The sequence below is a fragment of the Kutzneria viridogrisea DSM 43870 genome, from assembly GCF_000525635.1.
In the GTDB taxonomy this organism is placed as follows: domain Bacteria; phylum Actinomycetota; class Actinomycetes; order Mycobacteriales; family Pseudonocardiaceae; genus Kutzneria; species Kutzneria viridogrisea.
This window is the reverse complement of record NZ_CP007155.1, coordinates 569,136-683,421: the sequence shown is the minus strand read 5'-3', so window position 1 is coordinate 683,421 and position 114,286 is coordinate 569,136. Positions and strand designations below refer to the sequence as shown.

112 protein-coding genes (2 of these 112 only partly in view) are annotated in these 114,286 nt (G+C 71.6%); 59 read left to right on the top strand and 53 right to left on the bottom strand.

Annotation, left to right across the window (positions count from 1 at the left end; genetic code table 11):
* On the top strand, positions 1 to 303 hold the 3' end of the coding sequence (locus KALB_RS03300) for a LuxR C-terminal-related transcriptional regulator (protein WP_025354302.1). It extends 318 nt beyond the left edge of the window; the window shows 303 of its 621 coding nt (coding positions 319-621); its start codon lies off the left edge, out of view; it ends in the stop codon at positions 301 to 303.
* A 155-nt stretch (positions 304 to 458) separates the two neighbouring features.
* Here KALB_RS03300 and KALB_RS03295 read toward each other — a convergent pair whose 3' ends face one another.
* Complete coding sequence (locus tag KALB_RS03295; RefSeq protein WP_236650162.1) at positions 459 to 911, bottom strand: SRPBCC family protein; 453 nt, start codon at positions 909 to 911, stop codon at positions 459 to 461.
* Positions 912 to 1,044: 133 nt separating this feature from the next.
* Here KALB_RS03295 and KALB_RS03290 point away from each other — a divergent pair, with 133 nt between their 5' ends.
* The 7 genes from KALB_RS03290 (at position 1,045) to KALB_RS03260 (ending at position 7,159) form a co-directional block, all read left to right on the top strand.
* On the top strand, positions 1,045 to 2,136 hold the full coding sequence (locus tag KALB_RS03290) for an S-(hydroxymethyl)mycothiol dehydrogenase (protein ID WP_025354300.1): 1,092 nt from the start codon (positions 1,045 to 1,047) through the stop codon (positions 2,134 to 2,136).
* 10 nt (positions 2,137 to 2,146) lie between these two features.
* Positions 2,147 to 3,193 (top strand): gamma-glutamylcyclotransferase family protein, encoded by a 1,047-nt coding sequence (locus KALB_RS03285; RefSeq protein WP_025354299.1) that lies wholly within the window; start codon positions 2,147 to 2,149, stop codon positions 3,191 to 3,193.
* Positions 3,194 to 3,286: 93 nt separating this feature from the next.
* Positions 3,287 to 3,976, top strand: coding sequence for a DUF4232 domain-containing protein (locus tag KALB_RS44775; RefSeq protein ID WP_035967838.1), 690 nt, complete (start codon positions 3,287 to 3,289; stop codon positions 3,974 to 3,976).
* A 46-nt stretch (positions 3,977 to 4,022) separates the two neighbouring features.
* A complete protein-coding gene (locus tag KALB_RS03275) occupies positions 4,023 to 4,826 on the top strand; it encodes an alpha/beta hydrolase (RefSeq protein ID WP_030108238.1) in 804 nt (267 codons plus the stop codon).
* Between the two features lie 21 nt (positions 4,827 to 4,847).
* Positions 4,848 to 5,546 carry a dienelactone hydrolase family protein gene (locus KALB_RS03270; protein WP_025354296.1) on the top strand — a complete coding sequence of 233 codons (699 nt, stop codon included), beginning with the start codon at positions 4,848 to 4,850 and terminating at the stop codon, positions 5,544 to 5,546.
* Between the two features lie 93 nt (positions 5,547 to 5,639).
* Entirely contained in the window at positions 5,640 to 5,879 is a 240-nt protein-coding gene (locus tag KALB_RS03265) for a Uma2 family endonuclease (protein WP_025354295.1), read from the top strand.
* A 77-nt stretch (positions 5,880 to 5,956) separates the two neighbouring features.
* The gene (locus KALB_RS03260) at positions 5,957 to 7,159 is read left to right on the top strand and encodes a styrene monooxygenase/indole monooxygenase family protein (RefSeq protein WP_025354294.1); all 1,203 of its coding nucleotides are present in this window, start codon (positions 5,957 to 5,959) and stop codon (positions 7,157 to 7,159) included.
* Between the two features lie 62 nt (positions 7,160 to 7,221).
* Here the strand turns inward: KALB_RS03260 and KALB_RS03255 are convergent, their stop codons facing one another.
* Both KALB_RS03255 and KALB_RS03250 read right to left on the bottom strand, forming a co-directional pair.
* Complete coding sequence (locus KALB_RS03255; protein WP_025354293.1) at positions 7,222 to 7,971, bottom strand: SDR family NAD(P)-dependent oxidoreductase; 750 nt, start codon at positions 7,969 to 7,971, stop codon at positions 7,222 to 7,224.
* 34 nt (positions 7,972 to 8,005) lie between these two features.
* Positions 8,006 to 8,947, bottom strand: a complete 942-nt coding sequence (locus KALB_RS03250) for a hydrogen peroxide-inducible genes activator (RefSeq protein WP_025354292.1) — start codon at positions 8,945 to 8,947, stop codon at positions 8,006 to 8,008.
* A 92-nt stretch (positions 8,948 to 9,039) separates the two neighbouring features.
* Between KALB_RS03250 and KALB_RS03245 the strand changes: the two genes are divergently transcribed.
* The 11 genes from KALB_RS03245 to KALB_RS03195 all read left to right on the top strand — a co-directional run bounded on the left by KALB_RS03245 (position 9,040) and on the right by KALB_RS03195 (position 18,496).
* A complete protein-coding gene (locus tag KALB_RS03245; protein WP_025354291.1) occupies positions 9,040 to 9,597 on the top strand; it encodes a peroxiredoxin in 558 nt (185 codons plus the stop codon).
* A gap of 1 nt (position 9,598) precedes the next feature.
* Positions 9,599 to 10,141, top strand: coding sequence for an alkylhydroperoxidase, AhpD family (gene ahpD, locus KALB_RS03240; RefSeq protein ID WP_025354290.1), 543 nt, complete (start codon positions 9,599 to 9,601; stop codon positions 10,139 to 10,141).
* A 102-nt stretch (positions 10,142 to 10,243) separates the two neighbouring features.
* Positions 10,244 to 11,098 carry a hypothetical protein gene (locus KALB_RS03235; RefSeq protein WP_042221591.1) on the top strand — a complete coding sequence of 285 codons (855 nt, stop codon included), beginning with the start codon at positions 10,244 to 10,246 and terminating at the stop codon, positions 11,096 to 11,098.
* Positions 11,099 to 11,274: 176 nt separating this feature from the next.
* Entirely contained in the window at positions 11,275 to 11,517 is a 243-nt protein-coding gene (locus KALB_RS03230) for a hypothetical protein (RefSeq protein ID WP_148309331.1), read from the top strand.
* 4 nt (positions 11,518 to 11,521) lie between these two features.
* A complete protein-coding gene (locus tag KALB_RS03225) occupies positions 11,522 to 11,773 on the top strand; it encodes a hypothetical protein (protein WP_025354287.1) in 252 nt (83 codons plus the stop codon).
* A gap of 55 nt (positions 11,774 to 11,828) precedes the next feature.
* Positions 11,829 to 14,612 (top strand): FtsK/SpoIIIE domain-containing protein, encoded by a 2,784-nt coding sequence (locus KALB_RS03220; RefSeq protein ID WP_025354286.1) that lies wholly within the window; start codon positions 11,829 to 11,831, stop codon positions 14,610 to 14,612.
* Positions 14,609 to 14,986, top strand: coding sequence for a hypothetical protein (locus tag KALB_RS03215; protein ID WP_025354285.1), 378 nt, complete (start codon positions 14,609 to 14,611; stop codon positions 14,984 to 14,986). Before KALB_RS03220 ends, KALB_RS03215 begins: the two co-directional genes overlap by 4 nt.
* A gap of 106 nt (positions 14,987 to 15,092) precedes the next feature.
* On the top strand, positions 15,093 to 16,106 hold the full coding sequence (locus tag KALB_RS03210; RefSeq protein WP_030108333.1) for an NADP-dependent oxidoreductase: 1,014 nt from the start codon (positions 15,093 to 15,095) through the stop codon (positions 16,104 to 16,106).
* Between the two features lie 223 nt (positions 16,107 to 16,329).
* The gene (locus KALB_RS03205; RefSeq protein ID WP_025354283.1) at positions 16,330 to 16,767 is read left to right on the top strand and encodes a helix-turn-helix domain-containing protein; all 438 of its coding nucleotides are present in this window, start codon (positions 16,330 to 16,332) and stop codon (positions 16,765 to 16,767) included.
* Between the two features lie 32 nt (positions 16,768 to 16,799).
* Positions 16,800 to 17,333 (top strand): hypothetical protein, encoded by a 534-nt coding sequence (locus tag KALB_RS03200; RefSeq protein WP_158510703.1) that lies wholly within the window; start codon positions 16,800 to 16,802, stop codon positions 17,331 to 17,333.
* The gene (locus tag KALB_RS03195) at positions 17,330 to 18,496 is read left to right on the top strand and encodes an MAB_1171c family putative transporter (protein ID WP_025354281.1); all 1,167 of its coding nucleotides are present in this window, start codon (positions 17,330 to 17,332) and stop codon (positions 18,494 to 18,496) included. The genes KALB_RS03200 and KALB_RS03195 overlap by 4 nt, the downstream gene beginning before the upstream one ends.
* A gap of 369 nt (positions 18,497 to 18,865) precedes the next feature.
* Here the strand turns inward: KALB_RS03195 and KALB_RS03190 are convergent, their stop codons facing one another.
* Together KALB_RS03190 and KALB_RS03185 are read right to left on the bottom strand one after the other, a co-directional pair.
* Positions 18,866 to 19,876, bottom strand: coding sequence for an amidohydrolase family protein (locus KALB_RS03190; RefSeq protein ID WP_030108332.1), 1,011 nt, complete (start codon positions 19,874 to 19,876; stop codon positions 18,866 to 18,868).
* Positions 19,877 to 19,886: 10 nt separating this feature from the next.
* Positions 19,887 to 21,515, bottom strand: a complete 1,629-nt coding sequence (locus KALB_RS03185) for an FAD-binding oxidoreductase (RefSeq protein ID WP_025354279.1) — start codon at positions 21,513 to 21,515, stop codon at positions 19,887 to 19,889.
* 16 nt (positions 21,516 to 21,531) lie between these two features.
* On the opposite strand from KALB_RS03185, the gene KALB_RS03180 reads away from it, so the two are divergent.
* The 7 genes from KALB_RS03180 to KALB_RS03150 all read left to right on the top strand — a co-directional run bounded on the left by KALB_RS03180 (position 21,532) and on the right by KALB_RS03150 (position 27,333).
* Positions 21,532 to 22,125, top strand: a complete 594-nt coding sequence (locus tag KALB_RS03180) for a TetR/AcrR family transcriptional regulator (protein WP_236650161.1) — start codon at positions 21,532 to 21,534, stop codon at positions 22,123 to 22,125.
* Positions 22,119 to 23,627 (top strand): glycerol-3-phosphate dehydrogenase/oxidase, encoded by a 1,509-nt coding sequence (locus KALB_RS03175; protein ID WP_042221589.1) that lies wholly within the window; start codon positions 22,119 to 22,121, stop codon positions 23,625 to 23,627. The genes KALB_RS03180 and KALB_RS03175 overlap by 7 nt, the downstream gene beginning before the upstream one ends.
* 95 nt (positions 23,628 to 23,722) lie before the next feature.
* Entirely contained in the window at positions 23,723 to 24,343 is a 621-nt protein-coding gene (locus KALB_RS03170; RefSeq protein WP_042220173.1) for a VanZ family protein, read from the top strand.
* Between the two features lie 105 nt (positions 24,344 to 24,448).
* Positions 24,449 to 24,724, top strand: coding sequence for a helix-turn-helix transcriptional regulator (locus tag KALB_RS03165; protein ID WP_025354277.1), 276 nt, complete (start codon positions 24,449 to 24,451; stop codon positions 24,722 to 24,724).
* Complete coding sequence (locus tag KALB_RS43610; RefSeq protein ID WP_025354276.1) at positions 24,721 to 25,251, top strand: hypothetical protein; 531 nt, start codon at positions 24,721 to 24,723, stop codon at positions 25,249 to 25,251. The genes KALB_RS03165 and KALB_RS43610 overlap by 4 nt, the downstream gene beginning before the upstream one ends.
* On the top strand, positions 25,208 to 26,155 hold the full coding sequence (locus KALB_RS03155; protein ID WP_148309330.1) for an ABC transporter ATP-binding protein: 948 nt from the start codon (positions 25,208 to 25,210) through the stop codon (positions 26,153 to 26,155). Before KALB_RS43610 ends, KALB_RS03155 begins: the two co-directional genes overlap by 44 nt.
* The gene (locus KALB_RS03150) at positions 26,152 to 27,333 is read left to right on the top strand and encodes an ABC transporter permease (protein WP_025354274.1); all 1,182 of its coding nucleotides are present in this window, start codon (positions 26,152 to 26,154) and stop codon (positions 27,331 to 27,333) included. The genes KALB_RS03155 and KALB_RS03150 overlap by 4 nt, the downstream gene beginning before the upstream one ends.
* A gap of 37 nt (positions 27,334 to 27,370) precedes the next feature.
* On the opposite strand, the gene KALB_RS03145 is transcribed toward KALB_RS03150, so the two are convergent.
* Positions 27,371 to 28,726 carry a cryptochrome/photolyase family protein gene (locus KALB_RS03145; RefSeq protein WP_025354273.1) on the bottom strand — a complete coding sequence of 452 codons (1,356 nt, stop codon included), beginning with the start codon at positions 28,724 to 28,726 and terminating at the stop codon, positions 27,371 to 27,373.
* 59 nt (positions 28,727 to 28,785) lie between these two features.
* On the opposite strand from KALB_RS03145, the gene KALB_RS03140 reads away from it, so the two are divergent.
* A complete protein-coding gene (locus KALB_RS03140; protein WP_025354272.1) occupies positions 28,786 to 29,232 on the top strand; it encodes a hypothetical protein in 447 nt (148 codons plus the stop codon).
* Between the two features lie 645 nt (positions 29,233 to 29,877).
* Here KALB_RS03140 and KALB_RS03135 read toward each other — a convergent pair.
* The 3 genes from KALB_RS03135 to KALB_RS03125 all read right to left on the bottom strand — a co-directional run bounded on the left by KALB_RS03135 (position 29,878) and on the right by KALB_RS03125 (position 33,369).
* Positions 29,878 to 31,194, bottom strand: coding sequence for a citrate synthase (locus tag KALB_RS03135; RefSeq protein WP_042220170.1), 1,317 nt, complete (start codon positions 31,192 to 31,194; stop codon positions 29,878 to 29,880).
* Between the two features lie 571 nt (positions 31,195 to 31,765).
* Positions 31,766 to 32,707, bottom strand: a complete 942-nt coding sequence (locus KALB_RS03130; protein WP_025354270.1) for a carbohydrate kinase family protein — start codon at positions 32,705 to 32,707, stop codon at positions 31,766 to 31,768.
* A 68-nt stretch (positions 32,708 to 32,775) separates the two neighbouring features.
* Positions 32,776 to 33,369 (bottom strand): TetR/AcrR family transcriptional regulator, encoded by a 594-nt coding sequence (locus KALB_RS03125; RefSeq protein WP_025354269.1) that lies wholly within the window; start codon positions 33,367 to 33,369, stop codon positions 32,776 to 32,778.
* A gap of 127 nt (positions 33,370 to 33,496) precedes the next feature.
* Here KALB_RS03125 and KALB_RS03120 point away from each other — a divergent pair, with 127 nt between their 5' ends.
* Positions 33,497 to 34,630, top strand: coding sequence for an acyl-CoA dehydrogenase family protein (locus KALB_RS03120; RefSeq protein WP_025354268.1), 1,134 nt, complete (start codon positions 33,497 to 33,499; stop codon positions 34,628 to 34,630).
* A 142-nt stretch (positions 34,631 to 34,772) separates the two neighbouring features.
* Here the strand turns inward: KALB_RS03120 and KALB_RS03115 are convergent, their stop codons facing one another.
* Positions 34,773 to 35,987, bottom strand: coding sequence for an amidohydrolase (locus KALB_RS03115; protein ID WP_025354267.1), 1,215 nt, complete (start codon positions 35,985 to 35,987; stop codon positions 34,773 to 34,775).
* Between the two features lie 39 nt (positions 35,988 to 36,026).
* Positions 36,027 to 37,100, bottom strand: a complete 1,074-nt coding sequence (locus tag KALB_RS03110; protein WP_025354266.1) for an alkene reductase — start codon at positions 37,098 to 37,100, stop codon at positions 36,027 to 36,029.
* A 74-nt stretch (positions 37,101 to 37,174) separates the two neighbouring features.
* Between KALB_RS03110 and KALB_RS03105 the strand changes: the two genes are divergently transcribed.
* Positions 37,175 to 37,549 carry a MerR family transcriptional regulator gene (locus KALB_RS03105; RefSeq protein WP_025354265.1) on the top strand — a complete coding sequence of 125 codons (375 nt, stop codon included), beginning with the start codon at positions 37,175 to 37,177 and terminating at the stop codon, positions 37,547 to 37,549.
* On the opposite strand, the gene KALB_RS03100 is transcribed toward KALB_RS03105, so the two are convergent.
* A complete protein-coding gene (locus KALB_RS03100; protein ID WP_025354264.1) occupies positions 37,546 to 38,451 on the bottom strand; it encodes an aldose 1-epimerase family protein in 906 nt (301 codons plus the stop codon). The two genes, KALB_RS03105 and KALB_RS03100, sit on opposite strands and share 4 nt — an antisense overlap.
* 96 nt (positions 38,452 to 38,547) lie before the next feature.
* Between KALB_RS03100 and KALB_RS03095 the strand changes: the two genes are divergently transcribed.
* Positions 38,548 to 39,186, top strand: a complete 639-nt coding sequence (locus KALB_RS03095) for a DUF3558 family protein (RefSeq protein WP_025354263.1) — start codon at positions 38,548 to 38,550, stop codon at positions 39,184 to 39,186.
* A 3-nt stretch (positions 39,187 to 39,189) separates the two neighbouring features.
* Here KALB_RS03095 and KALB_RS03090 read toward each other — a convergent pair whose 3' ends face one another.
* Complete coding sequence (locus tag KALB_RS03090; RefSeq protein WP_025354262.1) at positions 39,190 to 40,296, bottom strand: ABC transporter permease; 1,107 nt, start codon at positions 40,294 to 40,296, stop codon at positions 39,190 to 39,192.
* A complete protein-coding gene (locus KALB_RS03085; RefSeq protein ID WP_025354261.1) occupies positions 40,293 to 41,174 on the bottom strand; it encodes an ATP-binding cassette domain-containing protein in 882 nt (293 codons plus the stop codon). The genes KALB_RS03090 and KALB_RS03085 overlap by 4 nt, the downstream gene beginning before the upstream one ends.
* A gap of 141 nt (positions 41,175 to 41,315) precedes the next feature.
* On the opposite strand from KALB_RS03085, the gene KALB_RS03080 reads away from it, so the two are divergent.
* Positions 41,316 to 42,206: an arginase family protein gene (locus KALB_RS03080; protein ID WP_035970132.1), complete on the top strand. Its 891-nt coding sequence runs from the start codon at positions 41,316 to 41,318 to the stop codon at positions 42,204 to 42,206.
* A gap of 561 nt (positions 42,207 to 42,767) precedes the next feature.
* Here KALB_RS03080 and KALB_RS03075 read toward each other — a convergent pair.
* From KALB_RS03075 to KALB_RS03040, 8 genes are all read right to left on the bottom strand, one after another.
* A complete protein-coding gene (locus tag KALB_RS03075) occupies positions 42,768 to 44,006 on the bottom strand; it encodes an MFS transporter (RefSeq protein ID WP_030109574.1) in 1,239 nt (412 codons plus the stop codon).
* A gap of 123 nt (positions 44,007 to 44,129) precedes the next feature.
* Positions 44,130 to 44,789, bottom strand: a complete 660-nt coding sequence (gene pdxH / locus KALB_RS03070) for a pyridoxamine 5'-phosphate oxidase (RefSeq protein ID WP_025354259.1) — start codon at positions 44,787 to 44,789, stop codon at positions 44,130 to 44,132.
* A gap of 208 nt (positions 44,790 to 44,997) precedes the next feature.
* Positions 44,998 to 45,759 (bottom strand): urease accessory protein UreD, encoded by a 762-nt coding sequence (locus tag KALB_RS03065; protein WP_025354258.1) that lies wholly within the window; start codon positions 45,757 to 45,759, stop codon positions 44,998 to 45,000.
* Entirely contained in the window at positions 45,756 to 46,448 is a 693-nt protein-coding gene (gene ureG / locus KALB_RS03060) for an urease accessory protein UreG (RefSeq protein ID WP_025354257.1), read from the bottom strand. Before ureG ends, KALB_RS03065 begins: the two co-directional genes overlap by 4 nt.
* Positions 46,438 to 47,106 carry an urease accessory protein UreF gene (locus KALB_RS03055; protein WP_025354256.1) on the bottom strand — a complete coding sequence of 223 codons (669 nt, stop codon included), beginning with the start codon at positions 47,104 to 47,106 and terminating at the stop codon, positions 46,438 to 46,440. Before KALB_RS03055 ends, ureG begins: the two co-directional genes overlap by 11 nt.
* A 5-nt stretch (positions 47,107 to 47,111) precedes the next feature.
* On the bottom strand, positions 47,112 to 48,833 hold the full coding sequence (locus tag KALB_RS03050) for an urease subunit alpha (RefSeq protein WP_025354255.1): 1,722 nt from the start codon (positions 48,831 to 48,833) through the stop codon (positions 47,112 to 47,114).
* Positions 48,830 to 49,135, bottom strand: a complete 306-nt coding sequence (locus KALB_RS03045; RefSeq protein WP_025354254.1) for an urease subunit beta — start codon at positions 49,133 to 49,135, stop codon at positions 48,830 to 48,832. Before KALB_RS03045 ends, KALB_RS03050 begins: the two co-directional genes overlap by 4 nt.
* A gap of 11 nt (positions 49,136 to 49,146) precedes the next feature.
* Positions 49,147 to 49,449 (bottom strand): urease subunit gamma, encoded by a 303-nt coding sequence (locus tag KALB_RS03040; protein WP_025354253.1) that lies wholly within the window; start codon positions 49,447 to 49,449, stop codon positions 49,147 to 49,149.
* A gap of 227 nt (positions 49,450 to 49,676) precedes the next feature.
* Here KALB_RS03040 and KALB_RS03035 point away from each other — a divergent pair, with 227 nt between their 5' ends.
* From KALB_RS03035 to serC, 3 genes are all read left to right on the top strand, one after another.
* A complete protein-coding gene (locus tag KALB_RS03035; RefSeq protein WP_025354252.1) occupies positions 49,677 to 50,801 on the top strand; it encodes a citrate synthase 2 in 1,125 nt (374 codons plus the stop codon).
* A gap of 163 nt (positions 50,802 to 50,964) precedes the next feature.
* The gene (locus KALB_RS43605) at positions 50,965 to 51,501 is read left to right on the top strand and encodes a tetratricopeptide repeat protein (protein ID WP_025354251.1); all 537 of its coding nucleotides are present in this window, start codon (positions 50,965 to 50,967) and stop codon (positions 51,499 to 51,501) included.
* A gap of 112 nt (positions 51,502 to 51,613) precedes the next feature.
* On the top strand, positions 51,614 to 52,750 hold the full coding sequence (gene serC, locus KALB_RS03025) for a phosphoserine transaminase (protein WP_025354250.1): 1,137 nt from the start codon (positions 51,614 to 51,616) through the stop codon (positions 52,748 to 52,750).
* On the opposite strand, the gene KALB_RS03020 is transcribed toward serC, so the two are convergent.
* Positions 52,710 to 53,795, bottom strand: coding sequence for a glycosyltransferase 87 family protein (locus KALB_RS03020; RefSeq protein ID WP_025354249.1), 1,086 nt, complete (start codon positions 53,793 to 53,795; stop codon positions 52,710 to 52,712). The genes serC and KALB_RS03020 overlap by 41 nt on opposite strands.
* An 88-nt stretch (positions 53,796 to 53,883) precedes the next feature.
* On the opposite strand from KALB_RS03020, the gene KALB_RS03015 reads away from it, so the two are divergent.
* The 3 genes from KALB_RS03015 (at position 53,884) to sepH (ending at position 56,680) form a co-directional block, all read left to right on the top strand.
* Entirely contained in the window at positions 53,884 to 54,543 is a 660-nt protein-coding gene (locus tag KALB_RS03015) for a response regulator transcription factor (protein WP_025354248.1), read from the top strand.
* A gap of 14 nt (positions 54,544 to 54,557) precedes the next feature.
* Positions 54,558 to 55,589 carry a sensor histidine kinase gene (locus tag KALB_RS03010; protein ID WP_025354247.1) on the top strand — a complete coding sequence of 344 codons (1,032 nt, stop codon included), beginning with the start codon at positions 54,558 to 54,560 and terminating at the stop codon, positions 55,587 to 55,589.
* 167 nt (positions 55,590 to 55,756) lie between these two features.
* Entirely contained in the window at positions 55,757 to 56,680 is a 924-nt protein-coding gene (gene sepH, locus KALB_RS03005; protein WP_025354246.1) for a septation protein SepH, read from the top strand.
* 138 nt (positions 56,681 to 56,818) lie between these two features.
* On the opposite strand, the gene KALB_RS03000 is transcribed toward sepH, so the two are convergent.
* Complete coding sequence (locus tag KALB_RS03000; RefSeq protein WP_025354245.1) at positions 56,819 to 57,046, bottom strand: hypothetical protein; 228 nt, start codon at positions 57,044 to 57,046, stop codon at positions 56,819 to 56,821.
* An 86-nt stretch (positions 57,047 to 57,132) separates the two neighbouring features.
* Here KALB_RS03000 and KALB_RS02995 point away from each other — a divergent pair, with 86 nt between their 5' ends.
* Positions 57,133 to 58,911, top strand: coding sequence for an ABC transporter ATP-binding protein (locus KALB_RS02995; protein WP_236650160.1), 1,779 nt, complete (start codon positions 57,133 to 57,135; stop codon positions 58,909 to 58,911).
* Entirely contained in the window at positions 58,908 to 60,737 is a 1,830-nt protein-coding gene (locus tag KALB_RS02990) for an ABC transporter ATP-binding protein (protein WP_025354243.1), read from the top strand. Before KALB_RS02995 ends, KALB_RS02990 begins: the two co-directional genes overlap by 4 nt.
* On the opposite strand, the gene KALB_RS02985 is transcribed toward KALB_RS02990, so the two are convergent.
* Both KALB_RS02985 and KALB_RS02980 read right to left on the bottom strand, forming a co-directional pair.
* Entirely contained in the window at positions 60,738 to 61,361 is a 624-nt protein-coding gene (locus KALB_RS02985) for a DUF2537 domain-containing protein (RefSeq protein ID WP_025354242.1), read from the bottom strand.
* 17 nt (positions 61,362 to 61,378) lie between these two features.
* On the bottom strand, positions 61,379 to 62,182 hold the full coding sequence (locus KALB_RS02980) for a TrmH family RNA methyltransferase (protein ID WP_025354241.1): 804 nt from the start codon (positions 62,180 to 62,182) through the stop codon (positions 61,379 to 61,381).
* 211 nt (positions 62,183 to 62,393) lie between these two features.
* Between KALB_RS02980 and KALB_RS02975 the strand changes: the two genes are divergently transcribed.
* Entirely contained in the window at positions 62,394 to 63,890 is a 1,497-nt protein-coding gene (locus tag KALB_RS02975; protein WP_025354240.1) for a glutamate-cysteine ligase family protein, read from the top strand.
* A gap of 232 nt (positions 63,891 to 64,122) precedes the next feature.
* Positions 64,123 to 64,749 (top strand): superoxide dismutase, encoded by a 627-nt coding sequence (locus KALB_RS02970; RefSeq protein WP_025354239.1) that lies wholly within the window; start codon positions 64,123 to 64,125, stop codon positions 64,747 to 64,749.
* Positions 64,750 to 64,839: 90 nt separating this feature from the next.
* Here KALB_RS02970 and KALB_RS02965 read toward each other — a convergent pair whose 3' ends face one another.
* Entirely contained in the window at positions 64,840 to 65,286 is a 447-nt protein-coding gene (locus KALB_RS02965; RefSeq protein WP_025354238.1) for a MarR family winged helix-turn-helix transcriptional regulator, read from the bottom strand.
* Between the two features lie 84 nt (positions 65,287 to 65,370).
* Here KALB_RS02965 and KALB_RS02960 point away from each other — a divergent pair, with 84 nt between their 5' ends.
* Positions 65,371 to 66,300 carry an alpha/beta hydrolase gene (locus tag KALB_RS02960; RefSeq protein ID WP_025354237.1) on the top strand — a complete coding sequence of 310 codons (930 nt, stop codon included), beginning with the start codon at positions 65,371 to 65,373 and terminating at the stop codon, positions 66,298 to 66,300.
* Positions 66,301 to 66,588: 288 nt separating this feature from the next.
* Here KALB_RS02960 and KALB_RS02955 read toward each other — a convergent pair whose 3' ends face one another.
* The 3 genes from KALB_RS02955 to KALB_RS02945 form a co-directional block, all read right to left on the bottom strand.
* On the bottom strand, positions 66,589 to 67,827 hold the full coding sequence (locus KALB_RS02955; protein ID WP_025354236.1) for an MFS transporter: 1,239 nt from the start codon (positions 67,825 to 67,827) through the stop codon (positions 66,589 to 66,591).
* Between the two features lie 120 nt (positions 67,828 to 67,947).
* Entirely contained in the window at positions 67,948 to 68,382 is a 435-nt protein-coding gene (locus KALB_RS02950; protein WP_025354235.1) for a MarR family winged helix-turn-helix transcriptional regulator, read from the bottom strand.
* Between the two features lie 35 nt (positions 68,383 to 68,417).
* A complete protein-coding gene (locus KALB_RS02945; protein WP_025354234.1) occupies positions 68,418 to 69,866 on the bottom strand; it encodes an NCS2 family permease in 1,449 nt (482 codons plus the stop codon).
* 20 nt (positions 69,867 to 69,886) lie between these two features.
* On the opposite strand from KALB_RS02945, the gene KALB_RS02940 reads away from it, so the two are divergent.
* Complete coding sequence (locus tag KALB_RS02940) at positions 69,887 to 70,174, top strand: DUF2530 domain-containing protein (protein WP_025354233.1); 288 nt, start codon at positions 69,887 to 69,889, stop codon at positions 70,172 to 70,174.
* Between the two features lie 672 nt (positions 70,175 to 70,846).
* Here KALB_RS02940 and KALB_RS02935 read toward each other — a convergent pair.
* Positions 70,847 to 73,801 carry an ATP-binding protein gene (locus KALB_RS02935; RefSeq protein WP_025354232.1) on the bottom strand — a complete coding sequence of 985 codons (2,955 nt, stop codon included), beginning with the start codon at positions 73,799 to 73,801 and terminating at the stop codon, positions 70,847 to 70,849.
* A gap of 40 nt (positions 73,802 to 73,841) precedes the next feature.
* Positions 73,842 to 74,606: a DUF3027 domain-containing protein gene (locus KALB_RS02930; protein ID WP_042220156.1), complete on the bottom strand. Its 765-nt coding sequence runs from the start codon at positions 74,604 to 74,606 to the stop codon at positions 73,842 to 73,844.
* Positions 74,607 to 74,662: 56 nt separating this feature from the next.
* Here KALB_RS02930 and KALB_RS02925 point away from each other — a divergent pair, with 56 nt between their 5' ends.
* Genes KALB_RS02925 through KALB_RS02915 form a run of 3 tightly spaced genes read left to right on the top strand, consistent with a single transcriptional unit; the run spans position 74,663 to position 77,636 of the window.
* Positions 74,663 to 75,409 carry a glutaminyl-peptide cyclotransferase gene (locus KALB_RS02925; RefSeq protein WP_030111393.1) on the top strand — a complete coding sequence of 249 codons (747 nt, stop codon included), beginning with the start codon at positions 74,663 to 74,665 and terminating at the stop codon, positions 75,407 to 75,409.
* Positions 75,409 to 77,145, top strand: coding sequence for an MFS transporter (locus KALB_RS02920; protein ID WP_411931135.1), 1,737 nt, complete (start codon positions 75,409 to 75,411; stop codon positions 77,143 to 77,145). Before KALB_RS02925 ends, KALB_RS02920 begins: the two co-directional genes overlap by 1 nt.
* An 11-nt stretch (positions 77,146 to 77,156) precedes the next feature.
* Positions 77,157 to 77,636 (top strand): DUF2771 family protein, encoded by a 480-nt coding sequence (locus tag KALB_RS02915; RefSeq protein WP_030111391.1) that lies wholly within the window; start codon positions 77,157 to 77,159, stop codon positions 77,634 to 77,636.
* Here KALB_RS02915 and KALB_RS02910 read toward each other — a convergent pair whose 3' ends face one another.
* On the bottom strand, positions 77,637 to 78,023 hold the full coding sequence (locus tag KALB_RS02910) for a cold-shock protein (protein WP_025354227.1): 387 nt from the start codon (positions 78,021 to 78,023) through the stop codon (positions 77,637 to 77,639).
* Positions 78,024 to 78,140: 117 nt separating this feature from the next.
* Here KALB_RS02910 and KALB_RS02905 point away from each other — a divergent pair, with 117 nt between their 5' ends.
* Complete coding sequence (locus KALB_RS02905) at positions 78,141 to 78,353, top strand: hypothetical protein (RefSeq protein ID WP_030111390.1); 213 nt, start codon at positions 78,141 to 78,143, stop codon at positions 78,351 to 78,353.
* Positions 78,354 to 78,362: 9 nt separating this feature from the next.
* On the opposite strand, the gene KALB_RS02900 is transcribed toward KALB_RS02905, so the two are convergent.
* Positions 78,363 to 78,995 (bottom strand): HAD family hydrolase, encoded by a 633-nt coding sequence (locus KALB_RS02900; protein ID WP_025354225.1) that lies wholly within the window; start codon positions 78,993 to 78,995, stop codon positions 78,363 to 78,365.
* An 81-nt stretch (positions 78,996 to 79,076) separates the two neighbouring features.
* Between KALB_RS02900 and KALB_RS02895 the strand changes: the two genes are divergently transcribed.
* From KALB_RS02895 to KALB_RS02875, 5 genes are read left to right on the top strand one after another with little or no spacing between them, the layout of a single operon-like run.
* On the top strand, positions 79,077 to 79,673 hold the full coding sequence (locus tag KALB_RS02895) for a TetR/AcrR family transcriptional regulator (RefSeq protein ID WP_025354224.1): 597 nt from the start codon (positions 79,077 to 79,079) through the stop codon (positions 79,671 to 79,673).
* Entirely contained in the window at positions 79,670 to 80,620 is a 951-nt protein-coding gene (locus KALB_RS02890) for a R2-like ligand-binding oxidase (protein ID WP_025354223.1), read from the top strand. The genes KALB_RS02895 and KALB_RS02890 overlap by 4 nt, the downstream gene beginning before the upstream one ends.
* Positions 80,621 to 80,668: 48 nt before the next feature.
* Entirely contained in the window at positions 80,669 to 81,892 is a 1,224-nt protein-coding gene (locus KALB_RS02885) for an Nramp family divalent metal transporter (protein ID WP_025354222.1), read from the top strand.
* Between the two features lie 58 nt (positions 81,893 to 81,950).
* Positions 81,951 to 82,730, top strand: a complete 780-nt coding sequence (locus tag KALB_RS02880) for a polysaccharide deacetylase family protein (protein ID WP_162483059.1) — start codon at positions 81,951 to 81,953, stop codon at positions 82,728 to 82,730.
* Between the two features lie 3 nt (positions 82,731 to 82,733).
* Entirely contained in the window at positions 82,734 to 83,930 is a 1,197-nt protein-coding gene (locus KALB_RS02875; RefSeq protein WP_035976731.1) for a YncE family protein, read from the top strand.
* Here KALB_RS02875 and KALB_RS02870 read toward each other — a convergent pair whose 3' ends face one another.
* Positions 83,931 to 84,440, bottom strand: a complete 510-nt coding sequence (locus KALB_RS02870; protein WP_025354219.1) for a hypothetical protein — start codon at positions 84,438 to 84,440, stop codon at positions 83,931 to 83,933.
* 323 nt (positions 84,441 to 84,763) lie between these two features.
* Here KALB_RS02870 and KALB_RS02865 point away from each other — a divergent pair, with 323 nt between their 5' ends.
* Together KALB_RS02865 and KALB_RS02860 are read left to right on the top strand one after the other, a co-directional pair.
* Positions 84,764 to 85,765, top strand: a complete 1,002-nt coding sequence (locus tag KALB_RS02865) for an aldo/keto reductase (RefSeq protein ID WP_025354218.1) — start codon at positions 84,764 to 84,766, stop codon at positions 85,763 to 85,765.
* Positions 85,758 to 86,375 (top strand): TetR/AcrR family transcriptional regulator, encoded by a 618-nt coding sequence (locus KALB_RS02860; RefSeq protein ID WP_025354217.1) that lies wholly within the window; start codon positions 85,758 to 85,760, stop codon positions 86,373 to 86,375. Before KALB_RS02865 ends, KALB_RS02860 begins: the two co-directional genes overlap by 8 nt.
* Here the strand turns inward: KALB_RS02860 and KALB_RS02855 are convergent.
* The 3 genes from KALB_RS02855 to KALB_RS02845 all read right to left on the bottom strand — a co-directional run bounded on the left by KALB_RS02855 (position 86,332) and on the right by KALB_RS02845 (position 90,280).
* Positions 86,332 to 87,666, bottom strand: a complete 1,335-nt coding sequence (locus tag KALB_RS02855; RefSeq protein ID WP_025354216.1) for a M14 family zinc carboxypeptidase — start codon at positions 87,664 to 87,666, stop codon at positions 86,332 to 86,334. The genes KALB_RS02860 and KALB_RS02855 overlap by 44 nt on opposite strands.
* A 137-nt stretch (positions 87,667 to 87,803) precedes the next feature.
* Positions 87,804 to 89,429 (bottom strand): AMP-binding protein, encoded by a 1,626-nt coding sequence (locus tag KALB_RS02850; protein ID WP_030111387.1) that lies wholly within the window; start codon positions 89,427 to 89,429, stop codon positions 87,804 to 87,806.
* 53 nt (positions 89,430 to 89,482) lie between these two features.
* A complete protein-coding gene (locus KALB_RS02845) occupies positions 89,483 to 90,280 on the bottom strand; it encodes a metallophosphoesterase (protein WP_030111386.1) in 798 nt (265 codons plus the stop codon).
* Between the two features lie 126 nt (positions 90,281 to 90,406).
* Here KALB_RS02845 and KALB_RS02840 point away from each other — a divergent pair, with 126 nt between their 5' ends.
* On the top strand, positions 90,407 to 90,715 hold the full coding sequence (locus tag KALB_RS02840) for a hypothetical protein (protein ID WP_051913375.1): 309 nt from the start codon (positions 90,407 to 90,409) through the stop codon (positions 90,713 to 90,715).
* Between the two features lie 119 nt (positions 90,716 to 90,834).
* Here the strand turns inward: KALB_RS02840 and KALB_RS02835 are convergent, their stop codons facing one another.
* The 6 genes from KALB_RS02835 to KALB_RS02810 form a co-directional block, all read right to left on the bottom strand.
* Positions 90,835 to 91,617, bottom strand: coding sequence for an HAD-IIA family hydrolase (locus tag KALB_RS02835; RefSeq protein ID WP_030111384.1), 783 nt, complete (start codon positions 91,615 to 91,617; stop codon positions 90,835 to 90,837).
* A 4-nt stretch (positions 91,618 to 91,621) separates the two neighbouring features.
* A complete protein-coding gene (locus KALB_RS02830; RefSeq protein ID WP_025354212.1) occupies positions 91,622 to 92,722 on the bottom strand; it encodes a sulfate/molybdate ABC transporter ATP-binding protein in 1,101 nt (366 codons plus the stop codon).
* 43 nt (positions 92,723 to 92,765) lie between these two features.
* A complete protein-coding gene (locus KALB_RS02825; protein WP_025354211.1) occupies positions 92,766 to 93,551 on the bottom strand; it encodes an ABC transporter permease in 786 nt (261 codons plus the stop codon).
* Complete coding sequence (gene modA / locus KALB_RS02820) at positions 93,548 to 94,327, bottom strand: molybdate ABC transporter substrate-binding protein (protein ID WP_025354210.1); 780 nt, start codon at positions 94,325 to 94,327, stop codon at positions 93,548 to 93,550. The genes KALB_RS02825 and modA overlap by 4 nt, the downstream gene beginning before the upstream one ends.
* The gene (locus KALB_RS02815; protein ID WP_025354209.1) at positions 94,324 to 94,743 is read right to left on the bottom strand and encodes a TOBE domain-containing protein; all 420 of its coding nucleotides are present in this window, start codon (positions 94,741 to 94,743) and stop codon (positions 94,324 to 94,326) included. The genes modA and KALB_RS02815 overlap by 4 nt, the downstream gene beginning before the upstream one ends.
* Positions 94,744 to 94,811: 68 nt before the next feature.
* Positions 94,812 to 95,306 carry a MarR family winged helix-turn-helix transcriptional regulator gene (locus tag KALB_RS02810; protein ID WP_025354208.1) on the bottom strand — a complete coding sequence of 165 codons (495 nt, stop codon included), beginning with the start codon at positions 95,304 to 95,306 and terminating at the stop codon, positions 94,812 to 94,814.
* 148 nt (positions 95,307 to 95,454) lie between these two features.
* On the opposite strand from KALB_RS02810, the gene moaA reads away from it, so the two are divergent.
* Together moaA and KALB_RS02800 are read left to right on the top strand one after the other, a co-directional pair.
* A complete protein-coding gene (moaA, locus tag KALB_RS02805) occupies positions 95,455 to 96,513 on the top strand; it encodes a GTP 3',8-cyclase MoaA (RefSeq protein WP_042220151.1) in 1,059 nt (352 codons plus the stop codon).
* Between the two features lie 4 nt (positions 96,514 to 96,517).
* A complete protein-coding gene (locus KALB_RS02800; RefSeq protein ID WP_025354206.1) occupies positions 96,518 to 96,769 on the top strand; it encodes a MoaD/ThiS family protein in 252 nt (83 codons plus the stop codon).
* Positions 96,770 to 96,772: 3 nt separating this feature from the next.
* Here the strand turns inward: KALB_RS02800 and KALB_RS02795 are convergent, their stop codons facing one another.
* The 3 genes from KALB_RS02795 to KALB_RS02785 form a co-directional block, all read right to left on the bottom strand.
* Entirely contained in the window at positions 96,773 to 100,021 is a 3,249-nt protein-coding gene (locus KALB_RS02795; RefSeq protein WP_025354205.1) for an AfsR/SARP family transcriptional regulator, read from the bottom strand.
* Positions 100,022 to 100,151: 130 nt separating this feature from the next.
* Entirely contained in the window at positions 100,152 to 103,295 is a 3,144-nt protein-coding gene (locus tag KALB_RS02790; protein WP_025354204.1) for an AfsR/SARP family transcriptional regulator, read from the bottom strand.
* Positions 103,292 to 106,504 carry an AfsR/SARP family transcriptional regulator gene (locus KALB_RS02785; RefSeq protein WP_025354203.1) on the bottom strand — a complete coding sequence of 1,071 codons (3,213 nt, stop codon included), beginning with the start codon at positions 106,502 to 106,504 and terminating at the stop codon, positions 103,292 to 103,294. Before KALB_RS02785 ends, KALB_RS02790 begins: the two co-directional genes overlap by 4 nt.
* A gap of 559 nt (positions 106,505 to 107,063) precedes the next feature.
* Here KALB_RS02785 and KALB_RS02780 point away from each other — a divergent pair.
* A complete protein-coding gene (locus KALB_RS02780; RefSeq protein ID WP_025354202.1) occupies positions 107,064 to 107,708 on the top strand; it encodes a LysM peptidoglycan-binding domain-containing protein in 645 nt (214 codons plus the stop codon).
* Between the two features lie 63 nt (positions 107,709 to 107,771).
* Here KALB_RS02780 and KALB_RS02775 read toward each other — a convergent pair whose 3' ends face one another.
* The 4 genes from KALB_RS02775 to KALB_RS02760 form a co-directional block, all read right to left on the bottom strand.
* A complete protein-coding gene (locus tag KALB_RS02775; protein ID WP_025354201.1) occupies positions 107,772 to 108,695 on the bottom strand; it encodes a molybdenum cofactor biosynthesis protein MoaE in 924 nt (307 codons plus the stop codon).
* Entirely contained in the window at positions 108,692 to 109,171 is a 480-nt protein-coding gene (gene moaC, locus KALB_RS02770; RefSeq protein ID WP_025354200.1) for a cyclic pyranopterin monophosphate synthase MoaC, read from the bottom strand. Before moaC ends, KALB_RS02775 begins: the two co-directional genes overlap by 4 nt.
* 52 nt (positions 109,172 to 109,223) lie before the next feature.
* Positions 109,224 to 110,612 (bottom strand): NAD-dependent malic enzyme, encoded by a 1,389-nt coding sequence (locus KALB_RS02765; protein ID WP_025354199.1) that lies wholly within the window; start codon positions 110,610 to 110,612, stop codon positions 109,224 to 109,226.
* A gap of 105 nt (positions 110,613 to 110,717) precedes the next feature.
* The gene (locus KALB_RS02760) at positions 110,718 to 110,900 is read right to left on the bottom strand and encodes a hypothetical protein (RefSeq protein ID WP_025354198.1); all 183 of its coding nucleotides are present in this window, start codon (positions 110,898 to 110,900) and stop codon (positions 110,718 to 110,720) included.
* Between the two features lie 79 nt (positions 110,901 to 110,979).
* On the opposite strand from KALB_RS02760, the gene KALB_RS02755 reads away from it, so the two are divergent.
* On the top strand, positions 110,980 to 113,220 hold the full coding sequence (locus KALB_RS02755; RefSeq protein ID WP_025354197.1) for a helicase-associated domain-containing protein: 2,241 nt from the start codon (positions 110,980 to 110,982) through the stop codon (positions 113,218 to 113,220).
* A gap of 160 nt (positions 113,221 to 113,380) precedes the next feature.
* On the opposite strand, the gene KALB_RS02750 is transcribed toward KALB_RS02755, so the two are convergent.
* Together KALB_RS02750 and KALB_RS49015 are read right to left on the bottom strand one after the other, a co-directional pair.
* A complete protein-coding gene (locus KALB_RS02750; protein WP_025354196.1) occupies positions 113,381 to 113,977 on the bottom strand; it encodes a GTP-binding protein in 597 nt (198 codons plus the stop codon).
* Positions 113,958 to 114,286 carry the end of a DUF742 domain-containing protein gene (locus tag KALB_RS49015; RefSeq protein WP_025354195.1) on the bottom strand. 592 nt of this gene lie beyond the right edge of the window, so only the last 329 of its 921 coding nucleotides appear in the window; its start codon lies off the right edge, out of view — the gene reads right to left on this strand; it ends in the stop codon at positions 113,958 to 113,960. The genes KALB_RS02750 and KALB_RS49015 overlap by 20 nt, the downstream gene beginning before the upstream one ends.

The following is a 114,286-nucleotide window of genomic DNA, read 5'->3' as shown; positions in this document are numbered from 1 at the left end:
CAGGTCACCGTGCAGGCCGTCGACGACGACGAGGGCACCGGACTGCTCGTCACGCTCCAGCCGGATCCGTTGCGGCACAACGTGATTCCCGAGCTGACCGAGCGCGAGCGGGCGGTGCTGCGGCTGGTGGCCCGCGGGGCGAGCTCGGCCGAGGCCGCCGCCGAGCTGGGCATCACCGCGGACGGGGTCAACTACCACCTGACCCGGCTCACCGCCCGGCTGTCCGTACCCAATCGGGCAGCACTGATCGCACGTTCGTACACGCTGGGCCTGTTGGACGCGACCGCTTGGCCGCCGCGCTGATGCGACACCCGGCCGGTGTGACCCAGGACACCACTGGTCCCCCGAACGCAGCTGTTGGCGGATTGCCCAATCCGCTACGCTTTCTGGACTAAGTCGGTCAGGACCGTGCCGACGCGCATCGTGCGCGGCCCTGACCGGCTTTCCCTTTGCCCGCGTCAGGATTGCTCGGCGAGTTCCTTCAGCTTCCGCAGGGTCTCGACGATGTTGCGTCGGTTGTGCGCCGCCCGGTCGCGGACCCCGGTGGCCAGCGGCCCGATCACGGCGCGGAACAGCGCGTTGCGGCGATCGACCGTTCGTTCCTCCACCCGACAGCCCGAACCGGTCGGCTCGATCAGGTACTCCCACTCCGCCAGCGCCATGCCCAGGCTGCTGACCAGGTAGCCGAACCGCCTGCCGGGCTCGGCGTGCAGCACGCGCGCGGTGGTCGACCAGCGCCGCCCGCCGTGCCGGTTGCTGCCCCGGAAGCGCGCCCCCACCGAGGGCCCGGTCGCCCCGCCCAGCCACTGCGAGCCGGAGCACTCGGCGGTGAACCGGTGCTGCCCGGTGACCTCGCTGACCAACTCGTACACCCGTTCGGCCGGGGCGGCGATCTCCACGGCGGCACTCACTGGTTCTGCTCGCACAGCCTGTTCAACGAACGATCGTTCATGGGGTTTCGACCCGTGCGGGGGTCGCGATAGCCGCATGGGCGTGCCAGGCTGCTCACGGAGTTGGCGAGGATGCCGGAGGGACGGTGGGCTGATGCCGCACGAGGTTCGCGGAGTCGTGTCGATGGGCAAGGGCGAGCCGGTCGGTGTGCAGACCGTGCTGGTGCCCGACCCGGGACCCGGCGAGGTCGTGGTGAAGGTGCAGGCGTGCGGGGTCTGCCACACCGACCTGCACTACCGCGAGGGCGGCATCAACGACGAGTTCCCGTTCCTGCTCGGCCACGAGGCCGCGGGCGTCGTGGAACAGGTCGGCGAGGGCGTGCACAACGTCTCCCCCGGCGAGTTCGTGATCCTGAACTGGCGCGCGGTGTGCGGCCAGTGCCGCGCCTGCCGCCGGGGACGGCCCTGGTACTGCTTCGACACGTTCAACGCCGCCCAGCCGATGACCCTGGCCAGCGGGCAGCCGCTGAGCCCCGCGCTGGGCATCGGGGCGTTCGCCGAGAAGACGCTGGTCCACAGTGGACAGTGCACCCCGGTGGACCCCCGGGTGCGGCCCGAGGTGGCCGGGCTGCTCGGCTGCGGGGTGATGGCCGGGCTGGGCGCGGCGATCAACACCGGCGGGGTGGGCCGGGGCGACACGGTGGCGGTGATCGGCTGCGGCGGGGTCGGCGGCGCGGCGGTGGCCGGTGCCGTGCTGGCCGGGGCGAGCAAGGTCATCGCGGTGGACGTGGACCAGCGCAAGCTGGACTGGGCCACCGGGTTCGGCGCCACGCACACGCTCAACGCCCGCGAGGGCGGGGACGTGGTGGCGCGCGTCCAGGAGCTGACCGGGGGCTTCGGCGCCGACGTGGTGATCGACGCGGTCGGCCGCCCGGAGACCTGGAAGCAGGCGTTCTACGCCCGGGACCTGGCGGGCACGGTCGTGCTGGTGGGCGTGCCGACCCCGGACATGCGACTCGAGCTGCCGCTGATCGACTTCTTCTCCCGTGGCGGATCTCTCAAGTCCTCCTGGTACGGCGACTGCCTGCCCTCCCGCGACTTCCCGCTGCTGGTCGACCTGCACCTGCAGGGCAGGCTGCCGCTGGAGAAGTTCGTCACGGAGCAGATCGCGCTGGACCAGGTGGAGCAGTCCTTCGAGCGGATGCAACGCGGTGACGTGCTGCGCAGCGTGGTCGTCTTCGACTAGAAACGACTGGGTGCGCAGACCGTTCCGTGACGAGGAGTACCCGGCAGCGCCCTACCCCGGCGCCCGTCCAGACGTGTCCTTCGTGCATCTCGACGGGGTCGGCCTGCCGCTGAGCCCCGCGCGCGGTCTGGCCGGGTGGCGGGTGGACTCCTCCGGCGAGGACCTGGACGACTGGCTGGCCGCCCGCGGGGCGGTGCCGCTCGCGGACCGGGTCCCGGTGCTGGCCTACGGCTCGAACGCCTGCCCGTCCAAGATCACGTGGCTGCGGGAGTCGCTCGGACTCACCGGGCCGGTGGTGGCGCTGCGGGCGCGCTGCGAGGGGCTGAGCGCGGTGTGGGCCGCGGGCCTGCGGGTGGTCGACGACCAGCGGCCCGCCACGCTGATGGCCGCGCCCGGCGTGGTCGAGGAGCACGCGGTGTGGCTGGCCAGCCCCGACCAGGTGCGGGTCCTCGACACCTGCGAGGGCCGGGGCAGGCGGTACCGGCTGGCGGGGGTGCGCAGCGGGCGGGTGCTGCTCGAGGACGGGGCGGTGGTGGACCGGGTGCTGGCCTACGTGGCCGCCTCCCGGATCCGCCGCCCGCTGCTGGCAGGCGGCAAACCGGTGCGCTGCGCCGAGGTGAGCCAGGCCGACGCGCGCGAACTGGACGGCAGGCGCAGCGGGCCGGACGGCCTGCGGGCGGCCACCGTGCGGGGTATGCCGCACCCGAACTCCTGGCCCGCCAGGGTCTTCGTCTACGGCACGCTGCAACCGGGCGGTCGTGCGTGGCGGCTGATCAGGCCGATGGTCGTCGGCAGGCCCCGTCCGGTGCGGGTGCCCGGCACGCTGTACGACACCGGGCTGGGCTACCCGGCGCTGCGGCTGGGCGGGACCGGCGAGGTGCCCGGTTCGGTGCTGACCCTGCGCGATCCGGCGGCCTGCCTGCCCGTGCTGGACGAGTACGAGGGCGAGCAGTACCGCAGGGTGCGCGTCACGCTGCCGGACGGCGAGGTGTGCTGGACCTACGTGTGGATCGAGGCGGTGCGGGGCATGCGCGTGCTCGCCGAGGGCTGGGCATGACCCGATCGGACCAGTGACCGGGAGCAACCAGTCGACTACTCCGCACGTCTTGGGGGCGGACCCGCAGCCCTGGCGGGTCAGGAGGTGATCAGCATGGTCCGCACCCGAACCACGATCACAGCCGCCCTGCTCGGCACCGCGACCTGTCTGGTGGTCGCGGGCTGTGGCGGCGCGCAACCCACAGCGGCGAGCAACAAGGCCCCGCTCACCCCGAGTACACCGGCTGCCCAGGCCCCGGCCACCAGCGTCTTAGCCCCGAGCAGCACCGCGGTGGCCGCACCGCCCAGCTCCACGGCCACCGCGCCCCCCGAGCCCAGCGGCTCCCCGGAAACGGCCACCGCCACCCTGTTCCAGACCCCGCGCACGATCCGGTGCAGCGCGGGCGTGCTCTCCGGCAAGATCACCGACATCGCCGCGGGAGTGGGCCAGCGCACGGCCCACTTCACCGTGACCAACACCGGCGCGAGCACCTGCACCCTGTACGGCTACGGCGGTTTCGCCCTGGTCGGCGCGGACGGCAAGGCGGTACCGACCAGCCTGAAGTGGGTCGCCAGGCCGGGGCCCAGCCTGGTGAGCCTCGCGCCGGGGCACGCGGCCGCGATGACCCTGCACTGGTCGGTGGTCGCCGACGGCTCGGAGTCGGACACCGGCCCGTGCGAGCCCACCGCAACCAAGATCGAGTCGATCCCGCCTGACGAGACCGAGCCGATGACCGCCGCCTGGACCTTCGGCCAGGTGTGCGGCCGAGGCGCGATCGAGAGCAGCGCGTTCTACCCGGTCTGATCCCCCACCGCACCGCCAGGTGTGCTGGAGTGGTGGGGTGGCCGACATGATCGAGTGGAAACTGAACGGGCACGGTGGCCAGCTGGCCGCCCGCACCTGGGCGAACCCGGGGGCGAGCTGGCTGGCCGTGCTCGTGCACGGGTACGGCGAGCACCTGGGGCGCTACGAGCACGTGGCGCGGACCCTGGTCACGGCCGGGGCCGTGGTGATCGGCGCCGACCACATCGGGCACGGCGACTCCGCGGGCGAGCGCGTGCTGGTGACCGACTTCGAGCAGGTCGTCGCCGATGTGGACCGGGTGATCGAGGCCGCGGGCACCGAGCACTCCGGGCTGCCCGTGGTGCTGATCGGGCACTCGCTGGGCGGCGCGATCGCGGTGCGCTACGCCCAGCAGCACCCCGAGCGGCTGACCGCCATGGTGCTGTCCGCCCCGGTGCTCGGCAGCTGGCACGCCCTGGACCTGCTGGAGTACGAGCAGATCCCGGACACGCCGATCGACCCGGACACGCTGTCCCGGGACCCCGCCGTCGGTGCCGCCTACGCCGCCGACCCGCTGGTGTGGCACGGGCCGTTCAAGCGGGAGACCCTGCGGGCGCTGGACGAGCTGTTGCAGACGATCAACTTCGACCAGCCGCTTGGCGACGAGCTGCCCGTGCTGTGGCTGCACGGGGACGAGGACACGCTCGTCGAGCAGGCCGACACGCGCGCGGGCACCGACCGGGTGCGCGGGCTCGGCTTCCAGGAGCACACCTACATCGGCGCCCGGCACGAGCTGTTCAACGAGGTGAACAAGGACGAGGTCCTGTTCGACGTGGTCGCCTTCGTGCGCGAGGTGCTGGCAGCGCGGTAGGCCGTGGGCTAGCGTCGGTCCGTGGACATCAGGATCCCGACCTCGTCCGGGCCGATCAACGCCCACCTCGCCGTGCCGCTGGGCGAAGGCCCCTGGCCGGGGGTCGTCGTGATCCCCGACGTCACCGGCCTGCACGACGACGTCCGGGCCATCGCCGGGCGGTTCGCCACCGCCGGGTACCTGGCCGTGGTCCCCGACCTGTACAGCCGCGGCGGCTTCCTGCGCTGCGTGCGCACCGTGTTCAGCCAGCTCAACGCGGGCCGGGGCCAGGCCTTCGACGACATCGAGGCCGCCCGCCAGTTCCTGGTCGGCCGCGCCGACTGCACCGGCAAGGTCGGCGTGGCCGGGTTCTGCCTCGGCGGCGGTTTCGCCCTGCTCACCGCCCCGCGCGGGTTCGACGCCTCCGCCCCGTACTACGGCATGCTGCCCGAGGACCGGGCGCTGCTCGACGGGGCCTGCCCGGTCGTGGCCAGCTTCGGCCGCAAGGACTTCACCCTCAAGGGGGCCGCCGCCACCCTGGAGCGCGAGCTGACCGCCCGCGGGGTGCCGCACGACGTCAAGGAGTACGCCGAGGCCGGGCACAGCTTCGCCAACCGGCTGCCCGCCGCCCCGCTGTTCCGCGTACTGGGCTTCGGCTACCACCACGACTCCTCCGAGGACGCGTGGCGCCGCGTGCTGACCTTCTTCGGCGAGCACCTGTCGGTGGCCGAAACGTCATGAAGGTGCCGTTCGGGACGTCCAGCGTCCCGAACGGCACCTTCATGACGTGCCGAGGGTGGGCCCTTGCCGACGTGCAGACCCTGCCAGAGAAGTGTGGGGTTCCGCGGTTCACGGCGCGAGGACCGCGGTTCCAGGCCGCTCGCCTACGCGGAGGCCGGTATCCCGTACTACTGGCGGGTGGAGAGCCCGGCCAGTGGCGCTCTGGCCCTGGCGGTGCACACCTACGAGCTCGACAGCTCGACCGGTGAGTACGTCGCGACCGGAGTGCACGACACCAGCCTGGTCACCGGTCTGCCCGAGCGGGTGGAGATCGACCTGAGCACGTTGAGCTGACTCACCTCGACGCGCGCCGCGAATCGCTGTTTGATCAATTTGTCCGGGCGGCTCGCGGCGGTGGGAGAGGAAGCTTCGTGGCACACAGGATCCTGGTCGTCGGGGCGGGGCAGGCGGGGCTCACGTTCGCGCTGCTCGCGTTGCGGGCCGGGCACGAGGTCACCGTGGCCACCGACCGGAGCCCCGAGCAGGTGGCCGCCGGACCGCCGATGTCCACGCAGTTGCAGTGGTCGCCGTCCCTGGCCGTTGAGCGCGCGCACGGGCTCGACCACTGGCAGGACAAGGCGCCCCAGGTCACCCACCTGGCCGCCGCGGTGCGCGGCCGCACCCCGATGGCGTGGCGCGGCGCCCTGGCCGCCCCCGCTCAGTCAGTGGACCAGCGGGTCAAGTTCCCCCGGTTGATGGGCGAGGTCGACGAGCACCCGCGCGGTCGGCTGCACGTCGGCCCGCTCGGCGTGGCGGCGGTCGACGCCTTGGCCTTGCGACTGCGGTCCGATCTCGTCGTGGTGACCGCCGGACGCGGCGAACTGGGCGCGCTGTTCCCGGTCCGCGCGGAACACACCCCGCACAGCGCGCCGCAACGGCAGTTGGCCCTGGTCTACCTGGCCGACGAGGTGGTCGACACCGCGGCCTGCGCCGCGATCCCGCCGTACGGCGAGGTGTTCACCGTGCCGCTGTGGTCGGCGGACGGACCGGCCCGCGGGCTGATGATCGAGGCGTACGTGGGCGGTCCGTGGGACGTGTTCCGCGGCATCACCGACCCGGTCGAGCTGCGGGCACGGATGCTCGGCCTGCTGCGCGAATCCGCTCCCTCCGAACACGACCGTGTCCGGTCACTGCCGTTGACCGACCCCACCGCCGGGTTGTCCGGTGCCGTCGTGCCACGGGTCGCCCACCCGGTCACCACCCTGCCGTCCGGCCGCCTGGTCTGGGGCCTGGGTGACGTCGTCGCCCGCTCCGACCCGTTGAGCGGCCAGGGCGCGAACTCGGCCGTGCACATGGCCGCCCACTACGTCGAGGCTCTGGGCGATGACTTGTCCGCCCCACGGCTGACCAGCGTGTTCGACGCCTACTGGGACCGGTACGGGCACGCCGCGGCCCAGTTCGGACACGCCATCACGGCACCGTCGCAGCCGCACGTGCGCCGTGTCATGGCCGCCGCGGTGCGGCACCCCGAGGCCGCCGCCATGCTCGCCCGCTCCTACGAACGGCCCGACGTGGCCATGACCTGGATGGGCTCCCCGAGCCGAACGGACGAGCTGCTGGCCGGTCTGACGTGACGTCATGAAAGTGCCGTTGCGGACATCTGATGTCTGAAACGGCACTTTCATGACATGGGGTCTCAGCGGGCCTGGTCGGTCGGCCGGATGAGGATCTCGTTCACCGCGACGTGCTCGGGCTGGGTGGCGGCGTAGACCACGGCGTTGGCGATGTCGGCGGACCGCAGTTGCCGGATCTGCGTGACGAACTGGTCGATGGCCTGCTTGGCGGCCTCGTTGGTGATGTGCTCGCGCAGTTCGGTGTCCACTGCCCCCGGCTCGACGAGCACGACGCGCACGCCCCGCTCGGTGACCTCCTGGCGCAGCGACTCGCAGAACGCGTTGATGCCCCACTTGGTGGCGTTGTAGCCGCCGGAACCCGACCGCGCCACACGGCCCGCCACCGAGGAAACCTGCACGATCGTGCCACGAGTGTCCAGCAGGTGCGGCAGGGCGGCGTGCGCCATGAACATGGAGCCGAGCAGGTTGGTGTTCACCATGCGCGTCCAGTCGCTGGTGTCGGCCTGGTGGATCGGACCGAGCAGCATCACCCCGGCGTTGTTCACCAACACGTCCAGCCGCCCGAACCGGTCCACGGTCGCGGCCACGGCCTCGGTGCACGAACGTTCGTCCGCCACGTCCAGGGTGACCGCCAGCACCTGGGCGCCCTTCTCCTCAAGCCGCTGGCGCAGCGACTCCAGCCGGTCGGTGCGGCGGGCCGCCAGCACCACCGAGGCGCCCTCCGCCGCCAGCGACTCCGCGGTCGCCTCGCCGATACCGGAGGACGCGCCGGTCACCAGGGCGACCTTGTCCCGCAGTCGTGAGTTCGTCATGGCACCGATCGAACACGCTGGAGCGCACTCCAGGTCAAGTCCCGGCGATGCGCACCGGCAGCCGACGCACGCGGGCGGCCCGGCGCAGTTCGGCGGCGATCGCGGCGTACTCCTCGCCCCGCCCAGCGCTCTCCCGGTACACCAGTCCGATCCGCCGCGAGGGCGCCTGCGGGCTGAACCGGGTGACCGCCAGCCCGCCGCGACGAGTCTCCACGGCCACGGCCGTCTCCGGCAACAGGGTCACCCCCATGTCAGCGGCGACGAGCTGCACGAGCGTGCTGAGACTGGCCGCCCTGGTCGCCGACTCCACCCCGGCGGCGCCGACCTCACGGCACACGTCCAGCGCCTGGTCGCGCAGGCAGTGCCCCTCGTCCAGCAGCAGCACCTCCAGTTCCCGCAAGGACTTCGGCGACACGCTGGCCCGCCCCGCCGCGGGGTGCCCGCGCGGAACCACGAGCACGAACTCCTCGTCGTAGAGCGGTTGTTCGACCAGCCCGCGGTGTCCGGTGGGCAGCGCGAGCACGGCGGTGTCCAACCGCCCGGTGGCCAGCCCGTCCACCAGCCGGGCGGTGCGCTCCTCGTGCACTTCCACGGCCAGCGAACCGAAACTGCGGCGCAGTCCGCGCAGCGCGGCGGGCAGCAGGTAGGGCGCCACCGTGGGGATGATGCCCAGCCGGAGCGTGCCGGAGAACGGCCGCCGCGCGAGGTCGGCCTCGGCCACCATGGCGTCCACGGCGACGGCCACTGTTCGCGCCAGGGGCACCATGCGTTCACCTGCCGGGGTGAGCATCACCCGACGTGTGGTGCGTTCCACAAGCCTGGCCCCCAAGGCTTCCTCACATCCAGCCAGGGCCGCGGACAGGGTGGGCTGGCTCACACCCAGTGCGGCCGCCGCCTCCCTGAAGTGCAGGAACTCCGCGACAGCAAGGAAAGCGCGGATCTGGGCCAGGGTCGGTCCGCCGGTACTGATCACCACAACCAATCAGTTTATGCGGCTCACACGATTTCCCCGATCAATGAGCGCGGGCGAGGATGGGCGCACAAGCACCAACGAACCAGGAGCAAGCGTTGCTGACTGTCGGCCAGCAGTTCCCCGAGTACTCCCTGACCGCCTGTGTCTCGCTGGACGCCGACAAGGCGTTCGAGACCATCGACCACAAGTCCCACCAGGGCAAGTGGCGCGTCGTCTTCTTCTGGCCCAAGGACTTCACCTTCGTCTGCCCCACCGAGATCGCCGAGTTCGGCCGTCTCAACGGCGAGTTCGCCGACCGCGACGCCCAGGTGCTGGGTGTGTCGGTGGACTCGGAGTTCGTGCACCACGCGTGGCGCCGCAACCACGCCGACCTGCGCGACCTGCCCTTCCCCATGCTGTCGGACATCAAGCGCGAGCTGACCGCCGACTGCGGCGTGCTCGGCAACGACGGTGTCGCCCAGCGCGCCACCTTCATCGTGGACCCGGACAACGAGATCCAGTTCGTGATGGTCACCGCGGGCTCGGTCGGCCGCAACGTCTCCGAGGTGCTGCGGGTGCTCGACGCGCTGCAGACCGACGAGCTGTGCCCCTGCAACTGGAACAAGGGCGAGGGCACGCTGGACGCCAACGCGCTGCTCTCGGCTGGCGCCTGAGATGTCGCTCGACGCGTTGAAGGACGCGCTGCCGGAGTACGCCAAGGACACCAAGCTGAACCTGGGCTCGGTGATCGGCAACTCCCCGCTGCCCGCACAGCAGGCGTGGGGCACCGCGCTGGCCGTGGCGGTGGCATGCCGCAACGGGCAGGTGCTGCGCGAGATCGCGGCCGAGGCGGCGGAGAAGCTGTCCCCGGAGGCGGTCACCGCGGCCAAGGCAGCCGCCTCGGTGATGGCCATGAACAACGTGTACTACCGGGCCAAGCACCTGATCGGTGACGAGGAGTACAACTCCCTGCCCGCACGGCTGCGCATGCAGGTCATCGCCAAGCCGGGTGTGGACAAGGTGGACTTCGAGCTGTGGTGCCTCGCGGTCAGCGCGATCACCGGCTGCGGGGTCTGCCTGGAGTCGCACGAGAAGACGTTGCGCGGCGGCGGTCTGTCACGGGACACCGTGCACGAGGCCCTGCGCATCGCCGCCGTGGTGCACGCCACGGCGGTCACCCTCGACGCCGAGCGGGAACTCGCCGTCGCCGAGGGCTGAGAGAACCACGCACCCCGTGGTCGGTGGGGGCGTCCGGGCACACGAGCCTGGGCGCCCCCTCCTCGTCAGCGGACCCGGCCCTGGGGAACAATGGCGGACGCGATGGTGGAGCAGGATCTCAGGCTGCTGGTCTCCGTGGTGGTCAGCGCAGAAGACGAACGACAGGCCCACGCGGCCTGCCGTGATCTCGTGGACCGGATCGACGGCCGGGTGGTGGAGGCCGGGGACTGCTCCGACGAGGAGCCCGGCTGCTGGTCGGTGACGATCAGCAAGGAGCTGCGCTCCGTCGAGGTGCACAGCGACACCCGCGGGGACGCCGCCGTGCTGGCCCGAGTTGTACGAACGTTCGTGCGGGAACTGGCCCCGAACTCGCCGCTGCCCAGGGTGTGCTGCGAGCCGCCGACCGCCTGGACGGTGCTGGACGACCCCGAGGTGGTCGGCAAGCTGGTCGCCGGGGCCGAGCGGATGCTGGTGGAGGCCTGGTCCGAGCTGGCGCCCTATCCGGAGCGGCAGCCGGTGGCCGAGCAGCCGGAGCAGCCCGTGCCGGCCGCGGCCGAGGAGCCGCTGACCAGACTGGCGCTGCGGGTGGAGGTGGCCGCACAGCACCCGGCGGGCGCGCAGTGGCAGGCCAGGGCGGTGGCCAGCCGGATCGTGGACTCGGCGGTGATCACCGGCGTGGTGCAGCGGGCCGACCGGGTCAGCGTGCATCTGGACCTTGGGCAGCGCCCGGAGAGCCCGGACCAGGCGGTGCGCACCGCCTCGGCGGCGCTGGGCCACCCCGACTGGTCCCCGCTGGACTGGGCCGGCGGCACGGCCGTACTGCGCTGGACGGACCTGTTGATGCCGACCACCGGCATCACCGCGTTGGAGCTGACGGCGCATCGGCCGGACCCCGAACCCGAAGTAGTCTGGCCAACCGAGGACGAGCCTGGTCCGTGGTCGGAGCCCAGGAGTTGATCGTCTAAAGTAGACTGTTACGCGCCGCCCGAGCACGAGCACCCTTCTGCGCGGAAATACCCCTCGATCAGCCGATCCTCCTTGCCCGAAGGCAATGCGAAGGTACTAAGTTCGATGTTGAACCGTGCACCGGAGTTGTCGAGAGGGACCAGGGGCAGATGGCGAGCGTCGAGCAGGTGAGGGGCCAGATCAGTCTGGCCAAGGAGCAGGCCGAGCGGGGCGCGCGTGCGCTGGCTGACGCGGAAACCGAGATCGGGCACGCCCAGCAGGCCTTCCAGGAGGCGGCACAGGGCAGCAGCCAGTCCGAGGCGGGCGACGTCAACAACATGTTCACCGCCGCCCTGCAGAAGATCGGTGAGGCCAGGGACGCCGTGCTGGCCGCGATGAGCAACGCGGATTCCTACGCCGGGCGGCTGTAGGTCGATGGCCTCTGTCGAGGAGGTGCGGGCCGCCCTCGAGCGGGTGCTCGAGCACCTGAGGGCGGCCTACCTGCAGGTGAGCGAGGCGCACCGCGAACTGAGCGAGGCGGTGGCGATCCTGACCGCCGCGAGCAGGACCCACCCCAGATCACTCGTGCCCCCGGAGCTGACCAAGGCGTGCGACCATGCCAAGGAGCAGCTGTCGCTGATCGCGGGCGGCATGGAGGCGGTGGAGCAGTTCTCCTGCCGGCTGTGAGCGGTGCAGAAGACAACTTGATCGAAGGGCCCGCGCGGGGCCCGTGAGGTGGGCGTTGAACAAGCGAATCGACCGCCGGCAGCGGATCTCCGAGGCGTTCGAGGTGTTCCGGAGCGCGGTGGCCGCCGCGCTCGGGGCCGCCTCAAGAGCCCATCGCAACGCCTCGGTCCAGCACGCGCGGGAGATCTTCGAGGTCGTGCTGCGCCAGGACGGGATCGACCGGGCGCTGCGGGATCCGCACTACGCGAACGTGCTGCGCAACCCGAAGTTCGCCGATGTCGTGCACCGCGCGATGGAGGACCGGGAACGGGTCTTCGCGAAGTGGACCGCCGAGGGTGCCCAGCGGCTGATCGACCTGGTCGCCGCGGTGGCGCCCGGCGCGGCCTCCGAGCCGTACGAGAACTGGCTCGGCCAGGCGGGTTCGGTCGGCCCGCGCGGGCCGATGCCGGAGCTGTGGCGGATCGGCACCGCGGTGGCCACCGGCGCCCCGCTGCCCCAACAGTTCCCGGTCGCCGTGCCGCTGCTGGACCGCGCGCACCTGGCCATCGCCGCCACCCCGCCCAGCCGCGCGCTGGCGGAGAACCTGGTGGAATCGCTGCTGCTGCGGGTGCTCAGCTACTTCCAGCCGGGGCTCGTGCACGTGCACGTGTGGGACGTCGGCCAGCTCACCGGCTCGCTGCCGGGGCTGTACCCGCTGACCCGCGCCGGGCTGCTGACCGTGCACGACCCGGCGCGGCCCGCCGAACTGCTCGACGAGCTGGCCGAGCACATCCGCAAGGTGCACACCAGCGTGCTGGTGGACGGGCACGTGTCCCTGCGCTCGCTGGAGGAGGACTCCGGCGGGCGCACCGAGCCGTGGCGGATCGCGGTGCTGTTCGGCAACGGCGAGCCGCTGCCCGAGGAGCAGCTGCACAAGTTGCAGCGCATCGCCCGCAACGGCCTGGCCTGCGGGGTGCAGCTGGTGCTGGTGGACTGCCCGATCTCGGTGAACAGCCCGGTGGAGACGGTGCTGCTGGAGGACGACCTCACCGGCACCACCACGATGACCGGCCCGCACGCGACCTTCCGGGTGGACCCGCCGTTGCCGCGCGAGCTGGTGCCCAGGGCCTGCGCGGTGATCGCCGGTGCACTGGAGGAGCGGCGCAGCCGGGTGTGCACCTTCGAGGAACTGCTGCCGAGCAGGCTGTGGGCGGCGCGGTCCTCCTCCGGGGTGCAGAGCCCGATCGGGCACCGGGACGGGGTCCCGGTCGCGGTGACCATCGGGGACAGCTCCCCGCACGTGCTGATCGGCGGACCGAGCGGCTCCGGCAAGACGAACTTCCTGTACGCCATGCTCGGCGGGCTGGCCGCGCGCTACTCCCCCGACGAGCTGGAGCTGTACCTGCTGGACTTCAAGGAGGGCGTGTCCTTCGCGCAGTTCGCGCCGGGCCGCAAGGACCCGACCTGGCTGCCCAACGCCCGGCTGGTCGGCGTGAACGTCAACCAGGACAGGGAGTTCGGCGTGGCGCTGCTGCGCTTCCTCGCCGAGGAGATGCGGCGCAGGGCGGACGCGGCCAAGCGGCACGAGGTCACCAAGCTGGAGGAGCTGCGCGCCGAGGACCCGGAGGGGCGCTGGCCGCGCATCGTCGCGGTGGTGGACGAGTTCCAGTACCTGTTCGCGGACAAGGACGCGGTGACCCGGGAAGCGGTTGCCCTGCTGGAGGACGTGGCCCGGCGTGGCCGCTCACAGGGCATCCACCTGGTGCTGTCCAGCCAGGACGTGTCCAGCATCGAGGCGTTCTGGGGCAAGCCGGCGATCTTCGAGCAGTTCACCGTGCGCATCGCGCTGCCCAAGGCGCGGCGGGTGCTGGCCGACGGCAACACCGAGGCGATCGAGCTGCCGCGCTGGCACGCGATCGTCAACCACGAGTCGGGTGTCAAGCAGGGCAACGAGATCGCGCGGGTTCCCGACGCCACCGCGCGCGGCACGATGGACGCGGTGCAGGCCAGGCTGTTCGAGCTCAAGCCGGAGTGGCTGCCCGAGCCGAGGCTGTTCGACGGCAGCCGGGTGCCGGTGCTCGAGGAGCTGCCGGGCTTCCTTCAGCTGCGCCCCGGGGAGAACCGGGCGCCGAAGGTGTTGCTGGGCAAGGTGATCGACGTCGAGGACCACGCGGCGAGCGTGTCGCTGGCCAGGGCTCCCGGCCGCAACCTCGCGGTGTTCGGCTCGGCGCTGGTGGAGAACGCCAGCGTGCTGCGCGCCGCCGCGCTCTCGCTGGCTCGCCAGCACGAACCGGGTCAGGCCCTGTTCACGGTGGCCCCGCTGATCGACGACGCGCGGCCCTTCGCCGCGGACCTGGTGGCCCGGCTGACCGCCGAGGGCCACGAGGTGTCGGTGGTGGACCTGGACGGCATCCGGGAGCGGCTGGGCGAGGTGGCCGCCGGGCTGACCGCCCGGCTGACCGGGGCGGTGAGCGATCAGCCGAGGCCGCACTACGTGGTGGTGTACGCGATGGACGCGGCCAACGCCCTGTTGGAGGCCAAGGACCCCAAGACGCTCCAGTCCGGTGTGGACGGTCTGCGGCAGGTGATCAAGCACGGCCCGGAGAACCGCACGCACCTGATCGGCTGGTGGCGCAGCCCGGCCCGGCTCAAGAGCGTGCTGATGATGGGCGCCTCGGCCGACGACATCGGTTCCTGGGTGGCCTTCGACGTGCAGGGCCAGGACCTGACCAGCTTCGCGCCCGGTCAGCTGATCACCTGGTCCCCCCGGCCAAGGCGTGGGCTGTTCTTCGACCGGTTCGAGCACTCCCGCCCGCAGGTGGTCATCCCGTTCCAGGTACCAGGAGAGGACCAGCCGTGAGCGATCCGATCAGCGCCACCGAGCGGTACAAGGAGATCGCGGGCTGGCTGGACGAGGCGGTCGGCCGCCTGCGCGAGCAGGACCGGGAGAAGGTCGCCGAGCTGACCGCCCGCCTGCCGGAGACCCAGCGGCTGGTGGACGAGGCGGCGGCCAGGGAGCGGGCCACCAGGGCCGGGGTGCGCACGCACTGGGAGGCCGTGGTGGAGGACCTGTTCCACGAGCGGTGGATGGCGATGACCCCGCTGCCAAGGCCGAACGAGTCGGTGCCCCAGCACGAGCTGAACTACTACGACGCCGAGGTCGGGCGCACCTACGAGGAGCTGGTCGAGGCCATGCGCAAGCGCTCGATCATCCCGCGCCGCCGGGGTGAGTGACCGGGCGCACACACTGCGCGGGAACACCTACTGGCGGTAAGTGTGTTCTGACAGGTGGAACACATTTGCGGAACTAATCAGTCTCGAAAGTACTGGAGGCAGGGCCATGGCAGTGCAGTCCTCGGAGATCCGGCTCGCGGCGCGACCGCACGGCTGGCCCACGGCGGAGACCTTCACGCTGGCCGAGGTCAGCCTGCCCGACCCGGAGCCGGGCCAACTGGTGGTCCGCAACCTGTTCATGAGCGTGGACCCGTACATGCGCGGCCGGATGAACGACGTCAAGTCCTACGTGCCCCCGTTCCAGGTGGGCAAGGCCCTGGAGGGCGGCGCGGTGGGCGAGGTCGTCACCTCCACCGTCGAGGAGTTCAAGCCCGGTGACGTGGTGCTGCACGGGCTCGGCTGGCGCGACACCGCCGTGGTGGCCGCCAAGCACGTGGTCAAGGTGGACCCGGACCTGGCCCCGCTGGGCGCGTACCTGGGCGTGCTGGGCATGCCCGGCCTGACCGCCTACGCCGGGCTGCTGGAGGTGGCCGAGTTCAAGCCCGGTGACGTCGTGTTCGTCTCCGGGGCGGCGGGCGCGGTCGGCCAGATCGTGGGGCAGCTGGCCAAGCTCAAGGGCGCGGCCAAGGTGATCGGCAGCGCGGGCAGCGCCGAGAAGGTCGCCTACCTGACCGAGGAGCTGGGCTTCGACGCGGCGTTCAACTACAAGGACGGCCCGGTGCTGGAGCAGCTCCAGGCCGCCGCCCCCGAGGGCATCGACGTGTACTTCGACAACGTGGGCGGCGAGCACCTGGAGGCCGCCATCGCCACGCTGAACGTGCACGGCCGCGTCGCGGTCTGCGGCATGATCTCGGTCTACAACGCCACCGAGGCCACCCCGGCCCCGCGCAACCTGCCGCTGATCATCGCCAAGCGGCTGACCATCCGCGGTCTGCTGGTGAGCGACCACTCGCACCTGAAGGACGAGTTCGTGGCCGATGTGGCCCCGCTGATCGCCAGCGGGCAGCTGCGCTACAGCGAGACCGTGGTGGACGGGCTGGCCAACGCGCCCGAGGCGTTCCTGGGCATGTTGCGCGGCGAGAACACCGGCAAGATGCTGGTGAAGATCAACGAGCGCTGAGACGCCGTGTGGGGGTGCCGCCCGGACCGGGCGGCACCCACCACACATACGGCGCCGGGCGTGAGCGTACGTACCCCTCGAACGCATCTCCGGACCTCGGTCGGGATCCGAGGTCAACCGCCCGGCGACCCCCCTACCGTGCTGTCAACCACTGGTTGAGTAGCGTACCTGAGTCTAGACTCTGCATGACCAATGTTGTCAACCTGCGGTTGAGGTGCGCGAGATGTCCGAGAGCGAAGGGCAGTCTGTGCTGGCTGGGCGGCTGAACCGGCTGTTCGAGGACATCCGGCCGGAGGGCCGGTCCGGCCGGCGGTGGACCAACGACGAGGTCGCGGCGGCGATCAAGAAGTCCGAGCCGGACATCAGGGTGAGCGGGGCCTACCTGTCCGCCCTGCGCACCGGGGCCAAGCGGCGGCCGTCCACCGAACTGCTGGTGGCGCTGGCCCGCTTCTTCGGCGTGCCGCTGGACTACTTCGTCAACGAGGCGGTGGCCGCGCAGGCCGACGCCGAGCTGGAGCTGGCCAAGGTCGCGGGCAACCTGGGCGTGCGGCAGCTGGCGCTGCGCGCGCTGGAGCTGTCCCCGGAGGGCCTGGCCGCGGTCACGAAGATCATCGACCAGGTCCTCGCGCTGGACGGCAAGCCGCCGACGCCGAAGAAATGACCCATGTGGTCGTGTCGACCTGGCAGGAAAAGGTGGTAGGCAGTGGCGCCATGGGCATGAAGCGGCTGCGCCAGCACTGCGCCGCGCTGGTCAACGAGGTCGACGTCCCCGACCCGTTCGACGTGCGCGAGCTGTGCGCGCGCCTGGGCGCGGCGCGTGGCAAGCCGATCCACCTGCTGCCGCAGGCCATGCCCGCGGGCGGCCCGTGCGGGCTGTGGGTGTCCACGGACAACGCCGAGTACATCGTCTACGAGGAGCGCACCAGCGCCCCGCACCGCGAGCACATCATCCTGCACGAGATCGGGCACCTGCTGTCCGACCACGGGGCCGTGCCGGTGCCCGGTGAGGACTCCACCCGGATGGTGTTCCCCTCGCTGGACCCGCAGACGGTGCAGCGGGTGCTGAGCAGGACGCACTACACGGCGGTGGAGGAGCGGCAGGCCGAGCTGATCGCCTCCCTGCTGCTGGAGCGGGTGAGCAGGCGGGCGCCGGAGTCGCGCTGGACGGTCTCCCGCGAGGACGCGGGGGCGGTCGAGCGGATCAGGCGCTCCCTCGGCAACACGTGAACTCTGTGCTCTACCCGCTGTGCGCGGCGGTCGCCTGGCTGGCCCTGATCTACAAGTTCCCCGCGCTGCGCGTGCGGCCCAGGGACCACGCGGTGCACGCACTGGCCGCCGCGTTCGCCTTCCTCGGGCTGAGCTTCACCATCTCCACGCCCGTGGTGTGGGCCTGGATCGACGCGCTGACCGGGGTCACCAACCTGTCCACCCTGCTGTCCCAGGGCTTCGTGATCGCCTTCGTGGCCGCCGAACAGGTGCTGCTGGTGCTGTGGGCCTTCCCGCCGCACCGGGCCTGGCCCAAGGCACGCAGGCGGTTGACCTGGGTCGGGGTGGTGCTGGCGGCCATGGTCGCGCTGTTCCTGGCCGCCGACACCACCGAGGAGCGCACCACCGACTTCGTCGTGCACTACGCGGGCCAGCCCTACTACGCCACCTACCTGCTGGTGTACGTCACCGCGTTCACGGCAGGCCAGCTGGAGGTGTCCGTGCTGTGCCTGCGCTACGCCAGGGCGGTCGGCACCCCGTGGCTGCGCCGCGGGCTGCTCATCGCCGGTTCAGGGGCCGTACTGGGCCTGTTCTACTGCGCCGCGCGCTACGCCGACGTGGCGCTCACCCCGCTGGGCCTGGACCCGGCCCGCTGGGAGTTCGTGGCCCGCCTCGGCGCCGGGCTGGGCGCCCTGCTCAACCTGGTCGGCTGGACCCTCCCCGGCTGGGGGCCCGCGCTGGGCTGGATCGGTCGGCTGCGCAGCTACCGGCGGCTGCACCCGCTCTGGTCGGCGCTCTACGCCGCCAGCCCGCAGATCGCCCTGGACCCGCCCGGGAGCCGGTTCACCCTGGCCGACAGCGGGTTCCGGCTGTACCGGCGGGTGATCGAGATCCGCGACGGCAGGCTCGCACTGCACCAGCACATGAACCCGGCCGTCGCCGAGGTGGCCGCCCGGCACGGGGCCGCGGCCGGACTGTCCGGCGACCAGCTGCGGGCCGCCGTGGAGGCCGCCCAACTCGCCGTGGCCCTGCGCGCGAAGACCAGTGGCGCGGCCCCGGTGGTCACCGGCGAGGTGGACTACCCCGGCGGCGAGGACCTCGCCGGGGAGATCGCCTGGCTGATCCGGGTCAGCACCGCCTTCGCCGCGTCCCCCGTCGTCCAAGCAACCCTAGCCGAGCTCTGACCCCGGGCTGGGAGGCGCGAGTCCCGGGCTGGGGAGGGTGAGTCCCGGGCTGGGGAGGGCGAATCCCGGCTTGACGCAAGCAAGTCCCGGGCTGGGGAGGGCGAGTCCCTGCCAGGCGCACGCGAGTCCCGTTCGCCAGCCCGCGAGTCCCGCTCTGGGGAGGGCGAATCCCTGCCAGGCGCACGCGAGTCCCGGGCTGGGGAGCGCGAATCCCGCTCACCAGCCCGCGAGTCCCGGCTTGACGCAAGCAAGTCCCGCTCTGCGGAGGGCGAATCCCGGCCACCGCCGCCCGAATCCCGGCCACCGCGCTCGCCTTGGCTGGCTGCTCGTCCCCGCAGGCCGCCGCCTGGCACCACGACGCCTGACGGCTCAGGCCACCACGCGGCCCCGGTGCACCACCAGCGTGCGCACGGGCCGCTCGGTGGCCGCGGCCACCACGGTGCTGCTGGGCAGCACAACGAGATCGGCGCGGTCGCCCTCCACCAGGCCGCGGCCGGGGTCCCGCTCGCCGAGCACGGCCGCACCACCCCGGCTGGCCGCGTCCACGCACATCTCCACCAGGTTGTCGGTGGTGTAGCCGACCCGGTCGGCCAGCCGCCACGCCCGCTCCAGCAGGTCCGCACCGCCGCCGAGACCAACCCGGACCCCGGCCTGGCGCAGTTCGCGCAGCGGCAGCGACTCGTCCACCCCGATGACGCCAACCTCGTTCTCCGCCAACTGGTCGAGCAGTCGCCCACGAGGCACTTCGTCCACTGTGGACAGAGCAGTGCAGCGGCTCACCGCGACCCGCCCGCCCAGGCCGAGCGCCGCGGTCCGCTCGCAGACCAGCTCCAGCTCGAAAAGGCCCAGCTCACCGGGATCGGTCAGCACCAGGTCAACCCCGCGCTGGTACTTCTCCGCGAGGCCGAACACGATGTCCAAGTGCCGCACGGGATCCCGGTCGACACCGGCCGGATTGACCCCGCCGACCACGTCGGCGCCAGCGGCCAGCGCGGCGTCCAACCGGTCCAGGCCGTCCTCCTCGCGCAGCACTCCGTTGACCGGCGAGGCGACGACCTGCACCTCGGCCAGCCCGGAAACCTCGTCACGGGCCGACAAAGCAGCCCGCACCCGGTCCAGCGGCACGTGCCAGCGGATCAGCGTGGCGCCCGCGGACACGGCGGCCCGCAGGTCCTCGACGGAGTCCAGGCGGGCGTGCGCGTCGGTGAACGCTGGCAGCAGCACGCCACCCCGGCCGTCCACCTGCTCGGCCCCGGGCGGACAGGTCAGGTTCGGTGCCATGGCAAGGATCTCGCCGTCCCGGCAGTGCACGTCGAGCGGCGGGGTGTCCGCGGTGCTCGGCCACGGTCGGACGGATCGGATCAGCAGTTCGCTGTTCACCACAAGGAGGTTAACCCTTCGGTGGCACCGGCAACAGCTTTCCGGGGTTCAGCACACCCGTCGGATCCAGTTCGCGTTTCACCGATTCGATCACTCGCACCCCCAGTTCGCCCACCTCACCGGGCAGGTAAGGGGCGTGGTCGGTGCCCACGGCGTGGTGGTGGCTGATCGTGCCCAATGGGGCAATCGCGCGACACGCGGCCGACTTCGCGGTCTGCCACTGGCCGATCGGGTCCTCGGTGGCGCGTGGCACCAACACCGTGAAATACAAAGACGCGCCAGTCTCGTAGGCATGCGAGACGTGGCACATCACCACGGCTCCGGGCAGGCTGCGCAGCAGTGCCCCGCGCACGGCCGACCGCAGGGTGCTCAGCTGCGACCAGTGCGTGGCCGTCTCCAGCGTCTCCACGCACACACCCGCGTCCAGCAGGGCGTCCCGCTGGCGCGGCCCGTTGTAGCGGCCGTGCCGCCACGCCTCACCCAGCACCTTGCCCAGCCGCACCGGTTTGTGCGCCCGCAGCACGCGCAGGGTCGCCGCCCTGCGGGCAGCCAACTCGGCCGCGGAGTTGGCCTCCCAGCCCAGGATCAGCAGGCACGGGTCGGTGACGCGCCGTGCCCGCAGGTAGCCCGTCAGCGCCTGGGACTTCAGCCCACCGGTCAGCGCCAGCGAGATCTCCGTCTCCTCGGCGTCGGACAGGCGGGTGACGTCGGCCAGAACCCGTTGCTGCGCCAGGTCGCGCACCGCCTCGTGCCCGCGGTCCCAGCCGTCCAGGAACACGCCCTCGTAGCGGCGATGGGTGGGCGCGCGCCGCACCCGCAGCGTCACCTCGCTGATCACGCCGAAGGCGCCTTCGCTGCCGACGACCAGGTCCTTCAGCCCGGGGCCCGCCGCAGTGGCCGGTGCCACGCCCAGCTTGAGCTCGCCGACCGGGGTGGCCAGGCGCAGGCCCTCCACCATGTCCTCGAACCGGCCGTAGCCGGAGGAGGCCTGCCCGGCCGAGCGGGTCGCGGCGAAACCGCCGATGGTGGCCCGCTCGAAGGACTGCGGGAAGTGGCCGAGGGTGAACCCGTGCGCGGCGAGCAGGCGCTCGGCCTCCGGTGCGCGCACCCCCGCCTGCAACACCGCCAACCGGGACACCGGGTCCACGCTGACCAACCTGTTGAGCCGCACCAGGTCCAGCGCGATCACCGCGGGCTTGTCCCCGCGCAGCGCGGACACACCGCCGACCACGGACGTGCCGCCACCGAAGGGCACCACGCCGACGTTGTGCTCGGCGCAGGCCTTGAGCACGGCGAGGACCTCGTCCGGATCGGCGGGCAGCACCACGGCGTCCGGCACCGCGAGCTGGCCGCACCCCCTGTGCCGCAACAGGTCCACATAGGACAGACCGCCCGCGCGACCCAGCCTGGCGGTGCGGTCCAGCAGCACGTGCTCCTCGCCGACCACCGCGACGAGGTCCGCGCGCGCGGCCTCTCCCAGTTCGGGCTCGGGCACCACGAGCACCGAGTCCGGCGCCACCGGCGTGGGGTGCTCGGACAGCCCGGTGCGGGTCCTGAGCCAGCGCAGCGCGTGCGCGGGCAGCTTGCCGCCCTCCAGGGTCCAGCCGCCGCGCAGGGTGTGATCGATGCCGGGGTTCATTGCTACAGTGTTACACATGCCGTCTCAACGTCACAGCACGCGCGTGGAGGACGAGGTCCTGCTCGACGCGGTGCGCGCCTGCGTGCTCGCCCTCGGCGTGCGGCGCACCACGCTGACCGACGTGGCGCGGCGGGCCGGGGTCAGCCGGATGACGCTCTACCGCCGGTTCCCCGACGTGCGCAGCCTCATGGCGGCGCTGATGACCAGGGAGTTCGGCGGGCTGCTCAGCCAGTTCGAGCAGGGCCCGACCGCACGCCACCAGCTGGTCGACGGGGTGGTCAACACGGTGCGGCGGCTGATCGCCAACCCGCTGCTGAGCACGGTGCTGGACCTGGACCCGGAACTGCTGCTGCCCTACGTGGTGCAGCGGCTGGGCAGCACCCAACAGCTGGCCGAACAGGTGCTGCTCGCGCAGATCCGCGCGGGCCACGAGGACGGCTCGGTCCGGGCGGGCAAGCCGTCCGTGCAGGCCAGGGCACTGTTGCTGGCCGTCCAGTCGTTCGTGCTGTCCAGCCGGGCCGCCACCGCCGACGTGCCCGAGGAGGACCTGCTCGCGGAGTTGGCGGAGCTGGTGGACGGGGCGCTGCGCCCACGCGGGGAGGAATCGTGAACAGCTCGCTCAACGCCCGGCGGCGCACCGCCGAACTGGCCGAGGTCGCCGCCGGACAGGTGGTGGACGTGCTCGTGGTCGGCGGCGGGGTCACCGGGGCGGGTGCCGCGCTGGACGCCGCCGCGCGCGGGCTGTCGGTGTGCCTGGTCGAGGCGCACGACCTGGCCTTCGGCACCTCGCGCTGGTCCAGCAAGCTGGTGCACGGCGGGCTGCGCTACCTGGCCAAGGGCGAGGTGGGCCTGGCCTACGAGAGCGCCGTGGAGCGCGGCATCCTGATGACCAGGACGGCGCCGCACCTGGTGCGCACCTTGCCGCAGCTCATCCCGGTGCACGGTCGTGCTAATACCTTGGTGCACGCCGGGTTGCACGCCGGTGACCTGCTGCGCAGGGCCGCCCGCACGCCGAGTTCGGTGCTGCCGGGGCCGCGCCGCGTGTCGGCCGCCGAGGCGCTGGCCCTGGCCCCCGGCCTGCGGCGCGAGGGGCTCACCGGCGGCCTGCTGTCCTTCGACGGCCAACTGGTCGACGACGCGCGCCTGGTGGTGGCGCTGGCCAGGACGGCGGCCGGGCTGGGCGCGAAGGTGCTGACCCGGGTCCGCGCGACCGCGCTGGCCGGGGATGGCGCGCTGGTCCGCGAGGAACTGACCGGCGTGGAGTTCGAGATAAAAGCACGAGCGGTCGTGAACTCGACCGGGGTGTGGGCGGGGCAGCTCGTGCCCTCGGTGCGGCTCACCCCGTCGCGCGGCTCGCACCTGGTGCTGCGCGCCGACACCGTCGGACTCGGCGGCACCGCGCTGACCGTGCCGATCCCCGGCGAGAGCAACCGGTTCGCCCTGCTGCTGCCGCAGTCGGACGGACGGGTCTACCTGGGGCTGACCGACGAGCCGGTGCAGGGCCCGCTTCCTGACGTGCCCGAGGTTCCGCAGTCCGATGTGGACTTCCTGCTCGACGTGGGTTCCTCCGTGCTGCAACGAAAGCTCACCGAGCAGGACGTGATCGGCGCCTACGCGGGTCTGCGGCCGCTGATCGAGTTGCCGGGGGCCAAGGCGGATGGCCGCAGCGCCGACCTGTCGCGCAAGCACGCGGTGCTGGAGTCGGCCGAGGGCGTGATCACGGTGGTCGGCGGCAAGCTCACCACGTACCGGCGGATGGCCGCCGACGCCGTGGACGCGGCGGTGCGCCGCAGCGGCCTGCCCGCGGGCCCTTCGCGGACGACACGCCTGCCGCTGGTCGGTGCCGCCCCGCACCACGCACTGTCCGCAGTGGACGCCCCACAGCGGCTCGTCGCCAGGTACGGCAGGGAGGCCACCGAGGTCGCCGCGCTGGGGATGCCCGAACTGGTCAGCGAATCGACCGGCACGACGGCGGCCGAGGTGGTGTGGGCGCTGCGGCACGAGGGCGCGCTGGACGCCGAGGACGTGCTGGACCGGCGCACCAGGATCGGCCTGTCGCCGAACGATCGTGCGGCGGCGCTGCCCGCCGTGCGGGCCCTGGTCGGGGACTAGTACCGGGGGTCATCGGCCGATCGGCCGATGCCGGGTGTGCGGCGGGACCGTTCGACCGAGGTCGGGGCGGGGTCGGCGTTCCTAGTGTCGAGAACATGACGAACGCACAGATCACCGCACTCACCACGGGCCTGCTCGCCTTCGCGGCGATCTGGGCGGTCATGCTGTTCCCGCTGATGGCGCGGCACCGCTCCCGCTACGGCCAGGTGAGCCCGGCTCGCCTGTGCAGCACCGCCTCCGTGACGCTGTACGCGTGCCTGGGGGTGGCGGTCGTGCTGCTGCCGCTACCCGGTCCGAACACCCCGCGCCTGGAGCAGGCCGTGCAGCTGGTGCCGTTCCAGTGGGTCGCCGACATCCAGGAGGAACTGGCCAAGCACGGCCTGTCGGCGGCGCACGCGCTGAGCACGCAGACCTTCACGCAGATGCTGATGAACATCGCGCTGTTCGCCCCGCTGGGCCTGTTCGCCAGGGTGCTGTGGCGGCGCGGGCTGCTCGGCGCGACCGCGCTGGGCTTCGGGGTCTCGCTGCTGGTGGAGATCACCCAGCTGACCGCGAACTTCGGCACCGCCCCGTTCGCCTACCGGATCTTCGATGTGGACGACCTGATCACCAACACGGTGGGCGCCTCAGCGGGCTGGCTGGCCGGGGCACTGGTCCTGCGCGCACTGCACTCGGCCCGCCCCGCACTGCCCGCGAGGGAGTACGCCCACGCCTAGACCTGCGCCAGTCAGAACGGGGCCACCGGCTGTGACAGCCGGTGGCCCTGTGGCGTTCATCGAAACACCTTGCCGAGTCGTTGGGTTTTTGCAACACTTCGTTCCGTGAGCCCAGTACGAAGAGGCAAGGAGCTGCCGATCCACAACCGGCTCCAGGTGCTGCGGGTGGAGCGCGGGCTCACCAGGGTGCAACTGGCCGAGGCCGTCGAGGTGAACCCGCAGACGATCGGCGCGCTGGAGCGCGGCGACCACTACCCCAGCCTGGACCTCGCGTTCCGCATCTGCGAGGTGTTCGGGCTGCCGGTGGAGGCGGTGTTCAGCCGCACGCCGTTCCAGCCCCTGTCCACTCAGGTGTACGGGCAGTCCAAGGGGGAGTCGTGAATCGCGTCTACGAACGCTGGCTGGACAGACGCGCCAGCCAACCGGCCTGGCACGAGGGGCTGTTCCCTGGCTGGCGCACCCGGTCACGACGTAGGGCGTTGGTAGTCACATGGGTGGTGGGCTGCCTCGTGTGCCTGGCGGCCGGTCCGCTCGCCGCGACCTTCAGCGAGCTGCTGAGCTACTGGCTGGCGATCGTCGCGGCCATGTGCCTGCTGCACCTGCTCCTCAAGGCGGTGACCAGCGATGCCGCCGAACGCCCGCGCCAACTGCTGGACGAACGAGAACTCGCGTTGCGTGGCCGGTATGGCTACGTTGGGTTCCGCGTCGCCTGCTGGAGCCTCGTCGCGGTCGCGCTCGTGCCCACGGTGACCCCTCTGGGTCACCTGGGCTTCGGCACCTACAGCCTGGCCATGCCCCTGCTCCTGCTGTCGACGGGCACACCCACCGCACTGTTGGCCTGGCACTTGCCCGATGAGGACCCCGATGACGTGGAATTCACTACAGGAGAGGAAGACAGCCGTGGCTGAGGGGGTGCTGGAGATCGACCGGATCTCCAAGCGCTACGGGGACGTGGTCGCACTGCGCGACATGACCTTCGACGTACGTGCCGGTGAACTCTTCGGGTTCGTCGGCAGCAACGGAGCCGGCAAGACGACGACGATGCGCATCGCGCTCGGGGTGCTGGCCGCCGACTCGGGTGAGGTCCGCTGGTCGGGCAGGCCCGTGGACCTGGAGATCCGCAGGCACATCGGGTACATGCCCGAGGAGCGCGGGCTCTACCCGAAGATGAAGGCGCGCGACCAGCTGGTGTACCTCGCCGAGCTGCACGGTCTGTCCACTTCGGACGCCCAGCGCGCGGCGGACTCCTGGCTGGACCGGCTCGGCCTGACCGCGCGGCGCGACGAGGAGGTGCAGAAGCTCAGCCTGGGCAACCAGCAGCGCGTGCAGCTGGCCGCCGCGCTGGTGCACGACCCGGCCGTGCTCGTGCTCGACGAGCCGTTCTCCGGACTGGACCCGGTGGCCGTGGACGTGATGAGCGAGGTGCTGCGGGAGAAGGCGGCCAGCGGGGTGCCCGTGGTGTTCTCCAGCCACCAGCTGGACCTCGTGGAACGGCTCTGCGACCGGGTCGGAATCATCCGAAGTGGACAGATGGTCGCCTGCGGCGGGGTCGGCGAGCTGCGCGAGTCCGGGCCGCTGCGGCTGACCGTGGACGCGCCGCGGGCCCAGCCGGGCTGGACCGCGGGGCTGGCCGGGGTCAGCGAGGTCGGGGTGCACGGCACCGTGACCACCGTGGAGCTGGCGGAGGGGGCCGACGACCAGGAGGTGCTGGCGGCGGCGCTGAGGACCGGCCCGGTGCGGGAGTTCTCCCGGCTGCGGCCCACGCTGACCGAGCTGTACCGCAACGTCGTGTCCCAGGAGAAGGCATCATGACCACGCTCAGCCCCACGCGCACGGTCGGCCTGGTGGCGCGGCGCGAGTTCACCACCCGCGTGCGCAGCAAGGCCTTCGTGCTCAGCACACTGTTGATCATCGGCCTGCTCGCCGGGTACGTGCTGTTGTTCAGTTTCATCGGCAAGTCCAGCGCCATCAAGGTCGGGCTGGCCGGCCAGTCCACCGGCATCTCCGCCCCGCTGACCGCGATCACCGGCAAGCTGGGCAAGGAGGTGCAGACCAGCACCGTCAACGACCAGAACGACGGCGAGCAGCAGGTCCGCAGCGGCAAGCTGGACGTGCTCGTGTCCGGCGCGCTGGACGCGCCGAAGGTCACCGTCAAGTCCTCTTTGGACCCCGCGCTGCAACAGGCGCTGACCGAACTCGTTCGCCAGCAGGCGATCCAGGGTGCGCTGGCGCAGAACGGGCTCAAGCCCAACGTGCTGGACGCGGCGCAGAGCGTCACCGTGCGGCCGAAGGTGCTCGAACCCGAGGACCCCGAGCAGGGGCAGAAGACGGTGCTGGCCTACATCGTGGGCATGGTGCTGTTCATCTCCATCCAGACCTTCGGCGTGGCCGTGGCCCAGGGCGTGGTTGAGGAGAAGTCCAGCCGGGTGGTGGAGATCCTGCTGGCGACCATCCGGCCGTGGCAGTTGTTGCTGGGCAAGGTGATCGGCATCGGCGCCTCGGGGCTGATCCAGGTGCTCGCGATCGGCGTGGCCGGGGTCGCGCTGGGCAGGGCCAGCGGCATGTTGACGCTGACCGACTTCGCCGTCGGTGCGGTGGCCAGCGCGGTGGGCTGGTACCTGGTCGGCTTCTTCCTCTACGCGGTGCTGCTCGCGGCGGCCGGGTCGCTGGTCTCCCGCCAGGAGGAGCTCCAGTCGGTGATCACACCGGTGACCCTGTTGCCAGTACTGGGTTTTGTGGTCGGCATCAACCTGACCCTGCGCAACCCCGCCGACCCCATCAGCGCCGTGCTGTCGATGGTGCCGTTCTTCACCCCGACGCTGATGCCCGCCCGCATCGCACTGGGAGTGGCGCCGCTGTGGCAGGTCGTGCTGGCCCTCGTGCTCGCGGTGGGCTGCATCGCCCTGTTCACCTGGCTCGGCGGCAAGGTGTACGGCAATGCCGTGCTGCGCACGGGTTCCCGGGTCAAGCTCCGGGACGCGCTGCGCTGAGGGCGGGGGCCGGTCCACGAGGGGAGGACCGGCCCCATCAGCCCTTGACCGCCGAGTAGCGCGCCAGCGAGACCTGCCGCTCGTGCGCGTGGTCCACGATCGGCGCGGGATAGCCCTGCGGCGGTCCGGCGGGCAGCTCCCACGGCCGGTGCGCGCGCTTTCCTTGCACCCCAGCGAGTTCGGGCACGTACCGGCGCACGTAGGCCCCGTCTGGATCGAACTTCTCGCCCTGCGTCACCGGGTTGAAGATCCGGAAGTACGGGGCCGCGTCCGTGCCGCACCCGGCCACCCACTGCCAGTTGTGCTGGTTGGAGGCGAGGTCGCCGTCCACCAGGTGGCGCATGAAGTGCCGTGCCCCCAACCACCACGGCACGTGCAGGTCCTTGACCAGGAAACTGGCCACGATCATCCGCACCCGGTTGTGCATCCAGCCCTCGGCCAGCAGCTGGCGCATGCCCGCGTCCACGATCGGGTAGCCGGTACGGCCCGCGCACCAGTCCGCGAACCGCCGGTCGGCCTCCTTGCCGGTGTCGTGCTCCATCCTGTCGAAGCGCTCGTCGTAGTTGCGCCGCGCCGTCTCCGGCCGGTGCCACAGCACGTCCGCGTAGAACTCGCGCCAGGCCAGTTCGGAGCGGAACACCTGCGAGCCCTCGCTGCGCTTGGGCGCGAGGTCGGCCAGCAGGGTGCGCGGGTGCACGCAGCCCCACCGCAGGTAGGCCGCCATCCAGCTGGTGCCAGCCCGGTCGGGCCGGTCCCGGTCGGTGGCGTAGTCGGGCAGCGGCCCGTCCAGGAAGTCCCGCCACGCGTCGAGCGCGGCCCGCTCCCCGGCCGCCACCACGTCCTTGTCCACGCGCAGCTCGGGGATCTTCACTTGGTCGAGTGAACGCGGGTCCACCCACTTGGCCGTGTCCGGCCCGGTGTCGGCGGGGCGCCGCCAGCCGTGCTCCAGCCACGCCTTGCGGAACGGGGTGAACACCCGGTACGGCGTGCCGTCCCCCTTGCGGACCCGGCCCGGGGTCACCGCATACGGCGAGCCGGTCCGCACGAAGTCGATGTCCCCCAACGCTTTCCGCACTCGCTCGTCGCGCGCCCGACCGTACGGGGCCGTGTCGGCGGAGACGTGCACGCTGCCCGCCCCGATCTCGGCGGCCACCTCCGGCACCACCTTCGCCGGGTCCCCGTGCCGCACCAGCAGCCGCCCGCCGATGGCCTCGTCCAGCTCGCGCAGGCAGCCGTACAGGAAGACCCGCCTCGGCTCGCCCGCGGGCTTGAGCAGCGCCTCGTCCAGCACGAACAGGGCCAGCACGCGCGGGGACTCGGCGGCGGCCAGCAGGGCGGCGTGGTCGGACAGGCGCAGGTCGCGGCGGAACCAGAGCACTGACGGCGGGGTCATGGAATTCGACGCTACGGTGATCAGGCACGGCCCGCACAACGGGGAGGTGGCTCAAAAAGGTGGTGGCGCTGTCCAACCGGCGCACGCGGTACACCGCGTCCCCGATCGGCCTGGTGCTCGGCTTGTTCGGCACTCTGGTGAGCGCGGCCTTCACGTACCTGATCACGGTGCGGAACGGCTCGTTCTACCTGGACCCGCACAGCACGGTCGAGCGGTTCACCGACCTCGCCCGGATCGGCGGCTTCCCCGTGCCCCAGTGGCCGCTCGTGGTCCTCGCACCCGCCCTGCCGGTGCTCGCGCTGATCGCCGTGCCGCTGTGCAGCCTGTCCGCGGCCCGCAGCGTGGGCCCGCGCCTGATGACCCGCCCCCGGCTCGCCTGCACCGCCGCCTTCACCGCCGTGACCCTGCTGGGCCTGCTCACCACCCCGTTCGGCCCCGCCCTCACCCCCTGGCTGGGCCCCGCCCTGATCAGCGTGGCCCTCGCCTACCCCCACCGCGAGGACTAACCCGCCGCGAGTCCCGCCCACAGGCCCACGAGTCCCGCCCAGGGTTCGGCGAGTCCCGCTCTCTGGCGCACGAGTCCCGCCCACCTCACTCCCCCACCCCGCGCCCCGCGTCTTCGCGCCGGTCCCGCGTCTTCGCGCCGGTCTCTGGACCGCCGGCTCAGTTCGGCCGCGTCTTTTCAGCGGGCGAACTGAGACAAGGGAAGAGACCGGACCCAAGCGAGGACGCCGCGCCCCGGAGGGGCGCCAAGAGCGAAGCGGGCACAGCCGTCCCCAGCCGACACCCACGCCCGCTCGGGAGAGCCCGCATCAGTCCAGCGGGCGACCCGAGCAACAACCCACGAAAACGGGACTCACCCACCCCAGAACGGGACTCACCCACCGGAGCGCGGGACTCACGCCCCTCAGACCGGGACTCGCGCGCAGGAGCGCGGGACACACCGTCCTGTGAACGGGACTCGCGTGCAGGAGACCGGGACTCGCGCACCAGTAAGCGGGACTCACGCCCCCAGACCGGGACTCGCGCACTGGAGGCCGGGACTCGCGGGTGTGGGGCGTGCCGAACCCTGGACACGGGTCCGCCCCGGGATGCTGCCGTTGGCGGTCGGCAGGCCCGGGGCGGTGATCAGTAACGGTTCAGCGATCGATTCAGCGTTCGTCGATGGCGACGAAGTCCCGCGAGGCGGGGCCGACGTAGAGCTGACGCGGACGGCCGATCTTGGTGGCCGGGTCCTTCATCATCTCGCGCCAGTGCGCGATCCAGCCGGGCAGCCTGCCCAGCGCGAACAGCACGGTGAACATCCGGGTGGGGAAGCCCATCGCGCGGTAGATCAGGCCGGTGTAGAAGTCGACGTTGGGGTACAGCTTGCGCTCGACGAAGTAGTCGTCGGCCAGCGCCGTCTCCTCCAGCTTCTTGGCGATGTCCAGCAGCTGGTCGTCGCCGCCCAGCTTGCCGAGGATCTCGTCGGCGGTCTTCTTGATGATCGCCGCGCGCGGGTCGTAGTTCTTGTAGACCCGGTGCCCGAAGCCCATCAGGCGGACGCCGTCCTCCTTGTTCTTCACCTTGCGCACGAAGGCCTCGACGTCACCGCCCTCCTGGCGGATCTTCTCCAGCATCTCCAGCACCGCGCTGTTGGCGCCGCCGTGCAGCGGGCCGAACAGGGCGTTGATGCCCGCGGAGATGCTGGCGAACAGGTTCGCCTCCGAGGAGCCGACCAGCCGGACCGTGGAGGTGGAGCAGTTCTGCTCGTGGTCGGCGTGCAGGATGAACAGCAGGTCCAGCGCGCGGACCAGGTCCGGGTCCAGGTCGTAGGGCTCGGCGGGGAAGCCGAAGGTCATCCGCAGGAAGTTCTCCACCAGGCCGAGCGAGTTGTCCGGGTAGAGGAACGGCTGGCCGACCGACTTCTTGTAGGCGTAGGCCGCTATCGTCGGCAGCTTGGCCAGCAGGCGGATGGTGGACATCTCGACCTGGTGGTCGTCGAACGGGTTCAGGCTGTCCTGGTAGAAGGTCGACAGTGCGGACACCGCCGAGGACAGCACGGGCATGGGGTGTGCGTCGCGCGGGAAGCCGTCGAAGAACCGCTTGAGGTCCTCGTGCAGCAGGGTGTGCCTGCTGATCTTCTGGCTGAAGTCCTCCACCTGTGCCTGCGTCGGCAGCTCGCCGTAGATCAGCAGGTAGGAGACCTCGATGAAGTTCGACCGCTCGGCCAACTGCTCGATCGGATATCCGCGGTAACGCAGAATTCCTGCGTCACCGTCGATGTAGGTGATCGAGGAGGAGCAGGAGGCCGTGTTCACGAAACCGGGATCGAGGGTTACCATCCCGGTTTTCGCAAGCAGTTTCCCGAGATCTATGCCGGGTGCGCCCTCAGTGGGGACGGACACCTGCATCTCGTGCTCTCCGCCCTCATGGCGCAGCGCGACGGTACGGGGTGAAGAATTCGGCGCAGTCGTCGCGTCGGGCATTAATGTCCCTCTCACGCTCGGACGGGGCGCCGCTAGGCTCGTGAAGCCGAGTGGATCACGCGAGCACACGGAACCGGGGTTACCGCACCGCAGCACCGCCCCGTTGGGGTCCTGTCGGCTGCCACGCTAGTGGCCAGTCGGCCCCGCGCACAGCGCGGCGTGCGTGCTACCGCGTGCGATGGGACAGGTATCACACCATGTCGAGGCCGCTTCGCCCCCGGCGGCTGACCCGATCAGGTGGTCACCGTGGCGTGCGCCACCACGCGGACGCCACGCCGATCCACCCCTATCGACCCCACAGCCGCACGGTCACCCTCAGGTTCAGCCGATCAGCCCAACACACTGGTCCGTTCTCGTGCATCTTGAAGCACCCGAAAGGGTTACCGATGCGTCAGGTAGCCGAAGATCCACACCATCGGGCAACCCCAAACACGAATGCACAACGTAATTTTGAGCCACGGCCGTAAACGAAGGATTTTCGCTCACAACGCGGAGGTTCGAAATGATCGTGCTCGGATTGGGACTCGGCGTCTCCCTCGGCACCTGGTGGTGGCACCACCACTGCTGGTGATCAGGCTTCACCCCGGACCAATTCAGCGGCATAGGGAGGTTCGGCCCCAGCCCTGGACACGGTGATTGCGGCCGCGGCCCCGGCATACGCCAGGGCCGCGCGCCATTGTTCGGCATTCAGCTCGCGCACCGCCCGCGCCGAGAGCGCGCCGTGCTGGTGCAGCCAGGCCAGCACCGCGCCCTGCACGGTGTCGCCCGCCCCGATGGTGTCGGCCACGGTGACCCGCACCGGCGGCACCTCCACCAGCTCACCCTGTCCGGTGAGCGCGGCCAGCCCCTCGCCGCCCCTGGTGAGCACGATCGCAGCCGGACCCGCCTGCTGCCAGGCCCGCAGGTGCGGCAGCACGTCGGCGTCCTCGTCCAGGCCCGCCAGCCAGCGGGCGTCCTCCACGGACACCTTGAGCAGCCCCACGTGCGGCAGCCAGGTCTGGAAACGCTTGCGGTACGCCTCGGCGTCGGGGATCAGCACGGGCCGCACGTTGGGGTCCAGTGCGGTGAGCAGCCCGCGCGCGGACTCCCGGCGCAGCACCGACTCGTACGCGCTGGCGCCCGGTTCCAGCACCATCGACAGCGTGCCGAAGGACAGGGCGGCGGCCTCGGCGGGCAGCGGCCCGGGGTCGGCGACCAGCCGGTCGGCGGTGCCCTCGACGTAGAAGCCATACCGGGCCGAGCCGTCAGCGGCCAGGGTCACCACGGCCAGCGTGGTCGGCTCGGGACCGCGCTGCACCAGGCCCAGGCCCACCCCGGACTCGGTCAGCCGCTCGACCAGGGCATCGCCGAAGGCGTCGGTGGAGATCCGGGACAGGAAGGACACCGGCACGCCGAGCCTGCCCGCCGCGATGGCCACGTTGTACGGACCGCCGCCCAGGCGCGGCAGCAGCGCGCCGTCACCGGTCCCGGACGGCACCAGGTCGACCAGGCCCTCACCAGCCACCACGATCACGAGCTACTCCCTCGTCAACGTTGTCATCCGGCCACTCGACCGCGACGGTCGGGACATTGAACCTGGTCTCAGCGCTTGGGCGCCAGCCCGCTGAGCAGGAACCGGGACAGGGCCGCAAACGCTTCCGCGTCCGAGAGCCCGGTTCGCTTGGCGATCGTGCCCAGGTGGATGTTCTCGATGGTGAGACCGACCATTTCGGACACCAGCGCGACGTGCACGTCCTGGAACTCGCCCAGCCGCACGCCCTCCGCGATCAGCTCGCGGATCCGCGCGGCGGCGGCCCTGGCGTTGAGCTCGTAGGTGGCGCGGGCGGGCGGGAAGGCGGCGATGTCGGCGATGAACTCGCGGGTGGCCGGGCGCAGCTCGTCGGCGGCGGCGGTCAGGTAGCCGCCGATGCGCTCACGCACGTCGGGCAGGTCGGCGATGCGCTGCTCGATGCGTGCCGTGGCCTTCTTGAAGAAGTGGCCGACCACCTGCACCGACAGCTGTTCCTTGCTGGGGGCCAGCGCGTACAGGGTGGACTTGGAGCAGCGCAGCCGGGCGGCCAGTTCGTCCAGGGTGAAGGTGGCGAAGCCCTCGGCGAGGAACAGCTCCTCCAGCCGGTCGAGCAGCTCAGCCTGGCGGGCCGTGGGCGGTCGGCGGACGGAACGCTCACTCAGCACCTGAGCAGGTAACCACACCGCACCCGGGCTGCGGTATGACTCCCGGCACGAAAAAGTAGTACTGGAGTACGTCCCAGAGTACTGTTTTCCGTACCGAACCCGCCCCTGCCAGCCCCAGGAGCACACGATGCCCGCCGAGCGGATGCTGCCCACCACCGAGGCCGAGGACCTGTTGTCGCTGGTCAGGGAGATCTGCCAGCAAGAGCTCGCGCCGCACGCCTCGAACTGGGAGGCGGAGTCCCGCTTCCCGCGCGAGGCGTTCCGAGTACTGGGCAAGAGCGGGCTGCTCGGGCTGCCCTACCCGGAGCGGTGGGGCGGTGGCGAACAGCCCTACGAGGTGTACCTCCAGGTGCTGGAGGAGATCGCCGCGAGCTGGCTGACCGTGGCCGAGGGCATGTCGGTGCACGTGATGTCCTGCTACGCGCTGGCCACCTTCGGCACCGAGCAGCAGCGGGAGAGCTGGCTACCGGACATGATCGGCGGGGAGCTGCTCGGGGCCTACGCCCTGTCCGAGCCGCAGGCGGGTTCCGACCCGGCGGGCATGACCACCCGTGCCGTGCGCGAGGGCGAGGACTACGTGGTCAACGGCACCAAGGCGTGGATCACGCACGCCGGGGTCGCCGACTTCTACACGATGATGACCAAGACCGGCGAGGACGAGGTCTCCTGCCTGCTCGTGCCCGGGAACAGCGAGGGCCTGTCCGCGGCCCCGCGCGAGCGCACCATGGGGCTGACCAGCTCACCGGTGGCGCAGCTGCGGCTGGAGGGGCTGCGCGTGCCGGTCGGCAGGCGGATCGGCGAGGAGGGCAGCGGTCTGCGCATCGCGCTGTCCGCGCTGGACTCCGGCCGGCTGGGCATCGCGGCCTGCGCCGTGGGTCTGGCCCAGGCCGCGCTGGACGAGGCCGTGCGCTATGCCAAGGAGCGCAAGCAGTTCGGCAAGCCGATCATCCAGTTCCAGGGCATGGAGTTCCTGCTGGCGGACATGGCCGCGGCCGTGGAGTCCGCGCGGGCCACCTACCTGGAGGCGGCCCGCCGCCGGGACCGCGGGCTGCCGTTCAGCAGGCAGGCCTCGATCGCCAAGCTGGTGGCGACCGACGCCGCGATGAAGGTGACCACCGACGCCGTGCAGGTGCTGGGCGGCGCGGGCTACACGCGGGACTTCCCGGTGGAGCGGTACATGCGCGAGGCCAAGGTGTTGCAGATCTTCGAGGGCACCAACCAGATCCAGCGCATGGTCATCGCGCGCCAGCTCGCCCGCTGAGGCGTACCGGAAGCGCAAACACACCGCACGGGAACGTCCGACACGCGGTACGCGAAGCGCCGACACGCGCTGTCCCCCGCGTGTCGGCGCTTCCGATACCGCGTGTCGGCGCTTCCGGTACGGCGTGTTTGCGCTCCGTGGGTCAGCGGTCGCGGTGGTACGGGTTCGCGGTGACGCCCTCGCCGGTGTGCTCGTCGTAGGTGTAGACCTCGCGCCCGCCGATCCACACACGCAGGGCGCGGGACATGACGTTGAGAGGATCATCGCTCCAGAGCACGATGTCCGCGTCCAGGCCGGGCTTGAGGGCGCCGACCCGGTCGTCCAGGCCCATGATGCGGGCGGGGTTGCTGGTGATCGCCTTCAGCGCGGTCTCGCTGTCCAGGCCCTCCTTGACCGCCAGGGTCGCCTGGTGCACCAGGAAGTGGATCGGCACCACCGGGTGGTCGGTCATGATCGCCAGGTCCACCCCGGCCCTGGCCAGGATGCCGGGGTTGCGCAGCGAGCGGTGCCGCAGCTCCACCTTGGACCGGCTGGTGAACAGCGGCCCGATGATCACCGGGTGGCCGCGCTCGGCGATCAGGTCGGCGAGCAGGTGCGCCTCGGTGCCGTGGTTGATCACCAGCCGGTAGCCGAACTCCTCGGCCAGCCGCATGGCGGTGGCGATGTCGTCGGCGCGGTGGGTGTGCTGGCACCAGGGCAGCTCGCCGTCGAGCACCCGGACCAGCACCTCCAGCGTGGGGTCCCGGTCGAACGGCTTGTTCTCCGCCGCCGCGTGCTCGCGCTTGGCCTTGTAGTCCTGGGCCTTGGTGAAGGCGTCGCGGATGATCGCGGCCACGCCCTGGCGGGTGGACGGGGTCTTGTCCTTGTTGCCGTACACCCGCTTGGGGTTCTCGCCCAGCGCGCTCTTCACGCTGACCGGCTCGCGCAGCAGCATCTCGTCCACGGTGCGGCCCCAGCACTTGACCGCGACGGTCTGCCCACCGATGGGGTTGCCGGAACCAGGCTTGATCACCACCGTGGTCACCCCGCCGGACAGGGCGTCGGCGAAGGCCAGGTCCGCCGGGTTGATCGCGTCCAGGGCACGCAGCCGGGCCCCGTTGGGGTCGGTCATCTCGTTGGTGTCCTCGCCCGCCCAGCCCTCGGCCTCCTCGCACACCCCCAGGTGTCCGTGCGACTCGACGAAGCCGGGCAGCACCCAGGACCCGGCCGCGTCCACGACCTCGGCGTCCTCGGGCACGTCCACGTCGGCGTCCGGGCCGACCGCGATGATCCTGCCCTCGGAGATCAGCACCGTTCCGCCGTCGATGGGATCGCCCTCGACCGGAACCACGTATCCACCTGTGATGGCCAGCGTCATGGTTCGCAACGCTAAAGGCTTTGCCCGCGCGGCACTAGCTCAGGCCGTGTGCTGGTAAGCCGGGTAGGTCAGGTAGCCCGCGTCCCCGCCCTGGTAGTAGGTGGCCTCGTCGAAGGGGGCGATGGGCAGGCCGGTGCGCAGCCGCTCGACGAGGTCGGGGTTGGCGATGAAGGCGCGGCCGAAGCTGATGAGATCGGCGCCCAGTTCGAGCCAGCGATCCGCATCGGACCGACCGGTGACCTTCGCCCCCATCGGGTAGACCGGGTTCATGACGAGGGTGCCCGGCCACACGTGGCGCAGGGCCAGCAGCGTCTCGTCCCCGGTGGTGGCTTCGAGGTGGACGTACGCCAGGTCCAGGCGGGCCAGCTCGGACAGCAGCTCGGTGTACAGCTCCAGGACCTCGGTCTCCTCGACGCCCCAGAAGTTCGCGCCAGGGGAGAGCCGGATGCCGGTCCTGGCGCCGCCGACGGCCTCGACCGTCGCGGACACCGCCTCGACGGCGAACCGGATCCGGTTGGGCACCGAGCCGCCGTAGCGATCCGTGCGCAGGTTGGCGTTCGAGGACAGGAACTGCGAGATCAGGTAGCCGTTGGCGCCGTGCAGTTCGACCCCGTCGAACCCTGCGTCGACGGCACGGCGGGCGGCCTGGGCGTAGGACTGGGCCTGCTCGGGCACTTCAGCGAGGTCCAGGGCGCGCGGCACCGGCACGGGCTGGGGCCCGGTCGGGGTGAACACGTCACCGACGGCGGGCACGGCTGAGGGCCCGACCGGCTGCAGGCCGGTGGTGTCGGGGTGCGAGACCCGTCCGCCGTGCATGAGCTGGGCGAAGACGCGTCCGCCGTTGGCGTGCACGGCCGCGGTCACCGGGCGCCACGCGGCGACCTGCTCCTCGGTGTGCAGCCCCGGCGTGCCCGGGTTGGACTGCCCGACCACGTTGGGCTGCACCCCCTCGGTCACGATCAACCCGGCCGTCGCGCGCTGGGCGTAGTAGGTGGCCATCGACGGGGTCGCCAGGCCCTCAGCGGTGGCCCGGACCCGGGTCATCGGGGCCATCACGACCCGGTTGGGCAGGGTCAGGTCGCCGAGCCGGTAGCTGTCGAAAAGGCTTGTCATGCCGGCTACGCTAAAACCTGACATCCATGTCAGAGGCAAAGCCTTGTGCCGCGGGTCACACACGGGAGGGTGCGGTGCGCATCGGGGAGTTGGCGACCCGAACCGGGGTCAGCGTCCGGTCCCTGCGCTACTACGAGGAGCAGCGGCTGCTCACCAGCACCCGCAGCCCCAGCGGGCAGCGGCACTACACGGTCGAGGAGGTCGAACGGGTCGCGTTCATCCAGCGGCTGTACGCCGCGGGCCTGTCCAGCAGCACCATCCTCCAACTGCTGCCCTGCGTCGACTCGCCCAGCGAGGAGAACTCCGACGCCGCGCTGGAGCGGATGGCACAGGAACGCGACCGGCTGTCCGCGCACATCGACGACCTGCTCTGCACCCTGGACGCGCTCGACCACCTCATGGCCGCGAACCGGGCGCACAAGGCCACGCTGCGCACGGCGCGGCACTAGCGCGGAATCAGCCCCCAGCGGCCCGACCACGCGTCGCCCGGGGCGAGCGTGATCAGGTCGATGCCGGAGTTCAGCGCGTCCGGCGGGCAGGTCATCGGCTCGATCGCCACGGCACGGCCCCGGCCGGGGAACTCGTCGGGGGTGTAGACCTGCACCCAGCGGAAGTCCGGGTCGGCCCACAGCTCCACGGCGGTCTTCGGGCCGGTGAGCCGGTGCCGGACCAGCCCGTCGGCCCCGGGCACGCAGCCGCCGAACGCGTGGTCCAGGCGCTCCCCGCGCAGCGAGCGTGGGCGGCGGAAGTCCACCTCGGTGCGACTGAGCCCGACCTGCGGCCCGCAGGGCACCATCGACTCCGGGTCCAGCGGCAGGCTGGTGGTCGCGGCCAGGCGCAGCGTGCAGTCGTCGGTGGCGCTGGCCCCCGCCCGCACGTACGGGTGCGTGCCGATGCCGAAGGGCACGGCGCGGTCCCCGATGTTGTGCACCCCGTGGGTCACGGTGAGCCCGTGCGCGTCCAGCGCGTAGCTGATCGTCACGCGCAGCGGCACCGGCCAGCCCGGCTGCACGCCCACCTCCACTCCCAGCGAGATGAGCGATCCGGTGTGGGTGATCACCTGCCACGGCACCTTGCGGACCAGGCCGTGGCTGGCGTTGCCCCGCGCGGGCTCGGTCAGCTCCAGCTGCTGCTCGGCCCCGTCGAACCGCCAGCGCCCGCCCGCCACCCGGTTGGGCCAGGGCGCGAGCACGTTGCCGCTGCCCATCGGCGGCGCCTCGGACTCCGCGAAGGTCTCCACGTACGGCTGGCCGGCCACCTCGAACACGCGCAGACCGGCGCCGATCCCGGTGACCACCGCCCGGGCCGTGCCGTAGGTGATCTCGAACTGTGCACCGGTGGGGCCGCTCACGCGTGCGAGCTTAGAGGTAGTGGCGGGGCCGCGATACGGGCGCGAGCTTGCCCGAGTCGACCTCGGGACCGACCCGTGATGTGGTGGAATGCCCCCATGCGCAAGCGGGACCTGCTGGTCGTCGGGCTCGCCGCCGCGGCGCTGACCGGCTGCGGTGCACCAGGTCAGCCGGCCGCGGAGCCGGGCAAGGCGGCCACCCTGTCGGAGGACGTCATCCCCTACGACACCACGGTGTTCATGACCAACCGGAACCCGGTGCTGCCCGCCGACGGCGGCTGCGGGCCGGTCACCAGGGACTTCCTGGTGCAGATCGGCATGACCCTGGACAAGTACGAGAAGCCGTCCACCGACAGCAGCGGCAAGACCTGCTCGATCTACACCCGCGACGCGCAGTTGCAGGTGGCCTCGGCCCACAAGCCGTTCGGGGACTACTGGCGCTCGCGGGCGAGCGAGACCTCCGACCCCGCGGCCACGTCCTCCCTGGGCGGTTTCCGCCGGTTCATCCTCCAGGGCACGTACTACGCGGTGGAGTACCCGGACAAGTACAACGAGACCTACCGGTCCAGCCCGCGCAAGTGCAACCTGGCGATCGACACCGGGGCCCCGGTCCCGCTGACGCTGACCTACACCGGGACCGAGACCACCGAGTTCAGGCAGACCTGCGCCTCGGCGGAGAAGTACGCCACGGCCCTGCTGAGCAAGCTCGACCCCGGCGGCGGCAGCCGGGTCGGCTGAGCCTCAGCGCGCGTCCCGCCGCTGGTTGACGCCGATGCCCAGCCACAGCAGGGCGATCCACAGGGCGGTGCCGGTGCACGCGGCCAGCACGTCGTCGCTGGAACCGGTGGCCAGGTTCAGCGCCGCGTACGGGTTGATGTAGTTCAGTATCGGGTTGGCCAGGAACAGCCCGACCCCGAACTTGCCGAGGAAGTAGACCGTCACCGCCGCCGTGGGGTTGGGCATCAGGTACGTGACGACCAGGCAGAACAGCAGGCTCAGCAGGGTGCCCAGCGCGGTCAGCCCGAACACCCAGCCCATGCGCTGGTCCAGGTAGAGCTGGAAGTCGGTGTGCCCGATCCACGAGGTGGCGATCGGGTAGAACACCAGGAACTGAAGCACGGTCAGCGCGATCCAGACCAGGCCCAGCATGCTGACCTGCGCGGCGGCGAAGCGCAGCCGCCGGGGTTGCAGCAACAGGGTCAGCTGGATGCTGCGGTAGTGCCACTCCCCGCACATCGTCTTGATGATCGTGGTGTGCACCATCAGGTGACCGGCCTCGACCGCGATCAACAGGCCGAGCAGCTGACTGGCCGCCGATGACGGGCCCAGGGTGACGCTGAGCTGCACGCCGAGCAGGGTGACGCCGACCAGCAGCAGCGGGGACAGCGCGATGATCAGGCGGTCGGAGAAGGTGCCGACCAGCTTGCGCAACTCGGCGAGCACCAGCACCGGGAAGGACGCGCCCCGGCTCGCCTTGGCCTGCCAGTCGGAGTTGGCCAGCGCACCGGCTTGCCCGATCGGGGTGTTCAGCAGGTCCGGGCGGACCCCGGGGGGCGGCCCGTAGCTCCAGCCGCCGGGCGGGGCCGCGGCCGGGTCCTGCGGGGGCACCGGGTACGGCCCGGTACCGGTGGGCGCCGGGTAGGGGCCGGTCGGCACGTTCTGCGGGGCGGAGATGTCCGGTACCGGGGCCTGGCCGGGAACCACGTAGCCGCCGGTGGGGTACGGGCCGCTCGGCACGTTCTGCGGGGCCGAGATGTCGGGCACCGGGCCCTGGCCGGGAACCACGTAACCGCCCGTGGGATACGGGCCGGTGTTGTGGCCGGGCGGTGGCGGGTACGGGCCGGTCACTGGTGGACTCCCTCGGTGAGCTGGAAGTACATCTCTTCCAGGTTGCGTTCCTCCTCGCGCAGCCCCAGCAGCGGGATGCCCGCGGCGAAGGTCACCTCGGAGACCCGGTCCACGGTCGCGTCGGCGAGCAGGAAGCCGGTCGGCTGCGGCTGCACGGCGATCTCCTGCCAGGACAGCACCTCGGCCAGCTTGGCCATGTCCTTGGCGCGGACCAGGCAGCGGTGGGTGGGCGCGGTGAGCATGGACACCGGCCCGTCCGCCACGATCCGGCCCGCGTTGATCACCAGCACCCGGTCCGCGGTCTGGTCCACTTCGGACAGCAGGTGGCTGGACACCAGCACCGAGCCCCCGCGCGCGGCGTGCATCTTCATCAGCGCGCGGATCGCCCGGATGCCGTCGGGGTCCAGGCCGTTGATCGGCTCGTCGAGCAGCAACAGCGGCGGGTCGGCCAGCAGGGCGTGGGCCAGTGCGATGCGCTGGCGCATGCCGAGGCTGTACGTGCCGATCTTGCGGTTGGCGTACTGGGTCATGCCGACCATGTCGAGCACCTCGTCCACGCGGCGCGCGGGCAGGCCGGTCAGGTTGACCGCCATCTGCAACTGCCCGCGCCCGGTCCGGCCGGGGTGCGTGGCCGAGGCGTCCAGCAGGGCGCCCACCGCGTAGCACGGGTTCGGCCATGCGGTGAACGGCCGCCCGCCGACCAGCGCACCGCCCGCCGTGGGCGGGGTCAGCCCGCAGATCATCCGCAGGGTGGTCGACTTGCCCGCACCGTTGGGCCCGAGGAAGGCGGTGACGGTTCCGGGTTGCAGGTCGAAACCGACCTGGTCGACCACGGGACGACCGGCGTACACCTTGGTCAGGCCACGAACGCTCAGCACGCGTGACACCGTAGCCAGTCGGCGGCGTCCGTGACGGCCGGATGGCGGCATCCGGTGTCAGGAGTAACGATCGGCTCACCGATCGAAGCCAGGTTCGCTACGGTCACCCGTCACCCGACCGGCGTACCTAGGGTGGGAGGAGTGGCAATCACCGTTCTCGACGCACCGACGAACCTGGGCCTGCGCCCACCCGCTCCGGGCTTCGAGCCGGGCTGCGCCAAGGCCCCCGCGGCCCTGCGCGGCGCTGGGCTGCTGGGCAGGCTGGCGGCACACGACGCGGGTGAGCTGACCGCCCCGCGCTACGACGTGTCGGGCTGGCAGCCCGGTGACGGGGTGCGTCAGGCGGCGGCGATCAACGCCTACTCCCAGCAGTTGGCGCAGCGGCTGGACAAGCTGCTGGACCACACCTTCCCGCTGGTCCTCGGCGGGGACTGCAGCATCCTGCTGGGCACCGGCCGGGCGCTGCGGCACCGGGCGGAACGGGAGAACCGCCGCTACGGGCTGGCCTTCCTCGACGGGCACAGCGACTTCCGCCACCCGGGCAACTCCACGGCGATCGGCTCGGCCGCGGGCGAGGACCTGGCGCTGGCCACCGGGCGCGGTCAGGCCGACGTGGCCTGCCGCCTGTTCGAGGACGCCGACGTGGTGGTGCTGGGCATCCGCGAGGAGGACGAGGACCGGGCCGAGCTGTCCGGGCTGGGCATCGCGCACCGCACGGCGGCGGGCATCCGCGAGGCCGGGGCCGCCGAGTCGGCGGAGTGGGCGCGGCGCAGGCTGGACGAGCTGGACGGGTTCTGGGTGCACCTGGACGTGGACATCCTCGACCCCTCGGTGATGCCCGCGGTGGACGCGCCCGACCCCGGTGGCCTGGAGCACGCGGAGCTGGCCGAACTGCTGACCGGGCTGACCGTGGCCCCGGGCTGCATGGGCGTGGAGGTCACCGTGTTCGACCCCGACCTGGACCCGCACGGCCAGTACGCCGCAGCCCTGGTGGACACCCTCGCCCGCGGCCTGGCCCCCCGCGTCGCCTAACCACCCCACGAGTCCCGCCCGGGGAAGCCCGAGTCCCGCCCAGCCGACGCCGAGTCCCGCCCACCTGCACGCGAGTCCCGCCCCCAGCTTCGCCCACCCCGCGCCCCGCGTCTTCGCGCCGGTCCCGCGTCTTCGCGCCGGTCTCTGGACCGCAGGCCAAAGATGATCACATCTGTCCAGTGATCATCTTCGGACAAGGGAAGAGACCGGACCCAAGCGAAGACGCCGCGCCCCGGAGGGGCGCCAAGAGCGAAGCGGGCACAGCATCCAGTACTGATGACCGTGCCCGCTCGGGAGAGCCCGCATCAGTCCAGCGGGCGACCCGAGCAACAACCCACGAAAACGGGACTCACCGTCCCGTGAACGGGACTCACCCACCGGAGAGCGGGACTCGCGCCCCTGTGACCGGGACTCACGCTCCCCAGCCAGGGACTCGCCACCCCCAGAGCGGGACTCACGTGCAACAGCCCGGGACTCACGCCCCTCAGACCGGGACTCACCGTCCTGTGAACGGGACTCACGTGCAGCAGCCCGGGACTCGCCGCCTGGAAGCCGCCCGGCTCAGCCCACCGGCGCCCGGTAGCGCCAGAACGCGGGCAGGGCCAGCACCGCGATCACGATGATCACGACCACGGCCACCCCGCCACCGGTGACCGCCGCGGCCGGGGTCAGCGCGGCGCCCACCGTGCCGTGCAGCACGTCGGCCAGCCTGGGGCCGCCCGCGACGACCACGGTGAACACGCCCTGCATGCGGCCGCGCATCTCGTCGGTGGCCGCGGACTGGAGGATCGCGCCGCGGAACACCATGCTCACCATGTCGGCGGCACCGGCCAGCGCGAGGAAGCCCACGGCGGCCCACAGCGAGGTGCTCATCCCGAACCCGGCGACGGCCAGGCCCCAGACGCAGACCGAGGCGGCCACCGCCACGCCGTGCCTGCCGACCCGGGAGAGCCAGCCGGAGAGCAGGCCGCACACCAGTGCGCCGATCGGGATGGCCGCGAACAACCAGCCCAGGGCGTTGCCGCCGCCCGCGGGGTCGTGGAAGGTCTGCTCGGCCATCTCCGGGAACAGCGCGCGGGGCATGCCGAACACCATGGCCACGATGTCGGCGAGGAAGGAGGCCAGCAGCACGCTCTGCGTGGCGATGTAGCGGAACCCGTCCACCACGGCGCGCAGGCCCACCTTGCGGCTCGCCCCACCAAGCGGGGGCAGCGAGGGCAGCATCCACACCGACCACAGCGCGGCGGTCAGCGCCACGGCGTCGATCAGGTACAGGGTGGACAGGCCGAGCACGGGGATCAGCACCCCGGCCAGCATCGGGCCGATCACGGCACCGAACTGCATGACGGTGGAGCCGAGCGCGCCCGCGGAGGGCAGCAGCTCAGCGGGCACCAGGCGGGCGATGGAGGCGCTGCGGGTGGGCATGTTGACCGCGAAGAACACCTGTTGCAGGCCGAGCAGCGCCAGCACGACGGAGACCGAGCCGAGGCCGACCGCGGCCTGCACCCACAGCAATACCGAGGTCACGCAGATGCCCACGTTGGTGACGATCAGCAGCTTGCGCCGGTCCACCGCGTCGGCGATGGCCCCGCCCCACAGGCCGAACACCAGCAGCGGCACGAGGGCCACCGCCCCGGCCAGGCCCACGTAGGCCGAGGACTTGGTCAGGTCGTAGACCTGCTTGGGCACGGCAACGGCGGTGAGCTGGCTGCCGATCGCGGTGACCACGGTCGACAGCCAGAGCCGCCGGTAGGCCGGGATCCGCAGTGGCCGGGTGTCCAGCACCACCTTCGCCAACAACCCGCCTCTGGATCGGGCGGGCTCGGCGGTCGGAGCTGCGGGATCAGAGGTCTCTGCGGTCACGATCCGTTAGTTTAGAACAACAAATAACCCGTTTGGGGGGTCCAGTTTCGACTCATGCACCTACGGCGCGAGACGGTTGACCGTCCAACCGTCGCGCCCGAGGCGGTAGCAGAGCCGGTCGTGCATGCGGTCCTGGCGGCCCTGCCAGAACTCCACGCTCTCCGGGCGGATGCGCCAGCCACCCCAGTGCGGGGGCACCGGTACTCGCTCGGCGTCGGCGAACTGCCGCTGGATGTTGGCCAGCGCGCTCTCCAGCACCGTGCGGTCGTTGACCACGCGGGACTGCGGGGAGGCCCAGGCACCCAGCTGCGAGCCGCGCGGGCGGCTGTTCCAGTACGCGGCGGTCTCCGCGGCGCTGACCTTCTCCACGGTGCCGCGCACGGTGGCCTGCCGCTGCATGACCAGCCACGGGAAGGTGGCCGAGGCGTAGCGGGTGGCGATCAGGTCGTGGCTCTTGTTCGAGGTGTAGTTGGTGTAGAACACCAGCCCGCGCTCGTCCAGGCCCTTGGCCAGCACGGTGCGCGAGGACGGTCGGCCCTGCGTGTCCGCGGTGGCCAGCACCATGGCGTTGGGCTCGGGCGCACCGGCCCGGATCGCCTCGTCCAGCCACAGCGCCAACTGCTCGTGCCAGGTGGCGGCGAGCAACTTCTCCTCCAGCGACCCCTGTTCGTAGGACACGCGCATCGCGGGTAGCGCGACGTTGGACTGGGCATCCGGCATTGACGACCTCCTAGAACAGCACAGAGAGCGCAAGGAGCATCGGGGCACTCGTGGCACCACCGTGTTCGGTGGACCGTACGGGGTTTGCGCGGGAACCGGAACCGCCTGCGAGGTGATGCCCACCACCCGGAATCGTGATCCACAACTCGGTTTCACCACGCTGGGGTTCCGAATCGAATCAGGGATCGAATCAGAAAGGTGACGCAACTCAATCGGGGGCTTGCGCGGCCAGCCCCGGATGACCGGTCAGCGCGGCCCGTAGCCCCTGCTCGGCGGCGACAGCGTCCTCGGCGAGCGCCGTTGCCAGTGATCCACCCCGGGCCATCGGCTGCAGGGACCACCAGTCCGAGCTGAGCGCATTCTCCGGATCGGCACCCCACACCACGGTCTCGGTTGCCAGCACCCGCCGACCGGCCAAATACGCGGCACTGCGGAACAGTTCCTCGTCACCGATCTCGATTCGCTGACGCAGTAGTGCGGTGCCGTCTCGAAGCACGTGCGACTCGCCGGTGAACCGCCCCGCCCGTTCCCCGCTGCGGCCGAGCACGAGCACCTCGCGGCAGCGGACTCGGGCAGTGGCTGCCAGGTTCACCGTCAACCGCGCACTGTGCCAGGCCCGCGCCGTGATCACGGTGGGCTCCGGCAGGTACTGGACGGCCCCGCCCTCGGCCACCTCGATGTGCACGGTGTACCGGCTCGGCTCGCCGCGGTGCCCCGGCAGGGCCAGGCTGGCCGCCACACCGCTCAGCCGCAGCGCCGCGCCGGGGCCGACCAGCACTGAAAGGTGCAGGTCGTCCCCGCCGAGCGGGGCGGTGGCCGAGCTGACCAGGTGCACCACCGCCGGCTCGCCCGCGCGGCGCACCCGGCCCCGCTGCGGCAGCAGGGTCAGCGGCGAGGCCGAGGCCAGTTCGCGGACGGTCGTGCGACCGGCCGGGTCGGCCTCGACCACCAGCCGCGCGCTGGCCTTCACCCGTGCTGCCCCGCCAGCTGCTTGCGCACCCAGTCCGACACCTCGGGGGCCTCGGGCGTGGCCGTCAGCGACTGGGTGATCACCGGCAGCCGGTGCCCGCGCATCCGGTGCGCGTCGGACACCATCACCGCCATGTCCGCGCCGACCAGCTCGGCCAGGTCGATCTTGTTGATCACCAGCAGGTCGGCGGTGGTGACCCCCGGCCCGCCCTTGCGCGGCACCTTGTCGCCACCGGCCACGTCCACCACGAACACCTGCCGGTCCACCAGTCCCCGGCTGAACGTGGCGGTGAGGTTGTCCCCGCCGCTCTCGATGATCACCAGCTTGAGCCCCCGGAACCGCTGCTCCAGGCGTTCCACCGCGTCCAGGTTGGCGCTGATGTCGTCGCGGATCGCGGTGTGCGGGCAGCAGCCGGTCTGCACCGCCTCGACCCGCTCGGGGTCCAGCACCCCGGCCCGGCGCAGGAAGTCGGCGTCCTCGGTGGTGTAGATGTCGTTGGTCACCACGGCCAGTTCCAGCTCGCCGCCCAGTGCGCGGCACAGCGCCGCCACCAGCGCGGTCTTGCCGCTGCCCACCGGTCCGCCGATGCCGATGCGGAACGCGCGGTCGGCGATGTCGTGCGCGTGGTGCGGGTCGTGACCGGTCGAGGTCGGGTCGAAGTTGACCGGGTGGTCGTGGTCAGCTGACAAAGAGACGCACCTCCTGGCGGTGGATCCGTTCGTGGGACTCGGCGAACAGGTCGAGCGCGGGCGAGCTCGGCGCGGGCAGTTCCCCGGCGGGCAAGGCATGACCGCGCTCGGCCAACTCGGTGACAGCGGCCAGTTCCGGCGCCAGCCCGGCGACCACGGCGTTGACCGCGAACGGGTCGAGACCCAGCAGCCGGACCGCCGCGCTAGCCGGTCCGCTGACGGCCAGGTACCCGGCGCAGTGCGCGGCCTCGGCGGGCGTGCCACCGGCCGCACCGATCAGCGCGCCGACCGTGACGGCGTGGTGCGGGGCGGGAACCTCGGCGACGAGCTTGTCCAGCGCGGGCGAGGGCCAGGCCGCCCGCCCGGCGCGCAGCGTGCTGCGGCCCTGTGCCCGCGAGGCGGCACGTTGCGCGGGCGAGGGCGTGCGCGCGTCGAACTCCACGTCCAGTTCGGTCCAGTCCCGGGTCAGATCCGTTGCGGCAGCGGCGAAAACCGCCGCGACCAACCCCGCGGACCGCAGCCGTCCGACCAGGAACGAGCGCAGATCCCTTTCGTCACGCAACATCCCGCGCGCGGCGACCTCCTCGATCCCGCCCGAGTGCGCGTGCCCGCCGCCGGGGAACCGGGAGTCGGCCAGCACGAGCGCCGCGGTGCAGATCGCCATCAGAACAGGAAGTAGCGCTGGGCCAAGGGAAGTTCGGTGACCGGCGCGGGCTCGACCAGTTCCCCGTCCACGTGCACGGCGAAGCTGTCCGGGTCCACGCGGACCTCCGGCAACGCGTCGTTGAGCAGCATGTCGGCCTTGCCGCGACGGCGCGTGTCGGCGACCGGCAGCAGCGGCGTGCTCAGCCCGAGCCGGTCCACGAGCCCGTCCTCGATCGCCGCCCGCGCGACGAAGTGCACGCTGCTCGCGGCGGCGACCCGTGGCGCCGCACCGAACATCGGGCGGGCCAGCACGGGCTGCGGGGTGGGGATGGACGCGTTGGCGTCGCCCATCGCGGCCCAGGCCACGAACCCGCCCTTGAGCACCAGGTGCGGTCGCACGCCGAAGAACTTCGGCTCCCACAGCACGAGGTCGGCCAGCTTGCCCACCTCCACCGAGCCCACCTCGTGATCGATGCCGTGCGCGATGGCCGGGTTGATCGTGTACTTGGCCACGTAGCGGCGGGCGCGCAGGTTGTCGGCGGCCCCGTCCCCGGGCAGCGCGCCCCGCCTGGCCTTCATCACGTGCGCGGTCTGCCAGGTGCGGATCACCACCTCGCCGATGCGGCCCATGGCCTGCGAGTCGGAGCTGATCATCGAGATGGCGCCCAGATCGTGCAGCAGGTCCTCGGCGGCGATGGTGGTCGGCCGGATCCGGCTCTCAGCGAAGGCCAGGTCCTCAGGCACCGAGGGGTTGAGGTGGTGGCAGACCACCAGCATGTCCAGGTGCTCGTCCAGGGTGTTGACCGTGTGCGGGCGGGTCGGGTTGGTGGAGGAGGGCAGCACGTTGGGCTCGCCGACCACCTTGATGATGTCCGGCGCGTGCCCGCCGCCCGCGCCCTCGGTGTGGTAGGCGTTGATCGAGCGCCCGGCGATGGCGTCCACAGTGGACTCCACGAAACCGGCCTCGTTCAAGGTGTCCGTGTGGATGGCCACCTGCACCCCGGAGGCGTCCGCCACCCGCAGCGCGGCGTCGATCACCGCGGGTGTGGTGCCCCAGTCCTCGTGCAGCTTGAACCCGCCCGCGCCACCGCGCAGCTGCTCCCACAGCCCCGGCTCGCTGACGGTGTTCCCCTTGCCCAGCAACAGGATGTTCACCGGTTGGAAGTCCATGGACTGCAACATCCGCGCCAGGTTCCAGGAACCCGGCGTGACCGTGGTGGCCTTGCTGCCCTCGGCCGGTCCGGTGCCGCCGCCGATCAGCGTGGTCAGCCCGGTGGCCAGGGCCTGGTCCACCAGCTGCGGGCAGATGAAGTGCACGTGGCAGTCGATGCCGCCCGCGGTGAGGATCCGGCCGTTGCCCGCGATGACCTCGGTGCTCGGCCCGATCACCAGCCCCGGGTCCACCCCGTCCATCGTGTCCGGGTTGCCCGCCTTGCCGATGCCCACGACGCGCCCGTCACGGATGCCCACGTCGGCCTTGACCACACCCCAGTGGTCCAGCACCACCGCGCCGGTGATCACCACGTCGGGCGCGCCCTCCGCGCGGGTGGCCGTGGACTGGCCCATGGACTCGCGGATCACCTTGCCGCCGCCGAAGACCACCTCGTCGCCAGCGCCCTGCGGCCCGAGGCAGCGGTCCTCGGTGACCTCGATGAGCAGGTTCGTGTCAGCGAGCCGGATCCGGTCCCCCGTGGTCGGCCCGAACAACTCCGCGTACCGGTGCCGGTCGATCGAGTTCACAGCTCACCAGCCCATTCCTTGCGCAGTCCCGGCACCACCCGGCGTCCGCCCAGCGGCACCAGGTCGACCGTGCGCTCCACACCCGGTTCGAAGCGCACCGAGGTGCCCGCCGGGATGTCCAGCCGGTGGCCCCAGGCCGCGTCCCGGTCGAAGTCCAGCCCCGGGTTGACCGCCGCGAAGTGGTAGTGCGAGCCCACCTGCACCGGCCGGTCGGCGCGGTTGACCACCAGCAGGGTGATCCTCGGGCGGCCTGGGTTGAGCGGGACCGGTTGTTCGCCGGGGATCAGCTCACCTGGGTACATGCGGCCTCCGTTCACACGATGGGGTCGTGCACCGTGACGAGCTTGGTGCCGTCCGGGAAGGTCGCCTCCACCTGTACCGAGTCGATCATCTCGGGCACCCCGTCGAGTACCTGCTCGCGGCTGAGCACCTGCCTGCCGCTGGCCATCAGCGCGCTGACCGGTTCCCCGTCGCGGGCGCCCTCCAGCACGTGGTCGGTGATCAGCGCGACCGCCTCCGGGTAGTTCAGCAGCACACCCCGCGCCAGGCGCCTGCGCGCGAGGTCGGCGGCCACGTGGACCAGCAGCTTGTCCCGCTCGTGGGGAGTCAGGTGCATGGCATGAGACCTATCACGGGCCGACAGCCAGAACGTTGCGGAAACACGGACGTGACGCGATGTTCATCAGTAACAGTGAGGCAGGACACGACCCCCAGCGATTGCCGATCCCCGGATCGAGGAGCACTGTTGCGCCAACCCGTGCGGTGCGGCGCGGTCGCCGCAGTGTGCCACCGACCGCGCGACGTGCGGGAGTCGGGGACGCTCGCTGGTAGAGGACGGACACCATGACCGCCGCGCAACAGACAGACAACGGCTTCCGCCCCGGGCTCGAGGGCGTGATCGCCTTCCAGACCGAGATCGCCGAACCCGACCGGGACGGCGGTGCGCTGCGCTACCGCGGGGTGGACATCGAGGACCTCGCAGGCCGGGTCACCTTCGGCAACGTCTGGGCGCTGCTGGTGGACGGCCGGTTCGGGCCGGGGCTGCCGCCCGCCGAGCCGTTCCCGATCCCGGTGCACACCGGGGACGTCCGGGTGGACGTGCAGGCCGCGCTGGCGATGCTCGCGCCGATCTGGGGCTACCAGCCGCTGCTGGACATCACCGACGAGCAGGCCCGCGAGCAGCTGGCCAGGGCCTCGGTGATGGCCCTGTCCTACGTGGCGCAGTCCGCGCGCGGCATCGGGCGGGCCGCCGTGCCGCAGAAGCGGATCGACGAGTGCACCACCATCACCGAGCGGTTCCTGACCCGCTGGCGCGGTGAGCCCGATCCCGCGCACATCAAGGCCGTGGACGCCTACTTCGTCTCCGCCGCCGAGCACGGCCTCAACGCCTCCACCTTCACCGCGCGGGTCATCGCCTCCACCGGGGCCGACGTGGCCGCCTCCATGTCCGGGGCGATCGGCGCCATGTCCGGACCGCTGCACGGCGGGGCGCCCGCCCGCGTGCTGCCGATGATCGAGGAGGTGGAGCGGGTCGGGGACGCGCGCCGCGTGGTCGCGGGCATCCTGGACCGGCACGAGCGGCTGATGGGCTTCGGGCACCGCGTGTACCGGGCCGAGGACCCGAGGGCCAGGGTGCTGCGCCGCACCTGCCGCGAACTCGGCGCCGCCCGCTACGAGGTGGCCGCCGAACTGGAGCAGGCCGCCCTCGCCGAGCTGCGCGAACGCCGCCCGGACCGCGCCATCGAGACCAACGTGGAGTTCTGGGCCGCGGTCATCCTCGACTTCGCCGAGGTGCCGCCGCACATGATGCCCGCGATGTTCACCTGCGCCCGCACCGCGGGCTGGTGCGCGCACATCCTGGAGCAGAAGCGCACCGGCCGCCTCGTCCGGCCCTCCGCCCAGTACGTGGGCCCGCAGGCCCGCCGCCCCGAGGAGGTCGAGGGCTGGGACAGCATCGCCCACCGCTGACTGTCGGAGGTCCGCAGTAACGTGGTTTTCGGGGGTCCCCAGGGGCCCCTTGGGGGGCGCGAGGTCCCCTGGTTCGACGCTACCGCGAGGTACCGACAAGTGCGGTTGCCGCGGGTCAGATCGTGATCACGCGGAGTGGCCTGCAGGTACTACCCTGCTCGTCGTGCAGGGTGAGGGTCCGGCCGCGCAGGCGGAGCAGGCCGAGGCGCTGGCGGCGGCCTGCCCCGAGGAGCGCGCGCAGTACCTGGTGGAGGCCGCCGAGGGGTGGGCGGCCGCGGGTCGGCCGGATCGGGCTGGCGAGCTGTTCGAGGCGGCGATCGCCGACGGCGGGCAGGTCGCCGGGGACGTGCGCGCCTACTACGCGGGCTTCCTGTTCGACACCGGGCGGCCCGAGGCGGCGCTGCGCCAGCTGGACGACCTGATGGCCGCGAACCCGAACGACCCGGCGGCGTACGTGTGCGCGGCCGAGGTGCTGGAGGAGGCCGCCGACCTGGACGGGGCGCTGCGCTGGTTCACGATGGGCCTGCACAGGTTCTTCGGGGACTTCGGGGTGCAGGACATCACCGGGGACACGGCGCTGCTGCAGCTGGTCGGCGGCAGGCGGCGGGTCCGCCAGCAGTTGGAGCTGCCCGCGGACCGCTGGGACGAGCTGGCCACCCGGGCGCAGGTGATCCTGTTGGAGGGCCTGGAGCAGGGCTGAGTTGTGTGGTGCGGCACACCCGGACGTCACACTGAGGACACCGGTTTGCAACACTGTGGGCCCGGCAACGGCGCCGGTCACCGTACCCGCTCGCCCTTCCGGAGGCGCCGGCATGACCCAGACCGCTGATCCCGCCACGCTGAAACTGCCCGCCGAACTGCTGCCCTCCGACGGGCGCTTCGGCTGCGGCCCGTCCAAGGTCCGCCCCGAGCAGCTGGCCGCGCTGGCCGCCGACGGGGCCGCGCTGATGGGCACCTCGCACCGGCAGAAGCCGGTCAAGTCCCTGGTGGGTCGGGTCCGGTCCGGGCTGCGCGAGCTGTTCTCGCTGCCCGAGGGCTACGAGGTGGTGCTCGGCAACGGCGGTACCACCGCGTTCTGGGACGCCGCCGCGTTCGGTCTGGTGCGCGAGCGCTCGCAGCACTTCACCTTCGGTGAGTTCTCCTCGAAGTTCGCCACCGTCACCAAGGGGGCCCCGTTCCTGGCCGACCCGATCGTGGTCAAGGCCGACCCGGGCAGCGCCCCGGAGATCGCCTACCAGGCCGGTGCGGACCTGGTGGGCTGGGCGCACAACGAGACCTCCACGGGTGTGGCCGTGCCGGTGACCCGCCCGGCCGGGTCCGAGGGCGCGCTGATCGCCGTGGACGCCACCTCGGGCGCCGGTGGTCTGCCGGTGCGCGCCGAGGAGTTCGACGTCTACTACTTCGCGCCGCAGAAGTGCTTCGCCTCCGACGGCGGCCTGTGGCTGGCGCTGATGAGCCCGGCTGCGCTGGAGCGGGTGGCCGAGATCGGCGCCTCGGACCGGTGGGTGCCGGAGTTCCTGTCGCTGACCACGGCGCTGGACAACTCCACCAAGGACCAGACCTACAACACGCCCTCGGTGGCCACGCTGTTCCTGCTGGCCGACCAGATCGACTGGATGCTGGCCCAGGGCGGCCTGGACTGGACGACCAAGCGCACCGCGGACTCCTCCTCGCGGCTGTACTCCTGGGCCGAGGCCACCGAGTACACCACCCCGTACGTGACCGACCCGGCGCTGCGCTCGCAGGTGGTCGGCACGATCGACTTCGCCGAGTCCATCGACGCGGCCGTTGTGGCGAAGGTGTTGCGCGCCAACGGGATCGTGGACGTGGAGCCGTACCGCAAGCTGGGCCGCAACCAGCTGCGGGTGGGCATGTTCCCGGCGATCGACCCCGAGGACGTCAGCACGCTCACGCGGGCTGTGGACTGGGTCGTCGGCCAGCTGGGCTGAGTTCGGTGGGCCGCGCGTCCGGTACGGCCGGGCGCGCGGCCTTCACCAGCACCGCCAGCGCGAACCAGAAGTAGCCGCCCACGGCGAGCACGAGCCCGCCGACCGGGTCGATGGAGCACAGCGCCATCAGCACCACACCGGTCAGCGCCAGGCGCCGGTCGGCCAGCAGCAGCACCGCGGGCACGAGCCAGACCCAGTGGTGCGACCAGGAAATCGGCGAGATGAGCAGCCCGGCGAGCGCGCACAGCACCAGTGCCTGACCTGTCCCGGCGCGGCGTATACCCCGCACTGCCAGGTACAGCACGACAACGCTGCCCAGTGCCCACAGCAGGAACTGCACTGCCGGTGGAATGACGGCGACCTTGGCCAGCATGCCGCGCAGCGACTCGTTGCCGAAGAAGGCCAGTGACCCGATCCGGTTGGTGTCGAAAACGGCCCTGGTCCAGAAGTCCAGTGAGCTCGCAGGAGCGAACAACCAGCCCAGCACCGCACAAGAGGCAAAGGTCACCAGCGTCACCACCGCGGCCCTGCGGTCCCGTTTCACCAGGAAGAACACCAGGAACACCAACGGGGTCAGCTTGATCGCCGCCGCGATGCCGACGAGCAGCCCGCGCGGCCACCGCGGCGAGTCCACCAGGCAGTCCAGCACCACGAGCAGCAGCAACAGGATGTTGATCTGACCGAAGCCGAGCGTGGCGCGCACCGGCTCCAGCAGCAGGGTCAGCGGCAGCACCACCGCGACCCGGCTCGGGCGGCGCAGCACCACCAGCAGGACCGCCGCGAGTGCGAGATAGGTCAGCACCGTGAACAGCAGGCTGCCCGGCGCGTAGGGAATCACCGTGAAGGGCGTGAACGTCAGCGCCGCGAAGGGCGTATAGGTGAACAGCAGGTCGCCCCAGACCGGTCCGGCATAGAGGGAGCCACCATTCGCCAGGATTTCCCCACCAACCCGGTATACGGCGAAATCGCCCTGCGCTTCGGGGTATTGCCAGAGCAGATAGGCGACGGCCAGTAGGTTGAGCACGAGGACGAGAAAGCGGCGCATTGCACCAGTTGTAGGTGGCACAGGATTCGCGACCGGTAAGCGCGGCGCTTATCTGGCGCTTATGCCGTTGTCCGGGATACTTCCTGGGGTGCGGGTACTGGTCACCGAGGACGAACGCCAGCTCGCCGACGGGGTCGCCGAGGCCCTGCGTCGGCGGTCCATGGCCGTGGACGTCTGCTACGACGGGGAGGCCGCGCTGGAGCGGTTGGCCGTCAACGCCTACGACGTGCTGGTGCTCGACCGGGACCTGCCCGGGGTGCACGGTGACGAGGTGTGCCAGCAGGTGGTCGGCGGTGGCGGGGAGACCCGCGTGCTGATGCTGACCGCCGCCGTGAGCATCAGGGACCGGGTCGACGGGCTGGGGCTGGGTGCCGACGACTACCTGACCAAGCCGTTCGCGCTGGCCGAGCTGGTGGCCAGGGTGCAGGCGCTGGGCAGGCGCGCGCGGCCCGCGCTGCCGCCGGTGCTGGAACTGGCCGGTGTGGTGCTGGACCAGCCGCACCACCGCGTGTACCGGGATGGGGAACTGCTGGCCCTGTCCCCCAAGGAGTACGCCGTGCTGGCCGTGCTGATGCGCGCGGGCGGCACGGTGGTCAGCGCCGAGGAGCTGTTGGAGAAGGCATGGGACGAGAACGCGGACCCGTTCACGAACGCGGTCCGGGTGGCGGTGATGACCCTGCGCAGGAAGCTGGGCGAGCCACCGGTGATCACGACCGTGCCCGGCGCCGGCTACCGCTTCGGTGGCTGAACCAGGGTCCTTCGATGCGCCGCCGGGTCGGCTGGGCCATGGCGGGGACATTGCTGGTGGGGTTGCTGGGCTGGCAACTCCTGGACTTGCTCGGCTGGCTGCTGACCAGTCACTACTACGGGGGCTTCCTGTGGTTCCAGTTGCAGGGCGGCACTCCAACGACGGCCACGTTCTTCTGGATACTCACGGTCGCGACAGTCGGGCTCGTCTTCTGGCTGTCCCGGCGGATGCTGCTGTGGGCGCTGCGCCCGCTGACCACGATCACGACCGCCGTTTCCCAGCTCGGGCCGCACAACCTGGGGCAGCGGCTGAGGCAGCCCGGCGCGGTGAACGATCCGCTGCGGCGGCTGGCCGACACCCTCGACGAGGTGCTGGACCGGCTCGCCGCGGGGTTCGACGGCCAGCGCCGGTTCGCGGCCAACGCCTCGCACGAGCTGCGCACCCCGCTGGCCGTGCAGCGGATGCTGGTGGAACTGGCGCTGGAGACCAGCAAGGACGTGGAGCTGCGCAGGCTGGGGGCTCAGCTGCTGCTGACCAATGAGCGCAACGAGCGGCTCATCGAGGGCCTGCTGGTGCTGGCGGAGAGCGACCGCGGGCTCACCGGGCACGTGCCGGTGCGCCTGGACGAACTGGTGGTCGGCGTGCTCGACGCGCACAACAACCTGGCAGCCGAGCACGGGGTGCGGCTGGAGCGCGAGGGCAGCGAGGTGACCGTGCCCGGGGACCCGGTGCTGCTGGAGCGGATGATCACCAACCTGGTGCAGAACGGGATCAAGTACAACCGGCCCGAGGGCAGCGTGCGGGTGCTGGTGGAGACCGGGCGGCTGGTGGTGCGCAACACCGGCGAGCGGGTGCCCGCCGAGTCGGTGGCCGCCCTGTTCGAGCCGTTCCGGCGACTGGCCAGGGACCGGACCGGTGGCCGCGAGGGCGCGGGCCTTGGCCTGTCGATCGTGCGGTCCATCGCGACGGCGCACGGCGGCACGGCCAGTGCCGAGCCAGGCATCGACGGCGGCCTGTCAGTGACGATCTCGCTGGCAACCGCCTGAAGATCAAGGTCCGTACCGGTGAACCTCGGGCGCTCGTCGTGCGTCCCATGGGGTAAATCCGGCAAGATCGAGGTCGGATCCCGTTAGACTCGGCGCGCCTACCGCGTCAAGTAGGCGCGCCGTACTAACGTGGGCAGTTGGCGAGGTGAGACATCGGGGAGGCCGTGATGCGAGCGCTGCGGGTCGTCGGGCTCGACGACGACGGCACATCCGTCATCTGCGAAGACCCCGTGCGCGGTGAGCGCTACACGATCCCCTGCGACGAGCGCCTGCGCGCCGCCGCGCGCGGTGACGCCGCGCGGCTGGGCCAGATCGCCGCGGAGACGGAGACGCAGATGCGCCCACGCGAGATCCAGGCCCGCATCCGGGCCGGTGAGTCGGTGGAGCAGGTCGCGACCGCGGCCGGGCTGCCGGTGCACCGGGTCGAGCGCTTCGCCTACCCCGTGCTGCTGGAGCGGTCCCGCACCGCCGAGCTGGCCCAGCGCGCCCACCCGATCCGTGAGGACGGGCCGGACGTGCAGACCCTCGGCGAGATCATCGCGCACTCCTTCGGGCTGCGCGGGCAGGACTACTCCTGCGGTGAGTGGGACTCCTGGCGCGGCGAGGACGGCAAGTGGATCATCCAGCTGCACTGGCAGGCTGGCCGCTCGGACAACCGCGCGCACTGGGCGTTCCACCCCGGGGCGCACGGTGGCACCGTGACCGCGATCGACGACCACGCCATCGACCTGCTCGACCCCTCGCCGAGCCGCCCGCTGCGCACCGTGCGGCCGGTGACCGAGCTGGCCAGGCAGGCCCTGGAGCTGGAGCACACCGACCTGGGGCAGCACCCCGCGGACCACGCGGTGCCCGCGGCTGAGCCGCAGGTCGCCGAGCCGAGCCCGGAGCCGCCCGCCGCGAAGCAGGAGCAGCCGCCCGCCCCGGAGATCACCGATCCCGAGCCCGAGCAGCCGCCCGCACCCGCGGCGCAGGCCCCCCAGCCGGAGCAGCACAGCCGCAAGGCCGAGGCCCCGCCCAGGCGTGGCAAGAAGAACCACCCGATCGTGCCCTCCTGGGAGGACGTGCTGCTCGGGGTGCGTTCGCAGCGCTGATCCGGCCGGGTTGTCCACAGGCGGCGAGTTGTCCACATGTGGATCTTCAGCAAGATCAGGTAGGGGTTGCGGGCGGTAGACTGGGATCGGGGTCGCCCCCCCAGGGAGTGGCGGGGGACGTGCTGAGGTAGGTGCCGCCTACAGCTGCTCGAACGCGGCCCAGTCGATGCCCTCGCGCTCACACCAGTCCTCGGCCTCTTCGCGGGTCAGCGGCTTGGCGGTGACGGTGCGGTCCACGCCGAGGTGGGTCCACCCGTCGGGCGCCAACACGTAGAGCTGCCGTTCCCGGCGGGCGAGCAACCGGCCCTCCGGGAACGCCATCGTGGGCTCGGTGCGCAGGTAGCGGACCGGCTCCTGGCTGGTCATGGCGCGGATTATGCCACCGGGAAATTCGGATGTCGTTGTCAGAGGTCCTCCGTATGGTCGAGATGACCGTGAGGGGGGACTGCGCCATGGATGCCGTCGGGGACCACCCGGTGCGCCACTCGACACCGACCACGCTGCTGCGGCTGTGGCCGTACGTGAAACCCGTGCGCTGGTGGCTGGTGGGCTCGGCGGTGGCCGCGCTGCTCGCGATGCTGGCGGGGCTGGCCATCCCGCTGGTGATCCAGCGGATCATCGACGGGCCGGTGGCCAGGGGCGAGCTGGCGAGCCTGCCCTGGCTGGTGGCGGGCATGCTGCTGCTCGGCGGGGTCGAGGCCGGGCTGATGTACGTGCGGCGCAGGCTGAACCTGGTGCCGAGCACCCGCATCGAGGCCCGCATGCGAATGGACCTCTACCGCCACCTGCAACGGCTCCAGGTGGGCTTCCACGACGGCTGGCAGTCCGGTCAGCTGCTGTCCCGCGCGGTCAACGACATGAGCACCGTGCGCCGCTGGATCGCCTTCGCGGGCATCTTCCTGGTGGTCAACAGCCTGATCCTGGTGACCGGGGTGGGCTTGCTGACGGTGCTCTCCCCGGTGCTGGGCCTGATCGTGCTGTGCTGCGGCGCCCCGCTGATCCTGCTGTCCTACCTGTTCGAGACGAAGTACAAGGTGGCCGCGCGCCAAGCCCAGGACCAGGACGGGGACCTGGCCAGCACCATCGAGGAGTCGGTGCTGGGCATCCGCGTGCTCAAGGCGTTCGGCCGGGGCAGGCACATGGCGAAGCTGTTCGACGAGCAGGCCCGCCTGCTGCGCGGCACCGAACTGCGGAAGGTGCGCATCATGGCCGCGCTGTGGGCGGTGTTGATCGCGCTGCCCGAGCTGGCCATCGCCGGTCAGCTGCTGGCCGGTGCGCTGGGCATCGCGAACGGCACGATGACCGTGGGCACGCTGGTCGCGGCGCTGACCGTGAGCACCTTCCTGCGCTGGCCCTTCGACTCCATCGGCTGGCTGCTCGCCGAGACCAACCTCGCCGCCTCCGCCTGCGAGCGGTACTGGGAGGTCCGCGACACCCAGGTGACGGTCACCGACCCGGAACACCCGGTGCCGCTGGCCCAGCCGGTGCGCGGGCTGCTGCGCTTCGAGGGCGTGCGCTTCGGTTACGGCCAGGGCCGCGACCTGCTGCGCGGCGTGGACCTGGTGGTGCGTCCCGGTGAGACGGTCGCGCTGGTGGGCGCCACCGGTTCGGGCAAGACGGCGCTGACCGCGCTGGTGCCCCGGCTCGCGGACGTGACCGGTGGCCGGATCACCGTGGACGGGGTGGACGTGCGCGACCTGGCACTGTCCGACCTGCGCGGGGTGGTGGCGACGGCCTTCGAGGAGCCCGTGCTGTTCTCGGCCAGCGTGCGGGAGAACGTGGCGCTGGGTGTGCCGGAGGCCAGCGAGGAGCAGGTGCGCGAGGCGCTGCGGGTGGCGCAGGCCGAGGAGTTCGTGCAAGCGCTTCCCTGGGGCCTGGACACCAGGGTCGGCGAGCAGGGCCTGTCGCTGTCCGGCGGGCAGCGGCAGCGGCTGGCGCTGGCCCGTGCCGTGGCGGGCCGACCGGCGGTGCTCGTGCTGGACGACCCGTTGTCCGCGCTGGACGTGCACACCGAGGGCGAGGTGGAGCGCGCGCTGCGGGAGGTGCTGCGCGAGGTGACGGCGCTGGTGGTGGCGCACCGGCCGAGCACCGTGCAGCTGGCGGACCGGGTGGCGTTGCTCGCCGACGGCCGGATCACCGCGATCGGCACGCACAGCGAGTTGTTGGCGGACAACGCCGAATACCGCCGACTTCTGTCCACTATGGACGATCAGGAGGTGTCGGTCCCGTGACGGCGGTACAGGAGTCCTGGCGGGGGGTTGCCGCCGAGGAGGTCGAGGACCTCGACCAGGTCACCGGGGCCAGGCTGCGGACCCGCTCACGCGCGCTGCTCGGCTCGCTGATGCGCCCGCACCGCTGGGCGGCGGCGCTGGCGCTCGTGCTGGTGCTGCTGGAGAACGCGGCCCAGTTGGCGGGTCCGCTGCTGATCGCGGCGGCCATCGACCGGGGCGTGCCCGAGGTGCTCGCGGGCGGCGGCAGCACGCTGACCTGGTGCGTGGCCGGCTACGCCCTGTGCGGGCTGGTCAGTTCCGCGGCCAAGTACGGCTTCCTGCGGGTGTCCGGGCGGATCGGCCAGGACCTGCTGCTCGACGTCCGGCAGCGGGTGTTCCGGCACGTGCAGCGGCTTTCCCTGTCCTTCCACGAGTCCTACACCTCGGGCAAGGTCATCGCCCGGCTCACCAACGACGTGCACTCCATCGACGAGTTGCTGGAGATGGGGCTGGACGGGCTGTTCAGCTCGATACTGACGGTGATCGGCGTGGCGGCGACCATGCTGGTGCTGGACGTGCAGCTGGCCAGCGTGGTGCTGGTCGCGATCGTGCCGTTGGTGCTGCTCACCAAGTGGTTCCGCACCCGCTCGCACCAGGCGTACCGCCGTTCGACCGGGGCGGTGGCCCGGGTGATCGTGCAGATCGTGGAGACGCTCAACGGGATCCGCGCGGTGCAGGCGTTCCGCCGCGAGCCCCGCAACGAGTCGATCATGAACGGGGTCAACGAGGAGTACCGCGCGGCCAACACGAACGCACTGCTGGTGCTCGCGCGCTACATCGCGCTGGTCCGGTTGCTGGGCAACGTGGCGATGGCCGTCGCGCTGGCCTGGGGCGCGATCCGCGTGGCGCAGGGCGATCTCGCACTGGGTGTGCTGGCGGCCTTCGCCCTGTACCTGCGGCGCTTCTTCGACCCGCTGGACGAGTTCGCGCAGCTGACGAACGCCTACGCGGCGGCGATCGCGGCACTGGAGAAGCTCTCCGGGGTGCTGGAGGAGGCGCCTTCGGTGCCCGAACCGGCGAGCCCGGTGCCGCTGCCGACCGGTGGCACGCGGGGGGAACTGCGGTTCGAGGCCGTGGAGTTCCGCTACCGGCCGGACACCCCGGTGGTGCTGCCCCGGTTCGACCTGGTGCTGCCCGCCGGTCAGACGGTGGCGCTGGTCGGCGCGACCGGTGCGGGCAAGTCCACGCTGGCCAAGCTGGTCGCGCGTTTCTACGACCCCTCGGCGGGCGCGGTGCGGCTGGACGGGGTGGACCTGCGCGAGGTGGCCGACGCGGACCTGCGTTCGGCGGTGACCATGGTGACGCAGGAGAACTTCCTGTTCGCCGGGTCGGTCGCGGACAACATCGCGCTGGGCCGCCCGGAGGCGACCCGTGCGGAGATCGAGGCGGCGGCCGCGGAGGTGGGCGCGCACGAGTTCATCAGCGCCCTGCCCGAGGGGTACGACACCGACGTGCGCAAGCGCGGCGGGCGGCTGTCGGCCGGGCAGCGCCAACTGGTGGCCTTCGCCCGCGCGGTGCTGGCCGACCCGTCCGTGCTGGTGCTCGACGAGGCCACCTCCAGCCTGGACGTGCCCACCGAGCGGGTGTTGCAGTCGGCCCTGGAGACGGTACTGGCCGAACGCACCTCGGTGATCATCGCGCACCGGCTGTCCACGGTGCTGATCGCCGACCGGGTGCTGGTGGTCGACGGCGGGCGGATCGTGGAGGACGGTTCGCCGGAGGACCTGGTCGGGGGCACGGGCCGGTTCGCCGACCTGCACCGCGCCTGGCTGGCCTCGCTGGCCTGATCAGCTGTGCGGGCCGAGCAGGCTCAGCAGCAGCAGGACCCAGGCGATGGGCAGGCCGCAGGCCACGCCGAGCGCGACCCAGCGCCAGGTGGGCACGGCGCGGGCCAGCCACACCGACGGGGACAGGCCGCCGACCACGACCAGGTTGGCGACCACCGCCAGCCAGGGGCTGGCCTGCGCCAGGGAGGACGACAGCGCGGTCACGGCGACCACCACGACGGCCGCCGTGACCGCGGTGACGGTCAACCCGGTGCCCCACGGCGTGGGCTCGGCGGGCTCGGCCTGCTGCTCGGGCAGTTCCTCGACCGGGTCGGGCAGGGGGCTCGGTGCGGGTGCCACCTCGAGCACCTCGCCGGAGACCGGGTCGGTGTAGCTGACCGGCATGCCCAGTTCGGTGGCCAGCCTGCCCGCCAGCTGGCGCCCGCGCCGGGTCACCAGGTCGCCCGCGACCCCGCCGACCGGCTGGTTGTCCTCGGGCACCAGGGCCAGCGCCACCTGGGCCCACTCGTGCAGCGCGTCGCCGAGGTCGGCGGGCAGGGCCAGTGACCTGGGGTCCACCTCGCGCTCGGCGGTGCCGTCGTGCCCGACCAGGACCGCTCGACCGGCCCGCGCATGCAGCTGCACTCGTCGCTCCTCGATGGTCACGGGTTGCCCAGCGCGTGAAACGCTACCGCCGCCGCCGTGGCCACGTTGAGGGAATCCACGCCTGCGGCCATCGGGATGCGCACGGTCAGGTCGGCGGCCTCGATGGCCGCCTCGGTCAGCCCCGGCCCCTCCGAGCCAAGCACGACGGCCACCTTGCCGCCGCCGAGGCCGGTCGCGGCCAGCGGGCGGGCCTGCCGCCTGGGGGTCATCGCGGCAACGGTGAACCCGTGTCGGCGCAACAGGTCCAACCCGTCCGGCCACGGGCTGAGCTCGGTGAACGGCACCCGCAGCACGTGGCCCATGGAGACCCGGACGCTGCGCCGGTACAGCGGGTCCGAGCAGCCCGCACCCAGCAGCACCCCGTCCACCCCCAGCGCGGCGGCGTTGCGGAACAGGGCGCCCAGGTTCTCGTGGTCGCCGACCCCCTCCAGCACCGCGAGCAGCCGCGACCCGGCGATGAGCTGCTCGGCGGTGGGGCGCGGGGCCCGGTCGGCGGCGGCCAGCACACCCCGGTTGAGGTGGAAGCCGACGACCTCGGCCATGACCTCGGCGGAGGTGGCGTAGGCGGGCACGTCGACCCCGGCGAGCTCGGGCTCCAGTTCGGCGATCCGGCGCGGCACGCCGAGCAGGGCCCGCGGCGGGTAGGGCGAGGCGAGCAGCCGCTGCACGACGATCACGCCCTCGGCGATCACCAGGCCGCGACCACCCGGCCGGTCAGGCCGCCGGTCGGCGGTTGACAGGTCCCGGAAGTCCTCGAGCCGGGCGTCGGAGGGGTCGTCGATCTCGATCACCTGCGCCACGGGGGGAAGTCTGCCATTTCTCGACCAGCGGAAGTTTGGGCCCGGCCGGCCCCGGGCATCCCACTCACCCCGACCAGCTCGTTCTTACAACCCGTTATGCCAATGTGACAGAGAGCACCGATTTGGCCGCTAGCGACCGGATAACCCGTGTGTCACGGTGGGCTCTCGCTTCAGGCGCCTGCTGACCGGGCAGACCGAAGTGGGAGGCGGCATGGGCAAGGACGTGTCCGACCGATCTTTCAGCCGGGAGGACCGCCAGCGTTACCGCGAGAAGGTCCAGAGATGTCTGGACGCATTGGCCAGAATGCTCGCGGATGATGTTTTCTCGTTCTCGCAGCAGCAAATGGGTCTTGAGATAGAACTCAACCTCGTCGACGAGGCGCTGCGCCCGGCGATGGCGAACTCGGTGGTGCTGGAGAAGATCGACGACCCCTCGTTCACCACCGAGCTGAGCCAGCACAACCTGGAGATCAACGTCCCGCCGCGGCCGTTGGCGGGCAACGAGGCGCTGGACCTGGAACGCGAGCTGCGGCAGACCCTGGACAACGCCGACACCAAGGCGAAGGACGCCGGTGCGGCGCTGGTGCTGATCGGGGTGCTGCCCACGCTGCGGCGTGAGCACTTCGACCCGCGCTGGCTGACCGCCAATCGGCGGTATTCGCTGCTCAACAACGAGATCTTCGCCGCACGCGGCGAGGAGATGGTGCTGAGCATGGAGGGTCAACCGATCTCCAGCGGTGAACCCGAGCGGCTGCGCAGCTACGCCGAGTCGATCCTGCCGGAGGCGGCCTGTACCTCCGTGCAGTTGCACCTGCAGGTGCGTCCCGACGACTTCGCGGCGCACTGGAACGCCGCGCAGTGCCTGGCCGGGGTGCAGGTGGCCCTGGCGGCCAATTCGCCGTTCCTACTGGGCAAGGCGCTCTGGCACGAGACCAGGATCCCGTTGTTCCAACAGGCCACCGACACCCGGCCGGAGGAGCTGAAGAACCAGGGCGTGCGGCCCAGGGTGTGGTTCGGTGAACGCTGGATCACCTCCATCTTCGACCTGTTCGAGGAGAACGCCCGCTACTTCCAGGGACTTCTCCCCGTACTGGACGAAGAGGACCCACTGGAGGTGCTGTCGCAGGGGCAGGCGCCGAAGCTGAACGAACTGCGCCTGCACAACGGGACGATCTGGCGCTGGAACCGCCCGGTCTACGACCTGGTCGACGGGGTGCCGCACCTGCGCGTGGAGAACAGGGTGCTGCCCGCGGGGCCGACCGTGGTGGACATCCTGGCCAACGCGGCGTTCTTCTACGGCGCGCAGCGGGCACTGTGCTCACAGGAACGTCCACTGTGGACACAGATGTCGTTCCAGGCGGCCGAGGAGAACCTGTACGCGGGTGCACGGCACGGCCTGGGCAGCCAGCTGTACTGGCCGGGCATCGGCTGGATCCCGCCGGACGAACTGGTGCTGCGCAGGCTGTTGCCGATGGCGCACGAGGGGCTGCGCGACCTCGGCGTGTCCGATGCCGCGCGCGAGCGCTACCTCGGTGTGATCGAGCACCGCTGCGTGGCGCGCAGAACCGGCTCCACCTGGCAGCGCGAGACGGTGGCGCTGCTGGAGCAGCGCGGCAACAGCAGGCACTCCGCCCTGGTCGGCATGCTGCGCCGCTACGTGGAGCTGATGCACGCCGGAGACCCGGTGCACACCTGGCCCATCGGCTGAGCACACGAGCAACCCGTTGCCGGGTCCCGGCGCCTACCCAGGTGCCACCCGGTCGTCAGTGACGTTCCAATCGCCCGGTCGGGAGGCCAGCGGCGGGTCCCGCCCCTCCACTTGGGACCCGCCGCTGTCCTATTCCCCGGCCGCGCGTGAACCCCCCGACATCGCGCCCCCGACTAGTTGCGACTAGTTTGCAACTAAGAGAGAGTTGCATCAGTGCGATGAGGAGGGGGTCATGGCCCCGTACGTGCTTCCCGATCTCGACTACGACTACGGCGCTCTGGAGCCGGCGATCATCGGCGAGATCAACGAGCTGCACCACAGCAAGCACCACGCCGCCTACGTCAAGGGCGCCAACGACACCCTGGAGCAGATCGACGAGGCCCGGGACAAGGGCTCCTTCGGCTCCATCGTCGGCCTGGAGACCACGCTGGCGTTCCACCTGGCAGGCCACGCCCTGCACCAGGTGTGGTGGAAGAACCTCAGCCCCAACGGCGGCGACAAGCCGGTGGGCGAGCTGGCCAGCGCCGTGGACGAGTTCTTCGGCTCCTTCGACGGCCTGCGCGCACAGCTCAACGCCGCGGCCAGCACCATCCAGGGCTCCGGCTGGGGCATCCTGGCCTGGGAGCCGGTGGGCAAGCGGCTGATCACCCAGCAGCTGAAGGACCACCACTCCAACCTGTCGATCGCCACCACCCCGCTGCTGGCCTTCGACATCTGGGAGCACGCGTACTACCTGCAGTACCGCAACCTCAAGGCGGACTACATCAACGCCCTGTGGAACGTCGTCAACTGGGAGGACGTGGCCGCGCGCTTCGAGGCCGCGCGCGCCGGTCAGAACGGTCTGCAGCTGGGCGCCTGACGCCCTCCTGAGCCCGGCGGTGGATGCTCCGACAAGCGAAGCTGCCGAGAAGTCGGGGCCCTTCCCACGGGGAGGGCCCCGACGCCTGTCTCAACCCAGGTACGCCGTGACCGAGCTCGTCAGCTTGCGCAGTGCGGCACGCAGTGCGTCGAACTCCTCGGGCGGCAGGCCCATGGCCTCGCCGATCACCGGGGGCACGTCCCTGGCCTTCTCGCGCAGCGCGAGGCCCTGCTCGGTCAGCGCGATGCGCACCGAGCGCTCGTCCTCGGGCCGCCGCTCACGGCGGATCAGCCCGGTGGCCTCCAACCTCTTGAGCAGCGGCGAGAGCGTGCCGTAGTCCAGGTGCAGCGCGGCGCCCAGGTCCTTGACCGGGCAGTCCCCGTTCTCCCAGAGCACCAGCAGCACCAGGTACTGCGGATAGGTCAGCCCCAGCTCGTCCAGCAGCGGCCGGTACAGACCGGTCACCGCCCGGCTCGCCGCGTACAGCGCGAAGCAGAGCTGGTCGTCCAGCAGCAACGAGTCCCGCCTGTCGTCCATGACACAACCCTAACGCGCCAGCTTTAGTTGTGCACGATGTAATCGTGCACTATGTTTCCGGCCAGGCCAACCGAGGAGGAAGTCATGAGCGTCGTTCTGGAGCAGGCGGCCCAGGAGTTCGTCGAAGCCACCGCGAACCCGCCCTATCTGTTCGACCTGGGCCCCGAACAGGGCCGCAAGGCCGTGGACGAGGTGCAGGCCGGGGACGTGGACAAGCCCGCCGTGGACGTCGAGGACCTGGTGGCCGACGGCGTACCGGTGCGCATCGTGCGCCCCCAGGGCACGACCGGGCCGCTGCCGGTGATCGTCTACCTGCACGGCGCGGGCTGGGTGTTCGGCAACGCCCACACGCACGACCGGCTCATCCGCGAACTGGCGGTGCGCACCGGGGCCGCCGTGGTCTTCCCGGAGTACAGCCTCTCCCCCGAGGCGCAGTACCCCGTGGCCATCGAGCAGAACTACAGCGTCGCCGCATGGGTGCAGCGCTCCGGCTCGGAGCACGGGCTGGACAGCGAGCGGATCGCGATCGCGGGCGACTCGGTCGGCGGCAACATGACCGCCGCGGTGACCCTGCTCGCCAAGCAGCGCGGCGGGGTGCGGTTCCGCCAGCAGGTGCTGTTCTACCCGGTCACCGACGCGGCCTTCGACACCGACTCGTACCACCAGTTCGCGACCGGCTACTTCCTGCGCCGCGACGCCATGCAGTGGTTCTGGGACCAGTACACGACCGACGAGTCCGCCCGCGCGGAGATCACCGCCTCGCCGCTGCGCGCGAGCACCGAGCAGCTCACCGGGCTGCCGCCCGCGCTGGTGATCACCGCGGAGGCCGACGTGCTGCGCGACGAGGGCGAGGCGTACGCCGCCAAGCTGCGCACGGCCGGGGTCGAGGTCACCGCGACCCGCTACCTGGGCGCGATCCACGACTTCGTGATGCTCAACGCGCTGCGCGGGACCCACGCCGCGGAGGCCGCGATCAGCCAGGCCGCCGAGGTGCTGCGCCGGGCGCTGGCCTGAACGAGCGATGAGGCCCCGGGTCGGTTGACCCGGGGCCTCATCTGTTCCCGAACTGACTGCCGCTCCCACCACGAAGCGGACAAGAATTAGGTTAGCCTAACTTCACTAGGCGGTCAACAGTCCGGCGTGCACCGCCGCCGCCAGTCAGACCAGAGCACTGCGGCGAACGGCGCGAACAGAGCGCTCGACCAGGCGAGACGTACTTGCCCTCAGCTCCGGACAGCCGCCCGCGACTCACCCAGGCGGGTGAGGTCAGGGGTCAGGCGGGCTGGCGAGTCCGGGACGGCCTCAGCCCCGAGCGCGCAGCCAACGCGGCCTCGGCACCGTCACACCACCGCGGCGCACGAGCAGCAGCGCGCAGCCCACGGTCGCGACCAGCGACACCAGACCGCCCGCGATGAACGGCGCACGACCGCCGAACTGCTCGGCCAGCCAGCCCGTCATCGGTCCACCGATCGGGTTGCCGCCGAGGAAGACCAGCATGTACAGCCCCATCACGCGACCGCGCATCTGCGGGGAGACCGCGAGCTGCACGGTGCTGTTGGCGGTGGTGGTGAAGGTCATCAGCGCGGCGCCGATCGGGATCAGCATGAGCCCGAAGCTGAGGTAGGTCGGCATCAGGCCGAGCAGGATCTCCAGCACGCCGAACACCAGCGCGCCGCCGAACAGCAGCCGCAGCCGCGGCCGTCCTCGTGTGCTGCGGCGGGCCGCCAGCGTCGCGCCGGTGAGCGTGCCAACGGCGAGCATCGTGGACAGCAGGCCGTAGCCGTCGGCGCCCTGGCCGAACACGTTGGCGGCGGCCACCGCGAGCGTGGTGAAGAAGGTCATGCCGAACGTGCTGACCAGGAACACCAGCACCATGAGCATGACCAGATCGGGCCGTCCGCGCACGTAGCGCAGGCCTTCGAGCAGCTGCCCGCGTTCGCGGGGAGCGGGGGTCGCGCGGTGCAGCTTGGCCGCGTCCATCAGCGCGAGCCCGGCCAGCACGGCGGCGAAGCTGGCGAAGTTGACCAGGAAGACCCAGCCGGTGCCGATCAGGGTGATCATGATCCCGGCGATGGCCGGTCCGACGATCCGGGCCATGTTGAAGGTCATCGAGTTGAGCGCGACGGCGTTGGTGACCTGCGCCTTGCCCACCATCTCGACCACGAAGGACTGCCGAACGGGGGTCTCCACCGCGGAGAAGCAGCCGAGCACGAAGCAGAAGAGGTAGACCTGCCACAGCTGCGCGAGCCCGGTGACGTCGAGCAGCCCGAGCGCCAGCGCGCACAGCCCCATGGACGCCTGCAACAGCATGAGCAGCCTGCGCTTGTCCATCCGGTCGGCGAGCACGCCCGCCCACAGGGACAGCCCGAGCGTGGGTAAGAACTGCAGGGCCGCGGCGATGCCCAGCGCGACGGGGCTGCGGCCGGACAGTTCCAGCACGAGCCAGTCCTGGGCCACGCGCTGCATCCAGGTGCCGATCAGCGAGACGATCTGCCCGCTGGCGAACAGCCGGTAGTTGCGCTCACGCAGGGAACCGAACATGCCGGTGCTGCGCGGAGGTGGCGCCGGGTTTGCCGAAGATCCGCTTGCGGGATCGGGAATCGGTGCAGGAGGGGTGGAAACCTGCTCTTCGCCGGTGCTCTCCGCGTATGCCGACACCCGTTACTGACCCGCCATCCTGTCGATGATCTCCGCCGCGCGGGAGAGCAGCTCCCGCTCCTGTTCTGTGAGCCGGGCGAGGGTCAGGTCCAGCCACGCCTCCCTGGCCGAGACCTCGGCCCTGAGGTAGGCGCTTCCCTGCTCGGTCAGCTCGACGATCGCCTGCCTGCCGTCGGTGGGGTGCGGCCGCCGTGAGACGAGCCCGCTCTCCTCCAGTGTGGCGATGACCCGGGTCATCGACGGTGGCTGAACACCCTCCTTGGCGGCCAGCTCCCCCGGCGTCAACGGCCCGCACTTGCCCAGACAGGACATCGCCGACACCTGTGTCAGCGACACCGTGGAACTCGTGCGCTGAGCCCGCATCCTGCGGTTGAGCCGCACGACCGCCAGCCGCAACCGGCTGGCGAGCGAGGGCTCGGTCGGGTCGGGCTCACCCATGTAGTTAGCATACCTCACTAACTCTGTGTCCCGGCTCACCCGTTCAGCGCAGCCTGGATCGGTCCGACGGTGAAGTACGCCACGAAGGCCGCCGCCACCACCCACATCAGCGGGTGGATCCGGCGCGCCTTGCCGGTGGCCAGGTGCACCAGCACGTAGCTGATGAAGCCCGCGCCGATGCCGTTGGCGATGGAGTAGGTGAACGGCATGACCACGATGGTCAGGAACGCGGGCAGCGCGATGGTGAAGTCGCTGAAGTCGATGTCGCGGACCTGGCTCATCATCATGGCGCCGACCACCACCAGCGCCGGGGCCGCCGCCTCCACCGGCACCACCTGGTACAGCGGGGTCAGGAACATCGCGGCCAGGAACAGCAGGCCGGTGACCACGTTGGACAGGCCGGTGCGGGCGCCCTCGGCGATGCCCGAGGCCGACTCCACGAACACGGTGTTGGAGCTGGCCGAACCGAGGCCGCCCGCGGCACCGGCCAGGCCCTCCACGAACAGCGCCCTGCCCACGTTGGGCAACTGCCCGTCCTTGCCGACCAGCCCGGCTTCCTTGCCCAGCCCGGTCATCGTGCCCATGGCGTCGAAGAAGTCGGCCAGCACCAAGGTGAACACGAGCAGCACCACGGTGATGATCGGCAATCGGGTCCACGCCCCGAAGGACACCTGCCCGACCAGCGACAGGTCGGGCAGGCCCAGGATCTGTTGTGGCAGCGCGGGATAACCCAGGTCCCAGCCCTTCGGGTTGACGCCCTGTGAGGGGCCCGCGTGCACCAGGGCCTCGACCACGATGGCCAGCACCGTCGAGCCGAGCACCCCGATCAGGATCGCGCCGCGCACCTTCCTGGCCACCAGCACACCGGTGAGCACCAGGCCGACCACGAACACCGCGGTGGGCCAGGAGGCGATGGACCCGTTGATGCCAAGGCCGACCGGGACCGTGGTGTGCGCGGCGTCGGGCAGCCTGCGCACGAAGCCCGCGTCCACCAGTCCGATGAAGCAGATGAACAGGCCGATGCCGGTGGCGATGGCGGACTTCAGCGCGGGCGGCACGGCGTTGAACACCGCCGTGCGGAATCCCGTGAACACCAGCAGGACGATCACCAGGCCCTCGATGACGACCAGGCCCATCGCCTCCGGCCAGGTCATCTGCGGGGCGATGGTGACCGAGACCAGGCTGTTGATGCCCAGCCCGGTGGCGATGGCGAACGGGTAGTTCGCCAGCAGGCCCATCAGGATGGTCATCACCCCGGCGACCAGCGCCGTGACCGCGGCGACCTGCGGCACCGGCAGGATGCCGCCCAGTGCGTCGCGGTGCGCCCCCGCGTCGGCCGCCGAGAAACTGCCGATGATCAACGGGTTGAGCACCACGATGTAGGCCATCGTCACGAAGGTGACCAGCCCGCCGCGCACCTCGCGGCCCACCGTCGAGCCCCGCTCACTGATCCTGAAGAACCGGTCCAGCCCGTTCACGCCCATGGCGGGGTAGCCTGCCCGACGTGGCCGAGAAGTCCAAAGAGGAACACCGTAACGAGCCGGTTAACCCCCGGACCCCGCCGCCGCTGCCCAAGTCGCTGACCGACCCGGTGCCGGTGGTGGTGGCCGGTACCGCGCTGTTCCTGGTGGCCTTCCTCGTGCTGTTGGTCACCGGCGCACCCCAGCTGTGGACCTACTCCTGCCTGGCCGGTGTCGTGCTGGGCTTCTCCGGTTACGCCGTGTTCCGCTGGCAACGCGCGGCGGCCCGGCGCGGCGCCCGCGGCGCCCAGGAGGGCGACGGCCTGATCTGAGCCCACCGACCCGTGAGTCCCGGCCAGGGGCGCACGAGTCCCGGCCAGAGGCACGCGAGTCCCGCCCTGGAGCCCACGAGTCCCGCCCACCGGAGCCCGAGTCCCACCTCGGGGCACGCGAATCCCGCTTCCAGGAGCATGAGTCCCGCGCTGGGGCACGCGAGTCCCGCCCAGCCGACGCCGAGTCCCGCCCACCGGAGCGCGAGTCCCGCCCCAGCTTCGCCCACCCCGCGCCCCGCGTCTTCGCGCCGGTCCCGCGTCTTCGCGCCGGTCCCGCGTCTTCGCGCCGGTCTCTGGACCGCAGGCCAAAGATGATCACATCTGTCCAGTGATCATCTTCGGACAAGGGAAGAGACCGGACCCAAGCGAAGACGCCGCGCCCCGGAGGGGCGCCAAGAGCGAAGCGGGCACAGCATCCAGTACTGATGACCGTGCCCGCTCGGGAGAGCCCGCATCAGTCCAGCGGGCGACCCGAGCAACAACCCACGAGAACCGGACTCACCGTCCCGTGAACGGGACCCACCCACCCCAGACCGGGACTCACCCACCGGAGCACGGGACTCACGTGCAGCAGCCCGGGACTCGCCACCCTCAGAACGGGACTCACGCTCCCCAGCCCGGGACTCACCACCCCCAGAGCGGGACTCACCCGCAGGAGAGCGGGACTCGCGGTCAGGCGAGGTAGGTCGCGGCGGTGGGGTCGTCCAGCAGGGCGGCGAGCAGGTGCCGGTCGCCCCAGCGGTCCACGGCCCAGGCCAGGGCGCGGGACAGTCCGGCCGGGCTGTCCTCGGCGTGCACCACCCCGTCCTCGGTGACCCACCACGTCACGCGGTGTTCGGCGCCACCTCGGCGCACCGACAGCTCGTCGTGCACCACGACCAGGCCCTCGGGCACCGGGCGGTCCAGCAGCTCGCTGGCGGCCACGACGGCACCGAGATCGGCCCAGGCCACGGGCAGGCCGTTGCCGATCAGCGCGTCGGCGTCCACCTCGTCGGCGGCCAGTGGCAGGTCGAGCAGTTCGGCCAGGGCCTCGGCGTCGTCCGGGTCGGCGGCGACGACCTGCTCCGGCGCGAAGGCCGCCAGCAGCCACGGCGAGTCCAGCACGACCGCGCCCTCACCGCTGACGACCCGCCCGGTGAGCACCCGCACCTCGTCCGGCAAGTCCACTTCGGACGGTTCGACCAGGCCACCGCGCACGGCCTCGGCGATGACGTGGTGCGCCCGCATGGCCACGCCGGGCGGCACGGCGCGGTCCGGGTCGGCCAGGCGGCGCAGCACGTCCGCGGTGTCGGCGGGGCCGGTGGCGGTCAGCTCGGCGCGCACGCCGATGGCGGCGAGCAGGTCGGCACGCACACCCACGTCGGGGATCGGGTCGTACAAGCCGGTCAGCGCCTCGGCCGCGGGCAGCCGCCACTCGCGCGGGGCGGCACCGGCCAGCCGGGCGTTGCGCGCCAGCCACCAGCCCGTGTAGCCGCCCGCCCGGGTCACCGCCTGCCAGGTCTCGGGCTGCTCGGCGAGCAGGCGCAGGGCCTGCGGCCAGCGCTGGTCGTCGACCAGGTCCAGGTCGCGCACCCCGAGCAGTTCGGCGGGCGGGTTCAGGTCCCCGTCCACGGCCTGCCACCACAGCTCCTCGTCGGCCAGCTCGTGGTCCGGGCCGCCGGGCGACTCCTCGTAGACCACCACGAAGGAGTCGATCACCCCGACGGCGGCGAGCACCTCGGCGGGCCAGCGCCCGGCGAGTTCCTCGGCGAGCACGCCCACCGGGGCGTCCTTGCCGATCACCTCGGCGTCGAACACCTCGCGCAGCGGGCTGGCGGGCAGGATCAGCTCGTCGGCGTGCCGGAACTCGCCCTCGGTGTCGGGCAGCGCCAGGCTCGCCAGCCACGGCCGCTCCCCCCGCCGGGAGCCGGTGGACTCGGTCAGCCACAGCACGGTGTCCACCAGCGCGGTGGTGTCGAACCCGGACTCGGCGTCCTCCATGCTGCGCTCGACGGCGGTGCGCATGGCGTCCAGCAGGTCGGCGGGGCCCGCGTCCCTGGCGCCGAGACGGGCCAGCAGCGGGTGCACGGCCTCGGGGTGCGCGACCCGCAGCCCCATGACGTCCATTGTGGACAGTGCGCCGATCGTCTCCTGGTCGAAGTCGGGCAGCAGCACGTCGCGCGGGCCGGTGACGGTGCGCCCGTCCACCAGCGGCACGGGCAGCCCGCCCAGCTCCTCGCGGGCCGTGGCGTCCTGCTCGGCGACCGGGGCCAGCGCGGCGTAGAACCCGGCCCACCAGGCCGGTTCGCGGTCCTGGCCGGAGACCAGGGCGACCACCTCGGCGAGCCGGATCCGGGGCACCTCCAGTGCCGCCAGCTGCCGGGCGCAGGTCTGGTTGGACAGCTCCGCGGCGGCCAGGCCGTCGACGACCTCGGCGAGCAGCTCGGCCAACTCGGGGGCGAGCACGTCGAGCACCCTGGCGCGGGCCGGAACGAGCAGGACGCCGTCCTCATGGGCGGGCAGCCAGCTCGCGGCGCGGAGCTCGGCGGTGACCAGGGCGCGCAGCGTGCCGTCGACCTCGGACTTGGGGAAGTCGGGCACCGGCACCAGGGCGATGCGGTGCTCCGGGGCGAGGGCCAGCACCAACTGCACGAACGTTCGTGCGGCGTTGGCCAGCACCGCGTCGGTGGCCGGTCCGGGCAGCAGCCTGCGCCGGGAGGACTCCACCGGCACGCTGCCCAGCAGCCGGGCGGGCAGGGACAGTCGTTCGTCGGTGGGGGTGGGCGCGTGCAGCACGTCCTCGCCCAGCGGCTGCGGCACGCCGTGCTCGTCCACCGGGACGGCCCAGCAGATCGTCCACTCAGGACGTTCGCGGGCCTCGATGCCCAGGCCCTCGACGGCATCGGCGTCCAGTTCGCCGGAGGCACGGCACAGCAGCCAGCGCGCCTGCCCGGTGGGCCCGTGCACGAGCACGACCCCGTCCGCGCCGTCCTCGCGCCACCAGGCCTGCTCGCCGACCTCGATCCTGCTCAGCCCGGGCAGGGCCAGCAGCAGGTCCGGGGCCTCCACGGCGAACCCGGCCAGGAGGTCCTCGACCGACACCTCGGCGCGCAGCGGCAGCCGCACCTCGGTGTCGAAGCCCTGCGGCGGCGCGGGCTCGTCCTCGGGCAGGTCCCAGGCCAGGCGCAGCACCGGCACGGCGCCACCGCGCTCGGCGACCCCGGGCAGGTCGGCGGCGGCCTGCCGGGTGCGCTCGGCGGAGAAGGCGACCCCGCCGCTGGTGGACACCACGCGCGGGGCCTCGGTGACGGCCAGCACGGCGGCGAAGCCCACGCCGAACTGTCCGACCGTTCGTGCACCGCGCTTGGCGGAGGCCCGTAACGAGGCGAGCGCGGCCACGCCCTCGGCGGTCAGCGGGGCGCCGGTGTTGGCCGCGCGCAGCTCACCGTCCACAACGGACAGTCGCAGCGTTCCGCCGGTGCCCGCGGCGTCGGCGGCGTTCTGGGCCAGCTCCACGAGCAGCCGGTCCCGGTAGCCGCCGAGCCGGAGGTCCTCCTCGGCGTTGGCGTCCTCGCGGAACCTGGTCGGCGAACCGCGCCAGGCCTCCAGCACGGACGTGCGCAGCTCAGCGATGCCGAAGTCGGTCACGAACTCTCCTCGCAGGGGCCGGGCGTTCGGGACGACTCGGTCAGGACTCGATCTCGAGCTCGGAGTCGTCGTAGACCAGCTCGGCGACGGGCACCTGGGAACCGGTGTCGACCTCGGCCTCGGAGTGCGCGCCGCAGCCGTAGCCCACGTTGACCACGTGCCCGTCGGCCGGGGCGATCTCGTTGGCGCAGACGCCGAACGCGGCGCCCAGTGAACCGGCGATCTGCTGGTAGAAGCCGCAGGTGCCGCAGTTGGCCGGTGCGCTGCGGGCCATGTCGCTGCGCGGGCCGAACTCGCCGCCCTCCCAGCGCTTGGCCGAGTCCTGCCGACCGAACCGGGACAGCACGCGCACCCGGCCGAGGCCGACCTCGCGGGCCACCTCCTCCACGGCGGGGTCGTCGGAGGCCAGGTAGCCGGGGGCCAGCCGGGTGTCGTCGGGGGCGGTGGGCAGCAGGTCGCCGACGCCGAGGTCACCGGCGCGCACCCGCTCCCCCCAGGGCACCCAGTCCGGGGCGACCAGGGACTGCGGGCCGGGCAGCAGCACGACCTCGCTCACCGTGACCGGCTCCTCCGGTGCGACCGTGGCGATGGTCACCGCCCAGCGCCAGCCGTCGTAGCCGGGGTGCGCGGCGTCGAACAGGTGGGTGACCGAGGCCTCGTCCTCCGCGAGGATCCCGGCGTGCGCGCCGACGGGCTCGTCGCCTGCCTCCTGCTGGGCGGCAGCTCGGGCCAACTCGACGACGGAGGCGAGCACCGGGTTCGGGGACTGCTCGTCGGCGTGTTCACGGGTGGGCGTAGCGGTCACCCGTCGATTGTGCCGCACGGCTCACCCGAGGGCGCACGCGTGTCAGGCTCTGCGGTGTGCGAACGGTCGTGCTGGCAGTTGCGGCGGTGCTGCTCACCTCGTGTGCGGCGCGGTCCGGCACCGAAGTGCTGCGGGTGGAGGTGCTCGGGAGTTTTCCGCACGACCGTGCGGCCTTCACCGAGGGCTACGAGGTGGCCGACGGGGTGCTGTACGAGAGCACCGGACTGGCCGGGCAGTCGAGCCTGCGCGCGCTCGACCCGGCGACCGGGCGGGAGCTGCGCCGGGTGCCGCTGGCCCCGGAGGACTTCGGCGAGGGCATCACCGTTGTCGGCGACCGGATCTGGCAGCTGACCTGGCAGCAGGGGGTCGCGCTGGAGTGGGACAGGAACAGCCTGACCCAGGTCGGGCGGGCGAGCTACCAGGGTGAGGGCTGGGGGCTGTGCCACGACGGGAGCCGGTTCGTGAGCAGCGATGGCAGTGACCGGCTCACCTTCCGCGACCTGAGGACCTTCCAACCCGTTGGCAGCACGACCGTGCACTGGACCGGTCAGCTCAACGAACTGGAGTGCGTGGACGGCTCGGTGTGGGCCAACGTGTGGCACTCGCGTTCGGTCCTGCGCATCGACCCGGACACCGGGCAGGTGCTGGCCGTGGCCGATCTGTCCGCGCTGGGACCGGCCGGGGGCAGCGCGGACGAGGACGTGCTGAACGGGATCGCGGCGCTGCCGGGCGGTGAGTTCCTGGTCACAGGCAAGTACTGGCCCGACACGTACCGGGTGAGGTTCGTACGTCCGGGCGCGTAGTGCGGCAGGATTGGGGGGTGACCCGCCCCGGTTCCCCCGAACAGCCGCCCGCCCGGCGCGGGTGGAGTGGTGCGAGCCGCAAGCGCAAGGAGTCGGTGCAGCAGGACCCTGAGTTCCTCGCCGAGTGGACTCGCGCGCCCAAGCCGGTGACCCGTCCGCTCCAGCAGCCGCACTACCCGTGGCAGGACGAGCAGGAGCAGCCGACCTACCGGACCGCTCCGCCGCCCGCCCAGACCGCGGCGGTACCCGCACCACCTCCGGCACCGCCGACGAACGCGTACCCGACCAGCAACCTCGGCTTCGTACCGGCGGATCCGCCCACCACGGCGGCCAGCGCCCCGCAACTGCCGAAGAAGCTGACCGTCACCAGGGTCGCGGTGTTCCGCAGCAGGCAGCTCACCCAGCAGAGCGTGCAGGCGTTCAAGCGCGCCCTGCACGCCGACGGGGCGGACAAGTCCGGGCTGGCCTCGCTGACCTGGGCGGTGATGCTGAACTACGCCACCGACGCGACGATGGCCGTGGCGCTGGCGAACACCCTGTTCTTCTCCGCCGCGACCGGGGAGAGCAAGGGCAAGGTCGCGCTCTACCTGCTGATCACGGTGGCCCCCTTCGCGCTGATCGCCCCGGTGATCGGGCCCGCGCTGGACCGGATCCAGCACGGCCGCCGCATCGCGCTGGCGGTGTCCTGCTTCGGGCAGGCCCTGCTGTCGGTGGTGATGGCGCTGCACTTCGACGACTGGCTGCTCTACCCGGCGGCGCTGGGCACGATGGTGCTGTCCAAGTCCTTCAACGTGCTCAAGGCCGCCGTCACACCGCGCGTACTGCCGCCGGACATCACGCTGGTGAAGACCAACGCCCGGCTGACCGTGTTCGGGCTGGCCGCCGGTGGGGTGTTCGGCCTGTTCGCGGCGGGCTTCGCCAAGCTGTTCAACTCGCCGGGCGCGCTGTGGTTCACCGCCGTGCTGTGCGTGGTGAACGCCGTGCTGTGCCTGCGCATCCCGTCCTGGGTGGAGGTCACCGAGGGCGAGGTGCCCGCCTCGCTGAGCGCGCAACCGCGCAAGACCCGGCAGCCGATGGGCAGGCAGGTGGTCGTCGCGCTGTGGGGCAACGGCACGATCCGGGTGCTGACCGGGTTCCTCACCCTGTTCGCCGCGTTCGTGATCAAGGCGCAGACCGAGCACGACTCCTCGCCGTTCGACCAGCTGCTGCTGCTCGGCATGATCGGCGCGGCGGCCGGGCTGGGCAACTTCGCGGGCAACGGGATCGGCGCGCGGCTGCACTTCGGCAAGCCGGACCAGGTGATCCTGAGCTGCCTGGGCACGGCCCTTGGCATGACGGCGGTGGCCGCGGTGCTGCCCGGTATCCCCACCGTGGTGCTGCTCGCGCTGGTGGCCTCGGTGTGCAGCGCGCTGGCCAAGATCAGCCTGGACGCCACCATCCAGGACGACCTGCCGGAGGAGTCGCGGGCCTCGGGCTTCGGCCGCTCGGAGACGATCCTGCAGTTCGGCTGGGTGCTCGGCGGGGCGCTGGGCGTGCTGCTGCCCGCCGAGTACTGGATCGGCTTCGCCGTGGTCGGCCTGCTGCTGGCGGTGGGCCTGGCGCAGACGGCGATGACCCGGCGCGGCAGCTCGCTGATCCCCGGCATGGGCGGGGACCGGCCGCTGCACCCGGACCCGGTGACCCGGCGCAACCGCAGGGCGGCACCGGGCGCCGAGCCGCACCTGCCCACCACGTAACCTCGGTGCACGTGAGCTCGAAACGTCTTGTGCCGCTGCTGCTGGCGGGCGCCGGTCTCGCGGTCACGGCCTGCGCGCCGCCGCCCCCGCCGGAGGTGACCTTCTTCGCGGGAGGCCAGTCGGCGGCGACCGGCCCCAGCCTGTACTGCGGCAACGGCCAGTTCGGCGAGTGCCCCGCCTACCCGCAGGCCGGTGCGGCGCTGCGGGTGCCGCCGAGCAAGCCGGTGCAGATCTCGGTGCCCAAGGAGGTCGGGGACAAGGTCTGGACCGTGACCTTCGAGTACCGCGACGGCGCGGGCAAGTCGCAGGTCGGGCGCAGTGGGCTGTTCATCAAGGGCGACCGGCTGGCCTTCACCCTGGCGCTGCCCGACGCGGCGGACCAGCTGGTGACCGCGACGGTGCACCGGCTGAGCCCGTTCGCGGTGCAGAACCCGGACGGCACGGTGGGCTTCCCCAGCGACGCGACCTGGGTGCTCTCGGCGGCCCGCTGATCACGGGTCGAGGTCGCGCGCGACCCCGCGCACGATCTCGGCCACCAGCTTGGAGGTCTTGCGGTCGGGGTAGCGGCCCCTGCGCAGGTCGGGCTGGATCTTGGCCTCCAGGACCTTGATCATGTCCTCGACCAGGCCGTGCAGTTCCTCGGCGGGACGGCGCTTGGCCTCGGCCACCGAGGGCGGGGCGTCCACCAGCCGCACGGACAGCGCCTGCGGCCCGCGCCTGCCCTCGGCCATACCGAACTCGATGCGCTGACCGGTCTTCAGGCCCTCGACCCCGGGCGGCAGTGCGGACGCGCGCACGTAGACGTCCTCGCCACCGTCCTGGGTAACGAAGCCGAACCCCTTCTCCGCGTCGTACCACTTGACCCTGCCGGTCGGCACTGTCCTCACCCTCCCGCTCCACACAGCGAACGCGCCCGGGGACCGTGCCCAGGGCGCGAACCTCAAGCGTAGGGCATGGCCGACCGTGTCGGGTCAATCGCGAGCTAGGCTGAACGCATGACTCGCTCTGCGCCCGGCGGCAAGTTGATGCCACTGTCCATGGTGGTGTTCGCGATCGGCCTGGTCGCACTGGCCGTGATCTTCGGGATGTACGCCAGCGGGGTGCGCGACCTGCCGCTGTGGCTGAACCTGGTCGGGGTGCTGCTGAGCCCGATCGGCTTCGCCATGGGCATGGTCGCGGTGTTCCTGCAGAACAGGTCCCGCGAGTAGCGCGAGTAGTCAGCCCGCCATCGGCTCGGCGAACCGGTGGGCGTTGTCCGCCAGCCAGGCCGGGAAGGCCGTGAGGTCGGGCAGCACCACCTCGGCACCCGCCGCCAGCAGTTCCGCCGCGTCGCACGGGCCGGTGCTCACCGCGACCGGCACGGCACCGGCCGCCAGCGCACCTTCCACGTCCCCGACGTGGTCGCCCACGTAGACCGAGGCGTGCTGCTCGGCCAGCACCACGCCCTTGGCCGCCGACCACAGCTCCCCGGCCAGGTGGTCCACCTGCCAGCCCAGGGCCTCCAGGTGCAGCCGCGCGTTGCCGCCGTGCTTGCCGGTGACCACGAGCACCCGGCCGCCCAGTTCGCGCACCGCGGCCATCGCCTCGGCGGCCCCCGGCATGGCCACCGTCGTGGGGATCACCAGCTCCGGGTAGGACGCCCGGTAGCGGGCCACCAGGTCAGGGATCAGTTCCTCCGCAACGCCGAAGCCCCGGAAGATCATCGCCAGCGGCGGCCCCAGGTTGGCGGCGAAGTACTCGCCGTCCAGCGGCAGACCGGTCTGCTCGGCCAGCACGTTCATGGCCACGACCATGCCCGGCCTCGCGTCGATGAGCGTCATGTCCAGGTCGAAGCCCACGGTCAACGGCACACCTCGCACCCTAGCCTTTGACAGAGCGTCAAATCACGTCCAAACACTTGACACAGAACGTGGATATGTAAAGCTCAGGGCGTGAGTCAGGTCACATCTTTTGCCGACCGGGTGCGGGCCAGCCTGCGCGAACAGCTGCTCGCCGCCACCGCCGAGCTGCTGGCCGAACGCGGCTTCCGGGGCCTGCGCATGGCCGATGTGGCGGCGGCCACCGGGGTGAGCAGGCAGACCGTCTACAACGAGTTCGGCGGCAAGGACGAGCTGGTGGCCGCGGTCGCACGGCACAAGACCGCGGAGTTCGTGGACGGCATCGCCGCCCGGCTGACCGCCGCCGGGGGCCTGCTCGCGGGCATCGAGTGCGCCATCGACTACGCGCTGCGGCACGCCACCGAGGACCGGTTGGTGAACTCGATCCTCACCGGCACCGATGCCGAGGACCTGTTGCCGCTGCTGACCACGCGGGCGCTGCCGGTGCTGCTGCCACTGGTCGAGCAGCTGTCGGCGCACCTGCTCGCACACCGCCCCGGCCTGCCCCCGGAACAGGCCCTGCTGTACGCGGAGACCGGGGTCCGGCTGACCGTCAGCCACCTGCTGATGCCCACCGGGGACCCCGCGCTGGCCGCCTCGACGATCACCGACCTGATGCGCCGACTACTGCGAGAGGACAACAGCTCATGAGCGTGAACTCCTTGCACCGCACCGGCTTTCACTCCCTGCGCGGCGGCGGGCTGAACTGGGACTCGTTCCCGTTGCGGCTGTTCGCCAAGGGCAACGCCAAGTTCTGGAACCCCGCCGACATCGACTTCAGCCGGGACGCGGAGGACTGGGCCGCGCTGACCGAGGCGCAGCGGGACAGCGCCACCCACCTGTGCGCGATGTTCATCGCGGGCGAGGAGGCGGTCACCGAGGACATCCAGCCCTTCCTGAAGGCCATGGCCACCGAGGGCAGGCTCGGCGACGAGATGTACCTGAGCCAGTTCTGCTTCGAGGAGAGCAAGCACGTCGAGGTGTTCCGGCGCTGGATGGACGCGGTCGGGCTGACCGGGGACCTGCACGGCTACGTGGCGGACAACCCCGGGTACCGCTCGATCTTCTACGAGGCGCTGCCGGAGTCGCTGCGCCTGCTGGAGCGGGACGCGAGCCCGGCGGCGCAGGTCCGGGCCAGCGTCACCTACAACCACGTGGTCGAGGGCACGCTCGCGCTCACCGGCTACTACGCCTGGAACAAGGTGTGCAAGACCAAGGGCATCCTGCCCGGCATGCAGGAACTGGTGCGGCGGATCGGGGACGACGAACGCAGGCACATGGCGTGGGGCACCTTCACCTGCCGCAGGCACGTGGCCGCCGAGGACGGCAACTGGGAGGTGGTGCAGCAGCGCATGGGCGAGCTGCTGCCGCACGCGCTGTCGGCCATCCAGTGGGTGCTCGACCACACCGAAGCCGACGCCTTCGACCTGGGCGTGGACGAGTTCGTCACCTACGCTGCCGACCGAGCCCAGCGCAGGCTCGGCGCGATCGAGTCGGCACGGGGCACACCGGTGTCCCAGATCGACCTGGACTACTCCCCCGAGCGGCTGGAGGACCAGTTCGGTGCCGAGGATGAGGCGGAACTCGCACAGCTGTGAGCAGGCGCGCGGTGGACCGGCGGGGCTTATTGAAAGTAAGTTGCAATAATGGTCTCGCTCGCGTCCCGGGTGCGCTCACGCGTCACGTTGCTCGGTCCCGCCTTCGTGGCCGCCATCGCCTACGTGGACCCGGGCAACGTGGCGACCAACAGCCAGGCCGGTGCCCAGTTCGGCTACCTGCTGGTGTGGGTGGTCGTGGTGTCCAACGTGATGGCCGGGCTGGTGCAGTTCCTGTCCGCCAAGCTCGGCCTGGTCACCGGCCAGTCGCTGCCCGAGCAACTGCGGGACCGGATGCCCGGGCCGGTGCGGCTGGCGTACTGGGCGCAGGCCGAGGTGGTCGCCGTGGCCACCGACCTGGCCGAGGTGCTCGGCGGCGCGATCGCGCTGCAGATCCTGTTCGGGCTGCCGCTGCTGCTCGGCGGCCTGATCACCGGCGTGGTGTCCACCGTGCTGCTCGCGGTGCAGGACCGCGCCGGGCAGAAGCCGTTCGAGCGGGTGATCACCGGACTGTTGCTGGTGATCGCGATCGGCTTCCTGGCCGGGCTGGTCCTCGCCCCGCCCTCGCCCTCGGGGGTGCTGGGCGGGCTGGTGCCGCGCTTCGCGGGCAGTGAGAGCGTGCTGATCGCGGCGGGCATGCTCGGCGCCACGGTGATGCCGCACGTGGTGTACCTGCACAGCGCGCTGGCCAGGGACCGGTTCGGCGGCACCGAACCGGGACCGGTGCGGCGCAGGCTGCTCGGCGCGACCAAGCTGGACGTGGGCGTGGCGATGGTGCTGGCCGGTGCGGTGAACCTGGCCATGGTGCTGCTCGCGGCGACCTCGCTGCGCGGGCGCACCGACGGGGACACGATCACCAGCGTGCACAGCGCGGTCGGTGACGCGCTCGGCGGCGGGGTGGCGCTGCTGTTCGCGTTCGGCCTGCTCGCCTCGGGGTTGGCCTCCACCTCGGTGGGCTGCTACGCCGGTGCCGTGGTGATGGATGGCCTGCTGCGCAAGCGGATCCCGCTGCTGGCGCGCCGCGTGGTGACCCTGCTGCCCGCGATCGCGGCGCTGGTGATCGGCCTGGACCCGACCCGCGCCCTGGTCGTCTCCCAGGTGGTGCTGTCCTTCGGCATCCCGTTCGCGCTGATCCCGCTGGTCGTGCTGACCTCGCTCCGCTCCGTGATGGGCGAGTCGGTGAACTCCCGCCTCACCACAGTGTTGGCCACACTGATCGCCACCGTCGTGGTCGGGCTGAACGCGGTCGTCATCTACCAGACCCTGTCGTCCTGACGGGGTCCGCGAGCTGCGAGACTGAGCCCCACTCGACGTCGCAGGAGGGAACCCAGTGGTGAGGCGCATTTCGCGGCGGGCAGCGCTCGGTTACGGCGCGGTCACGACAGCCGCCGCGCTCACGGCGTGCGGCGCTCAGCCCGAGGCGGGTCCCGCACCGACCACAACCACAGCCAGCGCTCCCCCGCCGACCACGACCACCACACCGCCCCCCACGACGACCACCACGCACGCGGGCGGCCCCGCGGTGGAGGTCGTGCGCGGCAGCGGTGCCCGCCCCGAGGTCGCGCTGACCTTCCACGGCGCGGGCTCGCTGGACATCACCCGCCGGGTGCTCGCACTGCTGGACCAGCACCACGCGAAGGTCACGGTGTTCGCCGTCGGCAGCTGGGTGCGCGACGTGCCCGACGCGATCCGAGCCGTCCGCGACCACGGGCACGAACTGGGCAACCACACCTGGAGCCACCCGGACCTGGAGCGGTTCGCCCCCGGCCCGATGCTCGGCGAGATCGAGCGTTGCCGGGACGCACTGTCCACTGTGGCCGGTACTCCGGGCAACTACTTCCGCCAGTCGCAGGGGCAGCACGCGACCCAGCGCGAGCTGGAGGCCGCGGGCAAGGCGGGCTACGCCCGTGTACTTTCCTACGACGTGGATTCCCTGGATTGGACCGATCCGGGAGCCGCGGCCATCCGGCGGGCCACCGCGGCGGCCAAGGCGGGCAGTGTGGTGAGCATGCACCTCGGGCACGAGGGCACGATCGCCGCGCTGCCGGGGATTCTCGCCGATTTCGCCACTCGGGGCCTGACCCCGGTGACCACCACCGAATTGCTGAGGTGAGGGGTGTCCGTTCGACTCCGGGCGCTGTGCGCGCTCGTCTGCGTGTCCGTGCTGGCCGCGGGCTGCTCGTCCTCCGAGGCGGAGACGACCCCGGCCACCACACCGCCGGCCACCACGACACCGACCTCGGTGACACCGACTACCCCGAAGTCCGTTGTGGACGGTCTACCCGGCATGCCGCCGGTGACCGACGCGCACAACGTGTACGCGGCGACCGGCGCGGGCATGGTCGAGGACAAGATCAAGCAGGACAGGCCGCTGGTCTACGTGCCGCACAGCGGTTCCGGTGAGGTCTGGGTGATCGACCCGGCCACCTTCGCCGTGGTGGCCAAGCACAAGGCGGGCACCGAGTTGCAGCACGTGGTGCCCTCCTACGACATGCGCACCCTGTACGCCACCGACGACGTGGGCGATCACGTGCTGCCGTTCAACCCGGCCACCGGCGAGGTCGGCAAGCAGTTCCCCGTCGTCGACCCGTACAACATGTACTTCACCCCGGACGGCAAGTCCGCGGTCTCGGTGGCGGAGCGGCTGAAGAAGCTGGTCTGGTACGACCCGCGGAGCTGGAAGGTGCAGGACGAGACCGCCACCCCGGACTGCGCGGGCATCGACCACGCCGACTTCAGCGTCGACGGCAGGACCGCGGTGTTCACCTGCGAGTTCGCCGGGCGGGCCGCCGTGATCGACGTGGCCACGCACAAGCTGCTGCGGATGATCGACATGCCGCAGCGGCACACCGTGATGGGCCCGCAGGACATCAAGCTCGCCCCGGACGGCTCGGTGTACTACATCGCCGACTCGGACGCGAACGGCCTGTGGGTGCTCGACGGGGCCGCCACCAAGGTGCTGCGGTTCATCCCCACCGGCCACGGGGCGCACGGGCTGTACCTGTCCCGCGACGCCAAGCAGCTCTACGTCACCAACCGGCACGAGGGCAGCGTGAGCGTGCTCAACGCCTACACCGGTGAGGTGCAGACCAAGTGGCAGATCCCCGGCAGGGGCAGCCCGGACATGGGCAACGTGACCGCCGACGGCTCGCAGCTGTGGTTGTCCGGCCGCTACAACGGGGTCGTCTACGTGCTGTCCACCAAGGACGGCTCGCTGATCAAGAAGATCCCGGTGGGCAACGGCCCGCACGGCCTGTGCGTCTGGCCGCAGCCGGGCCGCTACTCGCTCGGCCACACCGGGATCACCCGCTGATCACCGCTTGGGATGGCGCGGGGGCTGCGGCTTCGACTGGGGCCTGCACTCGTCCCCACGCTTGCACTCCGGCTTGTGCTGCTCGGCGGTCTGCTGCGTCGGCTTGACCGCGCTGGTGGTCGTCGCGGCGAGGACGGTCGGCACCTCGACCGTGACCGTCATGGTCGCCACCGGCGGTACGGCCACCTGAATCGAGACCGCAGCCGGTTTTGTCGTCGTCGGCGCCGCCGCGGTCGTGCTGCTCGGCTTGTCCGTGCCGACGCGCTCGCGCATCACCAGCTGCTGCGGCGCCGAGCTCTCCGCCGTCACCGTGCTCGTGTTGGCCACCTGGCTCGGCACGGTGTAGGTCGTCGTGTGCACCGGCAGCGCCGTGCGACCTGCCGGGGCCGCCTCGTCCTGGCCGCCGAGCAGTGTCGCCACCGCCACCAGTGCGGCCACGCCCGCCGCGGGCACGAACAGCACGAGTGCGAAGCAGCCGCCACCGCTGGGCGGCGTGTCCCGATGGCTCACTCGACCTCCTGGGTGCGGTTCCCCGTCACCCCGTTAATCGTTTTCACCCTGCGCAGCGCAACGGGTAACCGGCCACACGGTCGAGTGAACATCCACGGTGGACTCCTGGAGCGGATCGTCACGCTCCCACCAGCTCATCCCCCGCCACTCCCTGGGGGGCGACCCCGAGTCCAGTCTACCGCCCACCCCCGACACCTGATCTTGCTCAAGATCCACATGTGGACAACTCGCCGCCTGTGGACAACCTCGCCAGCTGACAGATATTGAAATCTGTCAGCCCACAACCCATACTTGTGTCGGCACACGACACGAGGAGAGACGACATGCAGACTCGCCAACTCGGCAGCACCGGCCCGAAGGTCTCCGCGATCGGACTGGGCTGCATGGGCATGTCCGGCATGTACGGACCGGCAGACGAGACGGAGAGCATCGCGACGGTGCACGCCGCGCTGGACGCGGGTGTGGACCTGCTGGACACCGGCGACTTCTACGGCATGGGCCACAACGAACTGCTCATCGGCAGGGCGCTGACCGAGGCGGGCCGCGAACGCGTGCGGATCAGCGTCAAGTTCGGCGCGCTGCGCGGTCCGGCCGGGGAGTGGCTGGGCTACGACGCGCGGCCCGCCGCGGTGAAGAACTTCCTCACCTACAGCCTGCGCAGGCTGGGTACCGACCACATCGACGTGTACCGGCCCGCCCGGCTGGACGCGCAGGTGCCGATCGAGGACACCGTGGGCGCCATCGCGGAACTGGTCGAGGCCGGGTACGTGCGGCACATCGGGCTGTCCGAGGTGGGGGCCGCGACGATCCGCCGGGCCACGGCCGTGCACCCGATCAGCGACCTGCAGATCGAGTACTCACTGCTGTCCCGCGACATCGAGCGGGAGATCCTGCCCACCTGCCGCGAACTGGGCATCGGCACCACCGCCTACGGGGTGCTCTCCCGCGGCCTGCTCTCCGGGCACTGGACCTCCGGCCACACCAGCGGACAGGGCGACTTCCGAAGTGCCAGCCCGCGGTTCCAGGGCGAGAACCTGGACCACAACCTGCGCCTGGTGGAGGCCCTGCGGCAGGTCGCCAAGGCCAAGGGGGTCACGGTGGCGCAGATCGCCATCGCCTGGTCACTGTCCCGCGGCGAGGACGTGATCCCGCTGATCGGCGCGCGCCGCAGGGAGCGGCTGGCCGAGGCGCTGGGCGCACTGGAGGTGCACCTGTCGGAGGCGGACCTGACCGCCATCGAGCAGGCGGTTCCGGCCGGTGCGGCGGCAGGTGACAGGTATGCTGCGGCTGCGATGAAGGACCTCGACAGCGAAAGCCGTGGCTGACTCAGCCCTCACCGCCGAGCAGATCCTGCGGGCGGCTGAGGAGGTCCTGCGCAGGTACGGCCCGAGCAAGGCCACAGTGGTCGACGTGGCCCGCGCCCTCGGCGTCAGCCACGGCAGCGTGTACCGGCACTTCGCGACCAAGGCGGCGCTGCGGGCGGCGGTGACCAGCAACTGGCTGGAGCGGGCGCACGCCGGGCTCGCCGAGATCGCCGAGAGCGACACCCCGGCACCGCAGCGGCTGCACGAGTGGCTGACCGCCCTGTTCGCGGCCAAGCGCAGGAAGGCCTTCGAGGACCCGGAGATGTTCGCGACCTACCAGTCGCTGGAGGCCACGACCTCCGAGCCGGTCCTCGCGCACATCGAGCGCATGGTCGGGCAACTGGCCAGGATCCTGACCGACGGGGTGGCGGCGGGGCAGTTCACCGCCGCCGACCCGCTGGTCACCGCTCGGGCCGTCTGGGACGCCACGGACCGGTTCCACAACCCGGTGCACTCCGGGTCGTGGGACCAGCCGGGCGTGCAGGACGCCTTCGAGGCGGTGTGCTCGCTGGTGCTCGCGGGACTGGCTACTGCCGGTACGGAGCCCCGGCGGCCACCGCGGCGGCGGTGAACGCACCCTTCATCTCCGGCCAGAACTTGCTGTCCAGGCAGGAGAACTGTGGGAAGAAGCCGCCGCAGCCACCGCTGCTCGGGCCGACCTCGATGGTGTAGCTGGCCACGCCGAGCACGCCGTAGGTGAAGTCGTCGGTGGTGCCGGTGGTCATGTACCCGACCGTGCCGCCGTTGGTGTCCACCACGTATCCGTTGCCAGCGGCCATCTTCTGGCCGAGCGCGCGCAGTGCCTTGTCGTTGGGCGAGGGATCCTCGGTCCAGCCCCAGGGCACGATGATGTCGTTGCCGTAACTGTGCAGGGTGATCATCGTGCCGCGCGCGGTGTCCGGCGCCGGGTCGTTGTCCCCGGTGCCGCGCTGCACGGGGTAGATCGCGCGGAAGAAGCTCTCCAGCCCCTTCACCTCGGGCTCGGAACCCTTCACCTGCCCCTGGTAGGTCTCGTCGCAGGGCGAGTTCGAGTCCCCACCCCAGTGGAACGTGGAGTTGCGGTTCAGGTCGATGCCCACGTCGGTGCCGGTGCAGCCGCCACGGGAGTTGTCGGCGTTCTTGCGCTGCATCTTCGGCGAGTTGCCGCCGGAGGCCACGATGTCCACCCCGTCCGGGTTGGCGATCGGCACCACCCACACCTCGGTACTGTCCAGAATGGACTTCACCTGGCTGTCGCTGCCGTACCCGTTGGCCAGGTAGTCGATCCAGCGCCACGCCAGTTCACCGGTGGCGATCTCCCTGGCGTGGATCTGGGCGATCAGCACGAACTTCGGCTTCTTCGAGTTGGTGGTCAGCTCGCAGTCGCCGGACTGCTTCTTGGTCAGGCAGATGGCCTGGATGTCGTGGCCGCCCTTGCTCTTGGTCTTCAGCCAGGAGTCGCCGACGTCGTAGGTGGTGGCCAGGTCCGGGTGCGCACTGGCCACCTGCCGCAGGTGGGCCTCCTGCGCGGGCACCGTGTGGTAGCCGCCGTAGAAGGTGTCCCCGGCCAGGCTGCGCTGCTCGGCGGCCGAGGGCAGATCCTTGTAGATCGTGTCGTGCACGGTCGGCTGGTACCCCAGCTGGCGCAGCACGGTGGCCGTGGTCTGGTTGCCCACAACGAAGACCGAGCCGTCACCACCGCTCTCGGCGACGTCGAAACCGGCGGACACCAGTTGGGCGGCCTGGTTTCCGGTGACCGGGACCCGCCACATCAGCGGGGTGTCGTCCCCGGGTGTCGCGGCCGCCGCGCCGCCGAGCACGGCGGCGGGCAACAACAACGCGGTGACTCCGAGTGCGATGCGGAGCAGGGATCGTGGGGCCATGCTGGCTCTCCTCCGACGAGGTCTGACGCGGGCCGGCACGGCGGGACAGTGCGGCGCAGGGTCACCGTACCGGTACGCACAGTGTCCAGCTTCGCAACCGCGCCGCTACCCCCCGATCGTCTGGTTCGCCGCCACGGTCAGGACAGACCGAGGATCTCCGCAGCCCGCTCGCGCATCTCCACCTTGCGGATCTTGCCGGTGACCGTCATCGGGAACTCGTCCACCACGTGCACGTAGCGCGGCACCTTGTAGTGCGCCAGCTTGCCAGCGCAGTACTCGCGGACCACCTCGGCGGTGATCGGCTCGGCCCCGGGCCGCATCCGGATCCAGGCCATCAGCTCCTCGCCGTAGCGCTCGTCCGGCACGCCGATCACCTGCGCGTCCAGCACGTCCGGGTGCGTGTAGAGGAACTCCTCCACCTCGCGCGGGTAGATGTTCTCCCCGCCGCGGATCACCATGTCCTTGATCCGCCCGGTGATGCCCACGTAGCCCTGCTCGTCCATCACGGCCAGGTCCCCGGTGTGCATCCAGCGCGCGGCGTCGATCACCTCGGCGGTCTTGTCGGGCTGGCCCCAGTAACCCAGCATCACCGAGTAGCCGCGGGTGCACAGCTCCCCCTGCTCGCCACGGGGCACGGTCAGCCCGGTGCCCGGGTCGACCACCTTGACCTCCAGGTGCGGGTGCACCCGGCCGACCGTGGACACCCTGCGGTCCACCGAGTCGTCCGCGCGGGTCTGCGTGGACACCGGCGAGGTCTCGGTCATGCCGTAGCAGATGGTCACCTCGCGCATGCCCATCCGGTCGATGACCTGCTTCATCACCTCCACCGGGCAGGGCGAGCCCGCCATGATGCCGGTGCGCAGGCTGGACAGGTCGTAGCTGTCGAACTCGGGGTGGGACAGCTCGGCGATGAACATCGTCGGCACGCCGTACAGGGAGGTGCAGCGCTCGGCCTGCACGGCGTCCAAAGTGGACTTGGGGTCGAACGCCTGCGCCGGGATCACCATGCAGGCGCCGTGCGTGGTGGCGCCGAGGTTGCCCATGACCATGCCGAAGCAGTGGTAGAAGGGCACCGGGATGGCCACCCGGTCCTGCTCGGTGTAGCCGCACAGCTCGCCGACGAAGTAGCCGTTGTTGAGGATGTTGTGGTGCGACAGGGTCGCGCCCTTGGGGAACCCGGTGGTGCCCGAGGTGTACTGGATGTTGATCGGGTCATCGGGTGACAGGGCCGACTGCGCGGCGGCCAGCGCCGCGGGATCCCCCGCGCGACCGGCCTCGACCAGCTCTGTCCACTGTGTACTCCCGATCAGCAGCACGTCGCGCAGGGCGGTGCAGCGCGGGCGCACCTGCTCGATCATGGCCGCGTAGTCGGAGGTCTTGAACGAGGACACGGCGACCAGCGCCACGACCCCGGACTGGTTGAGCACGAACTCCAGCTCGTGCACCCGGTACGCGGGGTTGATGTTGACCAGAATGGCGCCGATCTTGGCCGTGGCGTACTGGACGAACGTCCACTCGGCACAGTTCGGCGCCCAGATGCCGACCCGGTCGCCCTTGCCGATGCCGCGGGCGGCCAGGCCCAGCGCCACGGCGTCGACCTCGGCCTTCAGCTGCGCGTAGGTCCAGCGGCGGCCGGTGGCGTGCTCCACCAGCGCGTCCCGGTCGGGAAAGTGCACGACCGTTCGATCGAAGTTGTCCCCGATGGTGTCGCCGAGCAGCGGCACCTCGGAGGTCCCTGAGGCGTAGGCGGGCAGCGCGACCATCGGACCATCCTGGCCCGCCGGGGTGCGCGCGGCCACCCCCGCTCGGGGGTGTGTCAGAGCTCGACGACCAGGCAGGGCCCGCCGTCGAACAGGCCACCGTCCACAGCGAGCGCCTTGCCCTCCGCGTAGGAGTGCGGTCCGTCCACTTCGGCGGGCTGGATGCCGAGCTGGTCGGCGATGATGCTGTGGCCGTGCACGATCCGGCTGCCGCCGAAGCGGGTCAGCAGCTGGTCGGCGGCATCGGCCCCGGTCGCGCCGCGGAAGGCGTAGCGGGTGGTCATCCGGTGCCAGCAGTCCCACCAGGCGGTGAGGTCGCGCCCGTGCAGCACCCCGCTGACCGCCTCGTTGACCTCCTCGACGGTCTCGCCCCAGTTCAGGTACGCCGTGGTGTCCGAGTGCAGCAACAGGTCCTCACCGACCACGGCCACCACGGGGCGGTCGGTGAGCCAGCGCACGTGCCGGTCGGTGAGCCGGGTCTGGTCGGCGAGCTGGCCGCCGTTGAGGTGCCAGCTGCGGGCGAAGCTGCGGAAGCCGTAGTCGGAGGGCACCGGGGTGTCCCCGAACAGGTGCATGCCCAGCAGCAGCACCTCGTGGTTGCCCAGCAGCGAGTGCACCTGCCCGCCGTCGGTGGTCGCCTCCTCGCCCAGCCGCATGACCAGTTCGATGACCCCGATGCCGTCCGGTCCCCGGTCCACGAAGTCGCCGAGGAACCACAGCCGGTTCCGGCCGCCCGCCCAGTGGCCGTCCCGCGTCACCAGCCCGGCCTCGTGCAGTGCGGCGATCAGCTTGTCGAGGTGACCATGGACGTCGCCGACCACGTACACCGAATGGTCCCGCTCATCGTCGCTCACGGTGACGACGATAGGCGGTGCCCCGAGCGCGGCGCAGGGCAACCCGGCGAGCGGTGAATGTCCCCCAGCAGGGTGAGTTTCGGCCGCTCTGGCGTACGAGATCAACGAGGTTGGCATCTCACGCCCGTGAGCAAGCACGTGAACACGGACGGTGACGCGGAGCGGGTCGCCGCCGCGCTGGACCAGGCGATGCGCCAGATCAGCACGGAGCGCGACTGGAGCGCCTGGCAGCAGGTGCGGTGGCTGCGGTTACGTGCCGACCTGCTGGACCGGCTGGCCGCCGAGCAGAACGGCGGCCACGGCAGCCTCGCGCGCAGGGCGGAACTGGTACGCGACCGCGCCGAGCGGCTGGCCGACCGGCTCAACGGCGCCCCGCTGGCCAGCGGGGAGACCCCCGTGGTGCGGATGTGGTGCGAGGAGGCCGCCGACCTCTGAAGTGCGTCCCCCACCACTCCTCGGGGGGCGTCCCCAGCTCCAGTCTACCCGCGCCGCCCCCTAGTTGATCTTGCCGAAGATCCACATGTGGACAACTCGGCGCCTGTGGACAACTCGGGTCAGAACGGCTCGCTCGCGCGCCCGACCAGGTCAGCGATGGAGTCGATGACCTTGGTGGGCCGGTACGGGAAGCGCTCCACGGTGTCGGCGCCCGAAATGCCCGAGAGCACGAGGATCGTCTGCAGGCCCGCCTCCAGGCCGGAACGCACGTCGGTGTCCATCCGGTCGCCGATCATCAGCGTGTTCTCCGAGTGGGCGCCCATCGCGCGCAGGGCCGAGCGCATCATCAGCGGGTTGGGCTTGCCCACGTAGTACGGCTCGCGACCGGTGGCCCGCGCGATCAGGGCGGCCACCGAGCCGGTGGCGGGCAGCAGGCCCTCCCGGCTGGGGCCGGTCTCGTCCGGGTTGGTGGCGATGAACCGGGCGCCCGCGTCGACCAGCCGGATCGCCTTGGTGATCGCCTCGAAGCTGTAGGTGCGGGTCTCGCCGAGCACCACGTAGTCCGGGTCGCTGTCGGTCAGCACGTAGCCGATGGAGTGCAGCGCCGTGGTCAGCCCGGCCTCGCCGATGACGTAGGCCGAACCGTTGGGCCGCTGGGTGTCCAGGAACTTCGCGGTGGCCAGCGCCGAGGTCCAGATCGCCGACTCCGGCACGTCCAGCCCGGTGCGCAGCAGCCTGGCCCGCAGGTCGCGCGGGGTGTAGATGGAGTTGTTGGTGAGCAGCATGAACGGCACGGCCTGTTCCCGCAGCTCGGCGAGGAACTTGTCGGCGCCGCTGATGATGTGCTCCTCGTGCACGAGCACGCCGTCCATGTCCATCAGGTAGTTCCAGCTCACGGCCATGACGTCATGATCCCCCGGCCACCGGGTGCAGGGCCACCTCAGTTGCCTTCACGGCCAGCCAGACGCTGCCCCCCGGTTCCAGCGCGAGGTCGGCGACCGAGGCCGGGGTGAGGTCGGCGGCCAGCCCGTCCACCCAGGGCGGCCCGCCGGGCGCGGCCACCGCCCGCAGGCGGATCACGTCCCCGTGCGGCTCCAGCCCGGCCACCACGGCGGGCCACACGTTGCGCGGGCTGCCGTGCGGCCTGGTGGCGTGCACCGCGACCGAGGCGGGGGCGAACACGGCCACCGCGGGCTCGCCCGCCGGGATCGGGTCCTGGCTCAGGCCGGTGACCAGGGTGCCGTCGGGGGCGCGCAGGCCAGCGGGGTCCGCGGTGCCCGCGACCAGGTCCAGCCCGGCGATCCGGGCGGTGAACCGGGTTCGCGGCGTGCCGAGCACCTGCCGGGTGGCGCCCTGCTCCACGAGGCGGCCCTCGGCGAGCACGATCACGCGGTCGGCGAGCACCAGCGCGTCCAGGGGGTCGTGGGTGACCAGCAGGGTGGTGCGCCGGGAGCCGCGCAGCACGCGGCGCAGCATCGCGCGCAGTGCGGGCGCGGCGTCCACGTCGAGTGCGGCGAACGGCTCGTCCAGCAGCAGCAGCTCGGGTTCGGCCGCCAGCGCACGGGCGACGGCCACGCGCTGGGCCTGCCCGCCGGAAAGCTGGCCGGGCCTGCGATCCGCGAACTCGGCGGCGTCCACTTCGGACAGCCAGTGCCGGGCCGCGTCCAGTGCCGCGCGGCGGGCGGTTCCCCGCGAGGTGGGTCCGAACGCGACGTTGGCGAGCACGGTCATGTGCGGGAACAGCAACGGGTCCTGGGCGAGCAGGCCGACACCGCGCCGGTGTGGCGCCAGGTGCACACGCTTGGCGGTGTCGTTGAGCACACGGCCTGACAGCTCGATGCGGCCCCGGTCCGGGCGCAGCAACCCGGCCAGCACGGACAGCAGGGTGGACTTGCCCGCGCCGTTGCCGCCCAGCACGGCGAGCACCTCGCCCGGCCGCACATCCAGCGCGAGCTCAAGGCTGAACTTGTCACGACTTGCCGTGACGTCAAGGGAAAGCTCGCTCATCGCCGCACCTCGCCGACGCTCGGCCCAGCGCCTGATGGTTCGCTCACAGGCGCCCCTCCACAGCGCGCGGGCGGGCCACCGCGATGACCACGACGGCCAGCACCACCAGCAGCAGCGACACCGCCACCGCACCGTCCACATCAGACTGGGAGAGCTGGTACACCAGCAGCGGCAGGGTTTGGGTCGTGCCCTGAAGGCTGCCCGCGAAGGTGATCGTGGCGCCGAACTCGCCCAGTGCGCGGGCGAAGGCCAGCACCAGGCCGGATCCCAGCGAGGGCAACAGGAGCGGCACGGTGACCCGGCGGAACACGGTCAGCGGTGCGGCGCCGAGCGTGGCGGCCACGGCCTCGTAGCGCTCCCCCGCCGTGCGCAGCGCACCCTCCAGTCCGATGACCAGGAACGGCATCGCGACGAAGGTCTGCGCGACGACCACGGCGGCGGTGGTGAAGGTCAGCCGCACGCCGAGGGTGGCCTCCAGGAGCTGACCGCCGAACCCGTTGCGCCCCAACAGGTACAGCAGGGCGAGGCCACCGACCACGGGTGGGAGCACCAGCGGCAGCAGCACGATCGCGCGCAGCAGGCGCAGGCCGGGCAACCTGCCCCTGGCCAGCACCACGGCCAGCGGGCCGCCCAGCAGCAGGCACAGCACGGTGGACATCGCGGCCGTGCGCACGGACAGCCACAGGGCGTCCAGCGCGGCGGGCGAGGTGACCAGGGCGGGCAGTTGCCCGAGATCGGACCTGGTCAGCAGGCCGATCACGGGCAGCACCACCAGTCCCAGCGCGATCAGCGCGGGAATCCACAGCAGCTTGGGAAAACCTCGGCTCACGGGGTCTCGAAGCCGACCTTGCCCAGCACCTCGTGGCCCTTGCCGCCGCGCACGAACTCCACGAACTGCTTGGCCAGCGCCGACTGCGGCGCGTTGCGCAGCACGGTGATCGGGTAGTCGTTGACGGCCTTGTCCGCCTCGGGGAACGGGATGCCCTTGACCTTGCTGCCCGCGGAGTTGACGTCGGTGACGTAGACCAGGCCCGCGTCCGCCTCACCGGCCTGCACCTTGGCCAGCACCGTGGTGACGGCGGTCTCCTGGCTGGCCGGGTGCAGGGTGACCCCGGTGGCCTGGGACACCTTCTTCGTGGCCGCGCCACAGGGCACCGGGTCGGCGCACACGACCAGCACGACCCCCGGCTTGGCCAGGTCCGCGAACCCGGCGATGCCCTTGGGGTTGGCGGGCGGCACGGCGATCTCCAGCTTGTTGCGGGCGAACACCTGCGGGGCCCCGTCGTTCAGCCCCGCCTTGACCACCTTGTCCATGTTGGCCTGGTCGGCGGAGGCGAACACGTCGGCGCCCACCCCGTTGGTGATCTGCTGCACCAGTGCGGCGGAACCGTCGTAGGAGATCTTCACCGTGACGCCGGGGTGCGCGGCCTCGAACTGGGTCTTGAGCTGGTTGAAGGAGGCGGTGAGCGAGGCCGCGGCCAGCACGGTGACCGTGCCGGTCTGCTGGGCGGCCGTGCTGCTGGGCCCGCTGCCGGTACTCGCCCCGCCGCCGCACCCGGCGAGCAGGGTGGCCGCGGCGCAGACCAGCACGATCGTTCGTTTCACGAACTGCCTCCGGGGGTCTCGATGATCACCTGGGTGGACTTGACCACGGCCACCGCCAGCGAGCCGGGGGCCAGCCCCAGCTCGTGCACCGCCTCGGTGCTCATCAGCGAGACCACCCGGTGCGGCCCGCATTGCATCTCCACCTGGGCCATCACCCGGTCCTGCACGATGGAGGTCACCAGCCCGACGAACCGGTTGCGGGCCGAGCGGCCCACCCCGGACGGGTCGGGCACGGCGGTGGCCTGGGCCCGGGCGAAGGCGGCCAGTTCGGCCCCGTCGACGACCTTGCGCCCCGCGGTGTCGGTGCCCGCGCCGAGTTGGCCGCCGTCGATCCACCGCCGGACTGTGTCATCACTCACACCGAGCAGTACCGCCGCCTCGGCGACGCGGTAGCTGGGCGGTTCGGGTCGAGTCACACAGGGCAGCCTAATCCCGCATCCGCGGTTCAGAAACAATTGTGCCGCCGCAGATGCGGATCGGTGATCTAGTCGAGTTCGCCGACCCTGGTGACTTCCTCGCGCATCGACTCGTTGACCTCGCTGAGATACGCGTGAATGACCTCGCGCTGCTCAGGGCTGTAGTGCGAGAGCACCCGCTCGACCATCTCGCTGACCCCCTTGAACAGCGGGGCGAAGCGCTCCTCGTTGACCGGGGTCACCTCGACGAGCACCTTGCGCCGGTCGTGCGGGTCGCGCACGCGGCGCACGAAACCGGCCCGCTCCAGCCGGTCGATGACCCCGGTGACCGCCCCGGTGGACAGCCCCGACAACTCCGCGATGCGCCCGGCCGTGAGCGGCCCGCCCCCGCGAAGTGCCAGGTCAAGGCACTTGTGGTCGGTGGCGGACAGGCCGAGCTTCTCGGCGATGCGGGAGTGGAACATCACCGTCACCGCACTGCCGTCCCTGCCCAGCGCGGAGAACCGTTCCATGTCCTCCTGGCTGACCGGGTAGACCGGTCGGGCCTGCGTCGCGTCCGACATCGCCACCACCCTGACCAACTTAGTTGCTAAGACACTCTGTCGTGAAGACATAGTAACCGCTGAACGGCGTTCCGCGGCGGTCCAGCGTAGTGGGACCGGTGCCGGGCGGGTCACACCGACCGAGAGTGCGATTACCCTGGAAAGCACGATGGCACCTGTTGAACTCGGATTGCCCGGTGTGCGGCGCACGCCCTCGACTGAGGCACGCCCGCAGGACGATCGCCTCATCGACACCTTCGGCCGGGTGGCCACCGATTTACGCGTGTCGCTGACCGACCGCTGCAACCTGCGCTGCACCTACTGCATGCCCGCCGAGGGCCTGGACTGGCTGCCCGGCCCCGACCTGCTCACCGGCGCCGAACTGAGCCGCCTGATCGGCATCGCGGTGCACCGGCTGGGCGTGCGGGAGGTCCGGTTCACCGGCGGGGAGCCGCTGCTGCGCAAGGACCTGGCCGAGGTGCTGGCGGCCACCGCCGCACTGGAACCCAGGCCGAGCACCTCGTTGACCACCAACGGGATCGGGCTGGCCCGCAGGGCTGCCGAGCTGCGGGCCGCCGGGCTGGACCGGATCAACGTCTCGCTGGACACCCTGCGCCCCGACCGGTTCGCGGCGATCACCCGCCGGGACCGGCTCGCCGACGTGCTGGCGGGCATGGCCGCGGCCAGGGACGCGGGGCTGACCCCGGTGAAGGTCAACAGCGTGCTGTTGCGCGGGGTCAACGAGAACGAGGCGCCCGAACTGCTGCGGTACTGCCTGGACCAGGGCTACCAGCTGCGGTTCATCGAGCAGATGCCGCTGGACGCCCAGCACGGTTGGCGACGCTCGGACATGGTGACCGCGCAGGAGATCCTCGCCTTGCTGGGCAAGGAGTTCGAGCTGACTCCGATGTCCGAGCGGCGCGGTGCGGCGCCGGCCGAGCGCTGGCTGGTCGACGGCGGACCGGCCACCGTCGGCGTGATCGCCTCGGTCACCCGGCCGTTCTGCGCCGCCTGCGACCGGACCCGGCTGACCGCCGACGGCGCGCTGCGCACCTGCCTGTTCGCCACCACCGAGACCGACCTGCGCGGCCCGATGCGCGCGGGCGCCGACGACGAGGAACTGGCCGAGCTGTGGCGGATCGCCATGTGGGGCAAGGCGAAGGGCCACGGCATCAACGACGACGGGTTCACCCAGCCCGACCGGCCGATGAGCGCTATCGGAGGATGACGCGATGGTTCTGAACGTGCGCTATTTCGCGGGCGCCAAGGCAGCGACCGGGATCGGGGACGAGGACTTCCCGCTGCACCCGGAGTCCACTGTGGACGACGCGCTGCGCATGATCACCGAGCGGCACGGCTCGGCGGTGGCCAGGGTGCTGCCAGCGTGCAGCCTGCTGCTGGACGGCATCGCCGTGCACGACAAGGGAATCCGCCTCGCCAGTGGTCAGCAGCTGGACGTGCTGCCGCCCTTCGCGGGCGGCTGAGGCTCAGCTCGCCAACGCGGCGCGGATCCGCTCGGCCCAGGCCATCGCGTTGCCGTCCAACATCTTCAGCGCCGTCTGCAGGTAGCTGGTGGCCAGCTCCTCCTCGCCACGCGCCCGGTGCACCTTGGCCAGGGCGTGGATGGACCACGCCTCACCGATCGGGTTGCCGACCTCGCGGTAGATCTCCAGCGCGTCCACCGCGTAGCCGTGAGCCTGCTCGGTGTCCCCGCGCAGCAGCAGCAAGTGCGCCACCAGCAACGAGGTCCGCGCTTCGTACAGCCGCAGGCTCTTGGCCCGCGCCAGGTCCAGCGCTGTCCTGGCCTGCTCCAGGCCCTCGGCCAGCCTGCCCACCGCGGGCAGGGCCATCGCCATGCCGATCTGCACCCGCAGCTCGGTGCGCGGGTGCCGGATCTCGCCGATGACCTCGACGGCCTCCTCGAAGCACTCCATGGCCTCGGCGTAGCGCCCGGTGGAGTGCCAGGTCATACCCAGCACGGCCAGGCTCATCGCCTCGCAGCGCCGGTTCCCGGTGCGGCGCGCCGTGGTCAGCGCCTCGTGCGCGTGCTCGAGCGCGAGGTCGGCCTGCGCGGTCAGCTGGTAGGCGCTGGCCAGTCCGTGCAGCGCCTCGACCGTCTCGTTGATCTTGCCGAGGGCACGGAACTTCGCCAGCGCCTCGGTGAACCGCTCGATCGCGGCCAGCGGACTGCCCCGCTCCAGCAGTGCCGCGCCGAGGTTGGCCAGGCTGGTCGCCTCGCAGTTGGACAGCCCGGCCTCCCCGCACAGCTCGGCCGCCCGCGAGGAGTACTCGATGGCCTCGGCCAGCCTGCCCAGTTCCAGGTGCACGAAGCCGAGGTTGCCGTGGGTCACCACCGCGGTCTCCCGGAACCCGGCGTGCCTGGCCACCTCCAGCGAGGCCTCCAGGTGCTCGGTAGCCTCGGCGAACTGGCCCAGTTCGATGTGCGCGGCGCCCAGGTTGTTCAGCGCGGCGGCGATGCCGTCCTCGGCGCCGACCTCCCGGTAGGCGGCCAGCGCCGCGGAGAAGCAGCCGATCGCCTCGTCGTGCTGGTCCAGGTTCCAGTGCGCCGTGCCGAGGTTGTGCAGCATCGCGGCCTCGGCGCGGCGGTCCCGGCCGCGGCGGGCCACCGACAGCGCGGCGTTGGCCGAGGCGAACCAGTCCACGTTGTGCCGGTTGGACAGGAAGTAGCCGCGCAGCGAGTCGGTGATCCGCACGGCGTGCTCGGCCATGTCCTGCCGCGCCGCGTGGCCGATGGCCGCGACCAGGTTGGCCCGCTCGGCGTCCAGCCACTCGGTGGCCTCGGCCACGTCGGCGAAGAGGGCGGCCCGCTGGGCGGGGTCCCTGGGCGGCAGGCGCAGCAGGTCCGGGTGCACCACCCGGGCCGCCGCACCGGCCGCGTCCAGGTAGTGGTCGAACAGCCTGCCCACGGCGGCCTCCCGCTCCGCCGTGGTGTTCTCCTCGTGGTCGCGCTGCGAGGCGTAGAGCCGGATCAGGTCGTGGAACTGGTAGCGGCCCGGGCTGTGCTGCTGCACCAGGTGCACCGCGGCGAGCTGGTCGAGCAGCCCGGCCGCCTCACCCGGTGAGCAGGCGACCAGCGCCGCGGCGGCCGGTGCGGTGAAGTCCGGCCCAGGAACCAGGCCCAGTGCCCGGAACAACTCGCGGGACTTGGCGTCCAGGGTCGTGTACGACAGGTCGAACGCCGCACGAACGGCCGTGCCCTCGTCCCCGTCGATGCTGAGCACCGCCAGCCGGTTGCCGTTGCGCAGCTCGGCGACGTAGTCCTCGATGCCCGAGGGCAGGGCCTTGGCCAGGTTCGCCGCCGCGATCCGCAGCGCCAGCGGCAAATGCGCGCACAGGGCGGCGAGTTCGGCCGAGCTGCCCTCGGCACGGTCCGTCCCGGTGCCCAGCACCGCGTCGAGCAGTGCCAGGGACTCGCTGGGGGCCAGCGGTTCCAGCACGACCGTTCGTGCACCGGGCAGCTGGGCCCGCACGCGCAGGTCGTTGCGGCTGGTCACCAGCACCGCGCAGCCCGGCCCCGCGGGCAGCGCCACGCGGACCTGCTCGGCGGTCGCCGCGTTGTCCAGCACCACCAGCATGCGCTTGTCGGACACCAGCGCGCGGAAGGTCGCCGCCTGGTGGTCCACCTCGATCGGGATCTGTTCCGGCGGCACGCCCAGCGCGCGCAGGAACCGGGACAGCACCTGTGCCGTGCTCAGCGCGGGCCCCAGCGCGTAGCCGCGCAGGTTCACATAGAGCTGGCCGTCCGGGAAGCGTGCCCGCAGCCGGTGCGCCACGTGCACCGCCAGCGCCGTCTTGCCCACGCCGGGCGGGCCCACGAACACCACCGGGCCGGTCACCGACCCCTGGTCGAACGCCTGGACCAGGCCGTCCACCAGTTCCGTGCGGCCCACGAAGTCCGGGATGTCGGCGGGCAGCTGGGACGGGAAAACGACCGGTCGTGCGGTTTCCGGCTGGACTGGGGCGAGCAGCTCCGGGGCGTTGGTCAACATGCCCTGGTGCAGCCTGCGCAGCTGCTCACCGGGGTCGATGCCCAGCTCCTCGGCGAAGTGCCTGGCCACCGACTGGTACGCGGCCAGGGCCTCGGCCTGCCGCCCGCCCCGGTACAGCGCGAGCATCAGCTGCGCCCAGAACCGCTCCCGGGTCGGGTGCTTGGCCGTCAGGGACTGCAACTCCGCGATCAGCTCGGTGTGCCTGCCGCGCCGCAGTTCGATGTCGATGCGCCGCTCAAGCACCTGCAGGTGCTGCTCCACCAGTTGCGGAACCACGTTGCGCTGCAAGGAGTCCGAGGGCACGTCGGCCAGCGGGGCACCCCGCCACAGGCGCAGCGCCGCGTCCAGGGCCTCCGCCGCGGCGGCCAGGTCACCCGCGTCGGTGGCCCGCGCGCCCTCGGCCGTCAGCTGGCGGAAGCGCTCCAGGTCGACCGCGCCCGGTGGCACGTCGATGTAGTAGCCCTCCGGCGCCGTGCGCACCAGGTCCGGGTCGCCCAGCGCCTGGCGCAGTCGCAGCACGTAGGTCTGCAACGTGCCCTTGGCCCTCGCTGGCGGGTCGTCCGCCCACAGCCGCTCGACCAGCGCCTCCACCGGGACCACCCGGTTCGCGCGCAGCAGCAGGGCCGCCAGCAGGGTGCGGTGCTTGGCCGCCCGGATCGGCACCGGCTGCCCCGACAGCGAGACCTCCAACGGCCCGAGGATCCGGAAGCGCACGTCACCGGGCACGCTCGGCTCCTCTCCGTCAGCGAAGTGTCAGGCCCAACAGACTAGGAGCCTTGTTCACTGTCCTCTAGCAAATCCGGTCAAGCCGTGTCTTTCGGTATCTGCCCGACAGACACGCCGAGTTCCCCCGAACTCACCGGCAGCCCCCGAGGGAGCCCTGCACCTCGCCGCCCTGGGGCACGCCGAGTTCCTCGAACAGGGCCAGCGCCTGGTTCCAGCACGATCGTGCGTTTTCCTGTTCCCCGCTGGCGCGGTGCACCTCGGCCAGCACGCACAGGGTTCGGGCGGACCAGATCCGCAGGCTGTGCGACTCGTGCCAGTGCAGGGCCTGGGTGGCCATGTCCAGGGCGGCGGCGTGCTGGCCCAGTGCGAGCCGGGCCTGTGCGGCGACGAGCTTGGCGCGGCCCAGGCGCAGACCGAGGTCGAACTCCTCGGCGACGACCACGGCGCGCTGGGCCTCGTGCAGCGCCAGCTCGGGAGCACCGAGGTCGAGGTGGTCGCGGGCCACGCCGGTCAGGCAGGACACCCAGGTGTCGCGGCTGTCGTGCTCGGTGGAGGCGGCCAGCGCCTTCTCGTGCAGCTCAAGGGCTTCGGCCGCGCGGCCGACCTCGACGTACATGTCGGCCAGGTGCACCAGCAGGTCCACGTCGTCCTTGGCGTGGCTGCCCCCGGTGTCCTCGGCGAGGCGCCGCCGCGCGATGGCGATCGCCTCGTCCCGCCGGCCCAGGTCGAACCAGACCTTGGCCACGTCGTCCCAGATGTGCCGGTCGTCCAGCGCGTCCTCCTGGTCGCGGGCGACGACCCACTCGATGTACTGCTGAGCCCGGCCGTACTCCCCCATCTCCCGCGCCAGGTAGAGCAGGCTGCGCATGCAGGCGAGTTCCCCGTGGTACACACCGAGTTCGGCACAGATCCCGCGCGCCTCGGTCAGCAACTCGAAGGCGGGACCGGTCTGTGCCAGGGTCAGGTGCACGTTGCCCAGGTTGAGCATCACCGAGGCGCGCATGATCGGACTGCCGTGCTGCCGCGCGAGTTCCAGCGCGCGCTCGAAGTGCGGCTGGCACTCTCGCAGGCGGCCCAGCTCCCACAGCGCGATGGCCAGGTTGATCAGCGCGGCGCGCTCGGCGTCGGGCCACTGCCTTGTCGAGTAGACGGCCAGGCTGGACTTGTACTGCTCCACGGCCTCGCGGTAGTGCGCGGTGCTCCAGTGCAGGGCGCCCAGGTTGTAGCGCATCGCGGCGCGCAGCAGCACGTCCGGCTCCCGCGCGGCGGCGGCCAGGGCGGTGCGCGTGATCAACTCCCATTCGGCGACCAGCGGCCGGGCGTAGAAGAAGCCGCGCAGGTCGTCGACGATCCGGCAGGCGATCCGGGTGCGGCCGTGCTCGCAGCAGTGCCGGACGAGTGCGACGAGGTTGGCCAGCTCCGCGCCGATCCAGTCCAGGGCCGCCGGGCGGGAGTCGAAGGGCGCGGGCAGGTCCATCGGCTCCGGCAGCAGGCTCGTGCTCTCTGGGCTGATCACCAGCGCGGCGGCGGCCACCACCGTGCGGTAGTGCTCGTGGACCCGGCTCAGCGCGGCCTCCCGCTCGGCGCCCTGCTCGTCGGTGTACGAACGGTCGTGCGCATAGCTGCGCAGCAGATCGTGCAGCTGGTAGCGGCCCGGCTCGGGCTCGGCGACCAGGTGGCCGGCCCACAGCCTGCGCAGCCCGCCGACGGCGTCGGTGTCCCCGGTGAGCACGTTGGCCACGGCCGCCGTGAAGTCGGCGCCGGGCAACAGCCCCAGCAGCCGGAACAACCGCTGGTCGGCGGGTTTCTGTGCCTGGTAGGACAGGTCGAAGGCGGTGCGGACGGCGAACTGCTCATCGCCCTCCACGGCCAGCGCGGACAGGCTGTCCTCGTCCCGCAGCAAGGTCAGGTAGGAGGCCATGTCCGGGTAGGCCATGGTGGCCACGTTCGCACCGGCGATGCGCAGTGCCAGCGGCAGGTGCGCACACCGGCTGGCCAGCTCGTCGATCTCACCCTCGTCCACCGGACCGACCATTCGTGCGAGCAGTTCCCGCGACTCGTCCGGGGCCAGCTCGGCGACCTCCAGGGCCAGCGAACCGTTGGGGGCGGCCAGTTCCGGCATGTGGTCCCGGCTGGTGACCAGCGCGGCGCAGCCCGGTGCGGTGGGCAGCAACCGGGCCACCTGCTCGGGGTCGGCCGCGTTGTCCAGGACGACCAGCAGCCTGCGATCGGCCACCAGGCTGGTGTAGCTGTGGGTCAGCGGGCCGAGGCCGACCGGCACCTCGGAGTCGGGCATGCCCAGCGCGCGCAGGAACCGGGACAGCACCTGCTCAGTGCTCTGCGCCGCCTCGGTCGAGTACCCGCGCAGGTCCACGAACAGCTGCCCATCCGGGAAGTGCGCCCTGGCCAGGTGCGCGGCGTGCACCGCCAGCGCGGTCTTGCCCACACCGGGCGGACCTGTCAGCACGACCGTTCGTACACCTAGTTCGGTGACGATCCGATCGGTCAGCTCGCGCCGGCCCACGAAGTCGATGACGTTGGAAGGCAGTTGGGCGGGCACGACCACCGCGGTGAACCGCTCGTGCAGTTGCTGGAGCTCCACACCTGGGTCGATGCCCAGTTGGTCGGCGAGGTGCGTGGCCACGGTCTGGTAGGCGCGAATCGCCTCGGCGCGGCGACCGGCCCCGTCCAGCGCACGCATCAGGTGCGCCCACAGCCGTTCCCGGCTCGGGTGCTCGGCGGTGAGCTCGCGCAACCAGTCGACCAACTCGGAGTGCCGCCCCAGCGCCAGTCCGGCCGCGGCGCGCAGTTCCACGGCGAGCAGGTGCTCCTCCGCCACGGCCTCGACCGCGGGAGAGTTGAGCGCCACGTCGGCGAGCATCGGCCCGCGCCACAAGGCCAACGCCTCGGTGAGCAGGTCCCACGCGAGGGCGTCCTGCGCCGACCGGGCCCGCTCCACCAGCTCGCGGAAGCGGTGCAGGTCCAGTCCATCCTCGGGCACGTCCACCGCGTATCCGCTCGGCGCCGTGCGCACACCCACCTCAGGTCCGAGCAACCGCCGCAGCCGCATCACGTAGGTGCGCAGGGTGTTGCGGGCGCCCGCGGGCGGGTCCTCGCCCCACAGGTGGTGCACCAGCTCGCCCGGCTCCACGACCTGGTTGGCGTTGAGCAGCAGCACGGCGAGCAGCACGCGGTGCTTGGCAGCGGGCACCTCAACCACGCGGCCGTCGACCACCACCTCCAAGGAACCGAGCACCCCGAAGTAGGCGGTCACGTCTGCTCCTTCAACCCCATCTCCGCGAACAGTGCATCGGACTGACCGCGGTACACCGCCGCGGTCACGTGATCATCCGTTGCTTCGCGCACTTTCGCCAGCTCTCCGAGCGCCCTGGCTTCCCACAATCTCAACCCGGTGCGCCGGAACAGGCTCAACGCGTGCTCCGCGTGCACCCCGGCGGTGACGTGTTCGGCCCGGATCAGGTGGGCCTGCGCCACCGCGAGCAGCCCGTGGCCCTCGTAGAGCAGCAGCTGGTGGCGCCGGGACACGCTGACCGCCGACCGCGCGCAGTCCAGCCCCTGTTCGGAACCGCCCAGCGCGTAACCGAGCCCGATCAGCGCCTGCACCTCGCCGACCCGGAACTCCGCCTGCCTGCTCAGCCGCAGCGCCTCGCGGTGGCTGGCCACCGCCTCACCGCTGCGACCGGCCAGCCGCTGGGCCTGCCCGAGCGTGTTCATCGCGGCGATGCGGCACTGCACCATGCCGGGACGCGATGCCAGCTCCAGCGCGGCGCCGACCAGCTCGAACGCCTCGTCCAGCCGTCCGAAGTCCAGGTGCACCTGGGCCATCGCCTCCAGCAGGCCGGACTCGGCGTCGGGCATGCCCAGCCTGCGGCTGAGCGCCACGCCGTCGGAGAAGTACTGCTCCATCGGCTCGAAGCAGCCCAGGTCGCGCGAGTACTGCATCAGGTTGGACAGGCAGGCCAGCTCGCCGTGCTCGATGCCGAACTGGGCGCAGATCGCGCGCGCCCTGGCCAGGTAGGCCAGGCCGTCCTCGGTCTGGCCCAGCGTCATGCGCACCAGCCCGAGGTTGAGCAGGACCGGGGCCTGCCTGGCCGGTTCGGCGTGCTCCTGGGCGATGTCCAGCGCCTCGGCGAACCTGGTCGCGGCCCCGGCGAGGTCACCGGTCTCCAGCAGGGCGATGGCCAGGTTGGTCAGCGCCGAGTACTGGCCGTCGGTGCGGCCGTGCCTGCGGAAGATCTCCAGCGCGCGGGTGGAGCGCTGCGCCGCCTCGCCCGCGCGCCCCATGCTCCAGTCCAGCGCGCCGATGCTGTGGTGCATGGCGGCCTCGGCGACCTCGTCCCCCGCCCGCACCGCCGCGTCCAGCGCGACCACGGCGACGGTGTGCCACACGGAGGTCAGCCGCTGCACGTAGAAGAAGACCCGCAACGCGTCGACCAGCTGCCAGGCCACCCGCTTCGGCTCGTTCGCGGCGGCGTGCTGCACGAGGGCGACCAGGTTGGACAGCTCGCTGCTGACCCACTCCAGTGCCTGCTCGCGACTGCCGAACCGGGGCGCCGACGTGGGTTCGGGCTGGTCGACCAGCCGGGGGATCTCGGGGCCGAGCAGCCGGGCGGCCTCGTTGGCCAGCAAGAGGTTGTGGGCGAGCAGCCGGTGCACGGCCGCCTGCCTGGCCGACGGCTCGTCCTCGGCGGCCGACCGTTCGTGCGCGTAGGCGCGCAGCAGGTCGTGCAGCTGGTAGCGGCCCGGTGTCGGCGCCTGCACGAGGTTCGCCGACAGCAGGCGGTCGAGCAGCCTGCGGGCCTGGTCGTGCTGCACCTCCAGCAGTGCGGCCAGCGCGTCGGGGGTGCAGTCGGCGCACGGGATGAGCCCGAGCAAGCGGAAAACCTGTTGTGCCTGCACGGTCAGCGCCTCGTAGGACAGGTCGAACGCGGCCCGCACCGTGACGGTCTCGTCGCCCTCGGCGGACAGCTCGGCGAGCCGGTTGCCCTCGCGCAGTTGCGCGACCTGGTCGGCCAACTGGGGTTCGCCGCCGCCGAGCAGGTTGGCCGCGGCGATGCGCAGCGCCAGCGGCAGGTGCGTGCACAGCTCGGCCAGCTCGCTCGCGGCCTCGGGCTCGGCGAGCACCGCCTGCCTGCCGACCATGCGCTCCAGCAGTGCGCTGGACTCCTCCGGGGCGAGCGCGCCGACCTGGAGTTGGCGCGCGCCCTGCGCCGCGACCAGTCCGCGCATCGCGTCGCGGCTGGTCACCAGCACGGCGCAGCCGGGGTCGCCCGGCAGCAGTTGCCGCACCAGCGGGGCGTGCGCCGCGTTGTCCAGCACGATCAGCATGCGCCGCCCGGTGAGCAGCGAGCGGTAGGTGGCCGACTGCTCGTCCTCGTCGGCGGGCACGGCCTCCGGGGCGACCCCCAGCGCGCGCAGGAACCGGGCCAGCACCTGCCCCGCGCTCAGCGCGGGCCCGCGCGCGTAGCCGCGCAGGTCGACGAACAGCTGGCCGTCCGGGAACAGCGCCTTCACCTGGTGCGCCAGGTGTACGGCCAGCGCGGTCTTGCCGATACCCGGCGGACCGGTCAGCAGCACGACCGGGGTGGCCTGCGGGGGCGGGTCGGTGGCCAGCTGTTCGCGGATCCGCCGCAGCAGTTCGGCGCGACCCACGAAGTTGATCACATCGGGGGGCAGCTGCGCGGGCACCGAGGCCGTGGACTGCTTGGCGGGCAAGGGAGTGAGCAGAGCCGGGTCGTCGGACAGCACGGCCTGGTGGGCGGCGGTCAGCTCGGCGCCGGGGTCGACCCCCAGCTCCTCGGCGAGGTAGTCGTACACCTCTCTATATGTGTGCAGCGCGTCCGCGCGCCTGCTGCTGCGGTACAGGGCGATCATCAGGTGCGCGGCGAGCTGCTCGCGGGCCGGGTTCTCGGCGACCAGCTCGCGCAGCTCCGGCACGAGCTCGGCGTGCCGCCCTAGCCGGAGGCCGACCTCGGCACGCCGTTCCCGCGCGTGCAGCAGCTCCTCGTCCAGCCGGATGATCTCGTTGTGCCGCAAGGAATCCATCGGGGTGTCGGCCAGTACGGGCCCGCGCCACAGTGCGAGCGCCCCGGTGAGCAGGGACCAGGCGGACTCGTCCTCGGCCGAGCGCGCCCGGCCGACCAGTTCCCGGAACCGGTCCGCGTCCAGCGCGCCCGGCGGCACGTCGATCGCGTAGCCGTCCGGGGCGGTGCGCAGCACGGCGGCCTCGCCCAGGGACTGCCGCAGCCGCATCACATAGGTCCGCAGCGTGTTGCGCGCCCCGGCGGGCGGGCGCTCACCCCAGAGGCAGCCGATCAGCTCACCGGCGGGCACCACCTGGTTCGCCCTCAGCAGAAGTGCGGCCAGCAGGGCGCGCTGCTTCGCGGCGGCCACGACGACCGGTCTACCGCCCACTCGGACCTCCAGTGGGCCGAGTACGCGGAACTCGATCTCGGTGCTCATCGAGTTCCTCTCACGCGGGGCCGCCGAGGTCAGACTAACGCCCTTCGGGAGCACACTTGCTGAATCGATTCACGACCCCTTCGAGCGGTCCGCGTACGCGCCGACACCTTTGCGCAAACCGGTGTTCATTCGGGCTAAACCACGTGACCCAGGACTCACGTTGGGTGATCGATCTCGACTTGGAAACGGCCAGATAACGACGATCTGACCAGCGGAAATACCCAAGATCGAGCCAGGTTGCGCCGCGTTACTATGACGACGGTCACAACGCGGAAGGTTTGGGATTCCCGCTGCGGTTACGTACGGTCGCTTCTCGGTTGGACCCGACCAACCACGCACCACCCGCAGAGCCGAAGCGCCAAACCCTGTTCGGCGGCTCAGCGGACACAACCCCGAGCGAAAGACAACTACCGAACAGGGGCGGGGGAACCACCCCTTGGGCGCCCGAGAACCGCCCTTGGGGATGCAGTCGGTGTGCACCTTGCACCGGACGGCGCGCGCGTGAGGCGTGCGTCGACCCAACGAGATCGATAGCGCAGGCGCTGTAGGCGAGAGGTCAATGAGCTCTTACCGTGGCAAGCACCGCAAGCAGTCCAGCGCCGCTCGTACCGTGACCCAGGTCGCCCTGGCTGGTGCGATCGTCGCCGCCCCGATGACCATCGCGGCGGGCACGGCTCAGGCCGACAGCCTGAACTGGGACGCGGTTGCGCAGTGCGAGAGCAGCGGCAACTGGGCGATCAGCACCGGCAACGGCTTCTACGGCGGCCTGCAGTTCACGGCCAGCACGTGGCGTGCCTACGGTGGTGGCGCCTACGCCCCGACTGCCAACGGTGCGACCCGTGAGCAGCAGATCGCGGTGGCCGAGCGCGTCCTGGCCAGCCAGGGCCCCAACGCGTGGCCGAACTGCAGCAGGCGCGGCGGCACCGCGTCCGCTCCGCGCCAGCAGGCCCCGGCTCCGGCCCCCAGGAAGGCCGCTCCGGCCCCCAAGCAGCAGGCTCCGGCCCCCAAGGCCGCCGCCCCGCAGCAGGCCCCGGTCCTCGGCGGCAACGGCGACTACACCGTGGTCGAGGGCGACACCCTGTCCACCCTGGTTCAGAAGCTGAACCTGAAGGGCGACTGGCAGGACCTGTACAACAAGAACAAGGACGTCATCGGCAGCGACCCGAACCTGATCCTGGTGGGTCAGAAGCTCGCCACCAAGTGACGCCGCAATCGGCCGGGACACGCCTTCGGGCGGGTTCCGGCCGATTGGCGTCCCCGCGGGCGTTCAGGGCAGGTTGACCCATTCCTCGCTGCCATCGCTGAACTGCTGGCGCTTCCACACCGGCAGCCGCAGCTTGACCTCGTCCACCAGGTCGGCGCAGGCCAGGAACGCCTCCTTGCGGTGGGCCGCCGACACGGCGCAGGCCAGCGCGGCGTCCCCGATCGCCAACTGGCCGATCCGATGGCTGACCGCCACCGCGCGCACCCCGGGGTGACGGGCCGCCACCGAGGCCGCGACCTCGGCGATGATCGATCCGGCAGTAGGGTGCCCGCTGTACTCCAGTTCATCCACGGATCGACCGTGATCGTGGTCACGCACGACACCGGCGAAGGACACGACGGCCCCGGCCGCCCGGTGGGAGACCAACTCGGCGTGCTCGTCGACCGAGATCGGCGACTCGGTGACCTCCGCCCGCACCACGACCGCGGGCTCACCGGCCGCCTGGGGCGCCGGCACGTGGTCCCCGCCGTGCAGCTGCTGCACCGCGTGGTCGAGCACCCCGTCGAGCACCGCGAGCCCGTCCTTCACGCCACCGGTCGATCCGGGCAGGTTGACCACCAGCGTGCGCCCCGCCACACCCGCCAGCCCGCGTGACAGCACCGCGGTCGGCACCTGGGGCAGGCCAGCGGCCCGGATCGCGTCGGCCAGGCCGGGCACCTCGTAGTCCAGCAGCGGGCGGGTGACCTCCGGCGTGTGGTCGGTGGGCGTGAGCCCGGTACCGCCCGTGGTGATCACCACAGCGACCTGCTCGCCCAGGGCGGTACGCAGCGCCTGGGCCACCGGCTCCCCGTCGGCCACCACCACCGGCTCACCCGGCTCGTAGCCGCGTTCGGCCAGCCAGGTCGTGATCAGCGGCCCGGTGCGGTCCGGGTACACCCCGGTGGCCGCCCGGGTCGAGGCCACCACAACACGTGCCTGCTTGCTCATCGGTCCTCCGGACGGGTCCAGGTGCCGGTCTTGCCACCCTCCTTGCGCTCGACCCGCACCGCATCCAGCACTGCGGCCGGGTCCACCGCCTTGACCATGTCGTGCAGGGTGAGCCCGGCCACGGTCACGGCGGTCAGCGCCTCCATCTCGACCCCGGTGCGGTCGGTGGTCTTCACCGTGGCGGTGATGCGCACCTCGTCCACACCAGGGTCCAGCTCCACCTTGACCCCGGTCAGCGCGATCGGGTGGCACAGCGGCACCAGGTCGGGCGTTCGCTTGGCGCCCATGATGCCCGCGATCCTGGCCGTGGCCAGGGCGTCCCCCTTGGGCAGGCCGTCCGAACGCAGGAGGTCGAGCACCTCGGCGGTGGTGCGCAGCACACCGGTGGCCACCGCGACCCGTGCGCCCGGCTGCTTGCCGGAGACGTCGACCATGCGCGCCGCGCCACTGGCGTCGACGTGGCTGAGCTCACTCACGCGGCGATGCTAGTACGGAGTCCTGCGCCCGACGACGGACTTGGACACCGCACTAGTTCTCCCCGATGGCGGCCTTGCGCACGGCCTCGGCCACCGCGGGCGCCACCGCCGAGTCGAACACGCTGGGCACGATGAACGAGGCGTTGAGCCGCTCGGGCTCCACCACGTCGGCGATCGCGTTCGCGGCGGCCACCAGCATCGTGTCGGTGATCGTGTTGGCGTGCGCGTCGAGCAGACCGCGGAACACCCCGGGGAAGGCCAGCACGTTGTTGATCTGGTTCGGGTAGTCGCTGCGGCCGGTGGCCACGATCGCGGCGTGCTGCTGGGCCTCCACCGGGTCGATCTCCGGGTCCGGGTTGGCCAGTGCGAACACCACGGCGTCGGAGTTCATGGTGGCCACCTGCTCGGCGCCGAACAGGTTGGGGGCCGAGACGCCGATGAACACGTCCGCGCCGACCAGTGCCTCGTGCAGGCTGCCGGAGCGGCCCTCGACATTGGTGCAGGAGGCGATCTGCTCCAGGTTGGAGTCCAGGTTGTCCCGGCCGGAGTGCACGATGCCGTGGATGTCCACGGCCAGCACGTCCGCGGGCTTCTGGTGCAGCAGCAGGCGGATGATCGCCGAACCCGCGGCGCCGACCCCGCAGACCACGATCTTGCACTTGCCGATGTCCTTGCCCACCACGCGAAGCGCGTTGCGCAGCGCGCCGACCACCACGATGGCGGTGCCGTGCTGGTCGTCGTGGAAGACCGGGATGTCCAGCTTCTCGCGCAGGCGCGCCTCGATCTCGAAGCAGCGCGGGGCGGCGATGTCCTCCAGGTTGATGCCGCCGTACACCGGGGCGATCAGCTCCACCGCGCGGATGATCTCCTCGGTGTCCTGGGTGTCCAGGCACACCGGCCAGGCGTCCACCCCGGCGAACTTCTTGAACAGGGCGGCCTTGCCCTCCATCACCGGCAGCGCGGCGGCGGGGCCGATGTTGCCCAGGCCCAGCACGGCCGAGCCGTCGGTGACCACGGCCACGGTGTTGCGCTTGATGGTCAGGCGGCGGGCGTCCTCGGGGTTGGCCGCGATCGCCTGGCAGACCCGGGCCACGCCGGGGGTGTAGGCACGGGAGAGGTCGTCGCGGTTGCGCAGGGCGACCTTGGAGCTGACCTCGATCTTGCCGCCGAGGTGCACCAGGAAGGTCCGGTCGGAGACCTTGCGCACCACCACGTCCGGCAGCACGCTCAGCGCCGCGGTGATGTCCTTGGCGTGGTTCTCCGACATCGCGTTGCAGGTGATGTCGAACACCACACCGTCCGGGTGGGACTCGACGACGTCGAAGGCGGTGATCACGCCGCCGACCCTGCCGACCGCACTGGTCAGGTCGCCGGCCGCGCTCGCGGAGGGCGGTGCCTCGACTCGGATCGTGATCGAGTACCCGGGGCCGGGGACCGGCATCGCTTCCTCCTGCTTGCAGTACCGCTGAAGAGGCAACGAGCCTAGTCCGGGGCTATTTGCGGAACGCGGGCGGCTCGGAAGCGGTGCGGGCCGCCCGCCCGCCACTCACCTGTTGATCTCGGTGACCGGGTGCTCGTAGGGCAGCGCGTCCACCTCGACCGGGAAGGTCAGCTCACCGAAGGGCGAGAGCGCGCCCTGGCGGTCGGAGGCGAGCTCACTGACCGGGTGCTCGCCCTCGGGGACGGGCGGCCAGGTGGGGTCGATGCGCTCGGGGCGGGCCTTCGCCACTGTTCCTCCTCGATAGCGGGTTCGGGATAAACCTAGTGTGCCCGACGCTACTGGCAGCTCACAGCTACCGTGGTGCACGATGGCCGGCCTCTCACTCGCGGACTGGTTGCGCGCACAGGACGACGACACGCTCGTCGCGCTGCTGCGCGCCCGCCCCGACCTCGCGACCCCCGCCCCCGCCGACACCGCCGTGTTGGCCACCAGGGCGGGCATCAGGGCGTCAGTGGCCAGGGCCTGCGAGGACCTGGACACCTTCACGCTCACCGTGCTGGAGGCGCTGCTGGTGCTGGACGCGGACACAGCGCCGACAACCGCACGAACAATCGTGCAGTTGTTCTCCGGCGAGGCCCCCGCGACCAGGGTGAACGCGGCGATCAAGGCGCTGCGCACCCGCGCGCTGGCCTGGGGCGGCGACGGGGAGCTGTCGGTGCTGCCCGCGGCCAGGGAGGTGGCCCCGCAGTTCCCCGGCGGCCTGGGCCGCTCGGTGCCCGCACTGGCCGACACCGACCTGGACGCGGTGCTGGCCGGGCTGGCCGAGCCCGACCGCAGGCTGCTCGCCACGCTGGCGGCGGGACCGCCGATCGGCAAGACCAGGGACGCGGGCCAGGTGGTGCCGCTGGAGCGGGCGAGCAACCCGGTGCAGCGCATGCTGGCGATGGGCCTGCTGCTGCGCAGGGACGACGAGACCGTGGAGCTGCCGCGCGAGGTGGGGCTGGCCGTCCGGGGCAAGCGTCCACTGGGGACCGTCCAGGTCAAGGAACCGGCGCTGACAACGACTTCGCGCGGCCAGTCCACTGCGGACTCGATCGGCGCTGGTGAGGCGCTGGAGGTGGTGCGGCACTGCGAGGCGCTGCTGCGGCTGTGGTCGGAGGAGCCCGCCCCGGTGCTACGGGCGGGCGGCATCGGCGTGCGGGAGCTGCGCAGGCTGGCCAAGGCGCTGGACGTGGACGAGGCGCGGGCCGCCCTGCTGGCCGAGCTGGTGGTCGGCGCCGGGCTGGCCGCCGACAGCGAGGGCAGCGAGCCGGAGTGGGTTCCGACCACGCTCACCGACAACTGGCTCGTCGCCGCGCCCGAGCAGCGCTGGGCCACGCTGGCGGCGGCCTGGCTGGACCTGCCCCGGCTGCCGGGACTGGTCGGCACGCGTGACGAACGCGACAAGCCGATCGGGCCGCTGACCGACGAGCTGCGCAGGCCGCTGGCGCCCCGTGAGCGCCGCCGGGTGCTGGAGGCGCTGGCCGAGCTGCCGGGTGGCACGAGCGTGGCCGACCCGGACCAGGTGGCCGCCGTGCTCGCCTGGCGGGCGCCCCGGCGCGGCGGCAGGCTGCGCGACGAGCTGGTGCGCTGGACCTACGCCGAGGCAACCGTGCTCGGGCTGATGGCGGTCGGGGCCGTGACCACGGCGGCGCGGACACTGCTGGCCGAGGGCCCGGCGATGGCCGCCAAGCGGATGGCCGAGGCCATGCCCGAGCCGCTGGACCACGTGCTGGTGCAGGCCGATCTGACCGTGGTGGCGCCCGGCCCGCTGGAGGCGGGGCTGGCCGCGGACATGGCGTTGGTGGCCGACGTGGAGTCCGCGGGCGGTGCGACGGTGTACCGGGTGGGCGAGGCCAGCGTGCGGCGGGCACTGGACGCCGGGCGCACCGCCACCGAACTGCACGAGCTGTTCACCACCCGGTCCAGGACGCCGGTGCCGCAGTCGCTGAGCTACCTGATCGACGACGTGGCCCGCAGGCACGGCAGGCTGCGCGGCGGGGCCGCGGGCTCGTTCCTGCGCTGCGACGACCCGGTGCTGATCAGCGAGGTGCTGGCCAGCGCGGCGGCGGTCCAGCTGGAGCTGCGCAGGATCGCGCCGACCGTCCTGGTCAGCCCGCTGGCGCTGGTCGAGGTGCTGGACGGCCTGCGGGTCGCGGGCTTCTCCCCGGCCGCGGAGAGCGCCGACGGCACGGTGCTGGACCTGCGCCCGCCGGGCCGGCGGGTCCCGGCCAAGGCCAAGCCGCGCAGGCAGGCCCCGGCGGGCGCGATCGGTGAGGACCAGCTCGCCGGGTTGCTGGAGCAGCTGCGGGCCGGTGACCGGGCGGCTGCCACGCCGAGGGGCACCGCCGTGCCCGCCACGCTGGAGCTGCTGCGGGCCGCGGCCGAACAGGGCCGCAGCGTGTGGCTGGGCTTCGTGGACTCACGCGGGGTGGCCAGCCAGCGCGTGGTGCAGCCGGTGTCGGTGGCCGGTGGCGTGCTGGAGGGCGTGGACCGCTCGGCGGGCCAGGTACGGCGCTACCCGGTGCACCTGATCACCTCGGCCGCCCTGGTCGACGAGGACCGCTGAGGCGGGACTCGGGTCCCCGGAGAGCGGGACTCACGCGCCCCAGAGCGGGACTCGCGTGCGACAGGACGGGACTCACGCGCCCCAGGACGGGACTCGCGTGCGACAGAGCGGGACTCGCCGCAAGCACGGCGAGTCCCGCTCTGGGGCGGTCGAATCCCGGTCAGCCCGCGCGGACCGACATCCACTGGCGCATGGCGTGTTCCACCAGCGTGATCAGTGTCTGCTTGGTCGACTCCCGGTTGCGCGCGTCACAGGTGACGATCGGCACCGACTGGTCGATGGTCAGCGCCTCGCGCACGTCGTCGATGCGGTGGTGCAGCATCCCGTCGAAGCAGTTGACCGCCACCACGTAGGGCAGCTGCCGGTCGTCGAAGAAGTCGATCGAGGCGAAGGCATCGGCCAGCCGCCGCGTGTCCACCAGCACGACCGCACCGATCGCGCCGCGGACCAGGTCGTCCCACATGAACCAGAACCGGTGCTGTCCGGGCGTGCCGAACAGGTACAGGATCAGGTCGCTGTCCAGGGACACGCGGCCGAAGTCCATCGCGACCGTGGTGGTGACCTTGTTCGGCGTCGCCGACAGGTCGTCGACGCCGAGGCTGGCCTCGGTCATCACCGCCTCCGTCGTCAACGGAACGATCTCCGACACCGAACCCACGAACGTCGTCTTGCCCACACCGAACCCACCGGCCACCACGATCTTGGCCGAGGTGGTCGCCTGCCTGGCGATCTGGGGACTAGAGCCTGCGGAGCCCACTGAGCACCCTCTCAAGGAATTCAATGGACGGCCTGTCCCCCACGACCAGGCCGCTTTGGTGAATCAGGACTAGACCCATGCTGGCCATGTCACCGATGAGCACCCGGACCACCCCGAGGGGCAGCCGCAGGTGCGCCGCGATCTCCGCGACCGAGCGGGTCTCAATGCACAAACCGCAGATCGACCGGTGCTCGGCGGTCACTGCGGCGTCCCTGTCACGGCCGAGGTCACTGGTGGACACCAGTGCCTCGATCGCCAGGTCGTAGTCCGGCCTGGTCCGACCGCCGGTCCTGGTGTAGGGACGGACCA

Coding starts and splice junctions, on each gene's coding strand:
- KALB_RS02890 (WP_025354223.1), top strand. CDS start 79,670: ATGAGCGTGAACTCCTTGCACCGCACCGGCTTTCACTCCCTGCGCGGC.
- KALB_RS03255 (WP_025354293.1), bottom strand. CDS start 7,971: ATGACGAACTCACGACTGCGGGACAAGGTCGCCCTGGTGACCGGCGCG.
- KALB_RS02965 (WP_025354238.1), bottom strand. CDS start 65,286: ATGGACGACAGGCGGGACTCGTTGCTGCTGGACGACCAGCTCTGCTTC.
- KALB_RS03180 (WP_236650161.1), top strand. CDS start 21,532: ATGCCGTCTCAACGTCACAGCACGCGCGTGGAGGACGAGGTCCTGCTC.
- KALB_RS03120 (WP_025354268.1), top strand. CDS start 33,497: ATGCCCGCCGAGCGGATGCTGCCCACCACCGAGGCCGAGGACCTGTTG.
- KALB_RS02865 (WP_025354218.1), top strand. CDS start 84,764: ATGCAGACTCGCCAACTCGGCAGCACCGGCCCGAAGGTCTCCGCGATC.
- moaA (WP_042220151.1), top strand. CDS start 95,455: ATGGCACCTGTTGAACTCGGATTGCCCGGTGTGCGGCGCACGCCCTCG.
- KALB_RS02775 (WP_025354201.1), bottom strand. CDS start 108,695: ATGAGCAAGCAGGCACGTGTTGTGGTGGCCTCGACCCGGGCGGCCACC.
- KALB_RS03290 (WP_025354300.1), top strand. CDS start 1,045: ATGCCGCACGAGGTTCGCGGAGTCGTGTCGATGGGCAAGGGCGAGCCG.
- KALB_RS02975 (WP_025354240.1), top strand. CDS start 62,394: ATGGGCAAGGACGTGTCCGACCGATCTTTCAGCCGGGAGGACCGCCAG.
- sepH (WP_025354246.1), top strand. CDS start 55,757: ATGCGAGCGCTGCGGGTCGTCGGGCTCGACGACGACGGCACATCCGTC.
- KALB_RS03170 (WP_042220173.1), top strand. CDS start 23,723: ATGACGAACGCACAGATCACCGCACTCACCACGGGCCTGCTCGCCTTC.
- KALB_RS02830 (WP_025354212.1), bottom strand. CDS start 92,722: ATGAGCGAGCTTTCCCTTGACGTCACGGCAAGTCGTGACAAGTTCAGC.
- KALB_RS02885 (WP_025354222.1), top strand. CDS start 80,669: ATGGTCTCGCTCGCGTCCCGGGTGCGCTCACGCGTCACGTTGCTCGGT.
- KALB_RS03095 (WP_025354263.1), top strand. CDS start 38,548: ATGCGCAAGCGGGACCTGCTGGTCGTCGGGCTCGCCGCCGCGGCGCTG.
- KALB_RS03235 (WP_042221591.1), top strand. CDS start 10,244: ATGGTGGAGCAGGATCTCAGGCTGCTGGTCTCCGTGGTGGTCAGCGCA.
- KALB_RS03045 (WP_025354254.1), bottom strand. CDS start 49,135: ATGTACCCAGGTGAGCTGATCCCCGGCGAACAACCGGTCCCGCTCAAC.
- KALB_RS03155 (WP_148309330.1), top strand. CDS start 25,208: ATGACGTGGAATTCACTACAGGAGAGGAAGACAGCCGTGGCTGAGGGG.
- KALB_RS02780 (WP_025354202.1), top strand. CDS start 107,064: ATGAGCTCTTACCGTGGCAAGCACCGCAAGCAGTCCAGCGCCGCTCGT.
- KALB_RS03035 (WP_025354252.1), top strand. CDS start 49,677: ATGACCGCCGCGCAACAGACAGACAACGGCTTCCGCCCCGGGCTCGAG.
- KALB_RS02810 (WP_025354208.1), bottom strand. CDS start 95,306: ATGTCGGACGCGACGCAGGCCCGACCGGTCTACCCGGTCAGCCAGGAG.
- KALB_RS02945 (WP_025354234.1), bottom strand. CDS start 69,866: ATGGGCGTGAACGGGCTGGACCGGTTCTTCAGGATCAGTGAGCGGGGC.
- KALB_RS03115 (WP_025354267.1), bottom strand. CDS start 35,987: ATGACGCTGGCCATCACAGGTGGATACGTGGTTCCGGTCGAGGGCGAT.
- KALB_RS03150 (WP_025354274.1), top strand. CDS start 26,152: ATGACCACGCTCAGCCCCACGCGCACGGTCGGCCTGGTGGCGCGGCGC.
- pdxH (WP_025354259.1), bottom strand. CDS start 44,789: ATGCCGGATGCCCAGTCCAACGTCGCGCTACCCGCGATGCGCGTGTCC.
- KALB_RS03275 (WP_030108238.1), top strand. CDS start 4,023: ATGATCGAGTGGAAACTGAACGGGCACGGTGGCCAGCTGGCCGCCCGC.
- KALB_RS02765 (WP_025354199.1), bottom strand. CDS start 110,612: ATGCCGGTCCCCGGCCCCGGGTACTCGATCACGATCCGAGTCGAGGCA.
- KALB_RS02955 (WP_025354236.1), bottom strand. CDS start 67,827: ATGTTCGGTTCCCTGCGTGAGCGCAACTACCGGCTGTTCGCCAGCGGG.
- KALB_RS03010 (WP_025354247.1), top strand. CDS start 54,558: ATGCGCCGCCGGGTCGGCTGGGCCATGGCGGGGACATTGCTGGTGGGG.
- KALB_RS02970 (WP_025354239.1), top strand. CDS start 64,123: ATGGCCCCGTACGTGCTTCCCGATCTCGACTACGACTACGGCGCTCTG.
- KALB_RS03020 (WP_025354249.1), bottom strand. CDS start 53,795: ATGCGCCGCTTTCTCGTCCTCGTGCTCAACCTACTGGCCGTCGCCTAT.
- KALB_RS02835 (WP_030111384.1), bottom strand. CDS start 91,617: ATGGCCGTGAGCTGGAACTACCTGATGGACATGGACGGCGTGCTCGTG.
- KALB_RS03225 (WP_025354287.1), top strand. CDS start 11,522: ATGGCCTCTGTCGAGGAGGTGCGGGCCGCCCTCGAGCGGGTGCTCGAG.
- KALB_RS02905 (WP_030111390.1), top strand. CDS start 78,141: ATGACTCGCTCTGCGCCCGGCGGCAAGTTGATGCCACTGTCCATGGTG.
- KALB_RS03135 (WP_042220170.1), bottom strand. CDS start 31,194: ATGCCCGACGCGACGACTGCGCCGAATTCTTCACCCCGTACCGTCGCG.
- KALB_RS03210 (WP_030108333.1), top strand. CDS start 15,093: ATGGCAGTGCAGTCCTCGGAGATCCGGCTCGCGGCGCGACCGCACGGC.
- KALB_RS02850 (WP_030111387.1), bottom strand. CDS start 89,429: ATGGTCGCGCTGCCCGCCTACGCCTCAGGGACCTCCGAGGTGCCGCTG.
- KALB_RS02995 (WP_236650160.1), top strand. CDS start 57,133: ATGGATGCCGTCGGGGACCACCCGGTGCGCCACTCGACACCGACCACG.
- KALB_RS02950 (WP_025354235.1), bottom strand. CDS start 68,382: ATGGGTGAGCCCGACCCGACCGAGCCCTCGCTCGCCAGCCGGTTGCGG.
- KALB_RS03145 (WP_025354273.1), bottom strand. CDS start 28,726: ATGACCCCGCCGTCAGTGCTCTGGTTCCGCCGCGACCTGCGCCTGTCC.
- KALB_RS02960 (WP_025354237.1), top strand. CDS start 65,371: ATGAGCGTCGTTCTGGAGCAGGCGGCCCAGGAGTTCGTCGAAGCCACC.
- KALB_RS02755 (WP_025354197.1), top strand. CDS start 110,980: ATGGCCGGCCTCTCACTCGCGGACTGGTTGCGCGCACAGGACGACGAC.
- serC (WP_025354250.1), top strand. CDS start 51,614: ATGACCCAGACCGCTGATCCCGCCACGCTGAAACTGCCCGCCGAACTG.
- KALB_RS03185 (WP_025354279.1), bottom strand. CDS start 21,515: ATGAACCCCGGCATCGATCACACCCTGCGCGGCGGCTGGACCCTGGAG.
- KALB_RS02800 (WP_025354206.1), top strand. CDS start 96,518: ATGGTTCTGAACGTGCGCTATTTCGCGGGCGCCAAGGCAGCGACCGGG.
- KALB_RS03000 (WP_025354245.1), bottom strand. CDS start 57,046: ATGACCAGCCAGGAGCCGGTCCGCTACCTGCGCACCGAGCCCACGATG.
- KALB_RS44775 (WP_035967838.1), top strand. CDS start 3,287: ATGGTCCGCACCCGAACCACGATCACAGCCGCCCTGCTCGGCACCGCG.
- KALB_RS02855 (WP_025354216.1), bottom strand. CDS start 87,666: ATGGCCCCACGATCCCTGCTCCGCATCGCACTCGGAGTCACCGCGTTG.
- KALB_RS02785 (WP_025354203.1), bottom strand. CDS start 106,504: ATGAGCACCGAGATCGAGTTCCGCGTACTCGGCCCACTGGAGGTCCGA.
- KALB_RS03040 (WP_025354253.1), bottom strand. CDS start 49,449: ATGCACCTGACTCCCCACGAGCGGGACAAGCTGCTGGTCCACGTGGCC.
- ahpD (WP_025354290.1), top strand. CDS start 9,599: ATGTCGCTCGACGCGTTGAAGGACGCGCTGCCGGAGTACGCCAAGGAC.
- KALB_RS03110 (WP_025354266.1), bottom strand. CDS start 37,100: ATGACAAGCCTTTTCGACAGCTACCGGCTCGGCGACCTGACCCTGCCC.
- KALB_RS03205 (WP_025354283.1), top strand. CDS start 16,330: ATGTCCGAGAGCGAAGGGCAGTCTGTGCTGGCTGGGCGGCTGAACCGG.